The organism is Psychrobacter sp. JB193 (assembly GCF_002285555.1).
GTDB lineage: Bacteria > Pseudomonadota > Gammaproteobacteria > Pseudomonadales > Moraxellaceae > Psychrobacter > Psychrobacter alimentarius.
Genome location: NZ_NRGY01000001.1, coordinates 1,153,431 through 1,268,773, shown reverse-complemented (window position 1 = coordinate 1,268,773; position 115,343 = coordinate 1,153,431). Strand labels below are relative to the sequence as shown.

Annotated in this window: 92 protein-coding genes, 1 tRNA gene, 1 other RNA gene and 1 other annotated feature (2 of these 95 cut by a window edge); of the genes, 68 read left to right on the top strand and 26 right to left on the bottom strand. The window is 43.5% G+C overall.

The features are described from left to right. Window positions 1–132, top strand: partial view of a PDZ domain-containing protein gene (locus tag CIK80_RS05515; RefSeq protein ID WP_095569152.1) — the 3' end only. 1,833 nt of this gene lie to the left of the window's left edge; 132 of the gene's 1,965 nt are visible here — the last part of the coding sequence; the start codon falls outside the window, past its left edge; its stop codon occupies window positions 130–132. 163 nt (window positions 133–295) lie between these two features. Here CIK80_RS05515 and CIK80_RS05510 read toward each other — a convergent pair whose 3' ends face one another. Together CIK80_RS05510 and CIK80_RS05505 are read right to left on the bottom strand one after the other, a co-directional pair. Next, window positions 296–1,147 (bottom strand): DUF305 domain-containing protein, encoded by an 852-nt coding sequence (locus CIK80_RS05510; protein ID WP_095569151.1) that lies wholly within the window; start codon window positions 1,145–1,147, stop codon window positions 296–298. A 372-nt stretch (window positions 1,148–1,519) separates the two neighbouring features. Further along, window positions 1,520–2,134 (bottom strand): pseudouridine synthase, encoded by a 615-nt coding sequence (locus CIK80_RS05505; protein ID WP_095569150.1) that lies wholly within the window; start codon window positions 2,132–2,134, stop codon window positions 1,520–1,522. A 472-nt stretch (window positions 2,135–2,606) separates the two neighbouring features. On the opposite strand from CIK80_RS05505, the gene icd reads away from it, so the two are divergent. Then, entirely contained in the window at window positions 2,607–3,866 is a 1,260-nt protein-coding gene (gene icd, locus CIK80_RS05500; protein ID WP_095569149.1) for an NADP-dependent isocitrate dehydrogenase, read from the top strand. Between the two features lie 291 nt (window positions 3,867–4,157). Here icd and CIK80_RS05495 read toward each other — a convergent pair whose 3' ends face one another. Further along, window positions 4,158–6,377, bottom strand: a complete 2,220-nt coding sequence (locus tag CIK80_RS05495) for an NADP-dependent isocitrate dehydrogenase (protein WP_095569148.1) — start codon at window positions 6,375–6,377, stop codon at window positions 4,158–4,160. A gap of 732 nt (window positions 6,378–7,109) precedes the next feature. On the opposite strand from CIK80_RS05495, the gene CIK80_RS05490 reads away from it, so the two are divergent. The 4 genes from CIK80_RS05490 (at window position 7,110) to CIK80_RS05470 (ending at window position 11,562) form a co-directional block, all read left to right on the top strand. After that, window positions 7,110–8,471, top strand: a complete 1,362-nt coding sequence (locus CIK80_RS05490; protein ID WP_095569147.1) for a GNAT family N-acetyltransferase — start codon at window positions 7,110–7,112, stop codon at window positions 8,469–8,471. A gap of 53 nt (window positions 8,472–8,524) precedes the next feature. After that, the gene (locus tag CIK80_RS05485; RefSeq protein ID WP_095569146.1) at window positions 8,525–9,028 is read left to right on the top strand and encodes a chorismate lyase; all 504 of its coding nucleotides are present in this window, start codon (window positions 8,525–8,527) and stop codon (window positions 9,026–9,028) included. Window positions 9,029–9,473: 445 nt separating this feature from the next. Continuing rightward, a complete protein-coding gene (gene glyA, locus CIK80_RS05475) occupies window positions 9,474–10,730 on the top strand; it encodes a serine hydroxymethyltransferase (RefSeq protein WP_095569144.1) in 1,257 nt (418 codons plus the stop codon). A 91-nt stretch (window positions 10,731–10,821) separates the two neighbouring features. Next, on the top strand, window positions 10,822–11,562 hold the full coding sequence (locus CIK80_RS05470; RefSeq protein WP_095569143.1) for a type 1 glutamine amidotransferase: 741 nt from the start codon (window positions 10,822–10,824) through the stop codon (window positions 11,560–11,562). Between the two features lie 151 nt (window positions 11,563–11,713). On the opposite strand, the gene CIK80_RS05465 is transcribed toward CIK80_RS05470, so the two are convergent. The 5 genes from CIK80_RS05465 to CIK80_RS05445 all read right to left on the bottom strand — a co-directional run bounded on the left by CIK80_RS05465 (window position 11,714) and on the right by CIK80_RS05445 (window position 16,603). Further along, entirely contained in the window at window positions 11,714–12,412 is a 699-nt protein-coding gene (locus CIK80_RS05465) for a zinc transporter (protein WP_095569142.1), read from the bottom strand. Between the two features lie 196 nt (window positions 12,413–12,608). After that, entirely contained in the window at window positions 12,609–13,883 is a 1,275-nt protein-coding gene (gene gltS / locus CIK80_RS05460; protein WP_062843763.1) for a sodium/glutamate symporter, read from the bottom strand. 108 nt (window positions 13,884–13,991) lie between these two features. Further along, window positions 13,992–14,366: a barstar family protein gene (locus CIK80_RS05455; RefSeq protein WP_095569141.1), complete on the bottom strand. Its 375-nt coding sequence runs from the start codon at window positions 14,364–14,366 to the stop codon at window positions 13,992–13,994. A 1-nt stretch (window position 14,367) separates the two neighbouring features. Beyond that, complete coding sequence (locus tag CIK80_RS05450; RefSeq protein WP_095569140.1) at window positions 14,368–15,126, bottom strand: ribonuclease domain-containing protein; 759 nt, start codon at window positions 15,124–15,126, stop codon at window positions 14,368–14,370. A gap of 175 nt (window positions 15,127–15,301) precedes the next feature. After that, the gene (locus tag CIK80_RS05445; protein ID WP_095569139.1) at window positions 15,302–16,603 is read right to left on the bottom strand and encodes a glutamate-5-semialdehyde dehydrogenase; all 1,302 of its coding nucleotides are present in this window, start codon (window positions 16,601–16,603) and stop codon (window positions 15,302–15,304) included. Between the two features lie 425 nt (window positions 16,604–17,028). On the opposite strand from CIK80_RS05445, the gene CIK80_RS05440 reads away from it, so the two are divergent. The 10 genes from CIK80_RS05440 (at window position 17,029) to CIK80_RS05395 (ending at window position 28,805) form a co-directional block, all read left to right on the top strand. Further along, window positions 17,029–17,346 (top strand): hypothetical protein, encoded by a 318-nt coding sequence (locus tag CIK80_RS05440; protein WP_095569138.1) that lies wholly within the window; start codon window positions 17,029–17,031, stop codon window positions 17,344–17,346. A 323-nt stretch (window positions 17,347–17,669) separates the two neighbouring features. Beyond that, on the top strand, window positions 17,670–18,467 hold the full coding sequence (locus tag CIK80_RS05435) for an ATP-binding cassette domain-containing protein (RefSeq protein WP_062843768.1): 798 nt from the start codon (window positions 17,670–17,672) through the stop codon (window positions 18,465–18,467). 304 nt (window positions 18,468–18,771) lie between these two features. After that, a complete protein-coding gene (locus CIK80_RS05430; protein ID WP_179288327.1) occupies window positions 18,772–19,572 on the top strand; it encodes a transporter substrate-binding domain-containing protein in 801 nt (266 codons plus the stop codon). A gap of 50 nt (window positions 19,573–19,622) precedes the next feature. Further along, on the top strand, window positions 19,623–20,582 hold the full coding sequence (locus CIK80_RS05425; protein ID WP_095569137.1) for a transporter substrate-binding domain-containing protein: 960 nt from the start codon (window positions 19,623–19,625) through the stop codon (window positions 20,580–20,582). A 225-nt stretch (window positions 20,583–20,807) separates the two neighbouring features. After that, on the top strand, window positions 20,808–21,614 hold the full coding sequence (locus tag CIK80_RS05420; protein WP_095569537.1) for an ABC transporter substrate-binding protein: 807 nt from the start codon (window positions 20,808–20,810) through the stop codon (window positions 21,612–21,614). Window positions 21,615–22,046: 432 nt separating this feature from the next. Beyond that, complete coding sequence (locus CIK80_RS05415; protein WP_062843771.1) at window positions 22,047–22,781, top strand: ABC transporter permease; 735 nt, start codon at window positions 22,047–22,049, stop codon at window positions 22,779–22,781. A 12-nt stretch (window positions 22,782–22,793) separates the two neighbouring features. Continuing rightward, window positions 22,794–23,519, top strand: a complete 726-nt coding sequence (locus CIK80_RS05410; RefSeq protein ID WP_095569136.1) for an ABC transporter permease — start codon at window positions 22,794–22,796, stop codon at window positions 23,517–23,519. Between the two features lie 201 nt (window positions 23,520–23,720). After that, the gene (locus tag CIK80_RS05405; protein ID WP_095569135.1) at window positions 23,721–24,443 is read left to right on the top strand and encodes a fumarylacetoacetate hydrolase family protein; all 723 of its coding nucleotides are present in this window, start codon (window positions 23,721–23,723) and stop codon (window positions 24,441–24,443) included. A 384-nt stretch (window positions 24,444–24,827) separates the two neighbouring features. After that, on the top strand, window positions 24,828–27,050 hold the full coding sequence (locus tag CIK80_RS05400) for a PhoX family phosphatase (protein ID WP_095569134.1): 2,223 nt from the start codon (window positions 24,828–24,830) through the stop codon (window positions 27,048–27,050). Between the two features lie 240 nt (window positions 27,051–27,290). Next, the gene (locus CIK80_RS05395) at window positions 27,291–28,805 is read left to right on the top strand and encodes an alpha/beta fold hydrolase (RefSeq protein WP_095569133.1); all 1,515 of its coding nucleotides are present in this window, start codon (window positions 27,291–27,293) and stop codon (window positions 28,803–28,805) included. 111 nt (window positions 28,806–28,916) lie between these two features. On the opposite strand, the gene CIK80_RS05390 is transcribed toward CIK80_RS05395, so the two are convergent. Further along, window positions 28,917–29,897, bottom strand: a complete 981-nt coding sequence (locus CIK80_RS05390) for an Hsp33 family molecular chaperone HslO (protein ID WP_095569132.1) — start codon at window positions 29,895–29,897, stop codon at window positions 28,917–28,919. Window positions 29,898–30,283: 386 nt separating this feature from the next. Between CIK80_RS05390 and CIK80_RS05385 the strand changes: the two genes are divergently transcribed. From CIK80_RS05385 to CIK80_RS05335, 11 genes are all read left to right on the top strand, one after another. After that, a complete protein-coding gene (locus tag CIK80_RS05385; RefSeq protein WP_095569131.1) occupies window positions 30,284–31,267 on the top strand; it encodes a glutamate/aspartate ABC transporter substrate-binding protein in 984 nt (327 codons plus the stop codon). A 96-nt stretch (window positions 31,268–31,363) separates the two neighbouring features. Continuing rightward, window positions 31,364–32,110 (top strand): amino acid ABC transporter permease, encoded by a 747-nt coding sequence (locus tag CIK80_RS05380; protein ID WP_062843778.1) that lies wholly within the window; start codon window positions 31,364–31,366, stop codon window positions 32,108–32,110. Next, window positions 32,107–32,778, top strand: a complete 672-nt coding sequence (locus CIK80_RS05375) for an ABC transporter permease subunit (protein ID WP_062843779.1) — start codon at window positions 32,107–32,109, stop codon at window positions 32,776–32,778. The genes CIK80_RS05380 and CIK80_RS05375 overlap by 4 nt, the downstream gene beginning before the upstream one ends. Before the next feature lie 178 nt (window positions 32,779–32,956). Continuing rightward, window positions 32,957–33,676, top strand: coding sequence for an amino acid ABC transporter ATP-binding protein (locus CIK80_RS05370; RefSeq protein WP_062845812.1), 720 nt, complete (start codon window positions 32,957–32,959; stop codon window positions 33,674–33,676). Between the two features lie 367 nt (window positions 33,677–34,043). Beyond that, window positions 34,044–35,282, top strand: coding sequence for an FAD-dependent oxidoreductase (locus CIK80_RS05365; protein ID WP_095569130.1), 1,239 nt, complete (start codon window positions 34,044–34,046; stop codon window positions 35,280–35,282). 314 nt (window positions 35,283–35,596) lie between these two features. After that, window positions 35,597–37,354, top strand: a complete 1,758-nt coding sequence (locus CIK80_RS05360; protein WP_095569129.1) for an AMP-binding protein — start codon at window positions 35,597–35,599, stop codon at window positions 37,352–37,354. Between the two features lie 134 nt (window positions 37,355–37,488). After that, entirely contained in the window at window positions 37,489–39,099 is a 1,611-nt protein-coding gene (locus tag CIK80_RS05355; protein ID WP_095569128.1) for a carboxyl transferase domain-containing protein, read from the top strand. A 182-nt stretch (window positions 39,100–39,281) separates the two neighbouring features. Next, window positions 39,282–40,091 carry an enoyl-CoA hydratase/isomerase family protein gene (locus CIK80_RS05350; RefSeq protein WP_095569536.1) on the top strand — a complete coding sequence of 270 codons (810 nt, stop codon included), beginning with the start codon at window positions 39,282–39,284 and terminating at the stop codon, window positions 40,089–40,091. Window positions 40,092–40,205: 114 nt separating this feature from the next. Then, on the top strand, window positions 40,206–42,341 hold the full coding sequence (locus CIK80_RS05345) for an acetyl/propionyl/methylcrotonyl-CoA carboxylase subunit alpha (protein WP_095569127.1): 2,136 nt from the start codon (window positions 40,206–40,208) through the stop codon (window positions 42,339–42,341). Between the two features lie 13 nt (window positions 42,342–42,354). Further along, window positions 42,355–43,275, top strand: a complete 921-nt coding sequence (locus tag CIK80_RS05340) for a hydroxymethylglutaryl-CoA lyase (RefSeq protein ID WP_095569126.1) — start codon at window positions 42,355–42,357, stop codon at window positions 43,273–43,275. Between the two features lie 213 nt (window positions 43,276–43,488). Continuing rightward, complete coding sequence (locus CIK80_RS05335; protein ID WP_095569125.1) at window positions 43,489–44,676, top strand: isovaleryl-CoA dehydrogenase; 1,188 nt, start codon at window positions 43,489–43,491, stop codon at window positions 44,674–44,676. Window positions 44,677–44,776: 100 nt separating this feature from the next. On the opposite strand, the gene CIK80_RS05330 is transcribed toward CIK80_RS05335, so the two are convergent. Together CIK80_RS05330 and CIK80_RS05325 are read right to left on the bottom strand one after the other, a co-directional pair. Then, on the bottom strand, window positions 44,777–45,505 hold the full coding sequence (locus tag CIK80_RS05330; protein WP_095569124.1) for a pantothenate kinase: 729 nt from the start codon (window positions 45,503–45,505) through the stop codon (window positions 44,777–44,779). A 73-nt stretch (window positions 45,506–45,578) separates the two neighbouring features. Beyond that, window positions 45,579–46,577 (bottom strand): biotin--[acetyl-CoA-carboxylase] ligase, encoded by a 999-nt coding sequence (locus tag CIK80_RS05325; RefSeq protein WP_095569123.1) that lies wholly within the window; start codon window positions 46,575–46,577, stop codon window positions 45,579–45,581. 204 nt (window positions 46,578–46,781) lie between these two features. Between CIK80_RS05325 and CIK80_RS05320 the strand changes: the two genes are divergently transcribed. From CIK80_RS05320 to CIK80_RS05290, 7 genes are all read left to right on the top strand, one after another. Then, window positions 46,782–47,723, top strand: coding sequence for a hypothetical protein (locus CIK80_RS05320; protein ID WP_095569122.1), 942 nt, complete (start codon window positions 46,782–46,784; stop codon window positions 47,721–47,723). Window positions 47,724–47,789: 66 nt separating this feature from the next. Further along, window positions 47,790–51,755, top strand: coding sequence for an AAA family ATPase (locus CIK80_RS05315; protein ID WP_095569121.1), 3,966 nt, complete (start codon window positions 47,790–47,792; stop codon window positions 51,753–51,755). A 324-nt stretch (window positions 51,756–52,079) separates the two neighbouring features. Next, window positions 52,080–53,093, top strand: a complete 1,014-nt coding sequence (locus CIK80_RS05310; RefSeq protein ID WP_095569120.1) for a cell division protein ZipA C-terminal FtsZ-binding domain-containing protein — start codon at window positions 52,080–52,082, stop codon at window positions 53,091–53,093. Window positions 53,094–53,423: 330 nt separating this feature from the next. Then, window positions 53,424–55,547, top strand: coding sequence for an NAD-dependent DNA ligase LigA (gene ligA, locus CIK80_RS05305; RefSeq protein ID WP_095569119.1), 2,124 nt, complete (start codon window positions 53,424–53,426; stop codon window positions 55,545–55,547). Window positions 55,548–55,715: 168 nt separating this feature from the next. Further along, window positions 55,716–56,165, top strand: coding sequence for a hypothetical protein (locus CIK80_RS05300; RefSeq protein ID WP_095569118.1), 450 nt, complete (start codon window positions 55,716–55,718; stop codon window positions 56,163–56,165). A 2-nt stretch (window positions 56,166–56,167) separates the two neighbouring features. Then, the gene (locus CIK80_RS05295) at window positions 56,168–56,785 is read left to right on the top strand and encodes a hypothetical protein (RefSeq protein ID WP_095569117.1); all 618 of its coding nucleotides are present in this window, start codon (window positions 56,168–56,170) and stop codon (window positions 56,783–56,785) included. Next, window positions 56,782–57,003, top strand: coding sequence for a hypothetical protein (locus CIK80_RS05290; protein ID WP_095569116.1), 222 nt, complete (start codon window positions 56,782–56,784; stop codon window positions 57,001–57,003). The genes CIK80_RS05295 and CIK80_RS05290 overlap by 4 nt, the downstream gene beginning before the upstream one ends. On the opposite strand, the gene CIK80_RS05285 is transcribed toward CIK80_RS05290, so the two are convergent. Continuing rightward, window positions 57,004–58,169, bottom strand: a protein-coding gene (locus CIK80_RS05285; protein WP_095568611.1) for an IS3 family transposase whose coding sequence is annotated in 2 segments (ribosomal slippage) — window positions 57,004–57,911 and window positions 57,911–58,169 — 1,167 coding nt in all. Because the reading frame shifts where the segments join, the coding sequence is not laid out codon by codon here. 90 nt (window positions 58,170–58,259) lie between these two features. On the opposite strand from CIK80_RS05285, the gene CIK80_RS05280 reads away from it, so the two are divergent. The 3 genes from CIK80_RS05280 (at window position 58,260) to CIK80_RS05270 (ending at window position 61,931) form a co-directional block, all read left to right on the top strand. Then, the gene (locus CIK80_RS05280) at window positions 58,260–59,204 is read left to right on the top strand and encodes a pyrophosphatase (RefSeq protein ID WP_095569115.1); all 945 of its coding nucleotides are present in this window, start codon (window positions 58,260–58,262) and stop codon (window positions 59,202–59,204) included. A gap of 69 nt (window positions 59,205–59,273) precedes the next feature. Then, window positions 59,274–60,278 carry a nucleotide kinase domain-containing protein gene (locus CIK80_RS05275; RefSeq protein WP_095569114.1) on the top strand — a complete coding sequence of 335 codons (1,005 nt, stop codon included), beginning with the start codon at window positions 59,274–59,276 and terminating at the stop codon, window positions 60,276–60,278. Between the two features lie 433 nt (window positions 60,279–60,711). Then, window positions 60,712–61,931 (top strand): IS3 family transposase gene (locus tag CIK80_RS05270; protein ID WP_095568366.1). Its coding sequence is split into 2 segments (ribosomal slippage): window positions 60,712–60,988 and window positions 60,988–61,931, totalling 1,221 coding nucleotides; the frame shifts between segments, so codons are not numbered across the junction. Then, window positions 60,987–61,103, top strand: a sequence feature (AL1L pseudoknot). It overlaps the preceding gene by 117 nt. Here CIK80_RS05270 and CIK80_RS05265 read toward each other — a convergent pair. Beyond that, complete coding sequence (locus CIK80_RS05265; protein ID WP_095569113.1) at window positions 61,914–62,630, bottom strand: hypothetical protein; 717 nt, start codon at window positions 62,628–62,630, stop codon at window positions 61,914–61,916. The two genes, CIK80_RS05270 and CIK80_RS05265, sit on opposite strands and share 18 nt — an antisense overlap. 305 nt (window positions 62,631–62,935) lie before the next feature. On the opposite strand from CIK80_RS05265, the gene CIK80_RS05260 reads away from it, so the two are divergent. Beyond that, window positions 62,936–63,796, top strand: a complete 861-nt coding sequence (locus CIK80_RS05260; RefSeq protein ID WP_143516781.1) for a MauE/DoxX family redox-associated membrane protein — start codon at window positions 62,936–62,938, stop codon at window positions 63,794–63,796. A gap of 36 nt (window positions 63,797–63,832) precedes the next feature. On the opposite strand, the gene CIK80_RS05255 is transcribed toward CIK80_RS05260, so the two are convergent. From CIK80_RS05255 to CIK80_RS05245, 3 genes are all read right to left on the bottom strand, one after another. Next, window positions 63,833–64,369 carry a hypothetical protein gene (locus CIK80_RS05255; protein ID WP_095569112.1) on the bottom strand — a complete coding sequence of 179 codons (537 nt, stop codon included), beginning with the start codon at window positions 64,367–64,369 and terminating at the stop codon, window positions 63,833–63,835. A gap of 259 nt (window positions 64,370–64,628) precedes the next feature. Further along, on the bottom strand, window positions 64,629–65,042 hold the full coding sequence (locus CIK80_RS05250) for a hypothetical protein (protein WP_095569111.1): 414 nt from the start codon (window positions 65,040–65,042) through the stop codon (window positions 64,629–64,631). A gap of 280 nt (window positions 65,043–65,322) precedes the next feature. Then, window positions 65,323–67,770 carry a YgiQ family radical SAM protein gene (locus CIK80_RS05245; protein WP_095569110.1) on the bottom strand — a complete coding sequence of 816 codons (2,448 nt, stop codon included), beginning with the start codon at window positions 67,768–67,770 and terminating at the stop codon, window positions 65,323–65,325. Between the two features lie 379 nt (window positions 67,771–68,149). Here CIK80_RS05245 and CIK80_RS05240 point away from each other — a divergent pair, with 379 nt between their 5' ends. Both CIK80_RS05240 and CIK80_RS05235 read left to right on the top strand, forming a co-directional pair. Then, window positions 68,150–69,559: an ammonium transporter gene (locus CIK80_RS05240; RefSeq protein ID WP_257011688.1), complete on the top strand. Its 1,410-nt coding sequence runs from the start codon at window positions 68,150–68,152 to the stop codon at window positions 69,557–69,559. Window positions 69,560–69,569: 10 nt separating this feature from the next. Beyond that, the gene (locus CIK80_RS05235; protein ID WP_095569109.1) at window positions 69,570–70,187 is read left to right on the top strand and encodes a hypothetical protein; all 618 of its coding nucleotides are present in this window, start codon (window positions 69,570–69,572) and stop codon (window positions 70,185–70,187) included. A 91-nt stretch (window positions 70,188–70,278) separates the two neighbouring features. Here the strand turns inward: CIK80_RS05235 and CIK80_RS05230 are convergent, their stop codons facing one another. Next, a complete protein-coding gene (locus CIK80_RS05230) occupies window positions 70,279–71,058 on the bottom strand; it encodes a hypothetical protein (protein WP_257011687.1) in 780 nt (259 codons plus the stop codon). Between the two features lie 310 nt (window positions 71,059–71,368). Beyond that, window positions 71,369–71,836 (bottom strand): Lrp/AsnC family transcriptional regulator, encoded by a 468-nt coding sequence (locus CIK80_RS05225; protein ID WP_095569108.1) that lies wholly within the window; start codon window positions 71,834–71,836, stop codon window positions 71,369–71,371. Between the two features lie 381 nt (window positions 71,837–72,217). Here CIK80_RS05225 and rarD point away from each other — a divergent pair, with 381 nt between their 5' ends. After that, window positions 72,218–73,240, top strand: a complete 1,023-nt coding sequence (gene rarD / locus CIK80_RS05220) for an EamA family transporter RarD (protein WP_095569107.1) — start codon at window positions 72,218–72,220, stop codon at window positions 73,238–73,240. Between the two features lie 121 nt (window positions 73,241–73,361). On the opposite strand, the gene smpB is transcribed toward rarD, so the two are convergent. Further along, the gene (gene smpB, locus CIK80_RS05215; protein WP_062843801.1) at window positions 73,362–73,838 is read right to left on the bottom strand and encodes an SsrA-binding protein SmpB; all 477 of its coding nucleotides are present in this window, start codon (window positions 73,836–73,838) and stop codon (window positions 73,362–73,364) included. Between the two features lie 251 nt (window positions 73,839–74,089). Here smpB and coaD point away from each other — a divergent pair, with 251 nt between their 5' ends. The 19 genes from coaD to pdxJ all read left to right on the top strand — a co-directional run bounded on the left by coaD (window position 74,090) and on the right by pdxJ (window position 93,846). After that, window positions 74,090–74,611, top strand: coding sequence for a pantetheine-phosphate adenylyltransferase (gene coaD / locus CIK80_RS05210; protein WP_095569106.1), 522 nt, complete (start codon window positions 74,090–74,092; stop codon window positions 74,609–74,611). A gap of 86 nt (window positions 74,612–74,697) precedes the next feature. Beyond that, entirely contained in the window at window positions 74,698–74,946 is a 249-nt protein-coding gene (locus CIK80_RS05205) for a YfhL family 4Fe-4S dicluster ferredoxin (RefSeq protein ID WP_087042101.1), read from the top strand. A gap of 54 nt (window positions 74,947–75,000) precedes the next feature. After that, the gene (bioA, locus tag CIK80_RS05200) at window positions 75,001–76,311 is read left to right on the top strand and encodes an adenosylmethionine--8-amino-7-oxononanoate transaminase (protein ID WP_095569105.1); all 1,311 of its coding nucleotides are present in this window, start codon (window positions 75,001–75,003) and stop codon (window positions 76,309–76,311) included. After that, window positions 76,308–77,048, top strand: a complete 741-nt coding sequence (gene bioD, locus CIK80_RS05195; protein WP_095569104.1) for a dethiobiotin synthase — start codon at window positions 76,308–76,310, stop codon at window positions 77,046–77,048. Before bioA ends, bioD begins: the two co-directional genes overlap by 4 nt. 74 nt (window positions 77,049–77,122) lie before the next feature. Next, window positions 77,123–77,489, top strand: an RNA gene (rnpB, locus tag CIK80_RS05190) — RNase P RNA component class A. 122 nt (window positions 77,490–77,611) lie between these two features. Then, window positions 77,612–77,688: transfer RNA gene (locus tag CIK80_RS05185), tRNA-Met, on the top strand. 239 nt (window positions 77,689–77,927) lie between these two features. Beyond that, a complete protein-coding gene (locus tag CIK80_RS05180) occupies window positions 77,928–78,740 on the top strand; it encodes an ABC transporter permease (protein ID WP_095569103.1) in 813 nt (270 codons plus the stop codon). A 35-nt stretch (window positions 78,741–78,775) separates the two neighbouring features. Further along, window positions 78,776–79,447 carry an ABC transporter ATP-binding protein gene (locus CIK80_RS05175; protein WP_095569102.1) on the top strand — a complete coding sequence of 224 codons (672 nt, stop codon included), beginning with the start codon at window positions 78,776–78,778 and terminating at the stop codon, window positions 79,445–79,447. After that, window positions 79,416–80,531 (top strand): capsule biosynthesis protein, encoded by a 1,116-nt coding sequence (locus CIK80_RS05170; protein WP_095569101.1) that lies wholly within the window; start codon window positions 79,416–79,418, stop codon window positions 80,529–80,531. Before CIK80_RS05175 ends, CIK80_RS05170 begins: the two co-directional genes overlap by 32 nt. 55 nt (window positions 80,532–80,586) lie before the next feature. Continuing rightward, window positions 80,587–82,359 carry a polysaccharide biosynthesis/export family protein gene (locus CIK80_RS05165; RefSeq protein WP_095569100.1) on the top strand — a complete coding sequence of 591 codons (1,773 nt, stop codon included), beginning with the start codon at window positions 80,587–80,589 and terminating at the stop codon, window positions 82,357–82,359. Window positions 82,360–82,417: 58 nt separating this feature from the next. After that, window positions 82,418–84,883 carry a capsular polysaccharide biosynthesis protein gene (locus CIK80_RS05160; protein ID WP_095569099.1) on the top strand — a complete coding sequence of 822 codons (2,466 nt, stop codon included), beginning with the start codon at window positions 82,418–82,420 and terminating at the stop codon, window positions 84,881–84,883. A 140-nt stretch (window positions 84,884–85,023) separates the two neighbouring features. Then, a complete protein-coding gene (locus CIK80_RS05155) occupies window positions 85,024–86,262 on the top strand; it encodes a capsular biosynthesis protein (RefSeq protein WP_179288325.1) in 1,239 nt (412 codons plus the stop codon). A 212-nt stretch (window positions 86,263–86,474) separates the two neighbouring features. After that, a complete protein-coding gene (gene lepA / locus CIK80_RS05150) occupies window positions 86,475–88,274 on the top strand; it encodes a translation elongation factor 4 (RefSeq protein ID WP_062843811.1) in 1,800 nt (599 codons plus the stop codon). A 143-nt stretch (window positions 88,275–88,417) separates the two neighbouring features. After that, window positions 88,418–89,320, top strand: coding sequence for a signal peptidase I (lepB, locus tag CIK80_RS05145; protein ID WP_095569097.1), 903 nt, complete (start codon window positions 88,418–88,420; stop codon window positions 89,318–89,320). Window positions 89,321–89,466: 146 nt separating this feature from the next. Next, entirely contained in the window at window positions 89,467–89,859 is a 393-nt protein-coding gene (locus CIK80_RS05140) for a DUF4845 domain-containing protein (protein WP_095569096.1), read from the top strand. A 113-nt stretch (window positions 89,860–89,972) separates the two neighbouring features. Further along, complete coding sequence (gene rnc, locus CIK80_RS05135) at window positions 89,973–90,770, top strand: ribonuclease III (protein WP_062843814.1); 798 nt, start codon at window positions 89,973–89,975, stop codon at window positions 90,768–90,770. A 195-nt stretch (window positions 90,771–90,965) separates the two neighbouring features. After that, on the top strand, window positions 90,966–92,069 hold the full coding sequence (gene era / locus CIK80_RS05130; protein ID WP_257011686.1) for a GTPase Era: 1,104 nt from the start codon (window positions 90,966–90,968) through the stop codon (window positions 92,067–92,069). Between the two features lie 70 nt (window positions 92,070–92,139). Continuing rightward, entirely contained in the window at window positions 92,140–92,910 is a 771-nt protein-coding gene (locus CIK80_RS05125; protein ID WP_095569095.1) for a DNA repair protein RecO C-terminal domain-containing protein, read from the top strand. 156 nt (window positions 92,911–93,066) lie between these two features. Continuing rightward, entirely contained in the window at window positions 93,067–93,846 is a 780-nt protein-coding gene (gene pdxJ / locus CIK80_RS05120) for a pyridoxine 5'-phosphate synthase (RefSeq protein ID WP_095569094.1), read from the top strand. A gap of 18 nt (window positions 93,847–93,864) precedes the next feature. On the opposite strand, the gene CIK80_RS05115 is transcribed toward pdxJ, so the two are convergent. Further along, on the bottom strand, window positions 93,865–94,584 hold the full coding sequence (locus tag CIK80_RS05115; protein WP_257011685.1) for a prepilin-type N-terminal cleavage/methylation domain-containing protein: 720 nt from the start codon (window positions 94,582–94,584) through the stop codon (window positions 93,865–93,867). 497 nt (window positions 94,585–95,081) lie between these two features. Between CIK80_RS05115 and CIK80_RS05110 the strand changes: the two genes are divergently transcribed. From CIK80_RS05110 to mscL, 3 genes are all read left to right on the top strand, one after another. After that, window positions 95,082–96,380 (top strand): OmpA family protein, encoded by a 1,299-nt coding sequence (locus tag CIK80_RS05110; RefSeq protein WP_095569093.1) that lies wholly within the window; start codon window positions 95,082–95,084, stop codon window positions 96,378–96,380. A gap of 360 nt (window positions 96,381–96,740) precedes the next feature. Next, a complete protein-coding gene (typA, locus tag CIK80_RS05105; RefSeq protein ID WP_095569092.1) occupies window positions 96,741–98,591 on the top strand; it encodes a translational GTPase TypA in 1,851 nt (616 codons plus the stop codon). A 268-nt stretch (window positions 98,592–98,859) separates the two neighbouring features. After that, window positions 98,860–99,303: a large conductance mechanosensitive channel protein MscL gene (gene mscL, locus CIK80_RS05100; protein WP_095569091.1), complete on the top strand. Its 444-nt coding sequence runs from the start codon at window positions 98,860–98,862 to the stop codon at window positions 99,301–99,303. 122 nt (window positions 99,304–99,425) lie between these two features. Here mscL and CIK80_RS05095 read toward each other — a convergent pair whose 3' ends face one another. The 6 genes from CIK80_RS05095 to cysM all read right to left on the bottom strand — a co-directional run bounded on the left by CIK80_RS05095 (window position 99,426) and on the right by cysM (window position 107,552). Continuing rightward, window positions 99,426–99,881 (bottom strand): hypothetical protein, encoded by a 456-nt coding sequence (locus CIK80_RS05095; protein WP_095569090.1) that lies wholly within the window; start codon window positions 99,879–99,881, stop codon window positions 99,426–99,428. A gap of 284 nt (window positions 99,882–100,165) precedes the next feature. Next, entirely contained in the window at window positions 100,166–101,092 is a 927-nt protein-coding gene (gene mutM, locus CIK80_RS05090; protein ID WP_095569089.1) for a bifunctional DNA-formamidopyrimidine glycosylase/DNA-(apurinic or apyrimidinic site) lyase, read from the bottom strand. A gap of 55 nt (window positions 101,093–101,147) precedes the next feature. After that, window positions 101,148–103,700 carry a bifunctional (p)ppGpp synthetase/guanosine-3',5'-bis(diphosphate) 3'-pyrophosphohydrolase gene (locus CIK80_RS05085; protein WP_095569088.1) on the bottom strand — a complete coding sequence of 851 codons (2,553 nt, stop codon included), beginning with the start codon at window positions 103,698–103,700 and terminating at the stop codon, window positions 101,148–101,150. A gap of 389 nt (window positions 103,701–104,089) precedes the next feature. Next, window positions 104,090–105,631: a 23S rRNA (uracil(1939)-C(5))-methyltransferase RlmD gene (gene rlmD / locus CIK80_RS05080; protein ID WP_095569087.1), complete on the bottom strand. Its 1,542-nt coding sequence runs from the start codon at window positions 105,629–105,631 to the stop codon at window positions 104,090–104,092. Between the two features lie 72 nt (window positions 105,632–105,703). Next, window positions 105,704–106,528 (bottom strand): 3'-5' exonuclease, encoded by an 825-nt coding sequence (locus tag CIK80_RS05075; RefSeq protein ID WP_095569086.1) that lies wholly within the window; start codon window positions 106,526–106,528, stop codon window positions 105,704–105,706. A gap of 85 nt (window positions 106,529–106,613) precedes the next feature. Further along, the gene (gene cysM / locus CIK80_RS05070; RefSeq protein WP_218830320.1) at window positions 106,614–107,552 is read right to left on the bottom strand and encodes a cysteine synthase CysM; all 939 of its coding nucleotides are present in this window, start codon (window positions 107,550–107,552) and stop codon (window positions 106,614–106,616) included. A gap of 428 nt (window positions 107,553–107,980) precedes the next feature. Here cysM and CIK80_RS05065 point away from each other — a divergent pair, with 428 nt between their 5' ends. From CIK80_RS05065 to CIK80_RS05045, 5 genes are all read left to right on the top strand, one after another. Next, window positions 107,981–111,517, top strand: coding sequence for an ATP-binding protein (locus tag CIK80_RS05065; protein WP_095569084.1), 3,537 nt, complete (start codon window positions 107,981–107,983; stop codon window positions 111,515–111,517). A gap of 127 nt (window positions 111,518–111,644) precedes the next feature. Further along, window positions 111,645–112,457, top strand: a complete 813-nt coding sequence (locus tag CIK80_RS05060) for a crotonase/enoyl-CoA hydratase family protein (protein WP_095569083.1) — start codon at window positions 111,645–111,647, stop codon at window positions 112,455–112,457. Between the two features lie 266 nt (window positions 112,458–112,723). Continuing rightward, window positions 112,724–113,983: a multidrug effflux MFS transporter gene (locus CIK80_RS05055; protein ID WP_095569082.1), complete on the top strand. Its 1,260-nt coding sequence runs from the start codon at window positions 112,724–112,726 to the stop codon at window positions 113,981–113,983. A 339-nt stretch (window positions 113,984–114,322) separates the two neighbouring features. Further along, on the top strand, window positions 114,323–115,201 hold the full coding sequence (locus tag CIK80_RS05050; protein ID WP_095569081.1) for a transporter substrate-binding domain-containing protein: 879 nt from the start codon (window positions 114,323–114,325) through the stop codon (window positions 115,199–115,201). Between the two features lie 12 nt (window positions 115,202–115,213). Then, on the top strand, window positions 115,214–115,343 hold the beginning of the coding sequence (locus CIK80_RS05045; RefSeq protein ID WP_095569080.1) for an ATP-binding protein. It continues 2,066 nt past the right edge of the window; 130 of the gene's 2,196 nt are visible here — the first part of the coding sequence; its start codon is at window positions 115,214–115,216; its stop codon lies beyond the right edge, outside the window.

Below are 115,343 nucleotides of genomic sequence, written 5' to 3'. Positions count from 1 at the left end.
CAAGTCACCGATGACAAGGCTTTAACACCTTATAAGGTCAGTCTACATTTAAGTGAAGAGGGCGATGAGTCGTTACAGAATGTAGGGAGCTGGCAGACATGGTTAAATGTCATGGAGCGTCATCAAAGTTAAAGTATTTTTTTAATGACTGTCTACAATTAAGCCCAAAAACAAAAACCCCTGCTAACCAGTAACCGTTAGCAGGGGTTTGCTGTTGTACTTATCCAGTTTTTTGATAATTCATAGTTGAGTCAAAAATAAATGCGTGAACAACAAGCGTCTGAGCATTAAGGTTTTAAGAAACGCTCGATTGTGTGCGGACTTCGGTTGTACTAAGCGCTTCGTTTTCGTCAGATTTAGAATTTCCGCTCATTTCGTCAGGTTTATCAAGCTTATCATTACTGCTTTCATTTGCCTCAACGTCTGCAATCCACTTTTGCATCAATTCAATCTCTGGTTGCTGAGCATTGATAATATCTTGTGCCAACTGACGCATTTCTTCATCAGTACCATATTTCAGCTGGATTTCTGCCATTTCTACCGCACCAAGGTGATGGGGTAGCATACCACGTACAAATGCCACATCAGGCACAGGGTCAGCAATACCCAATACCATTTTGCCGTTCAATATATCCATACTTCTTGCATACTCTTGCTGCATGGCTGCGGTATTGGGTTTGGGTTTGGAGACATCAGGGTGGCTGGCAAGCCATTTGTTCAAAATATCAACTTCAGCTTGCTCAGTGTCAATAATGTTCTGAGCCAGTTGACGCATGGCATCATCATTGCCGTATTTTAGCTGAATTTTTGCCATGTCAATCGCGCCATGATGGTGGCCGAGCATTGATTTGGCAAAAGCCGTATCAGGATCGTTATACCCCATGCCAATCATCATCTCATCGTGCATTCTGGTCATGGCTCTTGTGTAATCTCTCAGCACGTCCGTCATTTGCGTGTCATTGATGTCATTTTGATTTTCTATCGACGTTTCATCTTCGTTACTGGTTTCTGTAACCTCAGGGACTGGCGGTGCGGTGATCTCTTCAGAAGCAGCTTCATTGTCTTTCGTTGTCGGCTGGCAGGCACTCAGTATGAGTCCAACAGAAAAGCTGGTAGCCAACAAGACAAAACGACGAGAAGCAATCATGACATATCCCTATTATAAAAATTTCAATGCAAATGGGTGAGATTGATTACACACAATCCATAAGGGTATAAATTCTAGCAGATGAACCTTACTGGTTCGAGACTCTATGTTTAACAGGTCGTAATATATCTACTTAGTATCGCCATTTCGACGTAACATCGATATGTTGAGAATATCGAAGGCCATGCGCGACTGGAATAAATTTTCCTTAGGTGCTGTTAAAACATAGGCTGCGAAAAATTTATCCCAGTCGTACGGTCTCATTTTTAAAGTAAATTGACCGTATTAAAGTGGTTTATTGATAGATAAATCATATTGATTGGCATGGGAGGTTGAAAAAGTCGCTAAACATGAGTCATTGAGCAAGATGAATCAATCGATAAGCCCTAACTGCTGACAGCGCTCATTATTGAGATGAATACGCACAAACTCACCAACTGCCAAATCACCCAGTTCAAACCCAGCGACCGACCAGCGAATCAAGCGTAAGCAAGGCAACCCAACATGTGCGGTCATGCGCCTTACTTGACGGTTTTTACCTTCATAAATAGTCAGCATCAGCCAAGAATCTGGCACACTTTTGCGTTCACGTATCGGTGGATTACGCTGCCAAAGTGGCATTGGTAATGTCTCTTTACTGACGTGTTTAATATCGGCCGGCAAGGTTTTACCATCTTTAAGCATGACACCACGCCTAAGCATATCAAGTTGCTCAGTAGTAGGAATGCCTTCAACTTGTACCAAATAGGTTTTACCCTGTTTACGTCCGGCATTGGCTTTTGGTGGATGAGTAATCGCTTTGTTCACTCGGCCATCATCGGTCAAAATCAATAAGCCTTCTGAAGTAGCATCCAGCCTACCTGCGACCCGTAAAGACTTATCCGTAAAGTAGTGAGACAAGGTGATGTGGTCGTTGTTGCTATCATTACGAAACTGACTTTGTACCCCATAAGGCTTATTGAATAAAATGAGACTAGAAGTCGACATAAAATGGTGTGTCCTAAAGATAAATCATGGGTGAATCAGCGTAGAGTACATCTGACCAAATGGTATTTGATATTAAAAATGAAGCCGAAAAGATCGGCTCTGAATTACTATAGTTTACATATCGGCCCATAAAAATAAGGCATCATCATTATGGCAGTGGTATCTATATGATCCCTTCCCGCCTACAAGCGCTACGCTAGAAAACTGATGGTTCAGCCTTCTATTTTAGTACAATATTCAAGACAGTTTGTGCCTTTTTCTATATTGCTTATGCCAGAGTTGATCGATTTGATAAGCAGTCAAATTATGAAAAGCTCGTGGTGACTATAATAGGCAATACCATATCGCAATGGTTTTACTTATCAATATTTTTAGCGAACGAGCGTTCTCATCACAATACAATTGCCCGCACTGGCAAAAAAAGCACCAAATATGCTTGTGATACCTGATATACAACTAAGGAGATTTATCCATGGCCTATGATAAGGTTATCGTACCAAGAGACGGAGAAAAAATTACTGTAAACGCTGATTTGTCGTTAAATGTGCCCAACAATCCTATCATTCCATTTATCGAAGGGGATGGCATTGGGGTTGACATCACACCTGTCATGATAAAAGTAGTGAATGGGGCGGTAGACAAAGCTTATCACGGTAAAAGATCTATCATTTGGATGGAAGTATATTTGGGTGAAAAAGCGGCTAAGGTTTATGATGGTGAATATTTACCAAGTGAGACGCTAGAGGTTTTAAAAGACTATATTATCAGTATCAAAGGTCCATTGACCACCCCAGTTGGCGGTGGCTTTCGTTCATTAAACGTGGCAGTACGTCAGGAGCTTGACTTGTATGTGTGTCAGCGCCCGGTGCGCTGGTTTGAAGGAGTGCCAAGTCCCGTTCGTCAACCCGAACTGACTGATATGGTGATTTTCCGCGAAAACGCAGAAGATATCTATGCAGGTATTGAGTGGGAAGCCGGCAGCGATGAGGCCAAAAAAGTCATTAATTTCTTAGAAAAAGAGATGGGTGTGACCAAAATCCGTTTCTCAGAGGATTGCGGTATTGGCATAAAGCCTGTATCAAAGGAAGGCTCACAGCGTCTCGTACATAAAGCCATTCAGCATGCCATCGATAATGACCTACCAAGTGTGACCTTAGTGCACAAAGGTAATATTATGAAATTCACCGAAGGCGCATTTAAAGAGTGGGGTTATGAGGTAGCGGCAGAGAGCTTCGGTGCAGCGCTGTTGGACGGTGGCCCTTGGATGACCCTAACTAATCCGAAAACGGGTAATGATATCATTATCAAAGATGTCATCGCTGATGCGTTCTTACAGCAAATCTTGATGCGCCCTGCTGACTACTCTGTGGTGGCAACCTTAAATTTAAACGGCGATTATATTTCTGATGCACTAGCGGCGCAAGTGGGCGGTATTGGTATCGCGCCAGGTGCCAACAAGGGCAGCGCTGTCTCTGTCTACGAAGCGACTCATGGTACAGCGCCTAAATATGCTGGGCAAGATAAAGTCAATCCCGGCTCATTGATTTTATCGGCTGAGATGATGCTACGCGATATGGGATGGACGGAAGCGGCTGATCTCATTATTAATGGTATCCAAGGCGCGATTGCACAAAAGACAGTGACTTATGATTTTGAGCGCTTAATGCCAAAGGCGACCTTACTCAGTACGTCTGAATTTGGTGACGCGGTGATTAAGCATATGGACGCTTAGTCCATCAGCGAGCTGAACAAGCGGTTACCAAATGCTAGTCAGTCTAAGCAAACCACTAAAAAAGCCATCTGCCCTTAGGTAGATGGCTTTTTTACGACAGGAGTTATGTAGATAGGTTGGTTTAAAAATAGAGTGCACAATAAAAGGCACCCCTCAGATTTAGAATCTTTGGGGTGCCTTTTATTAATTCTGACTGATGCTCGGATAAAAGCTTTTAAGTACCTATCACTTAACCCAAGCTCAGCACATGATCAAAACGTTGTTATTCTGAAGCGCTTACAAAGAAAGCTCTTACAAAGAAGCCAATGCTTCATTAAACAACTTGCTTGGACGCATGATTTGTTCAGCCAGTTTTTCATCCGCCATGTAGTAGCCTTTGATATCTACTGATTTGTTTTGAGCATTATTCAACTCTTTAACAATCGCTGCTTCATTAGCTTCAAGCTTTTGAGCCAACTCTGAGAATTGTGCTTTTAACTCAGCATCTTGATCTTGTGCGGCCAGCTCTTCTGCCCAGTACATTGCCAAATAGAAATGACTGCCGCGGTTGTCAAGCTCACCCGTTTTACGTGATGGTGACTTGTCATTTAACAACAGTTTTTCAGTGGCTCTATCAAGCGTGTCTGCCAAGATTTGCGCTTTTGCATTGTTGTCATTTTTGGCCAAATGCTCCAAAGAGACTGCCAATGCTAAAAACTCACCCAATGAATCCCAACGTAAGTGGTTTTCCTCGATAAGCTGCTGAACATGCTTTGGTGCAGAACCACCAGCGCCTGTTTCAAACAAACCACCGCCCATCATGAGTGGAACGACAGACAGCATTTTGGCACTTGTTCCTAATTCTAGGATTGGGAATAAGTCGGTGAGATAATCGCGTAAAATGTTACCAGTCGCAGAAATCGTGTCAAGACCACGAGCAACACGCTCTAAAGTGTAACGCATAGCGCGAACCTGAGACATGATTTCGATATGTAGACCTTCGGTGTCATACTCTTTTAGATACGTTTTTACCTTTTTGATCAGCTCGTTTTCATGTGGACGGTATGGGTCCAACCAGAAAATAACCGGGGTGTTAGAGTCGCGCGCACGGCTAACAGCAAGTTTTACCCAATCTTGAATAGGATCATCTTTGGTCTGGCACATACGCCAGATATCGCCTTCTTCAACACGCTGCTCAAGCAATACTTCATCGGTATCAATATCAACGATACGCGCGATGCCATTATCACTAGACTCAAACGTCTTATCATGTGAGCCGTACTCTTCTGCTTTTTGAGCCATCAAACCAACGTTAGGTACAGTACCCATGGTGGTTGGGTCAAAGTTACCATGCCATTTACAGAAATTGATCATTTCTTGATAAATGCGGGCAAAGGTAGACTCTGGCATGACCGCTTTACAATCATACATTTTGCCATCAGCGCCCCACATTTTACCGCCTGCACGGATCATGGCTGGCATAGATGCGTCAACAATGACGTCACTTGGCGAATGGAAGTTGGTGATGCCTTTGGCTGAATCAACCATCGCAAGACGTGGACGATGCTCTTGACAAGCATGCAAATCGTTTTCGATTTCTTCACGTTTGCTGGCTGGTAGCTCAGCGATTTTCTCGTACAAGCTGGCCATACCGTTATTGACGTTGATACCCAACTCTTCAAACAATGCCGCGTGCTTTTTGAAAGCGTCTTTATAGTAGATTCTAACCGCATGACCAAACACGATAGGATGCGATACTTTCATCATGGTGGCTTTTACATGCAATGAAAACAAGATACCCGCTTCGCGGCAGTCTTCCATTTCTTGCTCATAAAAATCAAGCAGCGCTTTTTTGCTCATGAACATAAGATCGATAACTTCTTTGTCAAGCAAAGCGATTTTTGGCTTTAATACTTTGGTCTCGCCAGCGTCAGTCACCAACTCCATACGTACGGTGCGCGCCTTGTCTAAAGTTATAGACTGCTCACCATCATAAAAATCGCCACTGTGCATATGCGATACGTGCGTGCTTGACCACTGTTTCCACTCACCCATAGAATGCGGATGCTTGCGAGCGTAGTTCTTTACGGCTTTTGGCGCACGGCGGTCTGAGTTACCTTCACGTAAAACAGGATTGACTGAACTGCCCAAACTTTTGCCATAACGCTTACGAATCTCTTGTTCTTCTTCCGTTTTAGGATCATCTGGGAAGTCAGGAATCGCATAGCCTTTGCTTTGTAGTTCTTTGATAGCAGCGCGTAGCTGTTGTACAGAGGCACTGATGTTAGGTAGCTTGATGATGTTGGTGTTTGGATCTTGCGTCAGACGCCCAAGCTCAGCCAAGTTGTCCGGAACACGTTGCTCTTCCGTTAAGTAATCAGGGAATTCAGCCAATACACGTGCGGCAACAGAGATATCACTGGTTTCGACAGAAACGCCTGCCGTTTGTGTGAATGCTTTAACAATAGGTAAAAATGATAAGGTTGCAAGCGCTGGGGCTTCGTCAGTTTTTGTATAAATAATTTTTGACATTTTAGTAGTGTCTTCCTTTTTTTAGAGTTAAAAATAAAATAAAGCGCAAATATGATGTTGAATATGTTTTAACAAATACTATATTTCAACAAATACTATGCATGGTGAACGACGTGATTAAGTTCATCATATCTGGCTTCTCAAAATTTTTTGAAACTGCTGAACACGTCTCTTTTTAATTTTCACTAAACTTGTGCTTTGAGACTGCATGCTACTACTGGGCCGTTAATCCACTATAAATCATCTTTGCTGTCAATCTCATATAGTGAACTAAGTATACTGTTTTCGCTCATATCCTATGTGTTTGAATTATATTAAGCTAATAACAACCTTATTCTACCAGCCATCCGCTTCAATATCATCTTTTCCATACAACTCCTGCCTCTTTGTCTGACGAAAAAGGCGGTATGGCTAAGAGGATTTTTTTGAAGTCTTTGAGCGATAACGCTTATAAAAGGCAAGGGTAGTTAGCCCAGCATAACGTGGTTTCAATGGCGTCCCTTCTATTTTAGAGCGGTTAGATTGTCTTTTTATTGACCGCTAAACGAAGTATTATTGAGCATCCACATCATTATAATAAATGATCATAATAAAAAACCACCTATATAGCTGTAGGTGGTTTTTTGTTGAAGCGGTCATAAATTTTGCAAATTGTGACAGCAAATAGGCAAAAATTTGCTAGGCTAGATGACTGATCGATAGAATATCGGCAAACATAGAGTAAGCAAAAGTATGAATTTAAAATACGCATTGATAAATGACACCAGTTGGCAAGACCAAGCAGATTGGCAGACACCAGATACACCTTTTATGTCATTTGCTTTTTGGCAAGCGCTCAGCGATACAGGAGCGATAGGTGAGCAGGCTGGCTGGTTACCCATATTTATTTTGGTTTATCGCGATACAGACAGCTTGGTAGATATGGCAATAGATGAGTCTGTAGAGAGTGATCTTTATGATGTTGATCAACGTCCTACCACACCGATTGCTGTATTGCCCGTATTCATAAAAGGTCATCATCGCGGTGAGTTTGTGTTTGATTATTCATGGGCGGAGGCGTACGCGCGCTACGGGGTAGATTATTATCCTCGGCTAGTGACCAGCGTGCCTTATACCCCGATTACAGGTCAGCGGTTTTGGTTGGCAAAAGGGGAAACCTTAGATACTGATATTCTCAAGACCGCCATCGCAGGCGTCGATGATATTGCGCAGCAAGTGGGCGCGTCAAGCTGGCATGGCTTGTTTGTCACATCAGAGATGGCTGATGTCGCAACTGCTTCAATGCCGACAGGTCTGGATGTAGAGCTTGCTATCGCAGCACAAGAAAACGGTATAGAACCTGTGCCTATCGAGATGCCGATACTAGAGCGACAAGGGTGTCAGTTTTTGTGGCAAAATAAAGACTTACTCAGAGACAGTCAGCCTTTTGCAGATTTTGATGCGTTTTTGATGACCCTAAAAGCCAAAAAGCGCAAGACCATCCGCGCTGAGCGGCGTAAGGTGTCTGAGCAAGGTATTACTTGTCAACGCAAATGCGGCGACGATATTAGCGATGCAGACTGGAAGGCTTTTTATCATTGTTACGTCATGACGTATGCCGTGCGCGGTCAACAGCCGTATTTGACGATAGGTTTTTTTATGGCATTGGCGCAAAATATGTCTGAGCATTTGATGCTAGCACAAGCGCTAAACGACCACGGCGAAATTATTGCCAGCAGTTTGTTCTTATATGATGATCCTAACAGTGACAGTACTGGTCATAGGCCCACCTTATATGGCCGTTATTGGGGCGCACTTGGCGAATACGACAGCTTGCACTTTGAGTTGTGCTACTATCAAGGCATTGAGTTTGCCATCGAAAAAAACCTGACGTATTTTGATCCCGGTACTCAAGGCGAGCATAAACTGATTCGGGGTTTTATTCCAACGATGACGCACTCCTTACATCGCATTTATGATGCGCGTTTTGTCCCAGCGATTAGTAATTTTTGTACGCAGGATCGACAGCACATGGCACAGTATCGCCAACAAGCGTTTGAAGCCTTGCCATTTAACGCTGATAATATGCCTGACTTTGATACCAATCGTTTTTGATGCTCAGAACTATATTTGCCTCTATTCTACTATTTTCTAACTAGCTAACGACTATGCCCAGTAAGCCTTTTTCTTGTTCCAATCTTCTTTCTCCGCCTACCGAGCTATTGCCATGGTTAACGGTCGATGGCTCGTTGACTGCCGTGCTAGAAATCAAAGCAGGGCAGCCGCTGCGTGTAGAGCGCACCTTTGAAGGGTATCGGTCGATGTCGTTGATACAAAAACGACAGCTAGGTGTACAAGGTGTGATGCTGGCTCGCCCTATGCTGGCTTGGGTGCGTGAGGTAGAGCTGTATGGCAATGATGAGCAGCCATGGGTAAAAGCACAAAGTATTTTTCCCATTTCTAGTCTGACAGGTCGGGCACGTCGCCTACAACAACTTAAAGGTACACCTATCGGCTACGTATTATTTAAACGCAGTCGTACTTTGCCAAACCAACGCTTTATCCAACAGACAAGTGAGGGCTGGCAACGGCAGACGCGATATGATTGGTATGGTCGAAAATTAATGATTAGCGAAATATTTTTGCCTGCGTTTACATCTAGTGAAACGTAAAAAATTTTTATGGCTATATAAACATAAAAAACCGTAGGGTAAGGGATGTATAGTGAGTAAATCCTTTATTCTATTGGCTATTTATCTATATTATATCGCCATTTAATTTGCTCATCTTAAGGTGAGCTTTTTTGCGCTCTTCACACAAATTTTCATGTTACACTTACGCTTTCGCGATGATGTCGATGCAAATGTATATCGATTTTATTGACGGATCGGTCAAGTTAATGGCAGGTCAATTGCCTGCGTTTATTCTTATTTTAATTATTGCTGATAGACTTATTCACAATTATGGTCATACCATAAACAGCATGCAAAAACAGAGTGTGCAGAAGTATCAAATATACTTCGGACGACGTTAACGCAGTAGTTGTCTTATTGTGGGCAGGCTATAAGCTTTTTTTTAATGATACTTCCAACGACAGTCACTACTTAGGACATTACTATGTTTAAAGATATTTCTATCAAAGCGTTTGATCCCGTACTTGCTGAAGCGATGGCTGCAGAAAGCGTTCGTCAAGAAAATCATATCGAATTGATTGCCTCTGAAAACTACTGCTCACAAGCAGTGATGGAAGCACAAGGCACTGATCTAACCAACAAATACGCTGAAGGCTATCCTGGTAAGCGTTACTACGGTGGTTGTGAGCATGTCGACGTGATTGAGCAATTGGCCATTGATCGTGCAAAAGAGTTGTTCGGTGCTGAATACGTGAACGTCCAGCCGCATTCAGGTAGTCAAGCAAACTCTGCGGTATTCTTAGCATTGCTAGAAGCCAATGATACGGTACTTGGCATGAGCCTAGATGCTGGCGGTCACTTGACGCATGGCGCGCACATTAACTTCTCAGGTCTGAACTACAATGCGGTACAGTACGGATTGGTAGAAGGCACAGGTCTTATCGACTATGATCAAGTAGATGCGCTAGCACGTGAACACAAGCCAAAAATGATCATTGCTGGTTTTTCAGCGTATTCACAAGTGGTTGATTGGCAGCGTTTCCGTGACATCGCTGACGAAGTCGGCGCTTACCTATTAGTAGATATGGCGCACGTTGCTGGTCTGGTCGCTGGTGGCGTATACCCAAGTCCAGTACCTTTCGCTGATGTCGTGACTACTACAACGCATAAAACCCTACGTGGCCCGCGTTCAGGTCTGATCTTGGCTCGTGATGAAGTGTTGGCTAAGAAGCTAAATTCAGCGGTATTCCCAGGCAACCAAGGTGGCCCATTGATGCATGTTATCGCTGCAAAAGCGGTTTGCTTCAAAGAAGCGCTAGAAAATAACTTCAAAACGTATCAGCAGCAAGTGGTTAAAAACGCGCAAGCTATGGCAAAAGTCATCCAAGATCGTGGCTATGAGATCATTTCTGGTGGTACTGAAAACCATCTGATGCTAATCAGCCTAGTGAAGCAAGAAATGACGGGTAAAGAAGCAGACAAATGGCTTGGCGATGCACACATCACGGTCAATAAAAACGCCGTACCAAACGATCCAAAATCTCCATTTGTGACCTCTGGTATTCGTATTGGTACGCCAGCGATTACCACTCGTGGCTTCAACGAAGCGCAAGCGGGTGATTTGGCAGGCTGGATCTGTGACGTGCTAGATAGCCGTGGTGATGAAGCTGTGGCGACTGAAGTACGCGGTAAAGTAGAAGCAATCTGTAAAGAGTTACCTGTTTATGAGAAAAACCAGTAATAATTAATTGGCTTTAACTCACACTGTGTCCAATAAAAAACCGCTTAGTATTTGCTAGGCGGTTTTTATTTTTTAATAAAAGGAGTATTTGATGACGCTACGAATCCATGCGCTATACCATGTCGATTTTGAAGAGCTTAGCTATATTAAACAGTGGGCGGATAATAAAGGCCATCATATTACGGTGACGCGCTTTTATGAAAATGATCCGCTGCCCGCTCAAGGCAGTTTTGATTGGTTGATTATCATGGGTGGTCCAATGAGCATTCATGATGAGAATGACTTCCCTTGGCTGGCCGATGAAAAAGCTTTCATTCATCAAAGTATTGACGCAGGTAAAACGGTGATCGGTGTTTGTTTAGGAGCACAGTTGATAGCAGACAGTTTGGGAGCAAAAGTTGCGCCATCAGGCATAAAAGAGGTGGGTTGGCTACCCATTCAATTGACCAAACAAGGCTCGGAGCATCCTTTACTAACAGACCTACCAAAAGATGAATTCACTGTATTTCATTGGCATGGTGATGGCTTTGATTGTCCCAAAGGCGCGACGCCAATCGCAACGTCACATGCTTGGGCAAATCAAGGTTTTATTTATCAAACACCCAAGCACAAAGAGTTAGGCACTTGGGTGATGGGCTGGCAATGTCATTTTGAAGTCACTGAAAAAAGTATGATAGATATGGTGGCGCACGGACAGGACTATATACAAGATGCCATAATTGATTATCCTGACTCTGTTCAATCAGGTAATGAGATAATAGCGTTGGGTGATAAGTATATTAAAGATAACAACGCATGGCTTTCAACAATGCTAAACAACTTGGCAAGATGACGCTAATGAGTTGTGAAGAGAGAATTCTTAGTCTAAAAGCATGGGAAGCATGACAGAAAAGTAAGTGACTTAAGATTGAAAAACAAAAAAACCGCTCAGCGTTTGCTAGGCGGTTTTTTTTGGATACTTTCATATTAAGTCGATTAAAACCCTAACCCCCAAGCTGACTTAAGCCTAACGCCATAATCAGACCAATAGCGGCACTAATACCCGCCCAATGATTGTCGCGTTTAAACGCTGTCGGAAATACTTCGGTCGCAAGTGAGGCAATGACAGCGCCCGCTGCAAAGCAATTGATGGCACTTAGTATGCTTTTATCGACGTCCGCAAGCAGCATTTTACCTAAGATAGCAGCAAGTGATAATAAGATCGCTGCTCCAATCCAAAGCATTAATATCTTCTTATGACTGTTACCAGCTTTACGCATCTCTTTTGCGCCACCTGCGGCTTCTGGAAGGTTGGACAGCAAAATAGAACCAGCTAAAGCAGCGACTTGCATCACGTTCCCACTAATTAGTGATACGCCTAGCGCTAAGTTTTCAGGCACACCGTCGAGCGTAATAGCAGCCAGTAAGCCTGCGCCACCTTTAGAGTTTAGTTTTTCATCAATCAAGTAATCAACACCTGCAAACACCAAAGCGCCCAGTAAAGTAAAAGCCGCTGTGAGCCAGATACCACTATCAGCAAGGGAGGGCTGTACCAGCTCTATCACGACCGATATCATCAGCGCACCGCCAGCGATTGCTAATAAATTGCCTTCTAACCAAGCTGGCAGGTGACCATACAAACCCCAAAGCGCGCCTACGATAAGCGCGCCTGAGACCACGACAATAATTGCAAACATCAACATAATTGGCCCTTATTTTTTAGCTACGGTACTAATAACGCTTAATCGTTTTTCTGTCATTATAATTTGAGTAATGACGATAGAACGGGTCATCTCTAATCGGTTTAATTAAAGGTTTGTGCAAAACAAAACCCCAATCATCTATGAGATAATTGGGGCTTATTATGTATCACGAAAGCGGATACAAAGTCAGGTGATTTTACATGAATGGCAACTTCGTAAATATCTGCAATACCGTGGCGTTAACGATATCAACGAAGAAAGCACCAACCATCGGCACAATCAGAAACGCTTTAGGTGAGGGCAAATAACGGTCAGTAACGGCCTGCATATTGGCAATCGCCGTTGGTGTCGCGCCCATACCAAACCCACAATGTCCTGCTGACAAGACAGCCGCATCATAATCTTTGCCCATGACTTTGAAGGTAATAAAGTAGACATAAATGATCATGATAACTGTTTGTACGAGCAAGATTACCAGTACAGGGCCTGCCAAATCAGTCAACTGCCACAGTTTTAAAGACAATAGCGCCATGGCCAAAAACAGACTCAAAGAAGCATTACCGAACACATCAATAGACCGATCAAACATATCAAAATTAAATACAGTCGTTAAGACATTGCGAATAATAACACCACCTGCCAGTGCCCAAACGAAGGTAGGCAGCTCAAACCATGTGCCTTCAGCCACAAGCGTCATAACTTCAGCAAAAGCCAACGCGCCTGCAAACAACGCCAATGTCTCAATAGTAGAAGAGGCCGTAATAAAGCGCATACTATCAGGTCTTTCAAAAATCTCTTTATTACTGTGTGCTGAGTCTTCATCGTGCTTGGTACTATAAAGTGATTGCGCGTTTGCAACCTTTTCGATGTCGCTAGGATTTGGATTAGCAGGGGTTGGTTTTAGACCAAGGTTTTGAATCAAACGCTTTGCTACTGGTCCACCGATAATACCACCAGCGACCAGACCATAAGTGGCCACTGCGATACCAAGCGTCGTTGCGCCAACCACGCCATATTCTTGTTCTAAAGTAATGCCCCATGCACCAGCCGTACCATGACCACCCGTCAGAGCGATAGAACCTGTTACCAATCCAAGTAACGGATCAAGACCCAGTACGCTTGCCATAGCGACACCAACGATGTCTTGCAATACAATGAAGACCGACACCACAATCGTAAAGATCAATAACGGTGTTCCACCTGCTTTTAATCGACTGAAATCAGCACTCAAACCGATAGAAGCAAAGAACATTAGCATCGTCGCTGTCTGTAAACCTTGATGAAAGTTAAAACTGTATCCCCAAACGATATTGAGAACATAAACCACAATGGCTGCAACCAAACCACCAGCGACCGGTTCTGGAATGTTGAAGTCTTCTAGGAACTTAATTCTTCTTACTAAAACGCGCCCAAGTAGTAGCACTAAGGTGGCCAGTATCAGCGTGTAATAGCCGTTTAAGGTAATTTCCATATGTTAATCCTTTCTATACAAATGAATTAACCCGCATTCGGGATAAATATGGCTTTATCTCGAATTCAGGTTGATATGATGATTCGCAGTTAAGCCGTTTTTGTCAGATTAAACGTTGTCCGCGGCTGGCATAATAACCCACAATTGCGGCTTACCAAAATCTCTGTAAGCATCTTCAATGATGCGCTTAAAAGTATTAAAATCTTCAGTATTGATTGTTTCTACCGTTGCTAGATTCAGCGTTAGGTAAGACACAGAGCTGTCTGTTAGGCAGTCCCATGCGCTATCCCAATTGGGCGAAAAGTAGCTAGGAAAATCACAAGCATGAGCCAAATTTGTTAATAAAGTGGTTTTATCTAATGTCTTGTTTACAGGTATGTTAACAGCCTGTGCCAAAATGCTAGCACTTAGTGCTGTACCTTTTTGGTTAATGTGGTTTTGATCAAGAAAATTTTGACTAATATAATAAATGGCTTGGCTCATTTTATTTCACCTGTAATCTGCGGAAACTTTCGTAATGATCAACGGTTAGATAGTAGACAGTTGGAGGGTTGCCACCAGTGACGATACGCCGCGCACCGCGATGTGACAAGCCAGGGGTAGGGACTGTGTATTCCCGATAATAGCCTTGCGACTGTGCGGGTAGTTTGCCTTCGCGATTATAAAAGGTCGTGCCGTCTTTTTGCAGATACGGAAATGGGCCGCCTTGCTGAATCAGCGTAAGGGTTTTGTCTACTTGCGCATCACCCGTGACATTAAGAGTAGACGCTTGGGCCGAGGTTTCAGAGAATGATTGTGATACCGTAGGTTTAGCACTATCAGTAAAGAGAGGTGATGTTAAATCCCCAAAGACATACACGGCAACCGCGATAACCGCCATGATAATAAATAAAGTAGATACAACGCTCTTTTTGGGTTGCTCATGGCGGCGAGTGCTTAGATCGTCTTGAGAGTAATGCTTGCCTTGAAAGTACTGATTTCGGGTATTAGGGCTGAATGCATGCTGAGGAGGGGCGACGTCAATATCCTCTAGTATACTTAAGGAAGAGGAGGTGACTTCTGTGGCCCTTAACTGGTTTTTAGCATTGCGTTCACTATTAAAGTATACCTGTTGACCAATAGAGATAGGATGCGATAAGCGCACATTACTCACGTGAAAAAATACGTCTTCACTTTGGTTGTCTACCTCGATAAATCCATAGCCTTTTTCTTGATACCAGCGCTTAATTTTGCCACTCTGCATGGGCCCCGTTTCCTATAAAATCGTCTATGACGATGCAAAAAATAATAATAGCACTGTCAAATATATCGAGCGCTAATAAAAAAACGCCAGCGATTGGGCTGACGTTTTTTTATCAATTATACTGTAAATTAGACGCTATATGGTAGGTTACCAGCCAAATGACAGCGGTAGTAGGTTAAGCACGCGTCTCACCATGACCGTAAACAATCCATTTTTGTGATGTGAGACCCTCAAGACCAACAGGGCCACGAGCATGGATTTTGTCAGTTGAAATGCCAATCTCTGCACCCAATCCGTACTCAAAACCATCCGCGAAACGGCTAGAGGCGTTGATCATCACGCTTGCAGAATCCACTTCACGAATGAAGCGCTGAGACTTGGTATAGTTGTCAGTAATAATGACATCCGTATGATGACTGCCATGAGTATTAATGTGCTCAATGGCCTCATCAATACCTGATACGACTTTGACAGCCAAGATAGGCGCTAAGTACTCAGTATCCCAATCTTCGGCAGTCGCTGCCGATAAATGACCTTTTAGGGCGGCATTGTCATTTAAAATGGCTTGGGATTTGTCGTCAAGGCGCAGTTGCATAGCATCATCAGCCGCAATAATCGCTTCAGCAATTTTTGGCAATAGGTCATCGGCAACTGACGCATCAACCAACAGCGTCTCCATCGTGTTACAAGTACCATAGCGGTGCGTTTTTGCATTGACGCTAACCTTGATAGCGATTTGGGCATCTGCATCACTATCGATGAAGGTATGGCAATTGCCATCCAAATGCTTAATGACAGGCACACGCGCGTCACGGCTGATACGTTCAATCAGACCTTTACCACCACGTGGTACGATAACGTCGACATAATCAGTCATGGTAATCAGCTCGCCGACAGCTGCGCGATCAGTCGTTTGCAAGACTTGCACAATGTGCTCAGACAAACCGACTTTTTGTAAGCCTTCCAAGATACACTTGGCAATCGCTTGGTTTGATTCAAACGCTTCTGAACCGCCTCGTAAAATAATGGCGTTGCCCGATTTTAGTGCCAGTGATGCTGCCTCTAACGTCACATTAGGACGCGACTCATAGATCATACCAACCACGCCAAGTGGTACGCGCATTTTTCCCAAATGAATGCCTGATGGCTGATAAGTCATGTCAGTAACTTCACCAATAGGGTCTGGTAATGCCGCCACATCCTTTAAACCTTGGAGCATGCCATCAAAACGCGCGTCGTTTAGTTCAAGACGATCAAGTAACGCAGCATCTAAATCGTTGCTTTGACCTTTATCCATATCAATTTTATTGGCAGATAAGATATCTTGTTTCGCCTCTTTTAACACATCGTGAATCGCCATTAGCGCTGAGTTTTTGTCACCCGTATTGGCAGCAGCGAGCGCACGTGAAGCAGCTCGGGCCTGTTTGCCAACAGATTGCATATAAGTGGTCACGTCTGTGGTATTCGCTTGGCTCATAAATTATTTTCCTTATATAGTGATTGGTATTTTGAATATAAAAAAGTGCCTAAAGGCAAAAATGTAACAAAAAGAAGATTCGGATGCCTATAAGACATTATGCTATTTAACATAGAGGAGATTGGCACGATAGTAAAGATGGTTTTGTGAACAACCGCCTCTCATAGGAGGTAATTATTCTCCTTTTTACACTTATCTTATCCGTTTTGTCTTTGACTTCCCTATGATGTCACAATATAGACAATATCCGTTGCATCGTTACGAGCCTTAACAGAACTGAGGTGTAACTACTAAGGTAGCCTTGAATAATCATGAGTATAGTTAGGAACTAATACAACGAGAGAAAGCTATTAATCGCTACTTGTAAAGTAATTAACAATGAAGTATCAGTGATAAGTATCAATGATTACGAATGGAGAATAAAAATGGTTATTAAAAATAGCAGTAGCAAAAAAAGCTGGTTAACGGTTGGACTGGTCGCAGCAGCCTTAACCTTAGGGGCTTGTGGTAAAAAAGATGAGGCGCCAATGGAAACAGATTCATCTGTTGATGCTCAAACCACAGTAGAAGATGAAGCCACTGGCGTTGCGACAGCAAGTGATGATGTGGCTGTCGCTAGTTCCAATGAGGCCAGCACAGATGATGTGGCGGTGGCAAGCGCCAACGATGAAGTTACCGTAGGTGCTGATGACAAAGAAATGCTCGATGGCACTGAAGATTCAGAGCATGTCTCGACCTACTAAGTCATCGCTCAGATAACGTCACGTCTAGTAGATTTAAATGATAAAATGAAGCTCAAAGCTGTCAATACAGTTTGGGCTTTTTTTGTTTTGGTCGTTTAAGGAGGCATATGTGTTTCGTTGACCGACCGAGCTTACACAAGATTTGCCTTTTTACCGCTGAATAAGAGACAATATGACATTTTACTTTTTGTCTTGTCAGTCATAGCGGTATTGCCATAATGCTATGGTTGACAGTTATACTATATAAGACAAATCTGTATACGACATATCTGTCTCTTTTTTATTGACGTTTTCATTCATATTTATTGGAAGTCTGCTAAACCATGCTTGATACTGCAAAAAATCCGACTCGGCCTATCGCCTTAGATTTACAAGACGTCCATAAAAGCTACGGCTCACTCGCAGTGCTAAAAGGGGTGTCACTCACTGCATACGATGGTGATGTTATCTCTATTTTGGGCTCATCTGGCTCAGGCAAATCCACTTTGCTGCGCTGCATCAATTTGCTCGAAAAGCCGAATCAAGGTCGTATTATTATCGGTAATGACGAGCTGATTTTGAAACCTGCTAAATCAGGCGAATTGCAAGCAGCGGACATAAAACAGTTAGAGAGCTTGCGTGCTCGTGTCGGGTTTGTCTTTCAGAACTTTAACTTATGGCCGCATAAAACGATTTTGCAAAATATCATTGAAGGGCCAACGCAAGTCCTAAAAATCAAAAAAGCCCAAGCCATTAGTGATGCAGAAAAACTGCTCGATAAAGTGGGTCTATTGGATAAAAAAGACGCTTATCCAGCGAACCTATCTGGTGGTCAACGCCAGCGTGTCGCCATTGCTCGAGCGCTTGCCATGCAGCCACAAGTCCTCTTGTTTGATGAGCCGACCTCAGCGCTAGACCCTGAGCTGGTCAATGAGGTACTGGCTGTCATGCGCGAGTTGGCAGAAGAAGGCCGCACCATGCTGATTGTTACTCATGAGATGCGTTTTGCTCGAGAAGTATCCAGCAAAGTCGTTTTCTTACATCAAGGCGTGATTGAAGAGATTGGTACTCCTGAGCAAGTATTTGATAATCCTACCTCTGAGCGTGTCAAAGACTTTATGGCGTCACATCGTCAGAACTAGTCTTATACTCAAAAACCAGTATTCAAAAACATAGGATGATAAAAATTTTATCATCCTAACGTCTTATAGAACCCATCAATAAATACTTCATAAGTCGCACTCACTGTTTATTACACTTTAATGACAGTTGGTATGCAAAATGTTTGTTTTTGATATTTGAGTCAGGTATTATCAGAAAGCTTACCGACAGCTAGTCATAGTAAGTTTCGGTATATTCTACGCTCTATATTGCTTGTCTGGCAGGGACGTCAGAAAACAAAATATCAGAACCTCGTATTAAAACCCATCAGAATTTAAGGAATATATGATGTCGAATTCTCGCCTATTGTGGTCATCGATGACTATTACCGCTGCGTTGATGCTGAGTGCTTGTAGTCAACCCGCTAATGATGCTACGGATGCCAGCGCTGATCCAGCGGCAGCAGACACGTCTGGCAAGACCATTCGTATTGCTACCGAGGGCGCTTACCCTCCTTTTAACTATACCAATGCTGATGGCAGCTTGGCAGGTTATGATATAGACGTCGCCAACGCTTTGTGTGATCAGATGCAAGCCAAGTGTGAAATCGTTGCTCAAGATTGGGATGGTATTATTCCTGGACTGCTGGCACAAAAATATGACGCGGTTGTGGCTGGCATGTCGATCACGCCTGAACGCCAAGAAAAGGTGGATTTTACCGAACCTTACTTCGCCAACACCATGGTTTGGTTGACCAGTACCGACGGCAAATTTGATCCTATGGCGATTAGCAATTTAACACTTGGCGGTCAACGTTCAACCACGCCTGGTGCGTATCTGCAAGACAACTATGAAGGCAAAAACGGTAATACCGTGCAGTTGTATGACAATTATGACAATGCTTATCTAGATCTGAAGTCTGGTCGTAGTGATGCTGTATTGGCAGAAAAAGTATCTGCAAAATCATGGTTGGCAGACAACCCTGAAGGCTTCGGTATTGTTGGCGATGAAATCGACAACGACGATAATATTGCCATTGCTGTTCGTAAAGGTGATGCCCTCAGAGACGACTTTAATAAAGCGCTCAGTGAAATCCGTAGTAATGGTGAACTGGCACGTCTTGAGCAAGCAAACTTTGGTCAATAACTCTCTATTGGTCCATAATCTTCTGATTGAAAAATGAAGGAATAGCAAACATGACAATATCCATGACATCATCTCTAAAACATAAATCTCTAAAAAGCAAAGCGTTTTGGCTGGCACCACTCAGTGCTGCGGTATTAATGCTGGCAGGCTGTAACAACAGCTCAGCTCCAGAAGAGGGTGCTGCTGCTGATACGCAAGCTGATGCGCCGTTGAATATAAAAATAGCCACCGAATCAAGCTACAAGCCATTTAGCTATACAGATGCTGATGGCAAATTGATTGGCTACGAAATCGAGCTGGTTGACGCTCTGTGTGCGCAGATGCAGGCAAAGTGTGATGTTATCTCTCAAGATTGGGATGGCTTGATTCCAGGACTAAATGCACAGAAATTTGATGCCGTTATCGCTGGTATGACCATTACTCCTGAACGTCAAGAAGTCGTAGAATTCAGCGACCCGTATTTTCATACCGGTATTATTTTGATCGGTAAAAAAGGTGATGACGTCAGTGTGGCAGATCTGAAAGGTCAGCCTATCGCATCACAGCGTTCAACCGTTGCTTCACAATACTTGCAAGATGAGCATGCTGATGCTGATATCAAGCTCTATGATACCCAAGACAATGCGTATCTGGATCTGACATCAGGTCGTGTACGTGCCATGATGTCCGATAAAGTCACAGGTATGGACTGGTTGAAAACTGATGCTGGTAAAGATTATGAAATAAAAGGCCAAGAAATCATTACTGACCAAGATGCGATGGGCATTGCGTTCCGTAAAGGCGATCCACTGATTGCCAAGTTCAACAAAGCTTTGGCTGAGCTAAAAGAAAAAGGGACTTACGATCAAATCACAGGTAGTTATTTCGGCACCAGCTCAACTGCCGCGGCACAAAAGGCAGCCGCAACGGCAGGCGTAGAAAAAGCGGTAGTGGTTGAAGGGGACGACACCAATGTTGATACCAATGCTGTTATCGCTAATGAAGAGCAAGCAGAAGCAGCGACCAATTAATATCGTAGCCTTTGAACAAAGCAACTTTAAATGATGAGCAGATCTGGCAATGCGTACATCGCATTGCCATTTTATAATGTGAAGCGTTATTTTTATTGGTAAATATCAAGGATGATCATGAGCGTTCATTTTGACCACTATGCTGTAACCAAAAAATCTATAACCAAAAAAGCAGCAGTTGCTACAGATATAAAGGCACGACATTTACCTTTGTCGTTAGCCACAATGATGTTGGTATTCGCTTTGACAGGTTGCGGTAATGGTCAAAATGATACGACTGATACAGCGACTCAGAATAAAGCAGCATCAGGCGACGTATTGCGTATCGCTACCGAAGGCGCGTATGCACCTTTTAACTATACCAATTCTGATGGCACGCTTGGCGGTTTTGATGTCGATATTGCCAATGCGTTATGTGCTGATATGAAAATGACTTGTGATATCACGTCACAAGATTGGGACGGTATCATTCCCGGTCTAAAAGCGGGTAAGTACGATGCGATTGTGGCTGCCATGTCAGTGACACCTGAGCGCGCGCAACAAGTAAGTTTTACGGAGCCGTATTTTAGTAACACACTGGTTTTTTTGGCCAAAAAAGACAGTAGTTTTGATCCTAGCAAGAGTGAGGACATCAATTCGCACTCTATTGCTGCTCAGCGCTCAACCATCTCTTCACAATGGCTTGAAAAGGCATACCCAAAAGCGGAAATGAAGCTTTATGATACCCTAAGTAATGCGTTTTTGGATTTGGGCTCAAATCGGGTTGATGCGATGGTTTCTGATAAGTTGCCAGCGTTAGAGTGGCTGGGCACCAAATCAGGCAGTGCTTATGCGCTTAAAGGTGAAGAGATCGATATCAATGATAATTTTGCCATTGCTGTACGTCCAAACGATGCATTACAAGCGAAGCTCAATCAGGCATTGGCCAATATCAAGGCTGATGGCACCTATGATAAAATTCATCAAAAGTATTTTGCAATTCCAAAAACAAATGCAGCAGAAAATACAGCGACAGAAAAACCTGCTGAATAGGTAATAGCTGTCTTGTACCAAGACAATAATGAGTACGCTGCTACCTATATTTGTTTTAAAGAAGATATTGTCTCAAAGGCAGTATCTTTTTTTATGGGTCATCAAAACGCTTCGATTCTGCCGTAATGACGGCTTGATTTTTGTGAATATGACGGATTCAACTCACTTTTAGGCGCATAAGTACCTATTTAGACACAGCTTTTACGCGTGAGTATTAACATAGCGCGTAGTGATTATGATAAAATCAGCGCTCATTTCTACCGTGTCAATTTTCGCAGCAGTCATCGTATTGATTTGACGTCAATTTATGACGCATAAGACCACCATATGATGGGTTTAAAATACGACTGTCAGCAGCGCTCAGCCATTGATGCTGATTCTTTTAACTCATATTTTGCAAATTGCTAATATAAAGAGACTGAGTGGATAATTGTGTTTGATTTACAAGGATTTGGCGCGCTATTACTAAGCGGCGCTACCGTCACCATCAAACTTGCCGTGACCAGTTTGGTCATTGGTATGGTTTTGGGACTACTCGGTGCCACAGCTAAGCTGTCAAATATTTGGCTGCTGCGTAAGATTGCGACTGTGTATACGGCGACAATGCGCGGTATTCCAGAGCTGTTATTGGTACTGTTTATCTATTATGGCGGCTCTATACTGCTGATGACACTGCTCAAAAAATTCGGCTATAACGAATATATCGAGATCAGTGCATTCTGGGGCGGCGTCATGGCGTTGTCTATCGCTTTTGGTGCTTATGCGACCGAAATTTTTCGTATGTCGATTCAAGAGATTCCGATAGGGCAGAGTGAGGCGGCGCAAGCGATTGGTATGCGTCCTTTGCAAACGTTTTATCGTATTACTTTACCGCAAGTGTGGCAGATTGCCTTACCGGGTTTGGGTAACTTGTTTTTGGTATTGCTAAAAGATACGGCATTGGTATCGGTCGTGGGTCTAAAAGACATTATGTATCAGTCATCGCGTGCCGCTCAGTCAACGCAGCAGCCATTTACGTTTTATATGGCAGCCGCGATTATTTATTTGGGTTTGACCATGTTGATTACCGGTTTTATGATGTGGCTTGAGTGGCGCGCCAATCCAGCGGCACGCTATGCCAAAAAAATAAGCCGTCAATCAACTCACAGTCAATCGACCATAGGATAGAGGAGAGATACTATGGATTGGAATTGGCAGGTCATTTTCGATAATATTCCTGAGCTGTTGAATGGCGCGGTTTTGACCGTACAGCTGGTCGTGCTTTCAGGCGTGATTGGACTGTTTTTCGGTTTGGTTTTGGCACAGCTGCGTCTGTCAAAAAACTGGTTGGTACAGATACTACCGTTTTCTTACATCTTCTTTTTCCGTGGCACACCGCTACTGGTACAGATATTTTTAATTTACTATGGTTTGGGGCAGTTTGAAGCCGTACGTAATTCGTTCTTGTGGGAACCTGTGCTGAGCCAAGCGTATTGGTGTGCCATTATTGCGTTTACCATGAATACCAGTGCGTACTTAGCCGAAATCATTCGCGGTGCGATTCAGACGATTCCTGTTGGTGAGCTAGAAGCTGCTGATGCTATTGGTATGTCAAAATGGCAAAAGCTCACGCGCATCACGTTACCTCGCGCCTTTGGTATCGTGATTCCTGCCTATAGTAACGAAGTGATTTTTATGCTTAAGGGCAGTGCGCTGGCATCCACCATTGCATTGATGGATATTACAGGGGTTGCTCGTACCATTAGTGCGCGTACTTATACCTTGATGGAGTTATTCTTCGCGGCTGGTGTGATCTACCTTCTATTATCATGGGTGATATTATTTAGCTTTAGATTGTTTGAAAAAAGAATGAATCGCCATGCAAGCTATGTACCACCAGATGTGATTACCAACACCATACCTTAGTGGTTGGGATAAAAATAGTATTAAAAAATGTACGAAATAGCGGGTTAATATTCATATATTAACCCGTTATTTTTTTTGTTGGACTGCAATTTATCTCATTTTTATGATCATTTTTAAAATGAAGACAAGCCCTAGAAAAATAGAGAAAGATAGTGCAGTATGTATGATCAACCTATCCATAATCTGCTATGAGCGCCTAATATGAGTCAACCACCACATATGTCTTTAGTCGATGCCATTACTGATAACGTCAATGCTGATACGAGCACTACCAATACCAATATCAATGACAACGTACGTGCTTCTATCGGTAAAGTAGTCTGCGTTGGTCGCAACTATGCTGAGCATGCTCGCGAACTTGGTAATGAAGTGCCAAAATCGCCTATATTGTTTATGAAACCTGCCTCCGCAGTCGTCAGTGTACGTCATGATATTGTTCGCCCCAATCCTGAGATATATGGCGACACGCATTATGAAGCGGAGCTTTGTATTCAACTGTCAGCGGATTTGTCTGCTGCAACTGCTGAGCAAGCAAAGCAAGCGATTGGTGGGGTGACGTTGGGGCTTGATTTAACCTTACGTGACCTGCAAAGTAAGCTGAAAGAAAAAGGTCATCCGTGGGAGCGTGCTAAGTGTTTTGATGGGGCGTGCGTGCTTGCTGATTGGCTCAAGCCAGAATCTTTTGGTGATTTTAGTCAAGTAAATTACCAACTCACTATCAATGATGAGCTAAAGCAAGATGGCGATAGTGCGATGATGCTGTTTTCAGTTTATGAGCTACTGGCAGAGATTAGCCACGCTTTTAGCTTGCAGGCAGGGGATGTGATTATGACTGGAACGCCAAGCGGCGTTGGTATTTTACAAGCGAATGATAAATTAAAATTAACGCTTGGGGCGCACAAATGGCAGGTAAATGTTCGCTAAGTTGGTTGTATCAGAACTGCGTTATCTTTTTGGTATAAATACATCCTATAGTCAGTTCGACATACAATCGATACGTTGAGATTACGTGCGACTGGTATGAATTTTTCGTAGCCTCTGTGTTAGCAGCACGCAAGGAAAATTTATACCAGTCGCACTGTTTCGATTTTAAAGTCAATCGACGATACAAAAGTCCCAGCGCTTGCTTGGGATTTTTTTATGCTAAAAATTTATCCTTATACGACATTTAGATAGATTCACCATAAAATTTCAACGTACTGTCACAAACCAGCAGTAAACTTGGACGTAATTCGTACTTTAGCGGTCAAAAATTTTAGCCGCATTTATCTTTTTACGCCAATCCAGCCAACTGCAAGGTGACTGATAATGACATTGTTAAATAAAGAGCTAGAACTCGCGCACGAAATCGTTGAAGATTCAAATCCTACCAATAACACTGATTTTCAGACCATTATCAATCGTCGTCTGAATCGCCGTAGTATTTTAAAAGGCGGTACAGGATTGACGGCAGCCGCATTCTTTGGGGCGCTACCTTTGGTGGGTTGTAGCGATGATGATGACAACAGCCGTCCTATCGTAGAAAATGGCAATGATGCAGCCATTCCTGCTCAAGGTGACTTAAAACGCCCTGAAACGTTGAAGTTCAAAGCGGTAGCTCACTCAACTGCCGAGACAATGACGGTAGCAGACGGTTATAAAGCAGAAATCATATTGCCACTTGGCACACCACTGATGCCTGGGATTGAGGATTGGAAAGACAATCGTGAGCAATCAGCTGAGTCCTTTGAATGGCGCATGGGCGACAATCATGATGGGATGTGGTTTTTTGGCAAAAAAGGCAACGCATATGATGCCAAGGCCGCAGAAAGTGGTTTGCTGGTAATGAATCATGAATATGTGAACAGTGAAGAGTTAAGCCCATTTGGTTATTACGTCACTCAAGATAAAGATGCCGCGCCTTTATTTCAAAGCCGTCGTCTTGCCAGTGATATCCGCCGAGAGGTCAACTGTCACGGAGTAGCAGTGGTCGAGATGACCCGCCGTGCAGACGGCAAAGGCTATGAGATGGTACCAACGTCAAAATACAATCGCCGTATTACCAGCAGTACGACTTCGCAGTTGGCTGGCCCCGTGGCTGGATCTGATTTGGTAAAGACCAAGTTCGATCCAACAGGGTATCAAACTCGCGGTATCAACAATAACTGCGGCGCAGGGTTGTCACCTTGGGGCACATACCTCACCACAGAAGAAAACTTCTTAGGTGTGTTCGCACGTGGGCAAGATGCCAGTCAATTAAGCGCTGGACACAACTATGGTCGTGAGCGTTATGGGGCATCAGAAAACTCTCCAGGCTCCAGATATTTATGGCACACCCCTGACGCAAAAGACGCCATCATACCAGATGAGTTTTCACGCTGGGATATGACGGCAGTTGGGACAAATGCTACTGAAGATTACCGTAATGGCTTTAATACTTTTGGCTATATCACAGAGATTGATCCTTTTGACCCAAAATCTATGCCACAAAAGCGCACAGCGATGGGACGTTTTGCTCATGAAAACTGTGCCTATGCGCCCGTGGAACAAGGCAAGCCCGTCGTTTTTTATATGGGTGATGATGCCCGAGGCGAATATATCTATAAGTTTGTCTCAAAAGCTGTGTGGTCGAACAATGACATTGGTGGCGGCTTAAAAGCAGGCGATAAATATCTGAATGATGGCACACTATATGTGGCTATTTTCAATGAAGATGGCAGTGGTGAATGGAAAGCCTTGATTCATGGTCAAAATGGCTTGGATGCGTCTAATAGTGAGCTACCTTTTAGTGGACAAGATGAGGTATTGATTTTTGCCCGCGCAGCAGCTGATGTGGTTGGGGCCACTAAGATGGATCGACCTGAATGGGTGTCAGTCAGTCCGATGACAGGCGAGGTATATGTGACCTTGACCAATAACACCAATCGCGGCGTCAAAGATGACCAACCACTTTCTGCTTCTAATCCGCGCAGCTATAACGTTGATGGTAAACTCAGGGGTAATGAAAATGGTCATATCATTCGTTGGGCAGAAGCAGGCGGCGATCATACAGCGATGAGTTTTGAGTGGGATATTTATCTGTTTGCCACACCTTATGATCTGGCTGCAGAAAATTTGTCACAGTTAAATGATAGCAATGATTTGTCTTCTCCCGATGGTCTGTACTTCGACCCACGTGGCGTATTGTGGATTCAGACAGATGATGGCGCTTACACCGATACCACAAGCTGTATGTTGCTGGCAGCGTTGCCTGGTAAAGTCAGTGATGGAACCGCCATAACGACGTCGGCAGGACAACAAACACGAGTTGGAATGCCTGCTAGTAATGATAATATCAAACGTTTCTTTGTCGGTCCCGAAGGCTGCGAAGTGACAGGTATTACCATGACGCCAGACTTCAAAACCCTCTTTATCAATATCCAGCATCCAGGTAATAGTTGGGGAGCCATCGCAGGTGGTACGATTCCGCGCTCAGCCACGGTAATGATTACTCGTGATGATGGAGATGTTATCTTGGCAGAGTCCTTTGATACAGCAGAAAATGTGGCTTAAAAATCTAAGCGCTTAAAAATCCAAGCCCTTAAAAATCCAAGCGCTTATAAATAAGTGGCGAACGAAAAGAGTAGTCTTTGCTCAAACTACCAAAAATCCCAAGTTAAGGCTTGGGATTTTTTGTTTTTTGTGATTATCCCTTTGATAATAAACCACTTACCGATCAAATCATTCGCTTTTATTTCATGCGTTTAAAGGATAGTATAGGCAACTATTCTCTTCATTGAATGTGCCAACGTCATGAATGCTACGAGCAGTCCAGATTTATTCTATGATAACCGTACTAATCGAAATAGTAGTAACAGCGATGCCAACCTAGATATCGATGCGTATACGGATACAAGTCAGGCGTTTGAAACCCATTCAAATCCAGATACCAGCGTGCCTTTACACAGCGATTTGTACGAGCAAATCGACCAGTTAGAAGCCATTGATGTCGATGAGCTGCTTAAGTTACTGGCAGATGAAGGTGATGAGACAACCACCCAATATGTTACGTTGGCTGATTTTTTTGAAGGCTTGGCACAGCTTGCGACGATGGGGGTGGTTGAGATTACTGATATTGTGGAAGCCATCCACCGTGAAGTTATTTTACGCCCGTTGGGTCTTTTTAATGAAAAATATCTCAATAGCTGGCAGCGCGGTATCACTGGACGTATATACGGTACGATACGCCATATTGTACTATTGGTGGGCAATAATCTGGCTTCAGTGCTGCGCTTATACAAAAATAACGTGCGCCAAAAAACGGCACAGCCACTGCCTGATGCCTTAAAAAAATTGGTACATGTGCTCAATGGTGTCATGGGCGACCACCTTGTCACGCATAAAAATGTCCTTGCTGTGCCCATGAAGCTCTACGATAGAGAGGGTAAGCTGCAAACCAATACGCTATCAGGTCGTGTCACTATTTTATGCCATGGCCTGTGTATGAGTCATTTGAGCTGGCAATCACAAGACGACCATATTGGCTTGGGTGATGCTATCGCTAAGAGCCAGCCAGAGACGACGGTCTTATACCTTGATTACAATACAGGACGGCGTATCTCGCGTAGCGGTCGTCAGTTTTCGCAATTATTACAAGATCTCGTCGATGATAATCCCAATATCAGTCAGATAGATTTGGTTGGTCATAGCATGGGCGGTTTGGTTTCGCGCAGTGCGCTGTTTTATGCCGAGCAAGAGCATTTAGATTGGATCATACGCGTCGGTAATCTGATCACACTAGGCTCACCGCATCACGGTGCTGTGCTTGAGCGTATTGGCAATCATGTGCAAGACATCATTGCCAAGCTGCCGTTTGCAGGTTCACTTGCCAAGCTTGGAGATATGCGTAGTGCGGGTATTATTGATCTGCGTCATGGCAGTATCCGCGATGCTGACTGGAATGCACTAGAAGGTCGTAGTGTACTACCACAAGATTTTCGCCATCCTGCACGCTTGCCAAGTGGTATCAAAACTTATTTTGCCGCCAGTGCTTTGATTGAAACGCATTATGATTCTAAGATGACGAGCCTATTGGGTGATGGTTTGGTCTCAGTGGCATCAGCGCTTGGGGAAGATGATGTCGAGCACGCGTTATTTGTGCCAGATGGACACAAAGCGGTATTTTATGGCGTAAGTCACATGAACTTAATTAACAGTAGACGGGTTCGTGAGCAAGTAGTGGAGTGGCTCTTGGACAATGGTCATAGTGATTATGCAGACAGACCGCGAATATACTCTTATCCAAAAAGTTTGGCGTTGGTGTTATAGAGAAAATGTTGATTTAAATAACAAGTATTGATCATTACATAATAAAAACCCTCAAGCATCACACTTGAGGGTTTTTCAATATACGCATTAGCCTAAATTATTCTTACAAAACTACTCGGCGAATATCGCTGCCACATCATTTTTATCAAACTTATAGACTTCACCGCAGAATCCGCAGTCCATCTCAAACGTACCGCCTTGCTCTTCAACGATCTCAAGCGCTTCCGCTTCGCCGATTTGCTCGATTGCCATCTCGCATTTTTCGCGTGAGCAAGTACAACCAAAGGATAAAGGCACAGGGTCCGGCGCGACGACACTTTCTTCATGGTACAAGCGATACAAAATTTCGTTGGCATCAAGCGTGGTCAGCTCTTCTGCTTTAAGCGTTCGTGTCAACACACTCAGACGTATCCACAAATCATCATCAATACCAGCGTCTTCGTTTTGCTCAACTTCATACGTTTCTTCTGCCGTACGAGGTAACATCTGTACCAATATGCCACCTGCTTGTAAGCCATCAGAGGCCAAATTAATCAGCGTTGGAATCTGCGCCGATTGCTTCTGATAATGTGCCAAGCAATCTGCCAAATTGTCATGACTGCGCTCAACGATACCTTGGTAAGGCTCGCCACCTTCAGGTTGGATATTGATAAACAATACGCCCTGACCGGGTGCACCAAGCTCTGCAAATGCCTCTTTGGCGTGGGTCATGTTTTCCCACGCCTGCACTTGCTCGTCCGTCTCGCCCTTCCAGCTGGCAAGCGCGCGAATGATGCCGTCTTGATCGCATTCTGCCATCGCCCAATTGAGCAGGCTGTCGCTGTCTGATGATTGCAGCTGAATCGACAAGCGACCGTTTATTTTAACCGTACTGATAAGCAAACTTGCTGCCGTCAACATCTCGCCTAATAAGCGTTTGATGGCTTCAGGATAAGGCTTTTGAGAAATGGTGCTCGCGTAGCTTCGTGATAGGCGCACCACATCACCGCGCACTGGCGAATCCTCGATAAAGAAACGCTGACGTACGTCATTGTCGCTATGGTGGCCAGTGGCTTGGCTATCTGTGTTAGGGACTTGAGTATCTTGTGTCATAGGTCAATTATAGTATTAAGAAGTTGTTAGCTTTATGGGGATTCATCCTGATTTATCAATTGGCTTTTTTAGATTGAGTTACTGTTTTAAGTGATTTACACAGCACAAATAAGCGCATTTTCTTATAAATACTAGAGAGTATAAGACGCCATCAGACACACTTTATTTGAATATAGAAAGATAAATAGCGCACGAGCCACAAAATAATAGTCTCAATAAAAAAAACTTCCCTACACCTGTTAATTTGTTGTACAGTAACATTAAGTTGCATTGTGATAAATACTAGCAACAACCATAGGGATGCGTGGCAATAGGGTCGATGTCTACGACCTGTGTCGTCAAAGCACTCATTCAATATTGTGTAATGTGATAAAAGGATGTGTTTCATGAGCTATTTATTCTCCAAACCGTTGACGTTGGCTGCCTTTATGGCACTAGGCCTAGTGGGTTGTAATAACAGCAATCAGACTGCTACTGAGACAGCGCCAGCTGATGACGCCACAACAACAGAACCTGCAGCAAACACCAACGGCACGCTCCAAAAAATCAAAGATTCTGGCACTATCGTTGTTGGTCACCGTGACTCTTCTATTCCTTTTTCTTATATTGCTGATGATCCTAATCAACCTATCGGCTACGCGCATGATTTAGAAATGAAAGTGGTCGAAGCTGTTAAGCAAAAGCTTGATATGCCAGATCTAAAAATCCGCTATAACCTAATCACATCACAAACCCGTATTCCATTGGTACAAAATGGCACGGTAGATTTTGAGTGTGGTTCTACCACCAACAATGAAGAGCGCCAAAAACAGGTGGCATTCTCGAATGGTTTCTTCGAAATTGGTACGCGTCTACTGACCAGTAAAGATTCAGGCATTAAAGACTTTGCTGATTTAAAAGGCAAAACTTTGGTCACCACAGCCGGTACAACATCAGAGCGTTATATTCGTCAGTACAATGATGATAACAAAATGGATATGAATATCATCTCAGCAAAAGATCATGGCGAAGCATTCCTGATGCTAGAAAATGGCCGTGCCGATGCCTTTATGATGGATGATGTGCTATTGGCTGGCGAAAAAGCCAAAGCAAAAAATCCAGATCAGTGGGTTATCGTGGGTGAGCCGCAATCATTTGAGATCTATGGTTGTATGATGCGTAAAGATGATCCTGAATTCAAAGCAGTGGTCGATGAAGCGCTGAACAATGTCTTTAGCTCAGGCGAGATCAATAGTATCTATGATAAGTGGTTCTTAAACCCAGTCCCACCGAAAAACGTCAATCTAAACTTTGAGATGTCAGACAACTTAAAAGCGTTGATTGCCAATCCTCATGACGGTGCTCAGCCAAAAGCTGCGACCGCGCAATAATTTTTTGTCTTTCACTATAGCGTCGCTTACGTATTTGCCTGACATCATTGTCAAGCTGATACGTGAGCTTTTTAATCGTTGCTCGGAGAGACAATCATGAATTATAGCTGGAACTGGGGTGTGCTCTTTGAGCAAACTGGCATCGGTAATGAGCTGTATATCCACTGGATAATTACCGGTCTTGGCTGGTTGTTGTTGATTGGCAGTATCGCATGGGCTATCGCCATGGTTGTGGGTACCATCTTTGGCATCATGCGTACCTTACCCAACAAGACAGCTCGTGCAATCGGTACGGCTTATGTGACATTTTTTCGTAATATTCCCTTGCTCGTTCAACTGTTTTTTTGGTTTTATATTGCCCCTGGATGGCTTACACCTGCGATTCAAGATTGGTGGTATAAAGACTTATCGCCAAATACATCAGCTATGTTATCGGCGAGTATTGGTCTTGGTTTGTTTACTGCTGCTCGTATTGTCGAACAGGTGCGTACTGGTATCGAATCATTGCCGAAAGGACAGGTCAATGCCGCTTATGCACTTGGCTTTAATGTCTCACAAGTTTATAAAGAAGTGTTATTACCGCAAGCCTTTCGTATTATTTTGCCGCCGCTTAGCTCTGAGTTGACCAACTGCTTTAAAAACGCGTCCGTTGCGTCGCTGGTTGGGGTTATGGAGCTGATCAGTCAAACCAAAACCATCAGTGAATATACTCAAAATAGTATTGAGATCTATACGTACGCGACAATTATCTATTTGGTATTCAATCTGTCTTTGATTGCAATTATGGGTTTCATTGAACGTAAACTGCGCGTACCTGGACTGATTGCAGGAGGTCGCAAATGAATATGATGACCGAATTGGCAACCGCTTATCCCGGCCTGATGGGCGGCATGATGACCACCTTGAAAGTGCTGGTGTTGGCCATTATTGGTGGTATCAGTTTAGGAACAATACTGGCATTGATGCGTTTGTCTGGTATCAAAGCCCTTGAGATACCTGCAAAATTGTACGTCAACTATTTCCGTTCAGTGCCGCTGCTGCTGGTGTTGCTCTGGTTTTATTTTGCCGTACCGATGATTTATTTTTGGATAGCTGGCAAATATCTGCAACTTGATGCCGCTTTTGCGTCTTGTGTGGTGGCCTTTATGATGTTTGAGGCTGCTTACTTCTCAGAAGTGGTACGAGCAGGTATTCAGTCGATTGGTAGCGGGCAGGTCAATGCTGCAAAAGCGCTTGGCATGACTTATGGTCAGACCATGCGTCTGGTAATTTTGCCACAAGCGTTTCGAAAAATGCTGCCATTGATTTTGCAGCAATGTATTATTTTATTCCAAGACACGACACTGGTATTTGCCATTGGCTTGACAGATTTTTTCCGTGCAGCCTATGTCCGCGGCGAATTAATGGGACTGCTCACGCCTTATATCTTAGGCGCTGGCGCGATTTACTTCATCATCAGTTTGAGTGCGTCTATTGGCGTACAGCAGCTACAAAAACGGTTAAGATTTTAAGACCGTTTTTGTACCAGCTTTTTCGTGTTAACACTTTTATTGAGTAGCGACTATCAATAACAATTATCAAAAATAATGTGGTTAGGAGCCAGTGATGAGTAATGCTGATACGTATATAAACGCTTTTGGTGGACTGGTCACCAATAATGGTCATGCGAGTGACGAGATAGTCATTCAAATGAGTGAAGTCAGCAAATGGTATGGCGATTTCCAAGTACTAAAAGACTGTACCGCCCACGTTCATAAGGGCGATGTGGTGGTTGTTTGCGGCCCATCGGGTAGTGGTAAATCCACTCTGATCAAGACAGCCAACGGATTGGAACCTTTTCAAAAAGGTAAAATCATGGTCAATGGCATCTCTGTCGGTGACCCAAAAACCAATTTGCCTCAATTGCGTAGCCGCGTTGGGATGGTGTTTCAGCACTTTGAGTTGTTTCCGCATCTGACCATTATCGATAATTTGACAGTGGCGCAGATCAAGGTGTTGGGACGCAAAGAGTCTGAAGCCAAGCAAAAAGCAATGGCGTATCTAGATCGCGTTGGTCTGACGGTACAAGCCGCCAAATATCCAGCCGAGCTGTCTGGTGGCCAGCAGCAACGTGTGGCAATCGCTCGTGCGCTTGCGATGGATCCGGTGGCAATGCTGTTTGACGAACCAACGTCGGCGCTTGACCCTGAGATGATTCAGGAAGTACTTGATGTCATGGTGGAGCTGACTCGTGATGGCATGACCATGATGTGTGTGACGCACGAGATGGGTTTTGCCAGTCAGGTAGCCAACCGAATCATCTTTATGGATGAGGGCAATATCGTCGAAAACTGTAGTAAAGATGAGTTCTTTGAAGGTGCAAAAAGTGAGCGTGCGCAAATGTTCTTATCGAAAATTCTCAACCATTAATAACTTGCGTTATGGTCAGTCCTAAACAAAAAGGGTCACACATTATTACGTGCGACTGACACGCGCTACTGAAACAAATTTTTCTTGCTTGCTGTGCCTTCGCAGACAGAGGCGACGCAAAATTTATTTCAGTAGCGCTTTTTGCATTTTATAGTGGATTATCTATATGTTGATATTTGCAGTGTCTATTTAACTTATCTATGAGCTGTCTAATAAAAAGCGTCTATTTATAGGCGCTTTTTTGTGTGATTGACTATTTGCAATTAGTACATGTAACTGTTGAGGTGAGTGAATGTCTGTTTACTGGTACAATGGCTGCCATGATTTTTGATAATTAAAATAATCCCTTATTGATACTGGAGCTACTATGAACGCAGAAACCCTATCGGTAACATCATCAGACAATGGTGTCGTCATTATCGGAGCAGGCTTGGCAGGTTGGCATGTTATCGATGCCATTCGTGCAAAAGACAAAGAGATTCCAATCACGTTGGTCACGACTGACAGTGGCGATCGTTATCATAAACCCATGCTTACGATGGCAATTAGCCAAAACAAACGCGCCTCAGACTTGGTACGCGCAACTGGCACTGATGCGGCAGAGGCGGCGCAAGTCACATTACTGGCCAATACTCATGTTGTCGATATTGATCCTGTGGCGCAAACCATACAGCTTGATACGACCGATTCGACAGGCGCACCGACCTCTCTTGGCTATGATAAAATGGTGCTGGCAATGGGTGCCCATCCCATTTTCCCAAAAAGCTTACCAGAGGATTTGGTCTGGCACGTCAACCATATTGAGCGCTTTGGGCAGCTGCAAGAAAAGCTTGCGACTGGTAGTCAGCATGTGGCCATTGTAGGCGCTGGCATGGTCGGTACTGAGATTGCCGAAGACTTACTCAAGGCAGGTCATCAGGTAACCTTAATTGACCTAAATGACGCGCCACTCTCGCAAATGCTTCCAGCAAAAGCGACGGCTCGTATCGCCAAAGCGGTGCAATCACAGGGCATTAACTTTTTGGGTGGTTATCAGGTGTCTGGCGTTCGTCGTATTAATGATGGCGATGAGGCTCATGAGAGTATCGGTAAGCTACAAGTCAGCTATGAGCCGATAGCATCATCCTCAGACGGCAATAATGACTCATCGTCTCAAACAGTGGTAGTTGACCATGTGATTGCCAGTACTGGTTTGACCGTTGATGATAAATTACCAACCGCTGCAGGCGTTGAGTTCGATCGCCGTACCGGTATCGTGGTTGATGCACCCACATTACGTACCCATGCCGACAATATTTATGCCATTGGCGATTGCATGTCGATCAATGGGGTTGCTTGTCGCTACGTCGCACCATTGCGTGCGCAGGCGGCGACTATTGCTGATGATATCTTAGGTCTAGAACATGGTGGCTATGATCATAAACCGCCCATGATACGCCTAAAAAACAAGGCTATCTCTGTCATGGCAACGGGTGTACCGCAGGCGAATGGCAATTGGCAAATTAAGAGCGAAAGCGATGATGAGCTAGTCATGGAATTGTTTGACGATAATAATGAGGTTAGCGCCACCGTGACTATCAAAGCACCAGCAACACCCAGCGCGTAAAGGCAGTCATCATATCCAAAAGCATGAAGCTCAATAAGGCAGCTGTTTGATCGTCGTCTCTCACGACTAAGCCAGTCATACTGAAATAGTATGACTGGCTTTTTTGTGTCAAATATTCGTCATGTTTTTATGGTATCTTTAATGAACGCTATAATTTAACCCCTCAATTAAATGATACATTTTGTATTGCTATTATTGACAGTCTTTCGTTTATGGCGGTATAGTAATTGACGTTATGTAAGAGCTGTTCAAGGAAGAGTGATTTATTTTAAGCTATTGATAAGTACCATAAAAGTAAAACGAAAGGACTCGTTATGACTCAAACCCCTGATTTTGAAAACATCCTCAATACTATCCCTAGTATTAATATGGGCGCGCGCTCAGCCAATGCCCCGCTTACTCAAAGTTATGATAAAGGCCCTGATGTACCGCTGATTGAAGCGACCATTGGCGACTTTTTTGACGCTATTGTCTTTAAATATCCTGAGCGTGAAGCACTGGTGTCATGCCATCAAAATATTCGTTGGACCTATCGAGAGCTACAACAACAAGTCAATCAATTGGCCAGCAGCATGATTGAGATGGGACTTGAGATTGGCGATCGTATTGGCATTTGGTCACATAACAATGCTGAATGGCTATTGATGCAACTTGCGACTGCCAAAGTCGGCGTTATCTTAGTCAATATCAATCCTGCCTATCGTACCTTTGAGCTGCAATACGCGCTGAATAAACTGGGCTGTTCGGCGCTAGTGCTCATGCGCCATTTCAAAAGCAGTGATTATGCCAGCTTGATTCGAGAGCTGTGCCCTGAGATTTATCATAAAGATTATACGCAGCTTGATTTGGTTGAGATTCCAACGATTGAGCGCATTATTTGGATTGATGAGCCAGACAGCGACGAAGAATTCGGCTTTATGCAAAAGTTCTCGGTGTGGATGCGTGAAGGCGATGCCAACGATCCAAGAGTGGCAGCGCGTCAAGCACAGCTTAAAAACACCGACGCTATTAATGTGCAGTTTACCAGTGGGACGACGGGTACGCCAAAAGGGGCAACGCTCAGCCATCGTAATATTTTAAATAACGGTTATTTTATCGGTGAGGCCATGAATCTCACTGAAGAAGACAGACTCTGCATCCCCGTTCCTTTATATCATTGTTTTGGTATGGTACTTGGTAATCTCGCCATTCTCACGCATGGTGGCTGCATCGTTTATCCAAACGACGGTTTTGAGCCGTTATCTGTCTTGCAAGCAGTCGAAAACGAAAAATGCACGGGCTTGCATGGTGTGCCAACGATGTTTATTGCCGAACTTGATCATCCTGAATTTGATAATTTTGATTTATCGACCTTGCGCACAGGCATCATGGCAGGTTCTAGCTGTCCGATAGAAGTCATGCGCCGCGTCATCGATAAGATGCACATGAGCGAGGTGACGATCGCTTATGGCATGACCGAGACCAGTCCAGTGTCTTGTCAGACTAACGAACACACGCCACTTGAGAAGCAAGTATCGACTGTTGGATTGGTGCAGCCAGCGCTTGAGGTAAAAGTCGTCGATACCGAGACAGGTGAGATAGTGCCACTTGGCGAGACAGGCGAGCTACTCACCCGAGGGTATTCTGTGATGAAGGGCTATTGGGGCAGTCGTTTTAAGACGCGCGAGGCCATTAAAGATGGCTGGATGCTGACAGGGGATTTGGCAACGATGGACGAAGAGGGTTATGTCAAAATCGTTGGTCGTAGCAAAGACATGGTCATTCGCGGCGGAGAAAATATCTATCCAGTAGAAATTGAAAACTATCTATACCGTCATCCCAAAATTCGTGACGTACAAATCGTTGGCGTACCGGACAAGCGTTATGGCGAAGTATTGGCGGCATGGATTATTGCAAAAGAGCCGGACAGTCTGACCGAGGAAGAAGTGCGTCAATTCTGTCGTGAGCACATTGCCCATTATAAAGTGCCTACCTACTATCGATTCGTGACGGAATATCCCATGACCATCACGGGCAAGATTCAGAAATATAAAATCATTGAGCAAATGAAAGAAGAGTTGGGTTTGTCGTAAGCTTACTCCTACTTATCAACGCTAAAACACTAAAGATGAACTATGTGAGTAATACTTAAAAATAGCAGTTGGCGTCATTCATACAAAAAGCCACTCGCATTTACGTATCTATGTATCAAAGAAAAAGGGATATCATGAGCACTATTATCACCAGTAAACTGAGTCCAAATGCTACTGAATTTCAGCAAAACAGTGCTGCCATGCAAGCGATCGTTGACGACTTATATGTGCACCTGCGCAAAGTTGCTCAGGGCGGATCAGAACGTGCACGCGCCAAACATCTATCGCGCGGTAAGCTGCTACCACGCGAGCGAGTTGAGCGTTTGCTCGATGTGGGCACGCCGTTTTTGGAGGTTGCGCCAATGGCAGCGCACGACATGTATGGTGAAGATATCCCAGCGGCAGGCGTCATTGCCGGTATTGGCCGTATCAATGGCGTCGAGTGTATGATCGTCTGTAATGATGCCACGGTAAAAGGCGGCACTTATTACCCCATGACCGTCAAAAAGCATCTACGCGCGCAAGAAATCGCGCAAGAAAATCATTTGCCTTGCGTGTATTTAGTCGATTCGGGCGGTGCCAATTTGCCCAATCAAGATGACGTGTTCCCTGATAAGGAACATTTTGGCCGTATCTTTTTTAATCAAGCCAATCTCAGTGCCGCAGGTATTCCACAGATTGCGGTGGTGATGGGTAGCTGTACGGCTGGCGGGGCGTATGTGCCAGCGATGAGTGATGAGTCCATTATTGTCAAAGACCAAGGAACTATCTTTTTGGGTGGGCCGCCACTGGTCAAAGCTGCCACAGGTGAAGAGGTTACAGCAGAAGATCTAGGCGGCGGTGATGTCCATACTCGTCTGTCGGGCGTGGTCGATCATTTGGCACAAAACGATACGCATGCCTTATCGATTGCTCGTAATATTGTTAGCCACTTGAATCGTCCTGCCAAAAACATACCGAATCAAATCACGCCGCGTCCACCGCGTTTCGATGCCAAAGAGCTGTACGGTATCATTCCCACAGACAAGCGCAAGCCATTTGATATCAGAGAAATCATCGCCCGTATCGTTGATGATAGCGCTTTTGATGAATTCAAAGCACGCTTTGGGACAACCTTAGTCTGTGGCTTTGCCCATATTGAAGGTATGCCAGTCGGCATTATTGCCAACAACGGCATCTTATTCAGTGAGTCTGCCCAAAAGGGCACGCACTTTATTGAGCTGTGTTGCAAACGCAAAATTCCTTTAATCTTTTTACAAAATATCACAGGCTTTATGGTCGGTCGCAAATACGAAAACGAAGGCATTGCGCGTCATGGTGCCAAAATGGTCATGGCAGTTGCCAACGCCAAAGTGCCAAAATTCACCGTTATCGTCGGTGGCTCGTTTGGGGCTGGCAACTATGGTATGTGTGGTCGTGCTTATAGTCCGCGTTTCTTATGGATGTGGCCAAATGCTCGTATCTCTGTGATGGGCGGCGAGCAAGCAGCGTCGGTGTTGGCAACGGTCAAACGTGATAACTTCGATCGTAAAGGCGAGGCGTGGAGTGACGAGGACGAAGCTGCCTTTAAAGCACCGATTCGTGAGATGTACGAAAAACAAGGTCATCCCTATTATGCCACCGCGCGTCTTTGGGACGATGGGGTGATTGACCCTGCTGACACACGTCATGTACTGGCGTTAGGACTAAGCGCGGCGTATAACGCCCCGATAGAAGAGACGACTTTTGGTGTTTTTAGAATGTAGCTGTGTAAAGGCTTGCTTAAAAATCACGATTGGCAATGTCAGTGATTAAGCTTATCCGTCATCAAGAAGTCAAAATTTACGCTTATAGTGGCGTGTGGTCGACAGATAGGGCTGAGCAACAGAATCTCTTAGCCCTAGGATTTTATCAAAATACAATAACAGCGCGAAAAAAAGAGAGAGTTATGCAAAAAGAGACAAATAATTATAAAAGTTTACTAGTTACTATCGAGCAGCACGTGGCTACCGTGAAGTTGAATCGTCCTGAGATACGTAACGCCTTTAATGATGACATGATTAGCGAGTTGACTGAGGTGTTTACTCATTTGGGTGCTAATGATGAGGTGCGAGTCATTGTATTAGCGGCGGCTGGCAAGGTGTTTTGTGCCGGTGCCGATCTGAATTGGATGCGCGCGATGGCAGATTACAGCCATGAAGAGAACTTAGCAGATGCGGACAAATTGGCGCAAATGCTTAAGACCATTTATCAATGTCCTAAACCCACGATTGCAGCCATTCAAGGTGATGTTTATGCCGGTGGCATGGGCTTGGTCGCCGTCTGTGATATCGCCATCGCGGTTAAGATTGCAAACTTCTGTCTTAGCGAAGTGCGTTTAGGACTCGCGCCTGCTACTATCAGCCCTTATGTCATCAGAGCGATGGGCGCTAGAGCCGCGCAGCGTTATTTCTTGAGCGCCGAAGTATTCGATGCCAAAAAAGCGCGTCAGCTTGGTTTTATCCATGAGCGTGTGAGTGAAGAATGGCTAAAAGATGAAGTGGCGACGCTGTGTGCCAAAATAGTCAAAAACAGTCCCGATGCGGTCAAAACCTGCAAAAACCTATTGCATGACATAGCAGGCGCGCCTATCACGGATGACTTGATTGCGGATACTGTCAAAGGAATTGCTGATATCCGCGCATCAACACAAGGTAAGGAAGGCGTACAAGCGTTTTTGCAAAAGCGTAAGCCTGATTGGTTGACAGTACCTGAATAACCAGTATCTGAATAACAAACTGGACAATAAAAAGTTTAAAACAGGTAGGTGTGACCATGCGCCGCTACGCTTAGTATCTATAATCAATAAAAATGACAAGACACAGGGATCGTTATGTTTTCTAAAATTCTAATCGCCAATCGTGGTGAAATTGCTTGCCGAGTGGCTGCCACTGCCAAGCGTCTGGGTATTCAAACCGTCGCTGTGTATTCTGATGCAGACCGCAGCGCCAAACATGTGGCGGTCTGTGATGAGGCTATCTATTTAGGCGGCTCAGCACCCAAAGACAGCTACCTTAAAGGCGATGCCATCATTGCGATTGCTAAGGAAACGGGTGCTGAGGCCATTCATCCTGGTTATGGATTTTTAAGCGAAAATGCCGACTTCGCTCAGGCTTGCCAAGATGCCAGCTTGATCTTTATCGGGCCATCTGCTGATGCCATTCGTGCGATGGGCGGTAAGTCTGAATCCAAGCGTTTGATGGAAGCTGCTGGTGTGCCTTTGATACCCGGCTATCATGGTGACAATCAAGATGCCGCGTTTTTGCGAGCGCAAGCGGACAGTATTGGTTATCCTGTCTTGATTAAAGCAAGCGCTGGTGGCGGCGGTAAAGGCATGCGCATCGTTGAGCAAAGCCATGATTTTATTGATTTGCTAGATTCTTGTCGCCGTGAAGCCATTACCAGCTTTGGTAACGATCAAGTATTGGTCGAAAAATATGCTTTAAAGCCACGCCATATTGAAATCCAAGTATTTGGTGATACGCATGGCAATTATGTGCATCTGTTTGAGCGTGATTGCTCTGTGCAGCGTCGCCATCAAAAAGTGCTAGAAGAAGCGCCAGCACCGGGAGTTGATGCGGCCATGCGTGAAGCGATGGGAACAGCGGCAATTGAAGCAGCACGTGCGGTAGATTACGTGGGTGCAGGTACGGTTGAATTCATCGTTGAGCAGCGTGAAGACTCTATGAATTTTTATTTCATGGAGATGAATACGCGCTTGCAAGTAGAGCACCCTGTTAGTGAAGCCATTACGGGAGTCGATTTGGTTGAGTGGCAATTATTGGTCGCATCAGGTCAGCCTTTGCCCAAAACACAAGACGAGCTGGTCATCAAGGGTCATGCGATTGAAGCCCGTATCTGCGCTGAAAACCCTGACAATAACTTTTTGCCAGCGACGGGTACATTATTTACTTATCAAAAACCAGATCATAGCACCTTTGCCTTTAATAAAAGCGGCGCTGACGTGCGTATCGATGATGGGGTACGCGAGGGTGATGTTATCAGTCCGTTCTACGACTCTATGATTGCCAAGCTGATTGTTCATGCACCCACACGTGCGCAAGCGCTGGCTAAGCTTGATCGCGCATTGGCGCAGACGCGTATCGTTGGCCTGCCAAACAACGTGGCATTTTTACGCCATATTTTAAATACTGATTCGTTCAGCAAAGCCAATCTGGATACCGCACTGATTGAGCGTGAGCATGACGTACTTTTTGATCAGCATCCTGTGAGTTTATCGACGTTGGTAGTGACGGCGATTGCGCAGCAGCTTGCCAGTGAAGCCGCAATGCAAAAGACAAACAACGATCCATTTAGTAAAGCGACAGGCTTTCGTGCTTATAGCGATTATAGCCGCTCATTTAGCCTAATCTACAATGAACAGTCATACCTTGCTCGTATCAGCAACTGGCATAATGCGGACTGCGCAGATAGCAAAAAAGGCACAAAAGCGCTCAGTAGTTTCGATCTTACCATTGAGAAAACCAATATCGACAGCAATATAGATACTCAAACCATAAGTACAGAGGTGTCAGGAAACCCTATCTACAAAGGGCAAGTAAGCTATGACAGCCGTGATGCTCACACTCATACCTTATGGTTAGAGGATACTCGCATCAGTGCGCAGAGCTGGGTGAATCATGAGACGGTTCATGTGTTTACAGATGGTGGCCGTGATGAGATCACACTGATTGATATCATGGCGCATGTGGGTGAGGAGACGGCAGCCGTTGGCAGCTTAAAATCACCGATGCCGGGACAAGTAGTTGCTTTTAAAGTCGCAGTTGGAGATGCGGTTAAAAAAGGCGAACCGCTTGCCGTCATCGAAGCCATGAAAATCGAACACACCATCACCGCACCGACAGATGGCATGGTGGCAGAGCTGTTATTTGTAGCGGGCGATTTGGTCGCCGATGGCGATGAATTGTTGCGCATCGACAATGGTAGTGATAGTAGCGACAGTCAGTAAAAAGGATGAAAAAATGAATATCTCGTACCCAGATCATGTTTCAATCGTCGATGTTAGCCCACGTGATGGCTTACAAAACGAATCCATGACCGTGCCGACAGCCGTCAAACAAGCATTGATTACTGACTTGATTAACGCTGGCATCAAAAAGCTTGAAGCGACCAGTTTTGTGTCGCCAAAGTGGGTGCCACAAATGAGCGACAATAGCGCGCTTTTAGAAGCGCTGGCGCCTAGCAGACAGTCAGATATATGTTATTCAGTACTGGTGCCTAACATGCGCGGTTTTGACAATGCCATCGTACATCGTCCTGATGAAATCGTGATTTTTGGCTCAGCCAGTGAAACCTTTAGCCAAAAAAACATCAACTGTAGTATCGATGAAAGCATTGAGCGTTTTGCGCCCGTTGCTGCTGCGGCAAAGGCTCAAGGCATCAAAGTACGTGGCGTCATCTCTTGTACGGTCGGTTGTCCTTATGAAGGCGAGATTGATCCGAGCCAAGTGGCGTATGTGACCAAACGCTTAGTTGAGATTGGTTCAGAGCAAATCGGTATTGCTGATACGATTGGTGTTGGTACACCGCTCAAGGTGCAGCGAGCGTTACAAGCAGCCCTTGAGTATACTGATATTGCGATGTTGTCTGGGCACTTTCATGATACTTACGGTCAGGCACTCAGTAATACCTTAGCCGCGTTACAAATGGGCGTCAGTGAGTTTGATACATCCGTCGCTGGACTGGGCGGCTGTCCATATGCCAAAGGTGCCACAGGTAACGTTGCGACCGAAGATGTGGTGTATATGCTACATGGCATGGGTATCAGTACGGGAATTGATTTGGAAAAATTGGTAATCGCGGGCGAGCGTATCAGTGCATTCTTAGGTCGCATTAATGGCTCAAACGTCGCCCGTGCTTTAATCAATAAGCGTCAGTCTTAATCATAATTATTCTCAATTATATTTATCATAAAAGGAATACAGTGCTGCTAGAATAAATTTTTGTCGCCTCTGTCTGCGGAGGCGCAGCAAGCAAGAAAAATTATACTAGCAGTACATCATGATAAAGGTACTTCTCCTATTATAATCGCTTATAAACTAGGCAAATAAAGATTAAAGTTTCAAAAATAAAATATCAAAAAACAAGGAATGGTTATGAGTTTACCCGGATTGAATTTTCAACTTGGCGAAGATATTGATGCATTACGTGACGTCGTCCAGCAGTTTGCCGCCAATGAAATTGCGCCGCGTGCCAGTGAGATTGATAGTAGTGATGAGTTTCCAATGGATCTGTGGCAAAAAATGGGCGATTTAGGTCTACATGGCATTACGGTGCCTGAAGAGTATGGCGGCTCCAACATGGGTTATGTCGCCCACATGGTCGCAATGGAAGAGATCAGCCGTGCATCGGCATCTGTCGCTTTGAGCTATGGCGCGCATTCTAACTTGTGTATCAATCAGATCAAACGTAATGGCTCTGAGGCACAAAAACAAAAATATTTACCAAAGCTCATCAGTGGCGAGTTCATCGGTGCGCTGGCGATGAGTGAAACGGGCGCAGGCTCTGATGTCGTCAGTATGAAGCTCAAAGCCGAAGAAAAAGACGGCAGCTACATATTGAACGGCAGCAAAATGTGGATCACCAACGGCCCTGATGCTGATGTGATGGTGGTCTATGCCAAGACCAATCCTGAGCTTGGTGCCAAAGGCATGACCGCCTTTATTGTCGAAAAAGGCATGGAAGGCTTTGGTACCGCGCAAAAGCTAGACAAGCTCGGCATGCGCGGTAGCCATACAGGTGAGATGACCTTTAACAACGTTGAAGTCCCAAGTGAAAACATTTTGGGCGGTCTCAATGAAGGCGTCAAGGTACTCATGAGTGGGCTAGATTATGAGCGTGCCGTATTGGCCGCAGGTCCTATCGGCATCATGCAAGCGGTCATGGACAATGTCGTTCCTTATATCCACGACCGTAAGCAGTTCGGTCAAGCGATTGGAGAGTTCCAGCTTATCCAAGGCAAAGTCGCCGACATGTATACTATCCTGCAAGCAGGTCGCAGCTTTTTATACACCGTGGGTAAAAATCTCGATATGTTGGATGCGCGAGGTGCCGGTCATAGTAGAGAAGTGCGCAAAGACTGTGCTAGCGTGATTTTATGGTGTGCCGAAAAAGCCACATGGATGGCAGGTGAGGGCATTCAGATATTTGGTGGTAATGGCTACACCAATGAGTATCCGCTTGGACGTTTTTGGCGTGATGCCAAACTGTATGAGATTGGTGCAGGCACCAGTGAGATTCGCCGTATGCTGGTCGGTCGTGAGCTGTTTAACGAGACCAAGTAACCTGAGCTATAAAATATATCCAACTTTTATAAACCAAAAAAGCAGTACGCCTCACACGTACTGCTTTTTTTATTTTCAATATAAAAGTATCTGTTAAGTATTACGACTGCTTGGTATGATCAAAATAACGCGCCAGCCCATTTAACAATAGATCATCACGCAATCGTACTGGGCGATTGATGTGCTGGGCAATGATAGATGCATCACCGCCGGTCATAATCAGCTCAAAGTTTGGATGACGATGGCTGGTCTCATTGATGGCACCAACAATCGATAAGAGTATTCCGCGATGGACTGCATCCTGTGTGGTCATCCCTTGACCGACGCTATCAAACGTGCCATTAGAGATGGTGATTTGCTTGGTACCTGAAAACAACGACTCACGTTGCAGGTAGATACTGGGGAAGATATAACCGCCCAAATGCTCCGCATGATCAATCAAATCGATCGTCACTGCGGTGCCACAACCGATGATACATTGGCGTTTTTTCTTATCGACGGCGCCCAGCATTTGTAGCCAGCGATCACAGCCCAGCTGCTTATCATTATAGGCACTTTTCATCAGTGGGTGTGCTGCATCGACGTGGACAAATTCAAACGGCGTATTGAGACGGCCTAACGTATCTGACACCTTCATATTCAAATCGTCACCCAGCACAGAGGAGATGCCAATAAAATCAGGGGCATAACGCTCAAAGCGATCGGTCAGACCCATCAGCAATTCAGCAGGGGCTTGCAGATGCTGTTTGGCATCATGCGCCACTATCTGCCCAATGTCATCAGTGAGCCAATATTTAAGACGAGTGTTCCCAAGATCAAGCCAGAGCATAAAAATCCCTTTATATAGTGACGCCATGATCAATAGATACGTGGCTCACGTGAGTGCTCATGAAATAGGTGGTTTAAACCTGATGAATAACGTCGATGCGTCCGGTAAAAAGCGCAGAAATCTTACCGTCATCTTGGCGTAATTGCAAACACCCATGTGTATCAATACCGCAAGCAAAACCAGTCACGGTTTGTGCTTCATTACTATGGTCTTGAGTGACGCGTAAGCGCAGACCGGCCAGCGCATCCATCGAACTAAATTGCTCCAAAAAACTGTCTAAATAATAGGTGTGACCAGTGGGTTTCTCTAATGCCAGATGTTCAAAGCGTGTCATCGCTGCCATCAATGTCTTGCTCATCTGCTGATAAAGCACACGCAAGCTCGGTAGCGTCACCGCGTTTGGGGGTAAGCACTCGCAGATATCTTGCAAGCTCATAGCCTTATAACTCATTCCCTCAGACGTTTGTGCTGTCAGTTTGGGCGCAGCTTTGACATTGAGACCGATGCCCATCACGACGCCCACCAGTTTGCCAGATTGCGTGACGGGCTCTATTAAAATCCCTGCTAGCTTATTAAAAGGGAGTGTTTGTCCGGTGGGTTTAGAGTCACCCAGAGTGGATTGATCTTGCTGTCGAGAGTGGTTTTGAGGCTTATCAGAAAGTTGATAAAAGCCCAAATCATTGGCCCATTTTACACCAATGGTCGCCAAGCCTTGTGCGCGCAATTGCTCATTTAGCGTTTGAATAACGGGCATTTTTGCCAGCTCAAGCCCAATGATTAAAGACAGCAGCCCACTGATTGGCATGGGCATTGGATGATATAAAGACAGATAGACATTACCATGTGGTGATTGCCATGAGCGTCCGTGCTGACCACGACCTGAGCTTTGCGTTTCTGCGGTCAATAGATGCATTTTGGTCGTGTCTAATGCACCAGTTTGCAGAGCATCGATAAGCTCGCTGTTGGTCGAGCCGCTGATTACAAGATGTCGGTGGTTAAGCTCTGGCAAATGATCAAGCGTAAGTGACTCGGGTACGGATAAACAGTGAGATTGAGGGGCAGATAATGGCATAAATTTGGTCGATGTGATGGCAGTAATATAGGGAAACTTTGGTATACTGAGCGGTTGTCAAATTGTCATGAGTGAACAGTATAAAGTAGATAGCATAAAGGTCAGGTTACCATTTGGCAAATATAAATCATCTTGAGCGCGCGCCAGTGGTTGTGATAAAAATCTTGGTAAAAACTTCAAAATTAAACTGGAATCATTATTGGTATGAAAGCGACAGAAAAATATCGCCGTGTTTTTGGTTCAATGAGCCATTTAAAAGAGTCTATGCCATGGACGATGGGGCTATCTAACATAGTAGAGTTTTTGGTGTGGGAGCCGCAGCGGATTCTTGGTGTGAGCAAAAAACAATATGTACGCCAAATCATTGAATGGGCAACGGCGCCTGAGCTAAAAGATAAAGAGGTGGAAGAAATAGAGAGCATCGTCAGTAAAAAACTGAATCATAAAATGAGTGAGTCTGAGCAATTAGAGACGTATTCAAAGCAGACGATGGGTATTTGCAGTGCTCGCGAAGCCGTACGCCGAATCACGTTTTTTTCTGAAGAGTATCTGAATAAAGAGCTCGATATTTTTTTAAGTCTGTGCAGCGACAACTATTTAGATCAGTTTTACGGACAATTTATGCGCTTTGAGCAAGGTGCTTCGTGGTCGACTCATGGTAATAGCGGGATTTTTGAAGCGAGTACCGAGCTAAAAGCCATGTATATGGACAACTTGGCCTATAACCATCAATCGAATCTACTGGTCGCCAATGAATTAAAATTCAACGGCAGAAAAAACCCCGATCAACTCCTCAAGTATTGCTTGATGTACGAGCACTTGCTCGAAAAAGGTTTTATCGATAAAGGTGCCAAGTTTTTATTGTTATTTATTGGTGGTAGCGCGTTAGAGAGCAATAAGCAATGCTTGGTAGACCGAGAGCTTGCGCTATGCCACAAAAGACCCAAAAAATATCAGTATTTATTAAGACAAGAGCTGCTAGATATCGTTGATTGTTTAGAAGTGGCCAGTATCACGTGGCAGTCGTTGATTGAATTTAACAATTGCTATTTAGCAGAAAATAGTCTCTGCCAAGTCGAGCAAAAACTGCTGCAAGGATTCAATCAAAGCCTTCAATCAAAGTCGTTTATGCACTTATCACGTTAACTCTAAAAACTCACGACAATTTCAGGTAGAATAGCCGCCTGTTTTCGCTAAGTTTATTGATCCTTCATGCGTTTAAAATCTCTAAAACTGGCAGGATTCAAATCCTTTGCCAACCCAACGACTTTCACTTTCCGTCACGGTATCACGGCCATTGTCGGGCCAAACGGCTGCGGCAAATCCAACGTGATTGATGCCATTCGCTGGGTGCTGGGTGAAACTTCTGCCAAGCAGCTACGTGGCGGCGCGATGAGTGATGTCATCTTTGCGGGTACGCAAGACAAGGCAGCCAAAAGTGTGGCCAGCGTTGAGTTGACCTTTGAGCACACGCAAGATGAGCAAAACGGCATTCGTCATGAGTTCAATCTCTATCAAGAGCTGTCTGTCCGTCGTCAGGTAAACTTGGAAGGACGCTCAGATTACTTCATCAACGGGACGCGCTGTCGCCGCCGTGATGTGGTCGATGTGTTTTTGGGTACTGGACTTGGCGCGCGCAGTTACGCGGTCATTGAGCAAGGTATGATTGGGCGTATTGTGGAGTCCAGTCCCATGCAGCTACGCGAGTTTATTGAAGAGGCGGCAGGGGTGTCGCGTTATCAAGCGCGCCGTGAAGAGACACAAAAAAAGCTAGAGAGAACGCAAGAAAACTTAGCCCGTCTGCACGATATGCAAAGCGAGCTGGTACGCCAACAAAAAACACTGTCTAAGCAAGCAGCCAATGCCCAGCGCTATGAAGAGATTGCGTTGACGCTTGCCGATATTAAGCAGCAACTCTCCATTCAGCAGCTCTATCAAGCCAAACATAACCAGCAGCAGCAAAAACTTACTCATGAGCGTAGCGCTGCCGACGTTACCACCTTACAAGCCAGCTATGAGGCGCTAAAAGCCAAACAAGATAAGCTTGCTGCGCACATAAACCAAGAGCAATGGCTAAAGGACGACGCGCAAAGTGCGCATTATGAGCAGCAGCTCGCTCATCAAAAAGTCGAGCATCAACTAAGCGATGTAACCTCACAGCTGACAGCTATTGAGCAGCAATTGGTAAGTTTGGATCAGCAGCGCGCGCAGACGTTGAGTGAGATAGATCGATTAACCGCTGAGCAAATGGAGCAACAAACGACGGTAGTAGCTTTGCGTCCTCAGCTGATAGAGCTGACAGAAAAACGCGACACACATAAGCGTAATGAGCAACCATTGCAGCGTGCTTGGCATGAAGCGCAACACCAATTAAACCGCTTGCAAGACAATGCGCGTGCGCTTGAGCAGCAGCAAGCGATTAACGCCCAATCACAAAAACGCTATCAGCAAAGTTATGATAAATGGCAACGCCGTCAGGCAAATTGGCAACAGTTATGGCAGCAGCTGCAACAGTCTGTCTCACCATCGGATAAGGCTCAGGCACAAGATCAGTCAAATGCTCAAGTTTTGAGCCAGACATTAGAGACGCAAGTTAGTGAGTTAAACAAACGATTGGAGCAGATTGAGCGACAACAAGACAGCGTTGATGAGCGTCTGTCTGAATTGCAACCACAAGCACACCACTTACTGCAAACCTTGAAAGTACAGCAGCGCGAATTGAGTGAGCATGAAAAGCGTCATGCATTATTGGCAGGTGAGTACGATACGCTGCATCAAATACTGCATCCCAAACCAGTACCAAGCGCTCAGCAAAAAGCCATACCAACGACGGAGTCAACAACCAAGGTTGCTAATCGTGCTGCTGGTCGTTATAGCGAACTAGACATAACCACAGTACGTGAGCAGATTGAGCTGAGCGCCACAGGGCAAGCGTATGCATCGCTGCTTGATAGCATATTGTCGCTATGGTTAGACAGTCATGTGCTTATCACTCATAAGACTCATCACTCAAGTGTTAATCATGATAACGATTATTCTCAACAAGCGGATAGTTTATGGCAGGCGCTCACGCCTCATATGAGCGACTTGCTGACGTATCAAGTGGCACAAAGTCAGAATGCTGATACAAAAGGTAAGTCAACATTGGAAACCGGTCATAGCTTATGGCTAGAGACTGCTAAGCAAAGTGAAGATAGTGCGCGTCAAGTAGACACGTTGATCAATCCATTGCCCGAGACATTACCAAAAGCACTGGCTGACAAATTATGGCCTTTATCCCAATTGATTGTGCAGCCCAGCTTGGCGCTGTTTCAGCACTGTTATTTGTATACCGCATCGATTGAGTCAGATGACGAGCAAGCATATGACGCGCTAGTAGCGGTCTTAAAAGCGCTACCAGCGTCCGCCATTTTGCTCACTGCTGACGGATGGATAGTCAGTCGTCAAGGAACCATCAACCTTAGCAAATTTGCTGGCACACAAGAGGGAAGTAATAGTCAGTTCTTAACCCAGCGTTTGCAGCAGCGTACCCGTTTGCAAGCGTTAGAAGAATTGCTTAATGAGCTTGAAGTAACGATAGAAGATCAAACAAAAGCCATTGCCAAAAACCAGCGTGATCAAGATGCTTTGAGCATCCATGTAGAAGAAGCGCGTGCACAATCAGCTGAGCTAACCCGTGATAAACATCAATATCAGCAGCAGCTTACTACCCAGCAAGCCAGTCTTGAGCGCCTACAAGCGGACAGTAAGCGTCTCATTAGCGACAAAGTGGCTCTCGAACAAGAGCAGCAAGAGTTGATGCAAGAGCAGCAAACACTCCATCATGAGCAGCAGCATATTGACAGCGAGATTGCAGCGCTGACACCCAAGATACTAGAGGCACGAGTAACCAGTCAGCAATTACAAGCTGAGCGCAGTGAGCTTGCGCGCGCGCGTCAAGCAGACGAGGATACGTGGCAAGCGTTGCAGCTACGTATTCAGCAAAGCGAGATACGTTTGGAGCATAGCGCCAGCAGTCTGGTGCGGGCGACCGAGCAATATGATAAGTCGCTACAAAGTGAACACGCGCTAAAATCAAGTTATGAGCAGCAGCAACATAAATTGCCCGCCTTACAAGCGGCATTGCAAACCACACAGACTGCGCGTGATGAGCAGCAAGCCATATTGGTAGAGCGCGAAACGGCACTGGCAGCGCTTAAGACAGAGTATGCTCAGCAACAAACGCAGTTAGAGACGGCGCAAGATACACTGCAAAATCAGCAAAGCGCACTTGCACAGCACGCCACCGAATTGGCGTTGAGTGCAGCGCGTTTAGAAGATATCAGTCACCAAACGCAGAACGCGCTCACTGCATTTTATGAGGCAAGTAATAAGTATAAAGCGGCGTCAAACTTGCAGCCGCCGCAACGAATGAGTGTTTCAAATTTACTGGCGGATTTCATCGCGCATGATCGCCGTGTGCGTCCAGACAAGATTATGGAGCTTGAAAAAGAACGAACCAAGCTTGAACAGCAATTAGGTAAAATTGGCGCAGTCAATCTGGCGGCTGTGGCAGAGCTGGCAGAGGTTAACGAGCGCCTAGGGCCGCTTAAGCAGCAGACCACAGATATTGCAGCAAGTATGGAGACTTTGACCCAAGCGATTGCGTCGATTGATGAGACGACTAAGACGCTGTTTATGCAAACGCTCGATGCGGTCAATCAAGAGCTGGCCAATTTGTTTGCCAAAGTCTTTGGCGGCGGACAAGCAAGCTTAACGTTGAGCGTTGATGACATGCCAGCCAACATTCCTGCGGACAAACACAAAGCAGAGCAGTGGCGAGCAGGGCTGACACTCATGGCTCAGCCAAAAGGTAAGCGCAACAGTCGTCTGGCGGTGCTATCGGGCGGTGAAAAAACCCTGACCGCGCTGAGTTTAATTTTTGCGATTTTTAAGCAACATCCTGCGCCATTCTGCGTGCTCGATGAAGTCGATGCGCCACTTGATGATGCCAACGTCGCCCGCTTTACCAGTTTGATTCATGAGTTGGCCGACGATTTGCAATTTATCTTTATCAGTCACAATAAGCTGACGATGCAGATTGCCCATGAATTAAAAGGCGTCACCATGCCAAGCGCTGGTATTTCCACTTTGGTCAGCGTGTCGCTTGATGAAGCCGAACGCTATATTTCTGAATAAAAGCAATAAATATAGTCGATTCTAAATAAAACAGAACCATTATAGTTCGACGCGGAACTGGTATGAATTTTTCTTGCTTGCTGTGCCTACGCAGACAGAGGCTGCAAAAAACTCATTCCAGCCGCGTTGTATCAATTTTATACTGAACTCACTATACAGTGCTGCCAACGACACATTAAAGCTCGGATAACAACGTCACACAAGTGTATCGGGCTGACGATAAACGATGACTATATGGTGACGATATGAATTAGCCATGCTAGACTATTGCCATTTATCCCCTCTTATGTATTCCCTTTTGTCATATATTAGGATGTATTTCTCATGACCGCTATTCAGTTTATATTGATTGCCATTGCTGCATTTATCGTGCTTGCAGGGCTATTTATGGTCATTCGTAGCTTCAAGCGTCGCAAAGAAGCTGAAGTTGCAGCGGTCGATTATGATAAAAACGGTATTCCTATCATACCGCGTCATGAGCGCAATCTTATCGACCAGCCAGATTTGGATGATGCGGTCGCTGGCGAGACGAGCATTGGCCCTGACCGCAGTTATTTAAATGCAGTGGTCGAAGAAGAGCCGTTGACTCATTCACATATTAACGTTGATACGCAGCTGACAGCTGGACGCGATAATGTGAGTCATGATAACGATATGGTAGAAAATACCGATTACGCTCGCTGGCAAGATGAAGAGCAGCGTACCGACAATGCAGAGTTTGCAGAAACCGCTGAGCAGATGAATATCGAACAAGAGCCTGATGCGTTTTCAAGCTTGATGTCGGCGACTGACAGTCTGATGCCAGCAATTGACACAGCAGATGAGCCAAGCTTCGATAATAACAGTCCTATCCTTGATCAGCATCTGTCAGAGCCAGTCGATGAAGCACAAAATGGCCCCTTGATTAATGCCAAAGACAACATCAATATCACGATTTTGCCACATCAGTATCGTGATCGTCCTGTATCTTTCATTCGTGGTCGTGATCTATTGGCCTTGATTGATAAATACGGTCTACGCTATGGCGCGATGAACATGTTCCATCGTTATGAGCAAAAAGACGGTACTGGCATGTTGTGGTTCAGTATGATGGGTATCACGGATGATGGTATTGCGCCTTTTGATCCGCATAGTGTTGCGACCAACAACTATAATGGCGTGGTGGTGTTTTTATCGTTGCCACATCCGCAAGCCCTACGCAGTTTTGATAGTATGATGAGCATTGCTTATATGATGGCAAGCGATTTGGATGCCATCATGCTGGATGAAGAGAATGAGCCAATCACGCCAGAATATAAGCAGCAGCTACGTAACCAAGTTCGTGACTATGAAGGCTAAGCGCTTAAAGGCTAAGCTAATCAGCATCTAAAAGTGGTTATAAGTTTTAAAAAGGCAAATAGCGATTGACGTTATTTGCCTTTTTTATGGTCTGTATTTTCCTCATGCTACTATTTATTGGTCACAAAATAAGTATAGAGCTACTGGGATAAGTTTTGCGTAGCCTCTGTTGGCGAAGACACAGCACGCAAGAAAAACTTATTCCAGTAGTGCATGATAATGTTTTTCCTTATCTTCATTTCGGCTGCCTGAGTTTTGCAAAATTATATCCGAGTATCCTGCAAACTTGTTATCATATCGACATCTTGAATCGCAAAAAAGACGCCGACTATGACCGACTCTACCTCACCAAATAATTCTAAAAACCTATCTGCTCAAGTGGAAAGAAAAGCACCTGCAACATCTAATATAGCCAGTTCGACCGATGGCAGTGTGGTTAATAGCACAGAGATTGTCTCGCGGATGCGCACACTGATTGAGACCATTAAGACGAATAATTACGCGTATTATGTGCTCGACAATCCTACCTTGGAAGACAGCGAATACGATCAATTGCGTCGCACGTTGCTCGAATTAGAAGAAGAACATCCAGATTTGGTGCAGCCTGACAGTCCGATCAATCAAGTTGGCGATGTACCGTTATCCGCCTTTACTCAAGTGACGCATGACATTCCGATGCTATCGCTGGGCAACGTCTTTGAATACGATGATTTGCGCGATTTTATGCGCCGCGTCAACGACCGCCTTAGCGTCTCACAGCAAAACCCTGAGTATGAGATGGAGCTAAAGCTAGATGGTCTAGCGGTATCATTGAAATACGAGCATGGCAAGTTTGTCCAAGCGGTCACGCGCGGTGATGGGCAAACGGGTGAAGACATTACCCAAAATGCCAAAACCATTCGCAATTTGCCGCTTTGGCTCGCTGATGCCGCCGATATCGAGCTGTTAGAAGTGCGTGGTGAAGTGCTGATGCCAAAAGCAGGCTTTGAGCGTTTAAACCGACTTAGCGAGGCGAACGAAGGTAAAACCTTTGCCAATCCACGCAATGCGGCCGCTGGTAGCCTGCGCCAGTTAGACTCAAGCGTAGCAGCCAGTCGCCCATTGGCGTTTTATGTGTATTCGGTCAATCAAGGCTTGCCTGAAAATATCGAGACCCAATCAGACGCGCTTGCATGGCTAAAAACCCTTGGCTTTAGCGTCAGTGCGGTGGAGGTAATAAAAAATCCAAGAGAGGCGCAAGCCTATTATGAGTCGGTGATAGAAGGGCGTAATGATTTGCCGTTTGAGATCGATGGTATGGTGATCAAGGTTAACAGCCTTGCATTACAGCAGCAACTTGGGTTTTTATCGCGTGAGCCGCGCTGGGCAACGGCTTATAAATTCCCTGCTGAAACGGTGATGACACGCTTGTATGCCATCGAATGGCAAGTTGGACGGACAGGACAAATCACACCCGTCGGTAAGCTCGAGCCTGTCAAAGTTGGTGGCGTCACTGTCAGCAATGTCACCTTGCATAACTTTGGTGAGATTCAGCGCCTTGACGTGCGTGCAGGTGACATGGTCAGCGTTCACCGCGCAGGCGACGTCATTCCCAAAGTCACACGCGTTTGGACAGATCAGCGCCCAGAAAACTCTGAACCTGTGACCTTGCCATCGACTTGTCCGGTCTGCGACTCGCCTGTCGTCTTGCCTGAAGACGAAGCGCTGGCACGTTGTACCGGCGGTCTGTTTTGTCCCGCGCAGCAGACCGAGGCGCTGATTCACTTTGTCTCGCGGCGAGCGATGGATATCGACGGGCTTGGCGCGAGTTGGCTCATTAGCTTCTTTGAGCATGGCTTGGTCAAAACGGTTGCTGATATTTATCAGTTGCACAATCATGCGGATGAGATGGTCACCTTTGAGAAACTGGGTGAAAAATCAGTCCAAAATATCATCAACGCTATCGAAGCCAGCAAGCATACAACATTGGCTCGCTTTATCTATGCACTAGGTATTCGCGGTGTCGGTGAAGGTACGGCGCAGAACTTTGCTCAGCAGTTTGGTGACTTAGATAGTCTGATGGCAGCCAGTATTGAGACCTTGATAAAAACGCCAGATGTCGGTGAAATCACTGCCGAGCTGACCTATAAATTCTTCCGCGCGCCGCACAATATCGAAGTCATCACCGCCTTGCGCGAGGCTGGCGTGCATTGGGATAAAGTTGAGCAGATCGTATCAGAAGGGCTGCCACTCGATGGGCAAACGTGGGTCATCACGGGTGCGCTCGATAGCATGGCGCGTGATGAAGCCAAAGCCAAACTACAAGCGCTGGGTGCAAAAGTCTCAGGCAGCATCTCAGCAAAAACTACGGCGCTATTGGCAGGGGAAAAGGCTGGCTCAAAAATGGCAAAAGCGGAGAAGCTGGGCGTGAAAGTAGTGGGTGAGGAAGAGTTTTTGGTGATGGTTGGGGAGTAGGGGATGGTATAGCTAGATTTTGAACTAATAGTGACTTTTGTCTAATATTAGAGTGTAAATACATAATAAATTTCTCTCAAAATCGTTATCTGAGTCTCCTTAAACCGCTAGATTAATTGATTTTTGTAGAGTAGAATCATATATTCACTATTCAATCTAAGGAAGGATATGAAGGCGCTATTCGTGCACACTAGCCAAGCTGAATCTAGCATCGATCATCTAAACTCTATCAAGGTCATATTAAATAAAAAGTATGCACCTGAATTTTATGATAAGCGAATCAATTGCGATTGGGAGCTCAAATCGAGCTTACTCAATCTACCGTTCGAATTTAAAGAATTAGATATTATTTTCATTTATATGACTGAAGAACTTAATGGTTGTAAGTTCTTAGAATCTATAATTCTCAATTTAGCTACACAATATGCTATTAAAGTAATATTTATATATGCAGAATATTTTTCATCTACGACACCTCTTGCTATAGCTTCACAATCTAATAGCTCTGTACTACCTTCTAGTGCACTTGAAGAGTTAGATGATTTAGAAGACGGCGTTCACTTAGATAAACAAAGCAATCCTTCGAACCCTCCTCCTCCTCCTAGACACAGGTGCTGACGATGAGACTATTTTCTTACGTGATGAAATTTGACGATGGTTTCGCACCTAATCCTTTTCACGGTATTTTGACTTTAGCCACATGTAAGCCATCAATTAGAAGAATAGCTAAAATTGGTGATTTCATTATAGGTACTGGAGCTAAACCGAGAGGGGATAAAGGCAACTTAATTTATATTATGCAAGTTACAGAAATACTTAGTATCGAAGAGTATTCAAGAGATATCAGATTCATTTCAAAAACGCCTAATATGAACAAAAATAAAGTTTATCAATCAGGCGACAATATCTATCGTTTTAATAATGAAGATATCATTCAACTAGACTCTATACATTCAGATAAAAGTGGACAACCCGTAGAAGGGCATATCAAAAAGGATTTGAATGGAGAAAACGTACTATTATCATCTAAATATGTATATTACGGTCATTATTCAAAAGCAATACCTGACGAGTTTAGAAACTGTAACGGAGAAGATATATGTATCGAAAAATCAGGGCATAGAAACTTTGACAAAAAAAAGTACCCTAAATTAGCTGAATTCATTGAATGGGCTTATGACCGAGAACCTGTTGAGAGTATGATAGTTGGTAGACCTTCTGATTGGAACAAAATATGAACCAAGACAATAGTATTTCATTGGATAGTTATGTCGACCTTGTCGAAGAAACCAATAAGTTCGAAGAAAATGAAGCTCTCTTCGGGGCTCAAATGGGGTTATTTAGTGAAGTAGGTAGTCTGATTTCCCTTTTAAAGAAGAAATTACTAAATGGTTCATCAAATAATGAGTCTGACCCCTGCCGTCAAATCCGTACAACTAAACTTGGGAGATTTTAATTACGCAGCCTGACGATAATAGTCAAACCACACCTGTCTTGGCGTTTTATAGCCCAAGCCCTTTTGAATTCTAGTTTGGTTGTACTCAAGCTCAATATATTTAGTGATATCGTTGATGGCTTCGAATCTTGTTTTATAGTCTTGGTGATACACCAGCTCATTCTTTAATATGCCCCAGAAGCTCTCTATGGGCGCGTTATCAAAGCAGTTGCCTTTACCACTCATCGAGCCTGTAAATTGGTGGCACTTAATGATCTTATGATACTCATTGCTACAATACTGACTGCCTCTGTCAGAATGTAAAATCAACCCTTGGCTAGGTCGCTTGTTTTTGATTGCCATATTAAGTGCACGGCATACCAAATCAGCGGTCATGCGCTTATTGATGACATAGCCGACGAGCTCTTTAGTATATAGGTCTTTAACACCTGCTAAGTATAGCCAACCTTCATTTGTCCAAATATAAGTGATGTCACTGACCCAAGCCTCATTAGGACGATTGGCATTAAATTTCTGTTCTAGACGGTTTGGATAGACCAGCTTGTTGTGATTAGAGTTGGTGGTGACTTTAAAGCGCTTGTGACGACGGCATTTAATGCCGCATTCTTCCTTTATACGTCTAACCATATACTTACTTATGGCATATCCTTGCCCTGTAAGGTAAGCATACAGTCGCTCATAGCCATAGCGCTGCTTAGTCTCATCATGAGCCACTCTGACTAGCAACTCACACTGATTGCGATGGATCTGCTGATTACTGATGCCACGATTTATCCAGTTGTAATAGCTTGATGGCTTAACATCTAATACGTGACACATGCAGGTGATGCTAAATATTTTCTGGTTATCCTTGATAAAGACGTACTTCATCAACTGTGCTTCGCGAAGTACGCCGTCGCCTTTTTTAGAATGTCTCGCTCCTCCTGAGCAACCTTGAGATCACGTTTAAGACGTTTATTCTCTTCTATAATGGCCATGAGTTCAGGATCATATTGCTTAGTGCCGACAAGCTTGCCTTCATTCGCTTTATTCTGCCAGTTAGATAAGGTCTGCATCGCTATACCTAGCTGCTTTGCAGTCGCTGAAACATTGCCATTATTATCTGCTATCTTTTTGACGGCTTCAGCTTTAAAAGCTGCACTGTAGGTTCTGACTTTCTTAGTCATGATAAACTCCTGTGAATACACTTAGTTTACCAAGTTTGGTTCTATAGTTTTTTCAGCATAGCTCAGTCCAACAATCAAATTATCGAAGAAATGGGCGATATTTTTTGGTACTTTATTCTAATTATTATAGTTAAAAATATTGATTTTAATGAGTTGTTTGAAAGCACTGAATCTTTTACTGCAGTAGGGAACGAGTTGCTTATTACAGATATAATAGATCGACCAATCGTTCAAGTTAATAGTAATATAACTGCTAGTCTCAATGAAGAAGAATTATTTATTAAACTTATAAATCGATTGGTTCGCTTAAACGAAGAATCTAATCTTAATACTTTGAGGAATTTTTTAGACGTCTATTTACAATTTATGAGCTTTCTTGAGCTCAATTTACTAGAAATAGTTGAGAGAAACAAATTTAAGATAAGAGATAGATTTATAGATATTAATAAACTTAAGTTACCTGAATTATGCTTCGATGATGGTTTCGATTCAGATGAACAACTACCAATCAACTTCGAAGTACATATAATTAAAAAGTCGAACGGTAAGTCTTACCTTAAATGGAATAATGTATTCATTGGTAGTGCTTTAAATGATAATCATCAAGACAGCGACAATTATAAGTATCATGATGTGTTCCACCTCGCATTTGCTGCAGTACTACATTGGTCACCTACTTTTAGAGCTTTGATTAAGCACAAAAGGAAAAGTGAACCCTCCATTGATGAGAATCAAGATAGTGGTAGACCGATAGTAATCGAAGAAGGATTGAGCGCTTGGTTATTCTCAATGTCAAAAGAAAATAGTATTGATTTTACCCAAGCAGATAATATCTCATATGATTTGTTAAAAACAATAAGGATTTTTGTTAAAGGGTATGAAGTTGAGAAATGTCCTTTACAGCTTTGGGTTAAAGCAATTACATTGGGATATTCAGTGTTCAATCAAGTTGTTGAGAATGAAGGTGGAATTATTATAGGTAATCGTAAAGAAAGAACACTTAAATATAAGAGTTTTAAAGGAAATGAGACCTAAGTGTGTAGAGACTTTATAGTATATACTCCTTACACTTAATAAATATTCTTGTTACGAACGGCAGAAAAAATGATAAAACCGAATGAAGATGTTTTCAGATACTATTTCTACTTCATTCAAGAAAGAATGAATATATTTTGGAATAAGTATGCGGAAAACTATCCTCTTACACAAGATCCCGATCTACATATGTATAAATTCACTAATGTCTATAGAGCTATGGATAGGGTCAGTCAGTATTTAATTAAAAACGTAATTTACACTGAGGATAACTTCTCAGATAAAGATATCTTACTTCGAATCATTGTATTCAAAATATTTAACAAACCTGAAACTTGGGAGTATCTAGAAAAAGAAGTTGGAAAGATTTCTACAGAAAACTTTGATTTAAGACGTATTAATAATGCCTTATTATTACGTAAAGAGCATGGTCCTATCTTTAATAATGCATATATGATGACTGGAACTCATACTCTGTATAACCATCTCGGCTTCAAGCACGAAAAGTGGCTTCAGATGGTAAAAGATGAGTTAATTGGTCAATCTGTGTTGGATAAGATAATTGATTCAAACTCTCTTTCAGAAGTTTTTGACTTACTAAGGGGGTGCTCTTTCATTGGAGACTTTCTTGCTTATCAGTATGCTATTGATATGAATTATTCCAACGTCATTGATTTTTGTGAAGATTCATTTGTTAAGGCAGGAATTGGAGCAATAAGAGGGGTCAAAAAGTGCTTCACAAATGAATCTTCTAATAAATATAGTAATGAGGATATTATTAAGTTCACTCAAGATAATTTTGAAAAATACCAATCAATTTTTGGGTTTAATGATTTTAAGCCTCTTTTTGGTAGAGAACCGAGTTTAATAGACTTGCAGAACTGCTTTTGTGAAACTGATAAGCTTTTGAGAGTGAAAATGCCTGAGCTGCAGGTACAAAATAAGCGTATAAAACAGCAATATAAAGAGACACCTATGCCATTAGAGCTCTTCTTTCCTCCTAAATGGAACATTAACCATAAGATCGAAAAATCATGCTTAGAACCCACTAAAAGAGAGCTCACTCTTTTTTAATGAGCTTAAAGTGATCCATCTTTAAAACCACTAGGAAATTCTACTGGTTTTCATCTAACAGGTGGTGCAGTTCATGACCTTTTTAGCTCGGATAAATTGCTCAATGTTGATGTCATTCAAACTTGTTTTAGAGATAGAGCTTATGATACTTGTACTCGTGTCATTGAGCCAATTAAAGCAGTACATGTGCTACCCGCTATGACAAGTTAGTCTGTAATTTCTCGAGTTCATCTGGTTTGTTGTGCTGTTTGGCTTACTTGGTGACACGCTCTAGCTCAATGACTCCAAACAATCCTTTCCGCTTACCTACCAGCCAATAAAAAATCGTACCTTACCCCAGCGCACGCTTTGTCAGTTTACTTTAGTACCGAATAAATACTCATTGAACCGCCCCGAGATTGTCGGAGACTCAACTTTCTGAGAGAATACGACAATGAAAACACGAAACTATACCCCTGAAATGAAAGAGCGTGCGGTTCGCATGCTCATTGAAGCCAAAGACGAATATCCTTCCACATGGTCTGCAATTCAAGCCATTGCCCCTAAGATTGGCTGTACGCCTGAAACCTTGCGGTCATGGTATAAGAAGCACATCGATCAAACCATACCTGCTAATGTTCAAGCTCAAAGCCAAGCCGAGCGCATCAAAGCGCTTGAACGTGAGAACAGAGAATTAAAGCAAGCTAATGAGATTATAAGGAAAGCAGCTGCTTTTTTCGCCCAGGCGGAAATAGACCGCCCACCGAAGTGATGATCAAATTTATTGATGAGAATAAGTCAGAATATGGGACCCAAGCCATTTGTAGAGTCTTGCCGATTGCTCCATCAACCTATTACCGTGCTAAAGACTTGGAGAGCTGCCCTGACAAGCGCTCATTACGCAGTCAACATGACGACTTCTACATCAGTGAAATCAGGCGCATCTGGCAGGACAGCAAGTGCCGCTACGGTGCGCGTAAAGTCTGGCAGCAAATGAAGGCTGACGGCAGTCATGTGGCTCGTTGTACGGTAGAGCGGTTAATGAAGCAGCATAGCATGCAGGGGGTTTGGCGCGGTAAAGGTAAGATAACCACCAACAGCCGTGATGACCAGAAGCGCGCTGATGATTTGGTCAATCGCAACTTTAGCGCACGCCACCCTAACCAGCTGTGGGTGGCTGATTTTACCTATATCAAGACGACAAGCGGCTGGGTTTATACTGCTTTTATCATTGACGTGTTTGCTCGCGCTATCGTGGGCTGGAAGGTATCTAATCGTATGAACACCGATATGGTGATGGCAGCACTAAACCAAGCAATAGCAGATAGAAATAATCCAAAAGATGTGATTCATCATAGTGATCGCGGGGTTCAGTACTTGTCTATCCGCTATACAGACAAAATGACAGATTCTGGTGTGATCGCCTCTGTTGGTACAACGGGTGATTCATACGATAATGCGTTGGCTGAAACGGTTAACGGGCTGTATAAAACGGAGGTGATTGATTATTTAAAACAGCAGTGGCAAGGTGTGAATGATGTTGAATTAGCAACCCTTGAATGGGTGGACTGGTTTAATAAAAAAAGGCTGCATAGTGCGATTGGCTATGTGTCACCTTTTGAGTTTGAGAAGCGGTATTATGATAATCTTAATCTGTTAGGCATTGCTGCTTAACTTGAATAAACAGTCTCCGATATAGTCGGGGCGGTTCACATAGGCCTCATCCAGTACCGCCCGCATTTCTACTGTTTTTACCGTTATTACTTTCACCGACCAATAGTGCTCATCAAAATATTTAGGTTGTTTTGGTGACTTGTCAGCATTGAAAAACCTTTCATATTCTTTTAAATCTTCAGGATAATCGTCTAAATTTTTAGGATTACGATTTATGTGAATGATGACCAGTTTGGTTTCGTCTTTATGATTTATAATAAACGGATACCAGCCTTTGTCTCCATATTCATGTGGCTCTATACCCCAAAAATAATCTACAAAATGTTCGAAATCAAAATGGCTATTATCGTACAAGCTCTTTTCATATTCTTCGATCTTAGCTGGTGTGTACAATGTAGGTTGAAGACCTAATCTGATGTGCTCTTCCACTTTCCACTCAGAGAAAGACTGTTTTGCTAAAGCAATCATCAACTCTTTATCGCTTAGATAAAATAACGCAGGTGACTGGATGTTAAAAATATCTCTATCAGTGAGAGGAGCCGCAAATATGCTTTTCATGTTGTAAGCCAGATGTGGTGGAATCACCTCCATATCGCTACATAGATTAAGACTATAAAAGTCGGCTGTTAGATGCTCAATGACAATAGCAAAATTGCTATACGTACCACTTTTATAAACTCCAGGATTTCCAAATATCATTTTTCATCTCATTTTAATAAAAGAGTTGAGTATTCCTCTCACTACGAAAAATAGTTTACTCTAATTTTTAAATGAAATTTGCTAAAACTTCAACGACATTGTTACTTGCACACCAAGTATAGCTACAAAATGTAGCCATAGTCTGAGCACCATACTACCTCCGAAAAACCCACCACTTATCATTAAACCTAACAAAGTTAACAAGACTGATTCAGATCGCCCTTACCGATGCTTATAAGATAATAGTCACAGTCATAAAAGAACTATTATCAAGCAGTGAATAAGCAAAACGTAAGGAGCGCGTTATGGCAGACCATACCAATCATCAGTCTGAGTCCGACACCATAGACAATAGCCAAAGTCCGCAAGTACAGCATCTCATCGATACCCTGCAAGGCGAGCATATCCAAAAGAAAGGCGGGCAGTCTGCCATCATCTTTCGTATGGTGATGCCCGATCACCTATGCCCGTTTGGACTCAAATCCTTGGATGCGCTGAAGCACGCAGGCTATGACATCATTGATCGCCACATTACCACGCAAGATCAAAACAGCTTGGTCAAAGATACGCTTGGGGTCAAGACCACGCCGCAGACTTTTATCGATGGCAAGCGTATTGGTGGTAACGACGAGCTACAGGTCTTTTTGGGTAATAGTAAGCCTGAAAAAGACGATGATAAGACCTACGCACCTATCATTGCCATATTTTCTGTCACCGCGCTGATGACGCTGGCATTATGCTGGGCATTTGCCGTCAGCGTCTTGTCGATACAAGCGCTCATGTGGTTTGTCGCACTGTCTATGTGTGTACTGGCGATTAAAAAGCTTGAAGATTTAGAAGGGTTTACGACGGGGTTTTTGGGTTATGATTTGCTGGCACGCCGCGTGGTACGCTACGCCTATGTATATCCGTTTTTAGAAGCGTTTGCAGGTATCGCTATGCTTGCCGATCAGCCTTGGCTCAACCCTATTGCGGGTCTGGTCGCCTTTGTCATTGGCTTAATCGGCGGGATATCTGTTATTAAAGCCGTCTATATCGATAAGCGCGAGCTAAAATGCGCCTGCGTCGGCGGCGATAGCAATGTGCCACTGGGCGCGATTTCTTTAACCGAAAACGTTATGATGTTCGGCATGGGTGGTTATATGCTGATTCGCGCTTTATTATAATCAAGGGGTTTGATGATGCGTAAAAAATACATCGAGCTACTCTACCACCTCTCCATGTGCCTTCACATCAACTTTCTTGCCGTCAGGTTTGATTTCGATCGGTAATACCAGCCCTTTAGCGAATTTGTCTGACAGTACATAATCATAACTGCTAGTAGCGACATCAGGTGTGGTATGAATGATCAGCTTCATCTCGTCATCATCGGTCAGCTCATGTGAGACATATTGTTCACTCAGCTGATCCAACACTTTAGACAGTGCCTCATTGCTTGCCATACTGATGGTCAAATTATGCTGAGCGGTAGCGGCATCTACATCGAAGTAATTGGCATAATCAAGAACGTTTTGGCTATCGAGCGCAAACGGATACTGATAGCTTGCGAGATTGGCAGGCGTTTCGCCGCTATCGACTAGCGACCAATCGATAGTATGGACAGTAGACGCTGACGTCTCTACGGTAGTTGCTGCTGCCTCGGAGGATTGACTGGCGGTTTCAGCACCTTGGTCGCATCCAGTCAGCGCCCACATACTGGCCGCTGCAATGATGATCATACTTGTGAGGCGCTTAGCCATCGACGTATCCTCTTTATTATTGATGACAACCACAGTAGTGGTGGGGTCTATAATCGCTATTTTGACAGGTTTCCCAGCGCTTCTCTAGATAAAAGCGCCAAACGATTCACTTTAATGAAACTATTTATGAGGCTGCGGATGTCCTATCATGATTTTTGTCATGATGACCTTAACAAACGCGCATAAAAAAACAGCCATCCAATGATGACTGTTTTTGGTGACTGCTTTTTAAAAGCCAATTTTCAAATATTCTATATTATTAGATTTGGCAGTTTACTTGATACTCTTTGCCGTTAGCCCATTTGATAGCGAAGATACCTTTGTCGCCTTTCATGTGCCATGCATAGGTGGCTTCTGGGTTTGAGTCATTTACATAGCTTGCTGTATCGCCTTGTACACCACCGTTTAAGACGATCTTTTGCTCTGTCCATTTTACTTTTGGCAAGGTGGCATTGATCATGGCTTGGTTTTTATTAATAGACTGTTTTGCCATGATTTTGCTGTTATCAGTACAGGTGTAAGGGGCTGCTGCCATACGGTCGTAAGCGGCATCCGGCATGCTGTCTTTCACAGGTGTGTCTGATGCATTCGGCGTCGTTGGAGCCGTGGTGGCACACGCACTCAGTAAGGCAAGGGCAGGGAGGGCAGTTACAATTTTAGTTAAAGTATTCATCGGGTTCTCCAAAAATATCAGAATTATCGTACATTTCTATTTAACAATGCGTTAAGCATATAACGCTTATGGTAACCAAAAGCGTTCTTGGAGAATGTTAGAAATTGTTTGTTACATGTTTGCTTCGTTACTCGAACATTGACTAATGTAACACTCCTTTCAGATAAATTTGGAATAACGCCATATGTGAGTTATCAATTTTTAGAAGAAAAATCGACTGGTATAAAAAAGCGCGTATCAACTTTATGGTCGATACGCGCTTTTTGTAAAGCCAATTGAACTATTTGGTTTTGCGCGGTGGTAGACCGGTGTGCTGGGTCTGGAAGTTGCCTTTACTCACGCGCTTCTTGGTGTTCTTGCTGGTAGTGTTTTTGCCAGCATTTGGGTTGTTTGAAGAGGTATGACTACGCTTCACTGAGTCATTACCAAGACGACTGTTCTTTTTGCGCGCAGATTGATAGCTGTCTTGCGCCGCATCGCGACCTTCTAAGCTGGCATTGAATGGCGGAATCAAGCAGCCACGGTTTTTACCGATCAGATCACTGCGACCCATGTCTTGCAATGCCTTACGCAGCATTACCCAGTTTTTTGGATCATGATAACGCAAGAACGCTTTGTGCAATTTGCGTTGTTTGCCAGACTTGACGATATCCATGTCGCCCTCATCACGACTGATCTTACGCAATGGGTCTTTGTGGGTGTGGTACATGGTGGTCGCTGTCGCCATTGGGCTTGGATAAAACGCCTGTACTTGGTCAGCGCGATAGCCATGACTTTTTAGCCAAAGGGCAAGATTCATCATATCTTCATCACGGGTACCTGGATGGGCGGCGATGAAGTAAGGAATCAGATACTGCTCTTTGCCCGCTTCTTGGCTGTACTGCTCAAACATGGCTTTAAATTGGTCATAACTGCCCATGCCAGGCTTCATCATTTTTGACAGCACGCCTTCTTCAGAGTGCTCAGGGGCAATCTTGAGATATCCACCAACGTGATGACTGACCAGCTCTTTGACATACTCAGGGTCTTTTACCGCTAAGTCATAACGCAGACCAGATGCGATAAGGATTTTTTTCACGCCTTTGATATCACGCGCTTTGCGATATAGCTTGGTCAAATTACTGTGATCGGTCAGCAAGTTTTCGCAGACATCAGGATAGACGCAAGACGGCTTACGGCAGTTCTTTTCAATGGTTTCGTCTTTACAGCTCAGACGATACATATTGGCTGTTGGCCCGCCAAGGTCAGATATCACGCCAGTATAATTAGGTGCGGTATCGCGAATGGCTTCTACTTCACGCAAGATCGATTCTTCTGAGCGATTCTGAATAATACGCCCTTCGTGCTCAGTGATTGAGCAGAAGGTACAACCGCCGAAGCAGCCGCGCATGATATTGACCGAGAACTTAATCATGTCATAAGCTGGGATGCGCGCATCACCATAACTTGGGTGCGGCAAACGGGCATACGGCAAATCAAACACGTAATCCATCTCTTCGGTTGAGAGCGGAATCGGTGGCGGATTGAGCCACACATCGATTGAGGTGTGAGAGTTACCAGCACCGCTGCTATGACGCTGCACCAGCGCACGCGCGTTACCCGGATTGGTCTCAAGATGTAGGATGCGGTTGGCATGCGCATAAAGAACAGGGTCAGATTTGACATGCTCATAATCAGGCAGACGAATGACCGTTTGCTCGCGTGGTGGCATTTTGAGCTTATGCTTACGCGCCGTCATAGGCTTATCAAAGCCGCGCAGTTGCACCACTTGTGTCTCTTCGTCTACTTGCTCAGCGTTGATAATCTTATTGGTGACAGGTTCTGCGACAAAGCCCTGATATTGCGAAGACATCGACGACGGCATCGCTTGACCAACGGGCGAGTCAGATGGCTTGTTTTGCTCAATTGAACAGCTATCAACGTCTTCGGTCATTACATACGGGTTGATGATCGGATCAACACGGCCGACGGTATCGACGTCGTTACTGGCAACTTCGGTCATGCCTGCTTGCCAATGACGACGCGTTGGGGTCAATAGATAAGACGTACCACGCAACTTACTCATTTGCTCAAAGCTATAGCCTTTTGAGAGACCATGTACTACATCGACAATGGCGCGCTCAGCATTACCATAAAGCAAAACATCGGCACGCGCATCCATCAAAATACTGCGGCGGACTTTATCCGACCAATAATCATAATGTGCGATACGGCGCAAGCTGCCCTCAATGCCGCCTAAGATGATCGGCACATCAGGATAGGCCTCACGGCAGCGCTGACTATAGACAATCGCCGCACGGTCAGGGCGTTTGTTGGCCACATTACCTGGAGAGTATGCGTCATCGCTACGAATCTTGCGATCAGCAGTATAGCGGTTGATCATGCTGTCCATGTTGCCTGCGGTCACGCCATAAGCATAGACAGGTTTGCCAAGTTCCATAAAGGCGTCTTTACTCTTCCAATCGGGCTGAGCAATGATACCAACGCGAAAGCCTTGCGATTCTAGCAGGCGACCGATGATCGCCATACCGAAGCTTGGATGATCAACATAAGCGTCCCCTGAGATGATAATGACATCACAGGCATCCCAGCCCAAATCGTCCATCTCTTTTCGGCTCATAGGCAGATAAGGCGCAGGCTCATAGCAGCTCGCCCAATGTTTGTCGTAATCGTAAAGAGGTTTGGTGCCTTGTTTAAAGGCGGTGCGGGCAATGGTATCGGCAGACATGGGCGGACCTGTTGATTAGAAAAAATGTACTAAAAATATAGCCGCTATTAACGAATATGTTAATGCTGGAATGGATGGCTAATTTAAAAACGCTCATTTTAACATGAATTCGACTCAGGTAGGGATAAGTTATTGATAGCGTAAGAGAAACTGCATACATAAAGCAAGTTATTAGCCAATGCACGTAATAATAAAGTCAGGTTAGTGAATTGACTAACAACTGTCTGTTTTTATAAAAGCAAGCGTATTTTTGAATATAAGCAAATAGGATTTGGCATAGGTTTTGCTCCAGCAATAGTAGGGCTTATTGGTGTGCATTCATGCATAAAAACAGTGCATCAATAAAATTTTTTGGGATAGATAAATGTTTGGAGAGAAAATGAAACCATCATTTGCTGGGCTAGATGCTGTTGCGCTAAATCCTGTTGGGCTAAATAAAGCCAAGATTTTACCAAAATCATGGTCGCGTCTTTTGCTACTGTTCAGTGTGCTGCTATTGGGAACGATAAGTCGTGCCCATGCTGCGGCAACAGAGACCTTGACGGTGGCACAACTGCTTGAGTACCAAAACATTGCTTGGATTATTTGGGGCGGCGTCTTGGTGTTCTTCATGCAGGCAGGTTTTGCCTTGCTTGAGAGCGGATCAGTACGCGCAAAGAATGCGGTCAACGTCATGATGAAAAACTACACTGATATGTGTATCGGTGGTCTGGCATTTTATTTGGTGGGTTTTGGGCTCATGATGGGCAGCAATCAGACAGGGTTTGTCGGTACCGATCATTTTATGCCAGTCGATTTGTCCAATATGGACTGGGCAGTGATGTTTTTTCAGATGATGTTTGCGGCAACAGCGGTGACGATTGCGAGTGGCGCGATGGCAGAGCGCGTATCGTTTATCGGCTATGCGGTCGCTGCGTGTCTGATTTGCTTATTTATTTATCCAGTATTCGCCAGTTGGGTATGGGGCGGCTATTTTGGCGGGTCAGGTTGGTTGGCTGAGCTTGGGTTTATTGACTTTGCTGGATCTAGCGTAGTGCATTCTATCGGTGGGTGGTTGGCGCTGGCAGGTATATTGGTCATTGGCCCAAGGCTTGGCCGCTTCGCACCAGATGGATCGCCCAGACTAATCGCAGGCCACAACATGACTTTATTGGCGCTTGGCGGTTTTATCTTATGGTTCGGTTGGTTCGGGTTTAATGCGGGCTCGACGTTGTCCATCACAGGGAATATCGGGCTGATCGCAGTCAATACCTTCATCGCGGCAGTGAGCGCGGTCGTCAGTTATATGCTGATATCAAGAGCGCTTAACAAAGCGATTTTACTCAGTGACAGCGTTAATGCCAGCTTGATCGGTTTGGTGTCTATTACCGCAGGCTGTGCCACAACATCGCCTGTTTTTGCCATCGTCATTGGGGCGGTGGCCTCTGTCGTCTATGTCTTATCAACGCAAGCTTTATTGAAGCTCAAGATAGATGACGTGGTTTCGGCCGTTGCCGTACATGGCTTTGGCGGAGCATGGGGAACGCTGGCAGCGGGATTGTTTTATACAGGAGATTTATTCAACCTATCACGAGTCGGCGTACAAGCATTAGGCGTTGGTGTGGCGTTCGCTTGGGGATTGGGATTGGGTCTCGTGATGTATAAGCTGATTGATTTAAGCTTTGGACTAAAGGCAAGCCGTTTACATGAGCAGCGTGGCCTTGATTATACTGAGCATGCTGAGTTGGGTTATCCTGAGTTTCAAAAGCAGATGTTTGATACCAAAACTCTAACCGAGCGGCATTTATAGGAGCAAACGGATGAATATGGATACTCAATCAGTAGACCAAACCGTGTCCGCGATGGCAGATGTATTGGCAGAATACCTGAACCCTGAAGAGGTGCGGCTACTCACTCGCCAGTGGCAACAGTACTCAACAGTCTCTGTAAAAATGATGCAGCAATGCGTATTGGATGCGACGAGGCGCTATCCTGAGCTACAAGTATACAAGTCTGATATTCGTAAGAGTTTTTGGGACAAGATGCAGGCAGAAAATCTGCAAACAGCAGACAGCCGTGGTAAAGAAGTAACTAAAAAAACGCCCACGTCTGAAGTGGTGGAAGTGTTTTATACCGTGATGGAAACGCTGAGCAAGCAATTGACCGCATCAGAACGTCGCAGTCTGTTTCAAGATGTGCACCAAGCTGTCTCTCAAGAACGCACCTTTAAGGGGCATATTATCAATATGAGTCAGTTTTTAGAGGGCAGTCGTCCACTTGTGCCCGATGATGAATACCTGTTGAATAATGTGGTACAGCTTGTTTATGTGTGTCTGTGTGACATTGTAGGCCCCGTCGAAGCAGACGACATTTTGTTTCGAGCCGCTGAGATGGCTAAACAAAGCTATCCAAAAGCCGTCGTCGAAAAACTATTTTGATACGTCAATTGGGCACGTTACGAATACGTATAGAAGCGTATTCATAACGTGCCACACATTCAAACAAACCCTGAATCGGACAAAAATACTGTTAATTGTCTAGTAATTGAAAGGGGAAAGTCACTACGTCAAAGGCAAGCGCAAAAGGCAGTAAGATTAGTTTCTGCGCGGCATTGGTGCCACTTCGGTTGATTTGGTCTTGCTGCGTTTGTGTATAAAAGCTGACCGTATAAGGTTTGCTCAAAGCGCGATAATTTGACTGAATCATGCTTAAATTACTGACCTGCGGATAAATAGCACCTTTCACAGGAACACTAAAACAAAAGCGCTGTGCATCAATACGTTGATCACTGGCAGAGGTACAATCACGGCCATTATTTTGCAAAAAGAATTGATAGTCTGAACGCTTAAACTCATCTTTTAATTTGGCGTAAGACAGCTTCATTTCTCCTTGAAAGTAGCCATTATTATTGGGCACATCAAAACTCATGTCGTTATCAACTTGAATGTTCTTTGGCGTCAAATTGCTCAATAAGCTGACCATCTCCGTACCGCCTTGGGTCAACACATAGCTGTTTTTTTCACCGACGATGACCATGGTTGCATTAGGCGTTTTTGGTAGGGCTTGAGCAGGGCGACCAAAAGCCACAATCTGATCTTCAGACAAAATGGTTTTTGTCGTTTGAGTGCTGACTCGGCTATTGCTCTCTAACAACGAGCTGGTGGCACAGCCTGAGCTGGCAAGTAATGCGCTGAGTGCTGCGCCTATCACGACTATTTTTACATTCAACTGTGCTTGCAACGTCTTTTTATGTTTGTGGCTATCTGTTTTTTGCGGCTTATTAAAGGCAGGGTCTTTGTACTGGCTCATAGTAGGATTTCCTTATCGATACCGATGCTATCTGGTGAATGATGCTGATTGATGATGAATTTATAACTCGTTCGACATAATATCGATACATGGCAGGCTAGAGGCGACTGCGACACATTTTCCTTGCGTGCTGCGAATACAGAGGCTGCGAAAAATGCATCCCAGTCGCACTGCCGTGTTTTTATAGTGAATCGATTGTATGTCGTTTTGTGATCCAACTTTCGTTTACATCTTACTCTGTTTGATTGGGGTTTATCCACTCATCATTGACCACATTGAGCGATTATCTTTGATGATCACAGACTTATTTTTAATCGAGCAAAATTTTTGTGCCACTCTTAGTAAAATTCATCACAAACTGACTGGTAAAGTGACGCACGTTATTTTCATAAGTTAGTAAACCGCGCGTAAATTGATGGTAATCGTTCATGTTTTTGGCGTTTACCATCAGCATAAAATCGGCATCACCAGACACTTCATAGCAGCTCATGACTTGTGGCTGTGCATGCATCAAGCGCTCAAACCGATGCTGCATAGAGTTATTGGAGCGCGCCATCTCTATCATCACGACGGCCGTAAGCCCGTAGCCCACCTTATTAGGATCAACAATAGCGACTTGCTTGGTAATGACACCATTGCTGATCAGTAATTGAATGCGTCGTTGGGCCGTGGCAATAGACACATGAACCCGTTCTGCCACTGTTTTTAAGGGTAGCGTCGCATCATCTTGTAGCAAATTTAAAATCGCTTTGTCGATCGCATCCAAATTCTCACTCATCGTGTTTCCCTCAACATTATACTGTTGCAAATTTCCGTATCATTATAAGTTGTCACTATAAATCAAAAAATGATAAATAATTCAGATATCAGAAAAAATACAATAATTTTTCTCATTAATTTTTCTAGATAGAGAAATTTTATCTTAAAGCATTAGTAAAATAGATGTTAACAACCGATGCTGCTCTATAAAAGAACAGTTAGTTTTTTTACATCTATAGTCGATTTCATTTAAAAGAAGACAGTACTTCTGGGATAAATATTGCGAAGCCTCTGGAGTACGAAGGACACAGCAAGCGAGAAAAATGTATCCCAAAATAACGTTGCTTTGAACGCATCTCTTTTATGTGGAAATGACTATACTCAAACTTATGGTGCTTATATGTCTACCTCAATGCTATCGAATGTATTTGCCAATACAGTAGCAACCGCTGTTTCGCGTATGCCTTTGCCGACCATTTGGACAGCAGGTAGCATTCAACAACGTATCTTAATAATGGGCGTGATATTAGCAGTGCTATCCAATGTATTGTTTGGCGTACTTTATGCTTATAGCAGCTTTCTAGCGCCGTTATCAGGCACGCAAGTATTCATCTGGCGAATGCTTGCGATGTGGGCGGTGCTGATTGGGTATTTATGGGTGAGTGGCAGCTTTGGTCTACACATCAATAAGCTAAAAGCATTACGCACCGTAAAGCAATGGGCTTGGCTGCTGTTACCAACGCCGATCTTTCTCAGTCAACTTTGGTTGTTTGTATGGGCACCCGTGAATGGTCAAGGCGTCCAAACAGCGATGGGGTATTTTTTATTCCCATTAATGATGGTGATATTTGGGTGCGTCTTGTTTGGCGAAAAGTTGAGCCGTCTACAATGGCTGGCAGTGGCACTGGCGGTATTGGGCGTGAGCAGTGAGATTGTACGTACGCAAAGCGTGTCTTGGGCAACGCTGTGGGTGTGCGGTACGTATCCTATTTATTATATCTTGCGCCGTATGCAAGGTATCGGTGCCATCACTGGGTTGTTGGTTGATTTGACCATTTTTGCTCCCTTTGCTTTGGCGTATTTATTTTTCTTTGAGCCAAGTAGCTTAATGCTGGTGACAGGGTCAGGTTTTTTTATCGCGATGCTGGCAGGATTGGGACTGCTTAGTGTGTTGGCAATGAAAACCAACATTGATGCCAGCCAAATGCTACCAGTCAATGTTTATGGCATGATGAGCTATTTAGAGCCAGCATTGTTGTTTATTTTGGCCATAACGATATTGGGCAACCCTTTTGAATCGGCCATGATTTATAGTTATGGGTTGATTTGGCTTGGCATTGCTTGTTTGATTGTCCACGGTGTGCGTCAGTTCCGCCAAGCTCATAGAGACATACAAGTCACAAAAATGGCGGGAGTGGTGTAAAACATTAGAGAAACGCCCTAATCAATTGATCAAAAAAGGACGACTCACTATGAAGTGGATCCTCCTTTTTGCTGTCAACCAATCTGTTATAGAGTGACCTTAGGCTTTTGAATATCGCACTTTAGCCTAGATGCTGCTTAAAGCCGCGCTGCTTATCACGTTCCCAATCACGGTCTTTAAGAGTTTTTCGTTTGTCGTGCTGTTTTTTACCCAATGCTAAGCCAATTTGGCATTTTACCAGTGAGTTTTTCCAGTAGCAAGACAAGGGTACGCAGGCATAGCCTTTTTGATTGACCGCACCAAATAACTTTTCAATTTCGCGGCGATTGAGCAGCAGTTTACGGGTACGCATACTGTCAGGGCTGACGTGCGTTGAGCTGGATAGCAGCGGCTGAATATGCGCCCCAAATAAGAAAGCTTCGTTATTGCGAAAGATCACATAAGCTTCCGTGATGGTCATTTTCCCCGCACGAATCGCTTTGACTTCCCAACCTTGCAGCGCCAGACCAGCTTCAAATGCCTCTTCAATAAAGTACTCATGACGCGCCTTTTTATTGGCACAAATCTGATTGTCCGGTTTTTTTGATTTTTTTGACATAATTTCTCCATAAGAGCGCATAAAAATACAGCGCTCTTATCTAATCAATCCTACTAATTCCTCATGCTAATCCTAGCATCAAGCTTGTCTTTTGTTTGATGGATAAGACAGATGAGTCGAACCAAGTATTGTAGCAAAGCCGCTGATGAAAAGGTAAGTCAGCTGTTAGGACAAATGTAGCAGATAAGTATTAAGTTTGAGCAAAATTTGCTAGCATATGCCCTAATATTACCGAACTTATTAGTCACGCTATGAGCATTCCTACGTCTTCTGCCAATTCATCAAAGCTACACACCAAAATCTTGTATCCGGGTACTTTTGACCCCATTACTAACGGTCATGTGGACTTGGTCACGCGCGCCACCAAACTGTTCGATGAGGTGGTGATTGCCGTCGCCTCAGGTCATCATAAAAAACCGCTGTTTAATTTTGAGGAGCGCGTGTCTTTGGTCAAAACCGTATTTGCGGACTTGCCGCAAGTATCGGTGATTGGCTTTGAAGGACTGCTCGTCGATTTTATGCGCGAAAAAAACGCCACCGCCGTCTTACGCGGTTTGCGTGCCATGTCAGATTTTGAGTATGAGTTTCAGCTGGCCAATATGAACCGCGAGCTTGATGAAAATTTCGAAGCCGTCTTTTTGACGCCCTCTCAAAATTACTCCTTTATCTCATCGACCATGATTCGTGAAATTGCCAAGCTTGGCGGTGATGTGAATAAATTTGTCCCGCCCTGTGTCTCGCAAGCCTTTATTAAAAAGTTGAATCTTAAATAGATTGGATTACTAATATCTTTTGTACCTACTGTATTTAGCATCAACTATATGACAAACGATTTGAGCAAATTAAAAAGGAGCAGTTTATGGCGCTATTAATCACTGATGAATGCATCAATTGTGATGTCTGCGAGCCTGCCTGCCCGAATGAGGCGATTTCAGAAGGGGATGATATTTATGTCATTAACCCTGATTTGTGTACCGAATGTGTGGGTCATTTTGATGAGCCGCAATGCGTGGTGATTTGCCCTGTTGATTGTATTCCTCATGACCCAAACCATGTCGAAACCGAAAATGATTTGTTGGCCAAATATAAGCGTATCACTGGGCAATAAGTGATGGGCAAAATATCGCTAAGAGTAGATATAAAAAGTTTTAGGGACAAAACCATGACGACAGATGTACTTCAGTCAACGAGCGATTTTGATCAAAAGCACCTTTGGCACCCATACGCCAGCCTGCCAACGACTTACCGTAATATTGTGATTGACCATGCCGATGGGATTCATATTGTTACCCAAGATGGCACTCGCCTCATCGATGGTATGTCATCGTGGTGGGCGAGTGTTCACGGTTACAATCATCCCGCGCTCAATGAGGCAATTGTGCAACAGTTAGGCAAAATGGCGCATGTGATGTTTGGGGGTTTGACCCATCAACCAGCGATAGATTTGGGCAAAAAATTACTCTCGATTGTACCCACTGGACTTGAGGCGATATTTTATGCCGATAGTGGCAGTATTGCGGTTGAGGTCGCCCTAAAAATGGCATTGCAGTATCAAATTGCTGCCAATCGCCCTATTAAGCGGCAGTTTGCTTCAACGCATTCAGGTTATTACGGTGATACGTGGCACGCCATGAGTGTGTGCGACCCCGTGAATGGTATGCATAACTTGTATGGCAAACAATTACCAATGCAGCACTTTGTACCAGCGCCGCCACTCGGATTTGAGCGTGCTCTAACGACGGAGGATCGTACGGCGTTATCTCAGTTTTTTGCAGAACACGGCGCGCAGCTGGCAGGATTTATTATCGAGCCGATTATTCAGGGCGCAGGCGGCATGCGTTTTTATAGTCCTGAGTATTTGCAGCTATTGCGTCAGTTATGTGATGAGCATGACGTATTGTTGATTGCGGACGAGATTGCCACTGGTTTTGGTCGTAGCGGTAAGCTATTTGCTTGTGAACACGCTGATATCAGCCCTGATATTATGACGATTGGTAAGGCATTGACGGGTGGTTATATGACCTTTGCGGCAACTTTATGCACGCGCAAGGTTGCAGATACGATTCATTATAGTGACTATCCAGCGCTGATGCATGGACCGACCTTTATGGGCAATCCGCTCGCTTGTGCCGTCGCTTGTGCGTCGATTGACTTGATACTGTCTTATGATATCGAAACGCGTACCGCTAATATGCAACGCACGATGGAGCAACAATTATCCCCAGCTGCACTGCTAGCGGGTGTGGCCGAGGTACGTTGTTTGGGTGCAGTCGCTGTGATTGAGTTAGAAACAGCGGTCGATATGCCCATTTTTCAATCGTTGCTGATTGAGCATGGTATTTGGGTCAGACCATTTGGTAAGCTGGTATACATCATGCCGCCTTATATTATCACTGATGATGAGCTTATCACTTTGTGTCAGTCACTGTTAAAAGTGGTTCATACGTATTTAGAAAATCGAGGTCAACCATGAGTGTGTTATTTGTCTCTGGTATCGATACCGACATTGGCAAAACCTACGTAACAGGCTTGCTTGCTAAGGCGCTTATGCATCAAGATATAAACGTCATCACTCAAAAGCTAGTCCAAACGGGCGTCGCAGTCGATGAATGTAGCGGTGAGATGAGCATCGCCGATGATATTATCATGCATCGCCAATTAATGAGCCTGCCGTTACAGCCGTGTGATTTAGATTTTACCACTTGTCCTTACCGCTACGAAAAACCTGCATCACCGCATCTGTCCGCAAGATTGTCAAAGAAAACGCTTAATATCGAAATGATTACTGAAGCGACGCACTGCTTACAAGCGAATTACGATGTGGTTTTATTAGAAGGCGCAGGTGGTTTGCTTGTGCCGATTACAGAGCACCTACTCACCTTGGATTATATTGCTGAGCAAGGCTATCCTATCGTACTGGTTACGTCGGGGCGCTTGGGCAGTATCAATCATACGTTACTCAGTTTAGAAGCCATTACAGCACGCGGTTTATCTGTACATAGTGTTGTTTATAATCATATCCATGATGATACTAACAATACAGATTTTGAGATTGCCAATAGCACGATTGAGTTTCTTCAGCAGTATCTTAAACAGCACTATCCAGCCACGCATTGGTTACAAATACCTTATCTAAATGACGCTGTCCCCACTCATGCCGACACACTGATAGATGGTCATTGTTTAGCGTTACCGAAAGATTTTATTTAAATTTTTCTGTTCGTGTCAAAAATAAACCAAAAAGAAATTCCCAGCCAAGCATGAGGTTTGTTATACTAGCGCGCTTGGTAGACTAGGCAATCGCCGCTGCACACTGGCAACAGATGAAGCAGGGGAGGAAAGTCCGGGCTACATAGGGCAGCGTGCCAGCTAACGGCTGGGCAGGGTAACTTGACGACCAGTGCAGCAGAGAGGAGACCGCCTTTGGTATCTTAGATATCATCGGTAAGGGTGAAAGGGTGCGGTAAGAGCGCACCGCGTGAATGGCAACATCTCACGGCATGGTAAACTCCACGCGTAGCAAGACCAAATAGGCATCGGCATGGCGCGGCCCGCGTTCGATGCGGGTAGGTTGCTTGAGCGTATCAGCGATGATACGCCTAGAGGAATGATTGTCCACGACAGAACCCGGCTTATCGGTTTACCAAACCTTTTTTATCGTTCGTAGTAGTAATACTTGCAGTTAATTTGAATGAAAATTCAGTTTTTTGCAAAAAATGCTTTTTAGGGGTTGACGAGAGTCAGCAGCTTGGGCATAATGTGCAGCCTAAAACGGCGATGTAGCTCAGCTGGTTAGAGCGCATGACTCATAATCGTGAGGTCAAGAGTTCAAGTCTCTTCATCGCCACCATATTCAGTAGTATTAAAAAAACCAATCCTTTGTGATTGGTTTTTTTTTGGCTTGAGTAAATGCGAAAGATGAAGATAAGCTAGGAAAGAAATAGGCTTAAATTCAACGAAATAGAAGCGAGTTCCCTACTGCTTTCTTGCTAAATCATAGGTTTATCTGTTTAGAAACAGATTAATTGTTGTAACTTATGTCCCGCTTACTTATCATAGGGACTGTTTTCGGTAAAGTCCTGTAACGTCATGTCTGTTCAACTACCCCCATATCGTCCTATCAAGCATCGCAGTGGCCTCAAAGTCATGGGTGCAGCATTCCACGCTTTGCTCATGCGTGAGCTGCAAACGCGCTTTGGTGGCTATCGACTGGGTTATTTATGGGCGCCGCTAGAAGTTGTATTGCAAGTACTTATTTTCTTGATCATATTTGGGGCTATTCGCGAGCGTTTGGTACCGGGAATGGACTTTTCTTTGTTTTTAGTTGTCGGAATGGTGCCATTTCGTATGTTCCAAAGAATAGCTGTAAGAGCACTAAACGCAGTTGATGCAAACAAAGGTTTGTTGATGTATCGCTCAATTAGACATATTGATGTCATTATTGCTCGCTCATTCTTAGAATTAGTTATTTACTTTTTTACATCCATATTATTATTGGTTGGACTGGCCTTCTTTAATATCTATGCAAATCTAGAGAATTTACATATTGTTCTATTTTGCTGGTTGACGTTATTCATATTCAGCTTCGGTGTCGCATTGATTATGATGGTTATTGGGTATTATGGTGGCGAGATTAGTAAAGTTATCACGATATTTTTTACTATATTATACTTTCTATCAGGTATTATTTATCCCATCCATGTCATTCCTGAGCCTTATTTCAGCTACCTGCTTTATAATCCTTTTATCCACAATATTGAATTGATGCGCCATGCATTTGCCCCTAACTATCCTGCTTATCATATTGATATGGGCTATTTTTTGAAATGGATGTTTGCAGTCAATTTTTTAGGGTTATTGCTTTATAAGTATGCAGAACGTGATATGTTGCGTTCTCGCTAGATGTGATTATATAAAATAAACGAAAAGGTAAATAAATGATTGAAATTAGAAATGTTTCTAAGTCATTTATGACCAAGAAAGGTCGGCACTATTTATTTAAAGATTTAAATCTGACCATTGGTGATAGACAAAGTGTGGGCTTATTAGGTCGTAATGGTGCGGGCAAATCAACGTTATTGCGTATCATATGCGGACTTGATCAACCAGATCATGGTGAAATCATTACTGATTCGACGATTTCTTGGCCAGTAGGAGTAGCAGGCGGTTTCCAGGGAAGCCTGACTGGTAGACAAAACGTCCGTTTTGTCTGTCGTCTATATTCAAGTGGCCCTTATATCGATGAAAAAATTAAATTTGTTGAAGAGTTTGCTGATATTGGTAATTATTTTGATATGCCAGTTAAAAGCTACTCGTCTGGTATGAAAGCACGTCTAACCTTTGGGTTAAGTTTGGCCTTTGATTTCGACTACTATATGCTTGATGAAGCAGGGGCCGTTGGTGATGCCGCTTTTCGTAAGCGCAGCGAAGAGATTTTGGCGGCACGCCGTGCACAAGCAGGATTTTTAATCGTGTCGCACAATATTGGTGATATTAGGCGCAACTGCGACATTGGTATTGTACTAATGGATCAAACAGCACACGTCTTTGACGATACAACAGAAGCGATTGAGGTTTATGAAAAGCATATCCACAAAGCAAAAAAGTAAGGTAATCAACTTCTCGCTGTTTATCGGCTTGGTAATACTACCTTGGGCACTCGTGATATTTTATGTCATGACAATTGCGCACCCGCGTTTTATCTCGACTGCCGATGTGGTGGTAAAGCAGGTAAGCGATACCAGTGTGCCTTCTGGTGGTGGTTTATCAGCTCTGCTTGGTGTTAATAGTACCAGCAAAGAAGATGCAACCTATCTGACTGAATACATTTTATCCAATGATATGGTAAAGCGACTTGATAATAAATTTAAGTTCCGAGAAGCGTACCATGTAGATGGTTCGGACCCGATTAATGAGATCGATCCTGATGCCACGCAAGAAGAGTTACTTGAGTACTTTAAAAAACGCGTTCATATCAATTTAGATGAACAAAGTTACGTGCTTTCAGTGTCAACAGAAGCCTTTGATTCAAGGTATGCTTTTGAGCTTAACAAAACGATTTTAAATGAGTCTGAACAGTTCGTAAACCGTATCTCTCAGGAAGTTGCGCGCGATCAGCTTGTGTTTGCAGAAACCCAATTGGATGAATCGCAAGAGCGACTTAATGATGCCAAAGAGCAATTATTAAAGTATCAGAACGAAAATGAGATTTATGATCCAGAATCGAATGCTCAGATTGTTAATCAACTAATAGGCAGCTTGCAAGCGCAGCTTAGCTCGTTACGTACAGAAGAGCGACAACTATTGAGTTATTTGAATCCAGATGCACCGCAAGTCGTGTCATTGAGAAGTCAAATTAAAGCGGTTGAAGAACAAATTGCTCAAGAGCAAACCAAGCTGACCTCACCAAATACCACTAAATTGAACCGTCAAGCAGTACAGTTTGAGACCATCAAAGCCGATGTTGATTTTGCGACCGAGCTCTATAAGCTGTCCTTATCTTCACTTGAAAAGGCACGTTTAGAAGCTTTCAAGAAAATGAAAAACTTGATTGTTATCTCAACTCCTTATGAAGCTGAAGAAGCAACCTATCCACGTCGTGCTTATATAATTTGGACATCGCTCGCTTTACTCTTGATGCTTTATGGATTTGTGCGCTTAGTGATGGCAGTTGTCCGTGATCATCGCAGCTAGTTTGGATAAAACAGATATCAGTAATGATCGAGAGATCAGCAAAGGAATATGACGCATGAATATGAAACCACGTGCTATCGTGACAATGATAAGTTTGGCAACGGCAGCGATGAGTATGCCGGTCATGGCAGCCACCAGTTATGCTGATCAGATATCAGGCTCTGGCTTTGGTACTAGCAATAATAATATGAGTCAGGACCAAAATCGCAATAATGTTAATGTTTCAACACAAGCATTTGCAGGCGGTGTACCCGGTCAAGCAACTACACAAGAAGCAGTTAATGCGGCAAGCTTGCCAAGCCAATCGGTCATCAATACCACGCGTCCTTATCAAGATATTAATACGCAAGACATGATGTTTGGTGAGCAGCTATTTCGCGGTGCATTCTCAACCACGTCAGGCTCCACTTTTAATGATAGCTATGTGATTAACCCTGGTGATAATGTGCAAGTGCGCATGTGGGGCGCTTATCAATATGCGGCAACGATGACCGTTGATCCACAGGGTAATATTTTCTTACCAAACGTTGGACCCGTGCGTATCTCTGGTGTACAGAATGGTAGCTTGCAAAATGTGGTCAAAAACGCTGTTAGCCAAATTTATCGTTCAAACGTAGGCGTCTATGCATCTCTAGAGCAAGCGCAACCTGTGAAAGTGTTCGTCACAGGGTTTGTCAAGCAGCCAGGATATTATGGTGGACTTGCAGCAGATTCAGTCTTGTCTTATTTGGATAGAGCTGGCGGTGTTGACCCAACGCGTGGTAGCTATATTGATATTCAAATCAAACGCAATGGTCAGATGCTACAACAAGTTAATCTATATGATTTCCTACTTGCAGGTAAATTGCAGGCATTTTCATTTCGTGATGGCGATGTGATTACAGTAGCGCCGCAGAAAAAAACGTTTGCAGTAAGCGGACAAGTTCAAAATGAATATACGTTTGAGTTTGACGTGAATGATTTGACCATCGGGGATGTGCTACAAGTCGCTAACCCAGCAGCCAATGCGACCAATGTCAGTATTACTCGTAGTGCAGGGCGTGCGCAAACCGCAGAATATTATTCTCTTGCCGATGCACAAAACGTTCCTGTTTATAATGGCGATCAAATGGTTGTGACCTCAGATCGTTACGCTGGCACAATCGCTGTACAGGTGCAAGGTGCTCATACGGGTAACGGCGCAATGGTGGTACCATATGGTGCTCGCCTCAAAGATATCATTCCACAATTACAGCCGAGCCCGCTCGCCAAGCTGACACAACTGACCATTTATCGTGAATCTGTTGCTGAGCAACAAAAACGCATGATTAATGAGTCGCTTGATCGTTTAGAAGAGCTAACGCTTGCTACGCAGTCTACAACCCGTGAAGAAGCAGCGCTTCGTCAGGATGATGCTAACTTGGTCAAACAATTTGTGGCCAAAGCTCGTAATGTAGAGACTGATGGTCGCATTGTGGTCGTGCCGAACTCATGGCAGGATATTATCCTGCAACAAGGCGATATCATCGAGATACCAGCGCAAACCTCAATCATTACTGTGAATGGTCAAGTGCGAGCACAGGGCGCGCTTACCTTTAACCCAGATTATACTGTTGGAGACTACATTGCCAATTCTGGTGGTTTCTCTGATAATGCTGATACCAAAGAGATCTTAATTATTCATCAAAACGGTGCTAGTGAAGTGGTCAATACTGCTTACCGTATCCAGCAGGGTGATGAGATTATGGTATTGCCAAAAGTCAAAACCAAGCGCGTAGAAATCACTCGTGGTCTATCGCAGATTGTTTATCAGTTGGCTATTGCAGCTAAAGTGGTGTTAGATCTATAACAATTACTAGCGATAATGTAGATTGACGCAGTATTAGTAAGTAAGACAGGGACTAATAATGACAAAAATGGTAGCAGATGAAAGTAAAGTAGAGGTAGCTACCTCTGATAATGCACAGTTTTTGTCATCGCCTGAGCATTTGGTACCTAAGCGCCTAGCAGTCATTGGCAAGGGCATGAGTCGTAATAATCAATTGCTATCTCAAGTACTGCAAGCGGATATCCAGCGATGGTATCCGTGGTCAAGTTTACAGCAAAGAATACCGTATGTTCCAATGAGACAACCCAATGCTTTTATCGGTTGGGGTCATAAAAAAAGCTATCAACGAGCCAATAAGACTGCTGTTAAGCAAAATCTGGCTACTTTGAGTATTGAAGATGGTTTTTTGCGCTCGTTAGATTCAGGTATCAGCAGTCGTCATGGATTGAGTGTGGTTGTCGATGATGTGGGTATTTATTTTGATTTGACAAAAACCTCATACCTAGAGCAACTTATCATTACTCGTACTAAAAGCGATGCCAACTCTGAGCAACGTTCACAAGATGATCGCCATGCTCAGCAGTTGATGTCTCGTATATGTAATGAGAGACTGAGTAAATACAATGCAGTCATGGACTGTCCATCATTAGATGAGTGGGTGGATAAAGAGAGTACCACTACGGTACAAAACGCTTCCAAATCCCACGTCTTACTCATTGATCAAGTGGCAGGCGATGCTTCTGTTCAAGGGGCTGGTGCAAATAAAGGCCAGTTTAGACGCATGTTAAAATCTGCTTGTCGCAATCATCCGCATGCACATATTTGGATAAAAGCCCATCCTGCCGCAAAAACTGGCTATCTGACCAATTTAAAGCTGCCCAAAAACGTTCGAGTCTTAAGTCAAGCACTCAATCCAATTGCATTATTAGCGCAGGTAGATCACGTTTATACGGTCAGCTCTCATATGGGCTTTGAAGCATTGATGCTTGGCAAAACAGTGCATTGTTTTGGCGTCAATTGGTATAGCGGTTGGGGTCTGACTGATGATAAGGGCGCACCAAAACGTCTGCTAAAAACCGTCCAGCAGCGTCGTCAGGGTATTGCAAAGACGTTACTAGGTAAGAAAAAACTATCACATCCAACTTTATTCCCTGTTAATAAAGTTGATACGACATTAGAAACCTTATTTTATAGCGCTTATATAGATTACAGCCGATACGTTGATCCAGCGACGAGACAGGCCTGTGACATCGAGACCGCGATTGAGTGGCTGGTCACTAATCGCCACTGGCAAGCGTGTCTTGACAGTCATTTCACCATATATGAGTTCAGTCGTTGGAAGCTTCCCTTTGTCAAAGCTTTTGTTGATTTACCACGTACAACATTGTTTGTTAAACCCAAACCACGTCTGAAAAACATATTGCATCCAGACCATCTTCGCGTCAACTATGACCAGCCGCTGTTAGTCTGGGGCTTAGCCAAACGTCAGCAATTACAAGAAAAACTACGAAGTAAACTTATCTGTCCGCCTACAATTTATTGCATGGAAGACGGATTTATCCGCTCAAATGGCTTGGGCGCGACGTTGTTGGCGCCCTTGTCGGTGGTGATTGATAAACAAGGCATCTATTATGATGCGACCCAGCCATCAGATTTAGAAACCTTACTGCGTCAATGTAAAGCATTAAGCCCTAAGCAAAAAACACGCGTCCAAACACTACAAAACAAATTATTGACTCAGCGAGTGAGTAAATACAATGTTGGGACTAGTACCAATAACTTACCCAGTCCTTGGATGCAAGAAGCCAAGCTATCTGGAAAACGTCGTATTTTGATTATTGGTCAAGTAGAAGATGATTTGTCAGTGCAGTATTGTGGATCAGCTATAAAGACCAATAGTGGCTTGATTGAGCGGGTTTGCAGGGACAATCCTGATGCATACTTAATTTATAAACCGCATCCCGATGTGGAGGCAGGACTACGAGCAGGTAAGGTCACAGAATCTTGTTTGCGTCAGGTGCAAGCAGTTGCGTATGATACTGCCATGCCTGATTGTTTGGAATGCGTCGATGAGATTCATACTATCAGCTCATTGACTGGTTTTGAAGCCTTGCTGCGCGGTCTAAACGTGACCTGCTATGGCTTGCCTTTTTATGCAGGGTGGGGACTAACAACAGATATTGATGCGCATCTAACGCCAAAAGACATGTATCTACAAAGACGCACACGAGACACTATGTTGACGCTTGAGCAGTTGCTGTATTGTGCTTTGATTCGTTATCCATTATACCGTCTGCCTAATGGCTATGGTCTTGCGCAAGTAGAACAAGTGATTGATTATTTATATCCGCTTGCAGACACTTCTAATGAAACCTTGCAAGTTGAAAAAACCAGTAAAAGAATACGTTCAGTGTCTTCATCGACATCGATGATATCAACTTTATCTGCTGCTGTTAATCCTACAGAGATCAAACGTCTCGCCACCACACGTTTTATGCAGCAACGTCATCGCTGGCAGCAGCGCCTACGTAAAATGTCTCGTTAATCTTATCTATCTGAGTCCTAGAAATCCATTGCGACAAGCAGGGGTTTTTTCGGTATAATCAACCACTTGGCACTTTTGTGCGTGCTCGCAATGCAGAGCCACACCCTTTTTTATCCTTCAGTTAATGGTAATTGATTCCTATGGCAGCTTCGATGTCTCACTTACTTACTCATCGACATGTCTTGCTGTTACAGGGAAAGATGGGCGGGTTTTTTAACCGTTTTTCGACATTTTTACAAACTCAAGATATTAAAGTCAGCAAAATTAATTTTAATGCTGGTGATGCGTTCTTTTATCATCATCCCAATACGTATGAATATACAGACACATTGGCACAATTTTCTGCTTGGTTACAAGCTTTTATTGAAAAGCATAACATTGATGCCGTGGTCTGTTTTGGGGATTGTCGCCCGCACCATACACAAGCAGGCTGTGTGAGTGAGCAGTTAGGTATCTCGTTTTTTGTATTTGAAGAAGGGTATTTGCGTCCTGACTATATTACCTTGCAAGAATATGGGATTAATGGTTACTCACGTTTGAATACCGCTGACATCAAGGCGCTCAAAAAAGCCAATGACCATCCTATTTATACTCACAATCGTTTTTATCGTTTGAGTATTGCCGCCATTGTTTATTATATCGTTGCTTGGATATACAAAAGCCGTTATCCGCATTATTCGCATTATCGTGGTATGACCGCATGGCAAGAGGCCATCGCTTGGCTAAAGGCCCCTTGGCGTAAATTGAGAGGGTATTTCCCAGATAAAAAACTGCAAAGTATGCTAATCACGCAAGAGAGCGACAATTATTTTCTAATCAGTTTACAAGTGCACAATGACTCTCAGATTACTCACCACAGTGATTATCGTGATGTGGTGCAGTTTATCGATGATTCTATTGCCAGTTTTGCCAAGCATGCTGATCAAAAACAACTGCTTGTTTTCAAGCATCATCCATTAGATCGTGGGCATCGCGACTATCGTGAGTTGGTGTCTAGCTTGTCAGAGCGTTACCAAGTAGGCAATCGCGTTTTTTATGGGTGTGATATGCACCTGCCAACGCTCATGAAGCATAGTATTGGCATGGTGACCATCAATAGTACGACAGGTCTACAATCGGTCTATCATAAAAAACCGACTAAGGTTATGGGGCGCGCCATTTATGATACGCCCAAACTCATAGACCAAAAGGCGCTCAAAGATTTTTGGCAACGACCTGAGAGTCCGGACAATGAGTTTTATCTGCGATTTCGTGAGTATCTGATCGAGCAAACACAGCTTAATGGTGCTTTTTATGGTCGATCGCCATGGATGTATAAATACTTACAGCAAGATGAAAATAACGCTATAGAGCTCTCTGAAACGAAGACACCCCACTAGTTGATTTATCATCAATTGTGGCTAGTAGACATCGCACTAGAAATGAATCAAGCTTTGATAAGTGTCGTACTTTCTGTCTTTACTGTTTCTCGCTTGTCACTTCACCTGTTAATCGCATCTCTCATAATAAAATCGCCTTACTTTGCAGTGGAAAACTGCTAGAATACCCTTTGGTTTTATTTTTCTATCACCCTTAATTTAGTAGGCGCTTTGTGACTGCATTAGCCAATATTCGTAACTTCTCAATCATTGCCCACATTGATCATGGTAAGTCGACGCTTGCCGATCGTTTTATTCAAATGTGCGGTGCCTTGCAAGATCGCGAGATGCAGGCGCAAGTGCTCGACTCCATGGATATTGAGCGTGAGCGCGGCATCACTATCAAAGCGCAGTCGGTTACTTTGTTTTATGACCATCCTAATGGTGAGCGCTATCAGCTCAACTTTATTGATACGCCAGGACACGTCGACTTTTCTTATGAAGTATCACGCTCACTAGCGGCTTGCGAAGGTGCCTTGCTGGTGGTTGATGCAGCACAAGGGGTGGAAGCGCAGTCTGTGGCCAACTGCTATACGGCAGTCGATCAGGGCTTAGAAGTCATGGCAGTACTCAATAAAATTGATTTGCCGCAAGTTGAACCTGAGCGCGTCATTCAAGAGATCGAAGACATCATTGGTATTGATGCTGTGGATGCCCCGCGAGTATCGGCCAAATCTGGTTTGGGCGTGGATAAGCTATTAGAAGCCTTGGTTGAATTTATTCCAGCACCAACAGGTGACCGCGAAGCACCGCTGCAAGCACTGATCATTGATTCTTGGTTTGACAGCTATTTGGGTGTTGTCTCTTTAGTACGTGTGCGTCAAGGAACCGTCAGAAAAGGCGATAAAATTTATATCAAATCGACCAAAGAGGCGCATCCAGTTAGCTCTATCGGTGTCTTTACACCAAAACCTTTAGATACAGGGGTTTTAGAAGCGGGTGAAGTTGGTTTTATTATCGCGGGTATCAAAGACATTGCTGGGGCACCAGTTGGGGATACGATTACGCATTCTAAAACGCCTGATGTTGAGCGTATTCCGGGTTTCAAACAGATCACCCCGCAAGTATATGCTGGCATGTTCCCAGTAGATTCCAATGACTTTGAAAAATTCCGTGAAGCGTTACAAAAACTACAGATCAACGATGCGTCACTATTTTTTGAACCGGATACGTCTGATGCATTGGGTTTTGGTTTCCGCTGTGGCTTCTTAGGCATGCTGCACATGGAAATTATCCAAGAGCGCCTAGAGCGCGAGTATGATTTGGATTTGATTACTACTGCACCGTCAGTTATCTATGAGATTGAAAAGAAAAATGGCGAGGTAATTCATATTGATAACCCGTCAAGATTGCCTGAGCCGAACAACATCGAAGAATTCCGTGAACCAATTGCGCGTTGTCAGATTTTAGTGCCACAAGATTACTTGGGTAATGTCATGACGTTGTGTATCGAGCGCCGCGGCGTACAAGTTGATATGCGCTTTATGGGCAAGCAGGTTCAGCTGGTTTTCGATATTCCGATGGGTGAAGTCGTCATGGATTTCTTTGACCGCCTAAAATCTGTCTCTCGTGGTTTTGCCTCATTGGACTATAACTTTGAGCGTTATCAAGTGGACAGATTGGTCAAAGTCGATGTACTCATCAATGGTGATAAGGTCGATGCATTGGCAATGATTGTTCATCAGGATCAAGCACGTTTTCGTGGCAACCAGTTAGTCATTAAGATGAAAGAGTTGATTCCGCGCCAGATGTTTGATGTGGCGATTCAAGCAGCGATTGGTAGTCAGATTATTGGTCGCAGTACCGTAAAAGCAATGCGTAAAGACGTACTGGCCAAGTGCTATGGCGGTGATGTGTCACGTAAGAAAAAACTGTTGTCTAAGCAAAAAGCAGGTAAGAAACGTATGAAGCAAGTGGGTAATGTAGAAATCCCACAAGAAGCGTTCTTAGCCGTGTTGAAAGCAGACAGTTAAGGATTAACAGCCGGTAGCTAATCGCAAAAATTCCTATTATTCGGTTTTTTTACATATGGGTTTTTTGCATAGTAGTATGTTAAATATAGTGGGTCTTATCGTTAAAGCAGCAGAGCAAGCTGTTCATTAATAGGCAATTTGGTATGGATTTTGATTTTAATTTAATTTTAGTGCCGTTGACGATAGGCTTAGGTATTATTTGGCTGTTGGACAAATTGGCGCTTAAACAGCGTAAGACGCGTGGGCATGGCAAAGAAAGCTTATTGGTACGCTGGGCTTATGATTTCTTTCCTGTATTGGCAGTGGTATTGATAGTACGCTCGTTTTTGATTGAGCCTTTTAATATTCCTTCCTCTTCTATGGTACCAACGTTATATACAGGTGATTTCATTGCTGTCAATAAGTATGCTTACGGCGTGCGACTGCCGCTAACTTATAATAAAGTGTTAGATACGGGTGAACCCGAACATGGTGATGTGGCTGTATTTCGCTATCCTGAAAATCCTAGTATTTATTATATCAAGCGCGTTATTGGTTTACCGGGTGATACCGTCAGCTATAACCAAGGCACTTTATCTATTAATGATGTACCCGTTGAAACCAAACCCATAGATTTTGCTGCAAATGCTGAGTTGACGTCACAGCTGTATTTGCCAGGGCAAGCAGGTCCAGGACAAGTACTGACAGAAGAAAGTGCCGCTACTATGGGTCAACAGGAAGAAGATGTGGCGCAGTACTTTCAAGAAACACAAGGCGATAATACACATCTGGTACGTTATCTGAATGGCATGAATAGTGCTCAGTACGCACCCTTTTTACAACAGCAAGCACCAGAAGTCATTGATTCAGAAGGTACTGAATGGCGTATCAATGTACCAGAAGGCCACTATTTTGTTATGGGTGACAACCGTGATCGAAGTGCCGATGGCAGGTTCTGGGGCTTTGTACCTGACGAGAATCTGGCTGGTAAAGCTGTTTATATCTGGATGCATAAACCACCAGGGTTAAACTTACCTACCTTTGAACGCAATGGTTCTATCAATTAATGAGTGCAAGAGTCTCTATTGTTTGATTTACCAATAATAGTTTTATGCTAATATTATGACTATTTAATGAATAGCTACTTTTAGTATTCAGATTTTTTAAACAAACGCTAGTATCAATTGTTATTGACCAGTAGAGGGCTAGGGTAATGCAACAGTTATCTGGATTGGCGACGCAGCGCGGTGCAAGTGTGACAAGCATTGTTTTGACTATTATCCTTTTAGGCGTTGCGATCAAACTGATGATTGCGATCATACCCGCTCAAATTGGTGATTATCAATTGACAAAAACATTAAGCTCCCAGCTTAGAGAAGCAAACAATAACAACGAGACCACCAAGCAGTTCATTGAACGTGTTGATAAACAGCTATCTATCAATGCTGATTATGACACCAAGGCTGAAGATGTCATTATTTTTACTGATAAGAAAGCAGGGCAACTGGCTATTCGTAAGCAGTATGCCGTGACCAATAATTTTTTCGGTAATGTTGATATCCTCAATCGCTTCGAAGGCGATATCGATATGGCAACCACCAAATAGCTTAATCATTTTTTAACTTGCTCAATAAGACTTAAATTTCCTTTATAGAATCAATCACTACATACCATTATTTAATCAATCAGTAACACAGAAGGGATAACCATAAGCCACGCATGAAACCAACTTCGCAACATTCCCAAGCGGTTCCTATTCCCCAAAAAAATAGCACGTCTGTCGATACGCTTGTTGTTAGCTCAGAATTTATTCAACGGTTAGCGGTATTAACGCGTAAGTTGGGTTATGTCTTTAACGATTTGAGTCTCCCCAAACTTGCATTGACGCATCGATCGTTTGATAGCAAAAAAAACTACGAGCGTTTAGAGTTTTTGGGCGATGCACTTTTAGGAATGATCGTAGGAGAAGCTTTATACCACCGTTATCCTGGTCAGAATGAAGGGCGTCTGACACGTATGCGTGCGACTTTAGTACGCCAAGAGTCATTGGTGATTATTGCCCAAAATTTAGAGCTTTCTAATCATCTGATATTGGGTGTTGGTGAGCGTAAGGGTGGCGGTCGTAACCGTGCTTCTATACTGGCTGATGCAGTAGAATCTTTGATTGGTGCTATTTATTTAGACAGTCAAGATATGGACATCACGCGTAATTGTGTTCTTTCTTGGTATGGTGATTTGATTGATAGTGTGAACGATCAAAAGGCGTTAAAAGATGCCAAGAGTCGGCTGCAAGAATGGCTACAGTCTAAGCAGTTTGATTTGCCAACTTATGAGCTGATGGAAACTCGAGGTAATGCGCCAAATCAAATTTTTGTCGTGCGTTGTCATGTCAATATCCAAAATTGTACTGATATTACAGAGTCTGGTGAAAGCCGCCGTATCGCTGAACAAAAAGCGGCAGAGCTTATGATCAATCAATTACATAAATTACCAAATTCAGCCAAAAAGCGTTCGTAGTTTTTATGAGATTTACTATAAATCTAAGATTATGATACCTTTTTTAAAAATTATTTTAACAAGTACTTACTCTGCTTATCTTAGAGATTGCTTGTTCTAAAACCTTATCTATTTTCCAGCTGATACTGGTTTCGCTTTTTAGAGCTGACCTAACCATACTGCTTTCTGCTGGTTATAAACCCTATAGGATTAACTATGCACAATCATACTGATTTGCCACCGAACAATGAAGATAGTGCCAACGATATGACCGAAGATACACATATGACGCCAAAGCAAGTAGACCAAGACAGTGCTGATACCTTGAACGAAGATTTCGCATCAGAGAATGATTTGGCGATTGAAGAGTTCTTTGCACCAAGCAGTCATACGCGCATCGCTGACAATTTTAAGGCTGGTTATGTTGCCATCGTTGGACGTCCAAACGTTGGTAAATCGACCCTGATGAATCATTTGTTGGGTCAGAAATTGTCTATTACTTCACGTAAACCGCAAACCACCCGTCACCGTATTCATGGCATCTTATCCAATCATGAGATGCAAGCCGTGTTTGTTGATACACCAGGTATTCATCGTAATGAAGTGCGTGCTATTAATGAGCGCATGAATAAAGCGGCTGTCTCTGCGTTAGTAGACGTTGATTTGGTGCTATTTGTGGTTGACTCGGACCAATGGCGTGACGATGATCTATTGACGTTGCAAAAGCTTGGTGATACAGACTTGACCGTGGTACTGGTGATCAATAAATCAGATACGTTAAAAGACAAAGGCAGTGTGTTGCCGCTTATTGAGACCTTTAATGACAGCTTTGATTTCGCTGATATCGTACCAGTCTCAGCGCTGAAAAATCAAAACTTAGATCGTCTGCAAGAAGTGATTGCGTCTCATCTGCCAGTCGCTGATCCTATTTACGACACAGAGCAAATCACTGACCGCTCAGAACGATTTTTGGCCAGTGAAATTATTCGCGAAAAGATCATGCGCAGTGCCGGTGATGAAGTGCCTTATGATTTGACCGTACAGATTGATGCTTTTAAAGATGAACCGGCCCATGTTGATCCAAAAACTGGTCGCCCGCGTAAGGCTTGTACTTTTATTGATGCCACTATCTATGTAGAACGTGGTGGTCAAAAAGCCATTATTATTGGCGACAAAGGTCAGCGTATCAAGCAAGTTGGTATGGATGCTCGTAAAGACATGGAACAACTTTTTGATAAAAAAATCATGCTGACGCTTTGGGTAAAAGTGAAGCGTGGCTGGTCTGATGACGAACGTGCATTAACAAGTCTTGGTTACTGATAGAACGATTATAATAGCCTTGCGCCAGTCAATTTAATATACGCAAGGCTCAATGCTGAGGTAATCAAAAATGCGTAATGAAGCGCTAGTCGGTTATTTATTACATCAGCGCCCTTATCAAGAAAAGCGTGCCTTATATTATTTGTTTTCTCAGCAACATGGTGTGATCCACGGAGTGGGGAAAAAAGGCGCGCCACTATTTATGCCTTTGCAGCTTTTTGCGACAGGCAAACGTGATCTGAAAACATTCAGTCAAATCGGTATTGCATCGAATAATCCTTCTCAGGTCAAAACAACGACGGAAGAAGAGGCTGTTATAAGCTCATTGCCTTACGAAAACATCACTGGTCAACATCAATATTCGGCATTGTATTTAAATGAAATACTATGGCGACTGTTGCCGACTGAAGACCCAATGCCAGTATTATGGCAGCATTATCAAAACAGCTTACAACAACTCAGACAGCCTTTGAGTGCCAATGAGCTGCGTTTGTGTCTGCGCCAGTTCGAACAGCACTTATTTAATGAATTGGGTTTTACCTTGGCGTTGACTCATGATAGCGTCCAGAACCCTATTGAGGCCGATAGTTCTTATCGGTTTTTGCCTGATGTGGGTTTAATGCCTGTTTTACAAAATACGGCGCAATCTGAAAATTTAGAGAGTTCGACAAGCCAAAGCATTTTTATAGGCAGTAATATTATAGCGATGGCGCAGTTGGGCATTACTGAAACCACGCTTAATCAATGGTCAAAACTACATCGTTATCTTATTGATCATTTGCTTGATTATCAGCCGCTGCAAAGCCGTTTATTATGGCAACAGCAGCAGCGTTATCAATAAGAATTTTATCATTACTAACCTAGCTTATGCCTCAAAATAAAAATAGTGGTAGTAGGGCAGTTTTTAATTTCTCCTAAATATAAAGCTTGCTGAAAAATTTATACCAGTAAAAATTACTTATAAGTCAACTGGGCATCATTATCAAAAGGATTTCTTATGACCAATACATCATTAGAGTCATCGAACAGCACGCAAAAAAAACCTTTGTTGGGCGTCAACATTGACCATGTTGCTACATTACGTCAAGCGCGAGGTGTGAGTTACCCAAGTCCTTTGGATGCCGCTCTATTGTGTGAAAAAGCAGGAGCAGACGGCATTACCATACACCTGCGTGAAGATCGCCGTCATATTCAAGATTCAGACGTCTATGAGATAGCAGAGCAATTAACGACTAGAATGAATTTAGAAATGGCGGCAACGACTGAAATGCTAGCGATTGCTTGTCAGGTCAAACCATTTTGGGTCTGTCTGGTACCAGAAAAGCGGGCAGAGCTGACAACAGAAGGGGGGCTCGATGTTGCAGGGCAGGTCACTGGATTAACAGAATACATTCGCACCTTACAGACCGTAGGTACGAAAGTTTCCTTGTTCATTGATCCAGATGACACACAAATCTCTGCCGCCATCAGCTGTGGGGCAGATGCTATTGAGCTACATACTGGCGCTTATGCTGAAGTATGTTTGACAGAGGATACGGGCGCTCAAAATGCTGAGCTAAAGCGGATCAAGCAAGCCGTTGCCTTTGCTCAAAGTATGGATCATAAACTTCTGGTGAATGCAGGTCATGGTCTGACACGTGATAATGTTAAAGCAATCGCACAAATTGAAGGTATTTACGAGCTGAACATCGGGCATGCGCTTATCGCTGATGCTATATTCGTAGGCATTGAACAAGCTGTTGTTTTGATGAAAAACGCTATGCACGAAGACAACTAATGATAGGGTTGATCGGTTTTAGTTATCATCGCAGTGAGTAGGATAGTTTTCATTAAGTTTTTGTTTGACAATGCCTGATTGGTTGAATGATATAAGATACATTGCTTTATTATAAGTAACCGTTGGACAATACTTAATGTGACCAAAATGACCTCTAGGAGTGCCACTATCGCCCCAGAATTTGGTGTAGTGGCGCCTATTGCCTACTCGTAAGCTTAGCGTACTGTATTTAAGGTTTAACGATTGCTGATTTATTAACACATCTACTTGAGCATCATAATTTTTACTGTTACTTCTATCTATAAATACCAAAAGCATTGTGCCACCATCTCTTTGGCAGTGTCCTTCTTCAGTAGATAGACACACAAGCACATCCTCTTTCCTGATATAACTTTCTGCTTTTGCTAATGCGAGTGAACGCTTTACCTGACTTTGAATACGCTTGGCTTCCATACTTGCTAGTTTTGTTTGTACCGCAGGTGCTGCCATAGTCACTAAAATTGCTAATATAGCCACGGTAATGATGAGTTCAACAAGGGTAAAACCTTGCTTGGCAATATGGTTCGCGATGTCCTTACTTACGATTACTTCCTTCTTATGTCTCGTTATCTTATTAAAAACAGTATTTCTTCGAAACAGAACAAAGTAAACCATAGGGCAGATCAGCTTATTAAAGAGAAGAGAGATAATGACAGTCAGTTTTCTATAAGGTAAACGTCTCTTATAAAGTGGTTTCATAAAATAACGTTATCTGTAATAAATCATTTGATTTAACAGCCCAGTTTGAATTATTAGGTAGATATTGGATTTTAATGAAATAATGTTGGCTTTTTAATTATAAACAGAATATATGTCTACTGTCAAAAAATGTTTCAATTAGTGAATGAAGGTTTTTAATAATAGAGAAAAATTATCAACTGTATTAAAATACGCTCAGACAATAGATGCTGTTACCTTTACAATCTATTGTGAACTGACATACAAAAGATAAAAAGCGTAAGGTGTGTTAGTTCTAGGTAACTTCAGCTGGTTATTGTGTTTTAGTTACAACATTATCGTGTAATAATGTGTAGCTGGTTAACGAAAAAAGTTGTAAACTGAATTGATAATCGCTAAGCTACTCCTTAATTGGTTGTGCTTTGTAACTTTAAATGCGTGAAAGATGTCTACTTTAGAGCGTCTTGAAAATCGGTTTTGCTTAACGCATCACTAAAATTATCCTTTGGAGGAAGTCCATGAAATTGAATAAAATTGCTCTAGCTCTGGTTGCCGTAACAGCTGCACCTCTAGCAGCTAACGCTGGCGTAACGATTAGCCCATTGTTACTTGGTTATCACATGACTGAAGAGTTTGGTGATACGTCTGATAAGCAACGTGAAGTTCTTACTACAGGTAAAAACTTGTATGAAAACGCTAACGGCGATGTAATTGGTGATGGTACTCGTGGTAACAACAACGGTGGCATAGCTAAAGAAAGTAGCTTATACACTGGTGCTGCACTAGGTATCGAATTGACGCCTTCTACTCAGTTCCAAGTAGAGTACGGTGTTTCAAATGCAAATGGTGAAGCGTCTGAAGATTCTGCCAAAGCTGGTGTTAACCGTTTTGACGTAGAACAAACTATGCTTTCTGGTAACTTCTTGATTGGTACTGAAGAATTTACTGGTTACACCGACAGCGCACTTAAGCCATACGTATTGGTAGGTGCTGGTCAATCTAAAATTAAAGTAGAAAACCAAGAGACTTATGTTTCTGATCTTACTGGTGAAACAGTTAGTGCTGGTACTGAAGTAACAAGTTCTAAAGACACTATTGGTAACCTAGGTCTAGGTGCTATGTATCGTATCAACGATGCACTAAGCCTACGTGGTGAAGCTCGTGCGATTCACAACTTTGATAACAACTGGTGGGAAGGCATGGCTTTGGCTGGCCTAGAAGTAGTACTTGGCGGTCACTTAGCGCCTACAGTAGCTGTACCACCAATGGAAGAGCCAGTAGTTGACAACACTCCAGTAGTTGTTGTTGAATCTGATCTTGACTCTGATGGTGATGGTGTAGCTGATAGTATCGATCAGTGCCCAGGTACTCCAATGAACGTAGTTGTTGATGAAGTTGGTTGCCCAGTACCAGTAGATATTACTGATGAACTGAAAATGGAACTACGTGTATTCTTTGATAACGACAAATCAGCTATCAAAAATCAGTACAAGCCAGAAATCGCTAAAGTAGCAGAGAAGATGCGCGAGTATCCTAACTCTACAGCACGTATTGAAGGTCATGCTTCTAAAACAGGTCCTTCAGCACGTTATAACCAACGTCTATCTGAAGCTCGTGCCGTTGCTGTTAAATCTATGCTAACTAACGAATTCGGTGTTGCTCCAAACCGTCTATCAACTGTTGGCTATGGTTATGACAACCCAATCGCACCAAACGATACTGAAGAAGGTCGCGCTATGAACCGTCGTGTTTATGCCATCATCACTGGTGACAAAACAATGACTGTTGAGCAAACTAAAGATATGGTTGTTCAGTAAGTAATAATCGATTGATTATATTGTTAAATATACAGTTACAAAAAAAGCTACCTAACGGGTAGCTTTTTTTATTTATACTTTCAGAAAAGTAAGTTATTACATAAATTTATGAAGCAATAATGTTATACTACCTCCCGAAACATTCTGTAGATTGACAGAATGTACATTAGCATAGCTATCTGTATGATGAATTTATCAGCATAGATATATGATTGTATTGAAATTATTTTATTCTAAATATTTTACCCATTGTAAATTCTATCGTGAATAAACCTTCGATCTCTATCTGATTTATAAAAAACGTTTATCCAGCGGCGCTTACTGCTACTGCACTTTTTTAAGACAAAACGAGCATTTTATATGGCGAACGATATCAAACACCTGCGTAACATTGCAATTATTGCCCACGTTGACCACGGTAAGACGACTTTGGTTGATAAGCTATTACATCAATCTGGTACTTTTGGTGACCGCGCAAACATTGCTGAACGCGCAATGGACTCAGGTGATATTGAGCAAGAACGTGGTATCACTATTTTGGCTAAAAACACAGCCATTCGATGGACAGATCAAACTTCAGAAACTGAGTATCGTATCAACATCGTTGATACCCCAGGTCACGCCGATTTTGGTGGTGAAGTTGAGCGTGTAATGTCGATGGTAGATTGCGTACTTCTAGTGGTAGATGCTGTTGATGGTCCAATGCCTCAGACTCGTTTCGTAACGCAAAAAGCATTCGAGCAAGGTCTAAAGCCGATTGTTGTTATCAATAAAATTGACCGTCCTGGCTCACGCCCTGACTGGGTAATGGATCAAATTTTTGATTTGTTTGACAATCTAGGCGCAAGTGATGAGCAGTTGGATTTCCCAGTTGTTTATGCTTCAGCTTTGAATGGTATTGCAGGTTTAGAAGCAGACGCTTTAGCTGATGACATGACGCCGCTTTTCAAGACCATTGTTGATGTTGTACAGCCACCACAAGTGGATGCTGATGCGCCATTCCGCATGCAAATCTCAAGTCTAGACTATAATAGCTTCGTTGGTGTTATCGGTATTGGCCGTATTCAGCGTGGTAAGATTTCAACGAATACGCCAGTCACTGTCATTGATAAGCATGGCAAAACACGTAATGGCCGTATCCTTAAGATTATGGGTTATCACGGTCTTGATCGTATTGAAGTAGAAGATGCACAAGCAGGTGATATCGTTTGTATTACTGGTATTGATGCACTGCATATTTCAGACACAATCTGTGATCCTAACAACGTTGAAGCATTACCAGCACTAACAGTAGATGAACCTACGGTTTCTATGAACTTCCAAGTAAACAATTCGCCGTTTGCTGGTCGTGATGGTAAGTTTGTGACGTCACGTAATATTCGTGAGCGTCTTGAGCGTGAACTGATTCATAACGTAGCACTACGTGTTGAAGATACTGAATCTCCTGATAAATTTAAAGTTTCAGGTCGCGGTGAGCTTCATTTATCTGTATTGATTGAAAACATGCGCCGTGAAGGGTTTGAGCTTGGTGTATCAGGCCCAGAAGTTATCGTGAAAGAAGTTGATGGTAAACTTCAAGAGCCTTATGAAAATGTTGTCTTCGATATTGAAGACGAGCATCAAGGTTCTATCATGGAGCAAGTTGGCTTGCGTAAAGGCGAGATGACCAACATGGAACTTGATGGTAAAGGTCGTATGCGTATTGAAGCAACGATGCCAGCTCGTGGTTTGATTGGTTTCCGTTCAGAGTTCTTAACGCTAACCTCAGGTAGTGGTATCATGACGTCAAGCTTCTCACATTACGGTCCACAAAAGATCGGTGATGTTGGTGGTCGCTCTAACGGTGTATTGGTTTCTATGGCAAATGGTACTTGCTTAGGGTTCGCACTGTTTAACCTACAGAAGCGTGGTAAATTATTTGCTGAGCCGCAGCTTGAAGTTTACGAAGGTATGATTGTCGGTCTTAACTCTCGTAACGATGACATGGTTGTTAACCCTACCACTGCTAAGCAGTTAACCAACGTTCGTGCCAGTGGTACTGACGAAGCATTGACATTGACACCAGCAGTCAAGTTTACTCTTGAGCAAGCGCTTGAGTTTATTCAAGATGATGAATTGGTTGAAGTAACACCTAAAGCTGTTCGTATCCGTAAACGCTACCTCACTGAAAGCGAGCGTAAGCGTCACGGTCGTAGCAAAAAAGGTGCTTAATATCAAACAGTAGATGACTATCTATTGGAGTGGTATTCGATACTACTGTTTTTTAAGATTGGTATCTAAATAGCTGAAAGATTAGCAGTATAGAATGAACGAAATATAGTTCATCTTATACTGCTTTTTTTTGGGTTGTAATTCTTCTATACTGTAAATAGAAGAATCAACAGTAGTAGTGTTTTTGGTTATTGTTCTTTAAGCGTAATGTTAAGGCGAGTATTTAGACCTTTATCTGGTTGTAAATCAATACTTTGAGGAGAAAATGATGAGTATGGTTTCTGAGTTTAAAGAGTTTGCTCTAAAAGGCAATGTGATGGACTTGGCGGTCGGTGTCATTATCGGTGGAGCCTTTGCGACTATCACAAAGTCTTTGGTTGAAGATATTATGATGCCGATTGTTGCCTTCATAGCAGGTGGTGAAATCAATTTCAAGAACATGTTCTTAGTTTTAGGTGATGTGCCTGAGGGCGTTGCTAGGAATTACGATGCACTCAAGCAAGCGGGTGTACCAGTGCTAGCTTACGGGAGTTTTATTACCATTCTTATTAACTTTTTAATTTTGGCTTTTATCATTTTTATGATGGTCAAAATAGTTAATAAAATGCGCCGTAAAGAAGAAGTTAAAGAAATAGTGAAACAGCCTTCAGAAGAAGTGCAGTTGCTTCGTGAGATTAGTGATAAGCTAAGCAATACCATCATTGAAAAATAAAAGTTTTTTATGGGTATGAGACAAAAAAGGCTAACGCGATGTTAGCCTTTTTTTTGTCTATTTAGATACTCAGAGTGCAGATATAAATGTGTCCGATAAAACTTCAACCATCTAGCAACGCGTTAAGGATTAACGACAGGCGTAACGACGACATTATCATTGGTGTTGATTAGAATCTCTGATGGCCGATCGACGACGATACGTACAAGATTATCATTGCTGACCACTTGCGACTTATAATAGTTGTCTTCAGCAACAGTACATCCAAGGCAACGACCCATCGCGTCCCAAGGCTCTACAAAAAGCTTCTGCTGTGCTTGGTCTGCATTACCACCAATTAGCGAAAAAGGGAGACTGACAATATAAGCAGCCGTACCAGCAACAGCATTAACCAGTTGAAGAGGTTTACCTACGACAGTATCCACCATCATTGTGCCATAAGAAGGGCCAAAATCTGTTTCATCGATTTCTATGGCTGCCAAGGCAGGCTGCATACTCATGACCAGTAAACTTAAGCTTGCAGCAACAGTAAAAAATTTCTGCTTTACTGTCTGTGGCTTCTTGGCTTTGACAATCATAACGATATCCCAAAATTCGCAATTGGTAGGATTATTAGTTGGCGCTATTTCTACTCAGAAGAATAAAAACAACATCAATAAATTGGATATTACAGAAAAATCAATCATATGCACTATTTATGTAAGTGTCTACTATATTAAAGCAAGATGCGCCTGAATAAGCAATAAAAATACGTGTAATCGCTCATCAGTGAGAAAAATATAAAGATTTGGTTCAAAACGATTGGTAATAATATTGTCTTTTTTATTCAGAAAACAATTAGCAATGAGATTCTAGGTAGCATTTAAATCAATGGCTGACACAGGGAGCAGTAAACACTGGCTCGACCATTGAGTTTGACGTTTTCGAGTATCGTTTGACAGTGTAAACAGGCTTCACCTTGTCTACCATAGACGTTCAAGGTTTGCTGAAAATACCCCGTTTGACCATCAGCGACGGTAAAGTCTCGTAGTGTAGAACCGCCAAGTTTAATTGCTTTTTGCAAAATAGTTTTAATATGTCCAACCAAGGTTGTTATTTGATCATAAGACAAATGATGAGCAGGAGTAGCGGGATGAATGCCAGATAAGTACAAACTTTCTGTCGCATAAATATTACCAACGCCAACCACAACCTGTTGTTCCATAATGACTGACTTTATAGGGCGCGTAATAGGCCGTGATGGTTTGTTTGATATGGCAGTCTCGACAGCTTTATTGTTCTCGGTACTCTTGGTACGTTGGATAAAATGGTATAAATAGTCTGCCGTAAATGCATCTGAAAGTGGTTCGGGACCGAGATGGTCTAACAGTTTACTGCCATAATCCTGATACCATAACACTGACCCAAAACGTCTAGGATCATAATAGTGTAACTGTGATCGTTCGTTATTAGTGTTAGTAAATTCGATGACCAAATGATCATGTTTGCGTTTGTCTGTGCCATAACTGAGCTGTTGTAAGCTGCCCGACATTCCTAAATGAATCAAAAGCTGACGCGTTTTTGGTCTATCAGCTTGTGGGATAATATTTGATACTGTAGATGAAAAATTGAGTATCAGGTATTTTGCCCTGCGCTCGACACTATCTAATACATAGTCCACTAGCGCGTCTAAATCATCTGGCATTACCCAGCGCAACTTTGGCTGAAAGATTTTGATAGCAGTAACTTTTTGCCCCAATAGTGGGGTGAGGCTGGTTTTCGTGGTTTCTACTTCAGGCAATTCAGGCATAATATTTTATGATAACTCTACGTTAAAATGGATAGATTGTGGTTCAGTTTGGTGTTTAAGCAACGGCACGACGGGCGTGCAATATGCCATGCTGCTGCTCTAATTTGGCTAAAAGCTTAGACAGATGCGCCAGTCCAGAGACTTCGATATGAAACTTCAAAAAGGCAATATTATCGTCATTACTTAACGTCTCGACTTGGCGAATATTGACATTTTCTTTATCAATAATCTGGGTCAAATCGCGTAGTAAGCCACGTCTGTCATACGCTTCTACATGAATATCTACTGGTTGATAGCGCCCAGATTGAACACGCCATGCCGCTGCTATCTCACGCTCAGGATCACGCTCGATAAGGCGTAAATACTCAGGGCAACCACGATTATGGACGCTAACACCACGTGACAAAGTGATATAGCCTGCAATCGGCTCACCATGTACAGGATGACAACAACCCGCGAGATGAACTTCGATATTATCTAAACCGTCAATACGGATTTTATAAGCATCGAGTTTGCCAGCATCTCTAGTATCTACACTGAGGACAAAATCTTCTGGCGGCTTCTCTGGTTCTAAATGCAGCTGCCGAGAAATATGGCTGGTTAATTGATTGAGACCAATGTCGCCTGTGACCAATCCAACGATAATATCGTCTGTGTTATTGACATTAAAATGTTGAGTATAATCATTTAAATCAATACTGTTTGGATGCACTGACAGACGCTCAAGCTCTTTACTGAGCATTTGACGTCCAATCTCAATATTTTTATCACGATCTTGCTTATTGAACCATTGGCGCAGTTTTGAGCGTGCACGGTTGGTATGAATGTAACCCAGCGAGGCGACTAACCAATCTCGGTTTGGCTCGCGTGACGCCTTAGTGATGATTTCAACCTGTTCGCCCGTTTTTAGCTGATAGGTCAGTGGCACGTAGCGCTGGTTGACACGAGCGGCTTGTGCACGATTACCCACTTGCGTGTGCACATAATAGGCAAAATCAAGTACGGTCGCACCTTTTGGTAGCTCGGTGATATCACCATCGCGACTAAAGATATAAATGCGTTCAAGCTCATCAAAATCAACGAGCTGCTCTTCTTCATCAAAACCCATCTCATCTATCTCTTCACCTGTCAGTAAAGAGGAGCGCAACTGGTTCCGCGTTTCATTATTGATCGATAACAGCTGACGAAGAGAGCTGATTCTTTGGTTCAGATAATTGTCTTTTTTATTTTTTAGACCTTCTTTGTAATTGACATGAGCACACATGCCAAGCTCGGCCTCAAAATGCATTTCATGGGTACGAATCTGTATTTCAAGAGATTTGTTTTCAGCAATAACGGCAGTATGTAGGGAACGATAACCATTAGATTTAGGGTTGGTAAGATAATCATCAAACTGTTCGGGAATATAACGCCATAAACCATGCACCAAACCAAGCACATGATAGCAATCTGCCGGATTATTGACCAATACACGCAGTGCACGAATATCGTAAAGCTGATCAAACGATAAACCTTTCAGCTTCATTTTTCGGTAAATAGAATAAATGTGTTTGACACGTCCCGACAGTTCAGCCTCGATATTGGCTTCTATCAAAGCGTCATTTAATTTTTTTTGTACGCGCTGGATATAAGACTCGCGCTCACTACGTTTTTCCGACAAAAGTTTTGCAATTTCTTTATAGCGATCAGGCGCAAGATAACGAAACGCCAAATCTTCTAACTCCCATTTGAGTTGAGCGATACCCAAACGGTGGGCTAGTGGTGCATAAATAGTCATGACCTCACGTGCCACGCGATTCTGACGCTCTTCCTTTGAAAAGGTCAACTCTCGCATAGCGAAAGTACGCTCTGCCAATTTAATCAAAACCACGCGCACATCATTGGTGACAGAGATAAGCATACTATAAATATTTGAGAGCTGATCACGCTGATTGTTGACGAAATGGTCTTCTAAGCGTTTATTGCTTTCAATGATTTCAGACAGCTTACCCATGGCCAATGTATCTTTAACAAGGGTTGATACGTCAGTGCCAAATTTCTTTTCGATATCATCAAGACTTATCACGGACTTACGAGCGCTACGGTACAGCATGGCTGCGACCAGTGCGTCCTCATCTTGATACAAGTAGGTTAAGATGTCAGTCATACCGATACCAGTAACATAGGCGCCTGAACGCTCAGACTCACTGGTATTCATATGATTACGGATAAATTCACAAGCCGCACTAAGATTGGGTACAGACTCTTGCCCAATACGTTTGGCAACATTGTCCAACCACGTTGGCACATCAATATTTACTTGATCTAAATCAATGGTCGCAAGGTTTTTTTCTGAAAAGGTCAGCTTCTTACTGATAAAGGAATTATCAGCGTAATCGTTTTCAATCTTTAAATCGTCACTATGAAAAGAATGCAATGCCGAGCGATCAAACGTCGTGTGTAATTTATTGGTAGACAGCTGGTATTTGATATCGAGTGGAATTTGCGCATAGCTGTTGGCAGACTGATGAGAACGTTGGCTTGCGACCAGTTGTGCGGCAAGCGCTGCACTATCGGCTTGTGTGGTCTGTCCATCCACTAGCGGCAATCCTTCACGAATTTTTACCATAGCCGACTCCTCTCCTCTTAGCTATCCTGAATTGAACATAACTTCATCTACAATGTAAACACTTTGAATGGGTAGATGGTTAAAATACCAGCCACAAACCAGTCCAACTGCTAAAAATCTGTATTTTTGGCAACTAAAAAGCGCACGTGCAATATATAAAGCTACGAGTATGAATATTCACTATGCTTTGACTAAACAAATATAGGAAGATTGTTGGTTATTATCTCATTTTAAGGGTACAAATCAAGCGAGGCTATGTAATGTCTGTACGACATTAGGGTAAACAGCCGTTACTCATTAGCTCAGCTTAATATAGGTTTGAAATAAGCGTAAGTTATTGAAAAACGGCTATTTATTGTTTTGATGGGGGCAGTAGGTTGAACGAAATATTAAATGGCTATCTTTTCAAATCGAGCAATGGATTCAACGTGGCCTGTGTGGCAGAACATATCCATCACGCCCGCGTGCGTCAGACGATATCCTTGCTCTAATAAAGCTTTGGTGTCACGAGCAAGCGTTGCTGGATTACAAGAAACATAAACGATTCGCTCAGCATTGAATTTAGGCAAATACTGCATAATTTCCCATGCACCAGAGCGTGGCGGGTCAATTAATAGCGCGTCAAAGCCTTGATTAGCCCATGGCTTATCAATGCAGTCCTGCGTTAAGTCTTGACTATAAAATTCAGTATTGTTGATGCCGTTGCGACGTGCATTATCTGCTGCCCGTAAAGTCATTGCCTCACTACCTTCCACCCCGATAACCGATCCTGTTTCTCCAACAAGTCGCGCCAATGGTAAGCTAAAATTGCCAAGACCGCTGAATAGATCCAAGACGCGTTCACCTGCTTTTAAGTCCAGCAAGTCACAAGCAAGCTTGGTCATTTGACGATTGACAGACAAGTTCACTTGGGTGAAGTCAGTAGGAATAAATTCAAAAGTAAGATCATACTCTGGTAGTTGGTAGTACAAGCGCCCAAACTGCTGGCTCATGTCATCGGCATCTGTCAGAGCAATACGTTCAATACTATCAACGCCTTTAGATTGTAGATACAGCTGCCAATTGCGCGCTGCAAAAAATGTTTTTAGCTTATCGATATCAGCATCTGATAATGGCTCTAAGTTACGGACGATAAGAGCGACAGGTTGATTGCCATCTGGTAGCTCTGGGATTTGCTCACCCATTGCCAACTCAAGCTGAGCAATCTTATCGCGGCTCTCTAACTTACCAATCAAGGTTTTGAGATTCTCAATCTCAAAACCAATACGCGGATCTAAGATATGACACTCATTTAACTCAGCCAAAAAATTACTTGAGCGTTCACGGAAACCGACCAAGGCCGTTTCTTTTTTGACAACATAGCGAACACCAAGTCGAGCTTTGGTGCGATAGCCTAGGCGGTCGCCAACGACTGGCTCAAGCCAATGATCGGGCGCTGCATTGGCTTGATGCATAAGCATTTCTGCCAATACAGATTGTTTAAAATTGATTTGACCAGCAGGTTCCCAATGCTGCAAATTACAACCACCGCAAACGCCGAAGTGCGGGCAGGGTGGTACGGCACGCTCAGGGTTTGGGTTGGCAGTAATGCTAATGGCATCGCCTTCTTCAAAACTATTACGAACATTGGTCAATTTGACCACAGCACTTTCGCCCGGCAATGCAAAGCTCACAAATATTTTTTTACCATGTTTTTCTTCAGCATGACCATCCGCGACGCCAAACCCATTACCATATACGGCAACACCGCGACCATCGTGCGATAAGCCATCAATAGTGAAAGGCAATGGCTCTGCTTCTTTTAGACGACGACGTGTCTTTGAGGAAGGCTTGGATTTTTTCTTATTAGGGGGAATTGCAATATTTTGAGTGTCACTGGCTTTTTGCGTCGCATCAAGCGCTGTAGGTGTTTTTGAATCGGTGGGTTGCATAAACCTGCCTTAATAATGAGTGATAAAGAACTGAAAAATACATACAAAAGCCATTACTAGTGATAATGGTCTTTATGAGTGGGGTGCTGATGACCAATCAGCAATAAAATCTTGGTGGCGCGCACTACCATCCGCGTGGGTATATTTTACTAAATAGTCATGGCTTTGCTGCTGCCAAACCTCAAAACCTGAAGAGGACAACTGACCGGTCAAACGCAACCAGCGCAGATAGATGAGCCAAGTATTCATGACATCAGATTCGCAATATATTGATAGTGTTTGCCAATCGCCATTGCTCACAAGATCGCCAACCATGCTACCATCGACATCTGTTTTACCAGGTAATCCATACAAGCTTGCGACCACATCCATAGCTTCACGGCGACTGGCACCATACTGGCTAAATCTGTCCATCAAATCGAGATGACGAGTATGAAAGCGATTGACGTAGTTATCAAAGCGCATGTTTTTAATACGTTCGCCTTCTTCAAATAACCACGGTGCTGAAAAATCATACTGCATCGCACGATATATCAGTACTGGAATGTCAAAGCCTGAACCGTTCCAACTGATGAGCTGAGGCAGTGTTTCAAGGTCGCTGAATGCGCGAAAAAACTTGGTAAGAATGTCTTTTTCACTAAACTTATCGGCCGTCAATGAGAACAACGACAACTTGCCATCCTTGATATACAACGCAGAAATACACACAATACGCTGTAGTGGTAAGCGCATAAAGTCATGTCCCGCTTCTTGGGTACGTATCGCCGTCAATGCGCTCAATGTATCAGCATCATTGAGTGAGGCCAATTGAGGATAAATACGGCGAGCTGCCTCAATATCAGCAACAGTTTCGATATCAAACACTAAGATAGGGTCAGATGGTAAGGCTTGTGACATAAGTAATCCTGACTATTTATAAGCTTATAGTTAACCTACTATAAAAGCGTTATCGCTAGTGCCTGTGGCATTAACTAACTTTGCATTAATTGACTGCTACGTTGTCATCAACATTGTATAGACCAGTCGATAAATAACGATCACCGCGATCGCATACGATAAAAGCAATCACAGCATTAGGATTTGCTTTGGCTACTTGAGCGGCGGCCCATGCTGCTGCGCCTGAAGACACACCTGCAAAGATACCTTCAGTCTTGGCCAGTTTACGCATATAAACTTCTGCAATACGCTGATCGACATCCATGACTTCATCGACCAAATCTGCGTCAAAGATACCTGGCATGTAAGCCGCAGGCCAGCGACGAATACCAGCGATAGAAGCCTCTTCATCAGGCTGAAGACCAATAATTTTGATGTCTGGGTTTTGTTCTTTCAGGTAGCGTGACACACCTGTGATCGTACCTGTCGTGCCCATTGAGCTGATAAAGTGAGTGATTTTACCCTCAGTTTGTGCCCATAGTTCAGGCCCTGTGGTTAAGTAGTGTGCCTGACTGTTATCGGGATTGTTAAACTGGTCTAATACAATACCGTCGCCATTTGCTTGCATTTGCAACGCTAAGTCACGTGCTGCCTCCATACCTTCATCTACCTCGATCAAGGTTGCCCCATAAGCAATCATGGCGTCTTTACGTTCTTGCGTTGAATTGGTTGGCATCAGCAACGTCATCGGATAACCGCGCATGGCAGCCACCATCGCCAAAGCGATACCTGTGTTACCACTAGTGGCTTCTATCAACGTGTCACCAGGCTTGATGTCGCCGCGTTGTTCTGCTTGAAAAATCATATTAAAAGCAGGACGGTCTTTGACTGAGCCAGCTGGATTGTTACCTTCAAGTTTGGCCAATAAGGTTGCCCCATTGGTGATTTGCTCTTGCTCAGGCAGACGCTGTAATCTGACTAATGGTGTCTGACCGACGCAATCGGCAAGGGCAGTCACTTGAGTGATAAAGTTGGCGTTTGACATGGCCGTAGTGGACATACAGTATCCTTATTAGTTTTTGAAAGGTATTTTCAAACAGTCGTATACGTTTTTTAATGATAATTATGGAGCTAAAATTCACGCTTTAGTATGGTGCTTATCCGTATAAGCTAATGATTTATCAGCTAATTGTAGCAAAGTGATTTTATTAAACTAATGATGCGCAAGAAGTTGCGTCATTATATCACTTTGTTTTTGGCTACGCTGAGGGCATCAAGAGATTTTGGTAAATGAGCAAGCTTTATCTATATTTAGCTGTAAAAATGATTGTAGCCATAGACACCGTTGCAATCGGTTATTAATAACGAATCATTCACTAATGCTGTTAAAATACCCACAATACTCAATGAATAAAAGCAACTTATCACTGCTATCTATACATTGCAAAAAACCTATTAGAGAGTAAAGATTGCATGGCATACAAAAAACGTTTTGATACCAGTAGCGCCTATGGTCAGCTCATCATATTGGTGTTTTTACCAATTTGTGTACTAGCGGCGGTCGGCGGCATTTTGGTCTTTTACGAAACCATGCGTGCCAGCAATTCAGAACAAGAGGTCTTGGCTGAAGCAGTATTGATTCGTCATACGCCAGTCATTGCCGAGCTGGTTCCTGAGCTATTGGAGCAAACGCAGCAAATAGATAACGAAGCGAATGTCGATGAAACAGAAGCGACCAAGCTTGAGGGCATTCGAGATAAGCTGGGTCGTATGCAGTCTGAACAACATGTACAGCGTATTGCTATTATCAATGAAAACAATCAAGTACTCATGGCGGTGGGATATGGTCTAAATGAAGAATGGCCACTGCTGGATGTCGATGTAAAAGAGAATTTTTTGTCGCAAAAACCCACACCTATTGGTACGGCTTATGGCAGCCTATTAGGGGATTTTGACGGGCAAAAACTGTGGCTGCTAGTAGATATGGACAATGAGCCGCTGTATATTGCGCGTTATCGTATTGCCATGGCGTTAGTGATTACGGGCTTATTTACCATACTGATTTTATTGCTAAGCTTGAATATTTATTCAAAGCGCTGGATAGCACCTATTTATGAGCTACGTTTGCAGCTGCAACGTACGGATGTCGAAAACCTATACCAGCCCATTCCTGTTGAGTCGGATGGCGAGCTGAATTTGTTGCAACAAGACTTGGTTAAGACATTGCGTCGTTTACACAGAAGTTTTCAAGAACTTAAAGATCATGCCGAACAAACAGAGGACGATTTACGCCTCGCGTTTGATGAGATGGAAATGCAAAACATCTCGATTCGTAATGCCCGTGATGCTGCTATTTCGACCAGCCAAGCCAAGTCAGCATTCTTGGCCAATATCAGTCATGAACTGCGCACGCCTTTAAATAGTATTGATGGCTTTATCAATCTGCTCGCGCGTCATGGTGAGTTAAATCCTGAGCAAGACTTGTATGTACAAACCATACGCAAATCTTCAGCACATTTATTGGCATTGGTGAACGACGTTCTCGATTTTTCTAAGATTGAAGCGGGCAAGCTGGTGCTGGATCGCCATGAGTTTGATCTCTATGACACTATTTATGACGTGGTCGATATGCTCTCACCTGTCTCTGCGGAGAAAGGTCTGCGCATGGCAGTGCTGTTTTACAACGATGTACCGATGCGTATTAATGGCGATGCGCTACGTCTCAAACAAGTATTGACCAATATCGTGGGTAACGCGATTAAATTCACTGACAGTGGTGATGTGGTAGTACGTGTCAGCTTGGACGATCACCGTGACAATTACCTGATGATTAGCGTACAAGACAGTGGTAAAGGCATCTCGCTTGCCGATCAAAAAATGCTGTTTCAAAGCTTTAGTCAAGGCGACCCATCAATCACTCGTCAATATGGCGGTACAGGGTTGGGTCTGGTCATCTCCAAGCAGTTGACGCGACTGATGGGCGGTGATATTGGCTTTCATGACAATGCGCAAGAGAACATCGCCAATCAGGGTGCAACGTTTTGGTTTCGTATGCCGGCGCATGTCGATGTATTGGAAGCTGCTACTGGACAAACGATTGAGTTGCCAGTATTGGCACCATTGGCAAGTGACACTGACGAGTTTAACGTATTGGTATGGATCAATCATACTGCGTCGATACAGGTACTCAAAGCCAGTTTGCAGTATCTGCCAATCAAACTGACGCAAGCCAACTCCTTACCAGGCGTCCTTGAATCCTTAAAAGAGCGTGGCAATTTTTGGGATTGGGTCATTGTTGATGATGATACTCAAGACGATATGATGGCGTTACTTAAGCAAATTCGACTACATTATCAAGGCAAGCTTGCGGTATTTGGTTATCAGGTGGCGGCTGATCAGGCATTATTAAACAGATATCATGCCAATATTCTCTACGAGCCTTTAGACAAGCGTCAGCTTTATGCCATGCTTGATACGCAAAATCGCAGTGTTCCAAAAAATATGCAAGAGCCACGTTGGAAAGGCGTAACCGTGCTGGCCGTCGATGATCATCTACCCAATCTACTGGTGCTTGATGCGTTGCTTAGTGAGCTTGGTATTCAGGTGATTACAGCAAGTAGCGGTTTTGACGCTATAGAAATCATCAGTAAGCAGCACACCAAAAACCTCAAAATGGCAAAGAGTGGTAAGCAAAGCCTCTCAAATAAAACCCAACTCTCCAAAGCCGAAGCTCGAGATGAAATCAGCAAAAAATCACCTGCTGCACTTTATGCCGAAGAGACGAGTGGTGAAGAAAAAGGAGCTACTCAGGACAAAAGTCATATTGATTTAATCTTTATGGACATCCAAATGCCGCGTATGTCAGGGCACGAAGCGGCCAGACAAATTCGTACGATTGAAAGTGATGACAACCGCGTACCTATTATTGCGTTGACTGCTCATGGCTTGGCTGATGAGAGAGACAAGCTGATTGCGAGCGGTATCAATGACTATGTGGGTAAGCCCATCAGTCAGCCGCAGTTATTACAAGTATTACAAAAATGGCTGGGACGTACGACGACCACGCCAGAATTAACGGCATTGCCAGATACCACCTTACAAGGTATCGACTTGCAAGAGAGTAAGGCTGCGTTTACAAACTTGCAAAATCGATCTTCTCCAGATGGCTATTTCCATGAGAACGTTGAGCGCAAAATAGATATTGGCGAATATTCGACATGGCCTTCAGACTCTACCATGATTGCTTATCCATTGATCCAGAATAATGAGAATGGTCAAGAAAGCAGCTCTGAGATGGTCACTCAGCACAAAATAACTCGGCCATTATCTTTGAAAAAAATTCGTGATGATTACTTGCGTGATAGTCAGCCACGTGAAGATTATAGACGAGAGACGCCGCGTGATACTCAGCCACGTTATGAAAGCTTACGCTTACAAAAGCAGGGCACTACCTCATTACTTCATCCCTCGAATGGTACGGCAGATAATTTCAATGATGAAGCCACAGCAAGTATAGAGTCAGCACAGTATGAGCAAGAAACAACAGGGTTTAGCAATCATCAATCACCTCCAAACCATTCGCGGATGGATGACCTCAACCTTTTAGAAATATTAGATTGGCAAGATGCCTTGACCCGCTCAGCAAACAAACCTGATTTGGCAGCCAAACTCATCATTATGATGCTGGATACCATTAACGATGAAAAGCAGGCATTGACGCAAGCATGGGAAGCCCGTGATCGTCATATGCTGGCGCAAATTGCTCATCGTATATTGGGCGGGAGTCGCTACACAGGTGTTCCGCAACTGCGTCAAGCCAGTCAAGACTTAGAGGATAAGTGTTTATTAAACCTCCAGCATATTACGCCTGCACAGTTTGCCATGCTTGAGCCTTATTATGTGGCACTAATAACCGCATTAAATAACTTACAAACGTTAGATCTGTCTGCTTATCCTCAGCTGAATTATCATCGTTTGAGTGAAAACGACATGACATGGAAGATGATATAACTTGGATGGGTTTGATGCTCAGCTAGCGAGTTTACCGAAGCAGTCAATTATTGCTACGGTAGAACAAATAGAAGCCTGCTAACATTGCTGGTATCTATTCTATCTCTATTCTTCAATAAGGACTGTTATGAACGCGATTGCCACTTATCAGTATGAGACGTTACAAGTCAGCATCACCAACCAGATATTGACGGTTACTTTGAATCGTCCCCACAAAAAGAACGCCATGAGTTTTCAGCTAATCAATGAGCTGATTGCCGTGGCAGGTCGTATCGGTAAAGACAAAACCATACGTGCCGTCATTTTAAAGGGCGCAGAAGCAACATTTTGTGCAGGTATCGATTTGGGCGATTTGAATCATCCAAAGAATAAAGCATTTGCCTTTTGGGAGCTTGTCAAACCATGGCAGAGTGCCTTTCAACGTGTTTGTCTGGTTTGGCGTGAATTACCAGTACCTGTTATTGCTGTTTTGGAAGGCTATTGTATTGGCGCAGGGTTGCAATTAGCGCTGGCTTGTGATGTGCGTATCAGTCACTCTGATTGCCAATTATCTATTATGGAAGCCAAATGGGGCTTAGTGCCGGATATGGGTTTGACACAATCTGCTTTTGGGATTGTACGAGAAGATGTACTAAAAGAGCTGGCAATGAGTGCACGCATTATCGATGCCAATGAAGGTATGGCACTCGGTATCATCAGTCATTGTAGTGATAACCCACTTGAGCAGGCGCAGGCACTCGCCGCTGAATTTGCCGAGCGTTCTCCCGATGCAGTGCTGGCAAGTAAACGTATCATCAACGCCATGTACCAACAACCTAAAATCACGTTATATAAAGAAAAAATATGGCAGCTCAAAATGATGCTGGGTCACAATCGTAAGCTGGCGCTTAGAAAAGCCAAACAAGCCAGTACCGCATTTGCCAAGCGTCAGTTCAATTGAAGATTTTTCACTATAGAAGGTAGATATGGTGACAAATGAGCTTAATAGTAGAGAAGGGTTGGTTGGTGTCATCCGTCTATCGAAACACAAGTAATCAATACGATATAAAAGTATCTGCTGACTAATATAAAAGTAACGGTGATATAAGTAAATGTGCCTTATAATTGCGGGCTGTTGTTTATAAAGCTTATCAAAATAATAAATAAAGAACGGTGAATAAAGAAAGCATAAATCATAAAACTAACACTATATAAAATGGTCTGAATATGTCTGCCCCAAAACCCTCTCTACCCAATAAACCCATTGCTTCTGAACGAGTGCGCTCTGCTGATTTGCCTGTTGCATGGATTATGATGCTTGGACTTATCGTAGCGGTAGGACCGTTATCTATTGATATGTATCTGCCTGCGCTCCCGTCTATGGGTGATGATTTTGGCGTGTCAACAGCTTTTATGGCCAACTCTGTTCCGGCGTATTTTTTGGGTTTGGTATTCGGTCAGCTGTTTTATGGACCATTCAGTGATCGTGTTGGCCGCGTTAAGCCTTTATATATCGGTATGACTTTATATGTAATCGCCTCGGTTATTTGTGCTACAACCAATAACGAGTACGTATTATTTGTTGGACGTACAGCGCAAGCACTCGGCGCTTGTGTGGGCGCCGTGGTGACACGGGCGGCAATTCGTGACCGTTTGACTGCCAAACAAACTGCCAAAGCTTTTTCTATCATGATTTTGGTGATGGGCTTAGCGCCAATACTTGCCCCTTCACTTGGTGCATTGTTTTTGAAATTTTTCAGCTGGCATTCTATTTTTTGGTTTTTGGCAGCCTTTGGTGCGCTGAATTTATTATTGACCAAGTTTTTCTTTTTTGAAACTTTAACAGAAGAAAACCGCAATGTGCGTCCTGCTAGAGAAGTCTTGAGCCAATATTGGGATTTGTTGAAAGATCCAACTTTTAACTACCCAGCGATCGGTGGTGGCCTGCTTATGGGCGCAATGTTCGTCTATATCAGCTCAGCTTCTGAATTAATTATGGACACTTATGGCGTCTCAGCGACACACTTTGGCTGGTTATTCGGTATGAATGCGGCGGGGTTTGTCGGTTTGACTCAGCTTAATCAGTGGCTTACCAACCGTTTTCGTATTTTAAGTATCTTGCGCTTTGGTGCGATGATGCAAGTTGTTTCTGCAGGCGTCCTATTTACCATTGGTTTGATATTGGGTACGGATGCGTGGTTGCCATTGGTCCTTGCTTGTATTTTCTTTTGTATTGCAGGATTGGGTTTGACCCAGCCGAACGCTTCTGCCATCGCATTGGCCTTTCAAAAGCGTCGCGCTGGTATGGCTAGCGCACTACAAGGCTCACTCATGTTTTCGGTCGGTATTTTTGGGGGCTTATTATTAAACCTGTTCCCAGTCAATCCCGTCCTAAAAGTTGGTATTGCTATGTTTGCATTGATGAGCTTAGGTACATTCCTCGTTTGGAAGATTGATCGTAATTTAAACCTTGATGAGACTGATTGATGTAAAACATCCATATCTCTCTTTTATATTGCAAAAGCATTCATACGTTCATCATGTATGAATGCTTTTTTTATGGCTGCTATATTCCTCTACTTCTTTAAAACACCTCTCTAAATACCTGTCTGTTAAAAAATATTACTTAGTAAATATAAACCTTGGCTTCTTTTGCTTTATTAGAGAAATTATACGTAATAACTGAACATAATTATTGCAATAGTAAAATTAGATAAGTATTATCTAACGTAACTTTCTGTAAGTAAATATGTAGAGATATTACTTAACCTTGCTAGATTGTCATTTATCAATATGTATAACAACGTTAAGTTTCAAGGATAGATTATGATGCAGTTATATCGAGCGTTACCCATTTTGTTGAGCGTTGGCCTGTTTGGCTGCGGTAACTCACCCACTCAAGAAAGCGCTAGTGCAGCTGGTACATCAGCAACAGAAAATAAAGACAGCTTTGTGAGCAAATTGCCTGATACCGCACCAGTTATCAAGGTCGCTACAACAGGTACAATGCCTCCGTTTTCGTTCCAAGATGATTATGGCAACATGCAGGGTATTGATATTGATTCAATCCGTGCTATTGGTGAAGAACAAGGGTTCAAAGTCGAGTTTTATAAAGAAACGTGGCAGAACATGTTCGACAGTGTCGAGTCAGGTAGTCGAGATTTGGCTATTTCAGGCATTTCATATAAAGACGACCGTGCTGCTAGATATGGTCTTTCAAACTCTTACTTCTTCAACCCTTCTGCTGTTATGTATGCTAAAAGCAACTTAAACATCAACGGCTTGGGCGATTTAAAAGGTTTGCACGTCGCTGGTATGGACGGCACCAAACAGGTTGATCAAGTCAAGGAAACAGGTGGGTATAGCGAACTCTCTACTACCGTTACCACTTTTTTGCTATTTGAAGACCTTGTCCAAGGTAAAGTCGATGCCATTGTTCAAGATTTACCTTTATTGCAATATACGGCAGCAAATCATCCTGACCATAAAGTAGTCATCGTACCTTATGAAGACGAAAACAATCCATCAGCACAGCAAGTTATATTGATGGCGAAAGGCAATAGTAAGCTTATCAATCAAGTAAATGAAGGTATTGTCAAGCTAAAAGCGAATGGGACCTTTAAAGAGATCGAAGGACGATGGTTGGGTGAAAATGTCTCTACCGCTAAGAGTGCTTCTGATACTACTACTAAGCAATCGAGTTAAGGAATTCTAAAGATGGCAACCACACCTAATATTGACAATAAGCGCTATCAAGGTCTGATTATTTCAATTGCACTATTCCTATCTTTGATTGGTGCTTTGCTAGCGTTTACGTTTTATACATCCAGTTTATTAGAAAGAAACA

What these genes read in the sequence shown, in the direction of transcription:
- CIK80_RS05400 (WP_095569134.1), top strand. Translation starts at nt 24,828, where the DNA reads ATGACATTGTTAAATAAAGAGCTAGAACTCGCGCACGAAATCGTTGAA.
- CIK80_RS05430 (WP_179288327.1), top strand. Translation starts at nt 18,772, where the DNA reads ATGATGTCGAATTCTCGCCTATTGTGGTCATCGATGACTATTACCGCT.
- mscL (WP_095569091.1), top strand. Translation starts at nt 98,860, where the DNA reads ATGAGTATGGTTTCTGAGTTTAAAGAGTTTGCTCTAAAAGGCAATGTG.
- CIK80_RS05335 (WP_095569125.1), top strand. Translation starts at nt 43,489, where the DNA reads ATGAGTTTACCCGGATTGAATTTTCAACTTGGCGAAGATATTGATGCA.
- rnc (WP_062843814.1), top strand. Translation starts at nt 89,973, where the DNA reads ATGAAACCAACTTCGCAACATTCCCAAGCGGTTCCTATTCCCCAAAAA.
- CIK80_RS05295 (WP_095569117.1), top strand. Translation starts at nt 56,168, where the DNA reads ATGAGACTATTTTCTTACGTGATGAAATTTGACGATGGTTTCGCACCT.
- CIK80_RS05265 (WP_095569113.1), bottom strand. Translation starts at nt 62,630, where the DNA reads ATGATATTTGGAAATCCTGGAGTTTATAAAAGTGGTACGTATAGCAAT.
- rarD (WP_095569107.1), top strand. Translation starts at nt 72,218, where the DNA reads ATGTCTACCTCAATGCTATCGAATGTATTTGCCAATACAGTAGCAACC.
- CIK80_RS05115 (WP_257011685.1), bottom strand. Translation starts at nt 94,584, where the DNA reads ATGAAACCACTTTATAAGAGACGTTTACCTTATAGAAAACTGACTGTC.
- CIK80_RS05380 (WP_062843778.1), top strand. Translation starts at nt 31,364, where the DNA reads ATGAATTATAGCTGGAACTGGGGTGTGCTCTTTGAGCAAACTGGCATC.
- CIK80_RS05245 (WP_095569110.1), bottom strand. Translation starts at nt 67,770, where the DNA reads ATGTCTGCCGATACCATTGCCCGCACCGCCTTTAAACAAGGCACCAAA.
- CIK80_RS05390 (WP_095569132.1), bottom strand. Translation starts at nt 29,897, where the DNA reads ATGACACAAGATACTCAAGTCCCTAACACAGATAGCCAAGCCACTGGC.
- CIK80_RS05180 (WP_095569103.1), top strand. Translation starts at nt 77,928, where the DNA reads ATGTCTGTTCAACTACCCCCATATCGTCCTATCAAGCATCGCAGTGGC.
- CIK80_RS05325 (WP_095569123.1), bottom strand. Translation starts at nt 46,577, where the DNA reads ATGCCATTATCTGCCCCTCAATCTCACTGTTTATCCGTACCCGAGTCA.
- CIK80_RS05250 (WP_095569111.1), bottom strand. Translation starts at nt 65,042, where the DNA reads ATGAATACTTTAACTAAAATTGTAACTGCCCTCCCTGCCCTTGCCTTA.
- CIK80_RS05125 (WP_095569095.1), top strand. Translation starts at nt 92,140, where the DNA reads ATGCGTAATGAAGCGCTAGTCGGTTATTTATTACATCAGCGCCCTTAT.
- CIK80_RS05055 (WP_095569082.1), top strand. Translation starts at nt 112,724, where the DNA reads ATGTCTGCCCCAAAACCCTCTCTACCCAATAAACCCATTGCTTCTGAA.
- pdxJ (WP_095569094.1), top strand. Translation starts at nt 93,067, where the DNA reads ATGACCAATACATCATTAGAGTCATCGAACAGCACGCAAAAAAAACCT.
- CIK80_RS05345 (WP_095569127.1), top strand. Translation starts at nt 40,206, where the DNA reads ATGTTTTCTAAAATTCTAATCGCCAATCGTGGTGAAATTGCTTGCCGA.
- coaD (WP_095569106.1), top strand. Translation starts at nt 74,090, where the DNA reads ATGAGCATTCCTACGTCTTCTGCCAATTCATCAAAGCTACACACCAAA.
- CIK80_RS05505 (WP_095569150.1), bottom strand. Translation starts at nt 2,134, where the DNA reads ATGTCGACTTCTAGTCTCATTTTATTCAATAAGCCTTATGGGGTACAA.
- bioD (WP_095569104.1), top strand. Translation starts at nt 76,308, where the DNA reads ATGAGTGTGTTATTTGTCTCTGGTATCGATACCGACATTGGCAAAACC.
- ligA (WP_095569119.1), top strand. Translation starts at nt 53,424, where the DNA reads ATGACCGACTCTACCTCACCAAATAATTCTAAAAACCTATCTGCTCAA.
- CIK80_RS05310 (WP_095569120.1), top strand. Translation starts at nt 52,080, where the DNA reads ATGACCGCTATTCAGTTTATATTGATTGCCATTGCTGCATTTATCGTG.
- CIK80_RS05280 (WP_095569115.1), top strand. Translation starts at nt 58,260, where the DNA reads ATGGGCGATATTTTTTGGTACTTTATTCTAATTATTATAGTTAAAAAT.
- CIK80_RS05405 (WP_095569135.1), top strand. Translation starts at nt 23,721, where the DNA reads ATGAGTCAACCACCACATATGTCTTTAGTCGATGCCATTACTGATAAC.
- CIK80_RS05330 (WP_095569124.1), bottom strand. Translation starts at nt 45,505, where the DNA reads ATGCTCTGGCTTGATCTTGGGAACACTCGTCTTAAATATTGGCTCACT.
- CIK80_RS05495 (WP_095569148.1), bottom strand. Translation starts at nt 6,377, where the DNA reads ATGTCAAAAATTATTTATACAAAAACTGACGAAGCCCCAGCGCTTGCA.
- CIK80_RS05300 (WP_095569118.1), top strand. Translation starts at nt 55,716, where the DNA reads ATGAAGGCGCTATTCGTGCACACTAGCCAAGCTGAATCTAGCATCGAT.
- era (WP_257011686.1), top strand. Translation starts at nt 90,966, where the DNA reads ATGCACAATCATACTGATTTGCCACCGAACAATGAAGATAGTGCCAAC.
- CIK80_RS05445 (WP_095569139.1), bottom strand. Translation starts at nt 16,603, where the DNA reads ATGAGCCAAGCGAATACCACAGACGTGACCACTTATATGCAATCTGTT.
- CIK80_RS05205 (WP_087042101.1), top strand. Translation starts at nt 74,698, where the DNA reads ATGGCGCTATTAATCACTGATGAATGCATCAATTGTGATGTCTGCGAG.
- bioA (WP_095569105.1), top strand. Translation starts at nt 75,001, where the DNA reads ATGACGACAGATGTACTTCAGTCAACGAGCGATTTTGATCAAAAGCAC.
- CIK80_RS05110 (WP_095569093.1), top strand. Translation starts at nt 95,082, where the DNA reads ATGAAATTGAATAAAATTGCTCTAGCTCTGGTTGCCGTAACAGCTGCA.
- smpB (WP_062843801.1), bottom strand. Translation starts at nt 73,838, where the DNA reads ATGTCAAAAAAATCAAAAAAACCGGACAATCAGATTTGTGCCAATAAA.
- CIK80_RS05240 (WP_257011688.1), top strand. Translation starts at nt 68,150, where the DNA reads ATGAAACCATCATTTGCTGGGCTAGATGCTGTTGCGCTAAATCCTGTT.
- CIK80_RS05170 (WP_095569101.1), top strand. Translation starts at nt 79,416, where the DNA reads ATGAAAAGCATATCCACAAAGCAAAAAAGTAAGGTAATCAACTTCTCG.
- CIK80_RS05160 (WP_095569099.1), top strand. Translation starts at nt 82,418, where the DNA reads ATGACAAAAATGGTAGCAGATGAAAGTAAAGTAGAGGTAGCTACCTCT.
- CIK80_RS05490 (WP_095569147.1), top strand. Translation starts at nt 7,110, where the DNA reads ATGAATTTAAAATACGCATTGATAAATGACACCAGTTGGCAAGACCAA.
- CIK80_RS05375 (WP_062843779.1), top strand. Translation starts at nt 32,107, where the DNA reads ATGAATATGATGACCGAATTGGCAACCGCTTATCCCGGCCTGATGGGC.
- CIK80_RS05385 (WP_095569131.1), top strand. Translation starts at nt 30,284, where the DNA reads ATGAGCTATTTATTCTCCAAACCGTTGACGTTGGCTGCCTTTATGGCA.
- mutM (WP_095569089.1), bottom strand. Translation starts at nt 101,092, where the DNA reads ATGCCTGAATTGCCTGAAGTAGAAACCACGAAAACCAGCCTCACCCCA.
- glyA (WP_095569144.1), top strand. Translation starts at nt 9,474, where the DNA reads ATGTTTAAAGATATTTCTATCAAAGCGTTTGATCCCGTACTTGCTGAA.
- CIK80_RS05355 (WP_095569128.1), top strand. Translation starts at nt 37,489, where the DNA reads ATGAGCACTATTATCACCAGTAAACTGAGTCCAAATGCTACTGAATTT.
- CIK80_RS05510 (WP_095569151.1), bottom strand. Translation starts at nt 1,147, where the DNA reads ATGATTGCTTCTCGTCGTTTTGTCTTGTTGGCTACCAGCTTTTCTGTT.
- CIK80_RS05225 (WP_095569108.1), bottom strand. Translation starts at nt 71,836, where the DNA reads ATGAGTGAGAATTTGGATGCGATCGACAAAGCGATTTTAAATTTGCTA.
- CIK80_RS05370 (WP_062845812.1), top strand. Translation starts at nt 32,957, where the DNA reads ATGAGTGAAGTCAGCAAATGGTATGGCGATTTCCAAGTACTAAAAGAC.
- CIK80_RS05075 (WP_095569086.1), bottom strand. Translation starts at nt 106,528, where the DNA reads ATGTCACAAGCCTTACCATCTGACCCTATCTTAGTGTTTGATATCGAA.
- CIK80_RS05455 (WP_095569141.1), bottom strand. Translation starts at nt 14,366, where the DNA reads ATGAGCCAAGCCATTTATTATATTAGTCAAAATTTTCTTGATCAAAAC.
- CIK80_RS05360 (WP_095569129.1), top strand. Translation starts at nt 35,597, where the DNA reads ATGACTCAAACCCCTGATTTTGAAAACATCCTCAATACTATCCCTAGT.
- CIK80_RS05140 (WP_095569096.1), top strand. Translation starts at nt 89,467, where the DNA reads ATGCAACAGTTATCTGGATTGGCGACGCAGCGCGGTGCAAGTGTGACA.
- CIK80_RS05440 (WP_095569138.1), top strand. Translation starts at nt 17,029, where the DNA reads ATGGTTATTAAAAATAGCAGTAGCAAAAAAAGCTGGTTAACGGTTGGA.
- CIK80_RS05290 (WP_095569116.1), top strand. Translation starts at nt 56,782, where the DNA reads ATGAACCAAGACAATAGTATTTCATTGGATAGTTATGTCGACCTTGTC.
- CIK80_RS05350 (WP_095569536.1), top strand. Translation starts at nt 39,282, where the DNA reads ATGCAAAAAGAGACAAATAATTATAAAAGTTTACTAGTTACTATCGAG.
- CIK80_RS05230 (WP_257011687.1), bottom strand. Translation starts at nt 71,058, where the DNA reads ATGAGCCAGTACAAAGACCCTGCCTTTAATAAGCCGCAAAAAACAGAT.
- CIK80_RS05175 (WP_095569102.1), top strand. Translation starts at nt 78,776, where the DNA reads ATGATTGAAATTAGAAATGTTTCTAAGTCATTTATGACCAAGAAAGGT.
- CIK80_RS05085 (WP_095569088.1), bottom strand. Translation starts at nt 103,700, where the DNA reads ATGGTAAAAATTCGTGAAGGATTGCCGCTAGTGGATGGACAGACCACA.
- CIK80_RS05485 (WP_095569146.1), top strand. Translation starts at nt 8,525, where the DNA reads ATGCCCAGTAAGCCTTTTTCTTGTTCCAATCTTCTTTCTCCGCCTACC.
- CIK80_RS05470 (WP_095569143.1), top strand. Translation starts at nt 10,822, where the DNA reads ATGACGCTACGAATCCATGCGCTATACCATGTCGATTTTGAAGAGCTT.
- CIK80_RS05065 (WP_095569084.1), top strand. Translation starts at nt 107,981, where the DNA reads ATGGCATACAAAAAACGTTTTGATACCAGTAGCGCCTATGGTCAGCTC.
- CIK80_RS05095 (WP_095569090.1), bottom strand. Translation starts at nt 99,881, where the DNA reads ATGATTGTCAAAGCCAAGAAGCCACAGACAGTAAAGCAGAAATTTTTT.
- CIK80_RS05365 (WP_095569130.1), top strand. Translation starts at nt 34,044, where the DNA reads ATGAACGCAGAAACCCTATCGGTAACATCATCAGACAATGGTGTCGTC.
- CIK80_RS05425 (WP_095569137.1), top strand. Translation starts at nt 19,623, where the DNA reads ATGACAATATCCATGACATCATCTCTAAAACATAAATCTCTAAAAAGC.
- CIK80_RS05235 (WP_095569109.1), top strand. Translation starts at nt 69,570, where the DNA reads ATGAATATGGATACTCAATCAGTAGACCAAACCGTGTCCGCGATGGCA.
- CIK80_RS05450 (WP_095569140.1), bottom strand. Translation starts at nt 15,126, where the DNA reads ATGCAGAGTGGCAAAATTAAGCGCTGGTATCAAGAAAAAGGCTATGGA.
- cysM (WP_218830320.1), bottom strand. Translation starts at nt 107,552, where the DNA reads ATGTCAAACGCCAACTTTATCACTCAAGTGACTGCCCTTGCCGATTGC.
- CIK80_RS05060 (WP_095569083.1), top strand. Translation starts at nt 111,645, where the DNA reads ATGAACGCGATTGCCACTTATCAGTATGAGACGTTACAAGTCAGCATC.
- CIK80_RS05155 (WP_179288325.1), top strand. Translation starts at nt 85,024, where the DNA reads ATGGCAGCTTCGATGTCTCACTTACTTACTCATCGACATGTCTTGCTG.
- CIK80_RS05420 (WP_095569537.1), top strand. Translation starts at nt 20,808, where the DNA reads ATGATGTTGGTATTCGCTTTGACAGGTTGCGGTAATGGTCAAAATGAT.
- CIK80_RS05320 (WP_095569122.1), top strand. Translation starts at nt 46,782, where the DNA reads ATGAAAGCGACAGAAAAATATCGCCGTGTTTTTGGTTCAATGAGCCAT.
- rlmD (WP_095569087.1), bottom strand. Translation starts at nt 105,631, where the DNA reads ATGCAACCCACCGATTCAAAAACACCTACAGCGCTTGATGCGACGCAA.
- icd (WP_095569149.1), top strand. Translation starts at nt 2,607, where the DNA reads ATGGCCTATGATAAGGTTATCGTACCAAGAGACGGAGAAAAAATTACT.
- CIK80_RS05395 (WP_095569133.1), top strand. Translation starts at nt 27,291, where the DNA reads ATGAATGCTACGAGCAGTCCAGATTTATTCTATGATAACCGTACTAAT.
- CIK80_RS05165 (WP_095569100.1), top strand. Translation starts at nt 80,587, where the DNA reads ATGAATATGAAACCACGTGCTATCGTGACAATGATAAGTTTGGCAACG.
- CIK80_RS05435 (WP_062843768.1), top strand. Translation starts at nt 17,670, where the DNA reads ATGCTTGATACTGCAAAAAATCCGACTCGGCCTATCGCCTTAGATTTA.
- CIK80_RS05315 (WP_095569121.1), top strand. Translation starts at nt 47,790, where the DNA reads ATGCGTTTAAAATCTCTAAAACTGGCAGGATTCAAATCCTTTGCCAAC.
- CIK80_RS05340 (WP_095569126.1), top strand. Translation starts at nt 42,355, where the DNA reads ATGAATATCTCGTACCCAGATCATGTTTCAATCGTCGATGTTAGCCCA.
- lepB (WP_095569097.1), top strand. Translation starts at nt 88,418, where the DNA reads ATGGATTTTGATTTTAATTTAATTTTAGTGCCGTTGACGATAGGCTTA.
- CIK80_RS05410 (WP_095569136.1), top strand. Translation starts at nt 22,794, where the DNA reads ATGGATTGGAATTGGCAGGTCATTTTCGATAATATTCCTGAGCTGTTG.
- CIK80_RS05260 (WP_143516781.1), top strand. Translation starts at nt 62,936, where the DNA reads ATGGCAGACCATACCAATCATCAGTCTGAGTCCGACACCATAGACAAT.
- CIK80_RS05465 (WP_095569142.1), bottom strand. Translation starts at nt 12,412, where the DNA reads ATGTTGATGTTTGCAATTATTGTCGTGGTCTCAGGCGCGCTTATCGTA.
- typA (WP_095569092.1), top strand. Translation starts at nt 96,741, where the DNA reads ATGGCGAACGATATCAAACACCTGCGTAACATTGCAATTATTGCCCAC.
- gltS (WP_062843763.1), bottom strand. Translation starts at nt 13,883, where the DNA reads ATGGAAATTACCTTAAACGGCTATTACACGCTGATACTGGCCACCTTA.
- CIK80_RS05255 (WP_095569112.1), bottom strand. Translation starts at nt 64,369, where the DNA reads ATGGCTAAGCGCCTCACAAGTATGATCATCATTGCAGCGGCCAGTATG.
- CIK80_RS05050 (WP_095569081.1), top strand. Translation starts at nt 114,323, where the DNA reads ATGATGCAGTTATATCGAGCGTTACCCATTTTGTTGAGCGTTGGCCTG.
- CIK80_RS05275 (WP_095569114.1), top strand. Translation starts at nt 59,274, where the DNA reads ATGATAAAACCGAATGAAGATGTTTTCAGATACTATTTCTACTTCATT.